The organism is Sphingomonas sp. PP-CE-3A-406, from assembly GCF_003688625.1.
Classification (GTDB): Bacteria; Pseudomonadota; Alphaproteobacteria; order Sphingomonadales; family Sphingomonadaceae; genus Sphingomonas.
Genome location: NZ_RCWY01000003.1, coordinates 991684 through 1105614 on the forward strand (window position 1 = coordinate 991684; position 113931 = coordinate 1105614).

Annotated in this window: 106 protein-coding genes and 1 tRNA gene (1 of these 107 only partly in view); 40 read left to right on the top strand and 67 right to left on the bottom strand. The window is 67.2% G+C overall.

Features of this window, described 5'->3' with window-relative positions; genetic code table 11:
• Positions 1 to 186 (top strand): hypothetical protein (locus C8J44_RS18530; RefSeq protein ID WP_183128812.1); only part of this gene is annotated, 186 nt, incomplete at its 5' end.
• A gap of 510 nt (positions 187 to 696) precedes the next feature.
• Here the strand turns inward: C8J44_RS18530 and C8J44_RS16480 are convergent.
• The 3 genes from C8J44_RS16480 to C8J44_RS16490 form a co-directional block, all read right to left on the bottom strand.
• Entirely contained in the window at positions 697 to 1767 is a 1071-nt protein-coding gene (locus C8J44_RS16480; protein WP_121905329.1) for a S9 family peptidase, read from the bottom strand.
• 315 nt (positions 1768 to 2082) lie between these two features.
• Complete coding sequence (locus tag C8J44_RS16485; protein ID WP_121905330.1) at positions 2083 to 2748, bottom strand: flagellar hook assembly protein FlgD; 666 nt, start codon at positions 2746 to 2748, stop codon at positions 2083 to 2085.
• Between the two features lie 10 nt (positions 2749 to 2758).
• Positions 2759 to 3712 carry a flagellar hook-length control protein FliK gene (locus C8J44_RS16490; protein ID WP_147453220.1) on the bottom strand — a complete coding sequence of 318 codons (954 nt, stop codon included), beginning with the start codon at positions 3710 to 3712 and terminating at the stop codon, positions 2759 to 2761.
• Positions 3713 to 3845: 133 nt separating this feature from the next.
• On the opposite strand from C8J44_RS16490, the gene C8J44_RS16495 reads away from it, so the two are divergent.
• Positions 3846 to 4166 carry a hypothetical protein gene (locus tag C8J44_RS16495; RefSeq protein WP_147453221.1) on the top strand — a complete coding sequence of 107 codons (321 nt, stop codon included), beginning with the start codon at positions 3846 to 3848 and terminating at the stop codon, positions 4164 to 4166.
• A gap of 576 nt (positions 4167 to 4742) precedes the next feature.
• Here the strand turns inward: C8J44_RS16495 and flhA are convergent.
• The 6 genes from flhA to C8J44_RS16525 form a co-directional block, all read right to left on the bottom strand.
• The gene (flhA, locus tag C8J44_RS16500) at positions 4743 to 6824 is read right to left on the bottom strand and encodes a flagellar biosynthesis protein FlhA (RefSeq protein WP_121905333.1); all 2082 of its coding nucleotides are present in this window, start codon (positions 6822 to 6824) and stop codon (positions 4743 to 4745) included.
• A gap of 55 nt (positions 6825 to 6879) precedes the next feature.
• Positions 6880 to 8172 carry a sigma-54 dependent transcriptional regulator gene (locus tag C8J44_RS16505; protein ID WP_259466913.1) on the bottom strand — a complete coding sequence of 431 codons (1293 nt, stop codon included), beginning with the start codon at positions 8170 to 8172 and terminating at the stop codon, positions 6880 to 6882.
• Positions 8169 to 8540, bottom strand: a complete 372-nt coding sequence (gene fliN / locus C8J44_RS16510) for a flagellar motor switch protein FliN (protein WP_231420814.1) — start codon at positions 8538 to 8540, stop codon at positions 8169 to 8171. The genes C8J44_RS16505 and fliN overlap by 4 nt, the downstream gene beginning before the upstream one ends.
• A complete protein-coding gene (fliF, locus tag C8J44_RS16515; protein WP_183128838.1) occupies positions 8537 to 10075 on the bottom strand; it encodes a flagellar basal-body MS-ring/collar protein FliF in 1539 nt (512 codons plus the stop codon). The genes fliN and fliF overlap by 4 nt, the downstream gene beginning before the upstream one ends.
• Positions 10076 to 10543: 468 nt before the next feature.
• The gene (locus tag C8J44_RS16520; protein ID WP_056055619.1) at positions 10544 to 11212 is read right to left on the bottom strand and encodes a FliH/SctL family protein; all 669 of its coding nucleotides are present in this window, start codon (positions 11210 to 11212) and stop codon (positions 10544 to 10546) included.
• A 4-nt stretch (positions 11213 to 11216) separates the two neighbouring features.
• Complete coding sequence (locus C8J44_RS16525) at positions 11217 to 12239, bottom strand: flagellar motor switch protein FliG (protein ID WP_056055622.1); 1023 nt, start codon at positions 12237 to 12239, stop codon at positions 11217 to 11219.
• A 103-nt stretch (positions 12240 to 12342) separates the two neighbouring features.
• Here C8J44_RS16525 and C8J44_RS16530 point away from each other — a divergent pair, with 103 nt between their 5' ends.
• Positions 12343 to 15090, top strand: coding sequence for a hypothetical protein (locus C8J44_RS16530; RefSeq protein WP_121905334.1), 2748 nt, complete (start codon positions 12343 to 12345; stop codon positions 15088 to 15090).
• A gap of 2 nt (positions 15091 to 15092) precedes the next feature.
• A complete protein-coding gene (locus tag C8J44_RS16535; RefSeq protein ID WP_121905335.1) occupies positions 15093 to 15524 on the top strand; it encodes a flagellar basal body protein in 432 nt (143 codons plus the stop codon).
• Between the two features lie 368 nt (positions 15525 to 15892).
• On the opposite strand, the gene C8J44_RS16540 is transcribed toward C8J44_RS16535, so the two are convergent.
• From C8J44_RS16540 to C8J44_RS16570, 7 genes are all read right to left on the bottom strand, one after another.
• Entirely contained in the window at positions 15893 to 17068 is a 1176-nt protein-coding gene (locus C8J44_RS16540) for a helix-turn-helix domain-containing protein (protein WP_147453222.1), read from the bottom strand.
• A gap of 127 nt (positions 17069 to 17195) precedes the next feature.
• On the bottom strand, positions 17196 to 17711 hold the full coding sequence (locus C8J44_RS16545; protein ID WP_121905337.1) for a hypothetical protein: 516 nt from the start codon (positions 17709 to 17711) through the stop codon (positions 17196 to 17198).
• Between the two features lie 125 nt (positions 17712 to 17836).
• The gene (locus C8J44_RS16550; RefSeq protein WP_183128813.1) at positions 17837 to 18724 is read right to left on the bottom strand and encodes a sigma-70 family RNA polymerase sigma factor; all 888 of its coding nucleotides are present in this window, start codon (positions 18722 to 18724) and stop codon (positions 17837 to 17839) included.
• A 113-nt stretch (positions 18725 to 18837) separates the two neighbouring features.
• Positions 18838 to 19842 (bottom strand): hypothetical protein, encoded by a 1005-nt coding sequence (locus tag C8J44_RS16555; RefSeq protein WP_056055641.1) that lies wholly within the window; start codon positions 19840 to 19842, stop codon positions 18838 to 18840.
• Complete coding sequence (locus C8J44_RS16560) at positions 19839 to 20315, bottom strand: hypothetical protein (RefSeq protein ID WP_121905338.1); 477 nt, start codon at positions 20313 to 20315, stop codon at positions 19839 to 19841. The genes C8J44_RS16555 and C8J44_RS16560 overlap by 4 nt, the downstream gene beginning before the upstream one ends.
• Positions 20312 to 21685, bottom strand: a complete 1374-nt coding sequence (gene fliI, locus C8J44_RS16565; RefSeq protein ID WP_121905528.1) for a flagellar protein export ATPase FliI — start codon at positions 21683 to 21685, stop codon at positions 20312 to 20314. The genes C8J44_RS16560 and fliI overlap by 4 nt, the downstream gene beginning before the upstream one ends.
• A 10-nt stretch (positions 21686 to 21695) precedes the next feature.
• Positions 21696 to 22115 (bottom strand): flagellar biosynthesis repressor FlbT, encoded by a 420-nt coding sequence (locus tag C8J44_RS16570; protein WP_310886171.1) that lies wholly within the window; start codon positions 22113 to 22115, stop codon positions 21696 to 21698.
• Between the two features lie 237 nt (positions 22116 to 22352).
• Here C8J44_RS16570 and C8J44_RS16575 point away from each other — a divergent pair, with 237 nt between their 5' ends.
• Genes C8J44_RS16575 through C8J44_RS16585 form a run of 3 tightly spaced genes read left to right on the top strand, consistent with a single transcriptional unit; the run spans position 22353 to position 26709 of the window.
• On the top strand, positions 22353 to 23657 hold the full coding sequence (locus C8J44_RS16575; protein ID WP_121886548.1) for a flagellar hook protein FlgE: 1305 nt from the start codon (positions 22353 to 22355) through the stop codon (positions 23655 to 23657).
• 36 nt (positions 23658 to 23693) lie between these two features.
• Positions 23694 to 25787, top strand: coding sequence for a flagellar hook-associated protein FlgK (gene flgK / locus C8J44_RS16580; RefSeq protein WP_121905339.1), 2094 nt, complete (start codon positions 23694 to 23696; stop codon positions 25785 to 25787).
• A gap of 13 nt (positions 25788 to 25800) precedes the next feature.
• Positions 25801 to 26709 (top strand): flagellin, encoded by a 909-nt coding sequence (locus C8J44_RS16585; protein ID WP_121905340.1) that lies wholly within the window; start codon positions 25801 to 25803, stop codon positions 26707 to 26709.
• Between the two features lie 573 nt (positions 26710 to 27282).
• Here C8J44_RS16585 and C8J44_RS16590 read toward each other — a convergent pair.
• The gene (locus C8J44_RS16590; RefSeq protein WP_259466914.1) at positions 27283 to 29061 is read right to left on the bottom strand and encodes a hypothetical protein; all 1779 of its coding nucleotides are present in this window, start codon (positions 29059 to 29061) and stop codon (positions 27283 to 27285) included.
• The gene (locus C8J44_RS16595) at positions 29058 to 29318 is read right to left on the bottom strand and encodes a hypothetical protein (RefSeq protein WP_121905342.1); all 261 of its coding nucleotides are present in this window, start codon (positions 29316 to 29318) and stop codon (positions 29058 to 29060) included. The genes C8J44_RS16590 and C8J44_RS16595 overlap by 4 nt, the downstream gene beginning before the upstream one ends.
• Before the next feature lie 112 nt (positions 29319 to 29430).
• Between C8J44_RS16595 and C8J44_RS16600 the strand changes: the two genes are divergently transcribed.
• Positions 29431 to 29844: a hypothetical protein gene (locus C8J44_RS16600; protein ID WP_056055657.1), complete on the top strand. Its 414-nt coding sequence runs from the start codon at positions 29431 to 29433 to the stop codon at positions 29842 to 29844.
• Between the two features lie 69 nt (positions 29845 to 29913).
• On the opposite strand, the gene C8J44_RS16605 is transcribed toward C8J44_RS16600, so the two are convergent.
• The 6 genes from C8J44_RS16605 to C8J44_RS16630 all read right to left on the bottom strand — a co-directional run bounded on the left by C8J44_RS16605 (position 29914) and on the right by C8J44_RS16630 (position 34525).
• Positions 29914 to 30303 carry a hypothetical protein gene (locus C8J44_RS16605; RefSeq protein ID WP_121905343.1) on the bottom strand — a complete coding sequence of 130 codons (390 nt, stop codon included), beginning with the start codon at positions 30301 to 30303 and terminating at the stop codon, positions 29914 to 29916.
• Positions 30304 to 30587: 284 nt separating this feature from the next.
• Entirely contained in the window at positions 30588 to 31469 is an 882-nt protein-coding gene (locus C8J44_RS16610) for a flagellin (protein ID WP_056055662.1), read from the bottom strand.
• Between the two features lie 170 nt (positions 31470 to 31639).
• Positions 31640 to 32422 (bottom strand): flagellar basal body L-ring protein FlgH, encoded by a 783-nt coding sequence (gene flgH, locus C8J44_RS16615; protein ID WP_121905344.1) that lies wholly within the window; start codon positions 32420 to 32422, stop codon positions 31640 to 31642.
• A gap of 67 nt (positions 32423 to 32489) precedes the next feature.
• On the bottom strand, positions 32490 to 32954 hold the full coding sequence (gene flgA / locus C8J44_RS16620) for a flagellar basal body P-ring formation chaperone FlgA (RefSeq protein WP_259466915.1): 465 nt from the start codon (positions 32952 to 32954) through the stop codon (positions 32490 to 32492).
• On the bottom strand, positions 32951 to 33739 hold the full coding sequence (gene flgG / locus C8J44_RS16625; RefSeq protein ID WP_121905345.1) for a flagellar basal-body rod protein FlgG: 789 nt from the start codon (positions 33737 to 33739) through the stop codon (positions 32951 to 32953). Before flgG ends, flgA begins: the two co-directional genes overlap by 4 nt.
• Positions 33740 to 33781: 42 nt before the next feature.
• Positions 33782 to 34525, bottom strand: coding sequence for a flagellar hook-basal body complex protein (locus tag C8J44_RS16630; RefSeq protein ID WP_056055666.1), 744 nt, complete (start codon positions 34523 to 34525; stop codon positions 33782 to 33784).
• Positions 34526 to 34618: 93 nt separating this feature from the next.
• Here C8J44_RS16630 and C8J44_RS16635 point away from each other — a divergent pair, with 93 nt between their 5' ends.
• The 4 genes from C8J44_RS16635 to C8J44_RS16650 are packed head-to-tail and all read left to right on the top strand — an operon-like array spanning position 34619 to position 37219.
• Positions 34619 to 35254 (top strand): flagellar basal body-associated FliL family protein, encoded by a 636-nt coding sequence (locus C8J44_RS16635; RefSeq protein ID WP_310886172.1) that lies wholly within the window; start codon positions 34619 to 34621, stop codon positions 35252 to 35254.
• Positions 35251 to 36273: a flagellar motor switch protein FliM gene (fliM, locus tag C8J44_RS16640; RefSeq protein WP_056055669.1), complete on the top strand. Its 1023-nt coding sequence runs from the start codon at positions 35251 to 35253 to the stop codon at positions 36271 to 36273. The genes C8J44_RS16635 and fliM overlap by 4 nt, the downstream gene beginning before the upstream one ends.
• Positions 36270 to 36638, top strand: coding sequence for a DUF6468 domain-containing protein (locus C8J44_RS16645; RefSeq protein WP_183128814.1), 369 nt, complete (start codon positions 36270 to 36272; stop codon positions 36636 to 36638). Before fliM ends, C8J44_RS16645 begins: the two co-directional genes overlap by 4 nt.
• The gene (locus C8J44_RS16650; protein ID WP_121905346.1) at positions 36635 to 37219 is read left to right on the top strand and encodes a MotE family protein; all 585 of its coding nucleotides are present in this window, start codon (positions 36635 to 36637) and stop codon (positions 37217 to 37219) included. The genes C8J44_RS16645 and C8J44_RS16650 overlap by 4 nt, the downstream gene beginning before the upstream one ends.
• 95 nt (positions 37220 to 37314) lie before the next feature.
• Here the strand turns inward: C8J44_RS16650 and C8J44_RS16655 are convergent, their stop codons facing one another.
• From C8J44_RS16655 to C8J44_RS18335, 15 genes are all read right to left on the bottom strand, one after another.
• Complete coding sequence (locus tag C8J44_RS16655) at positions 37315 to 37992, bottom strand: PilZ domain-containing protein (RefSeq protein ID WP_121905347.1); 678 nt, start codon at positions 37990 to 37992, stop codon at positions 37315 to 37317.
• Positions 37993 to 38004: 12 nt separating this feature from the next.
• Complete coding sequence (locus tag C8J44_RS16660) at positions 38005 to 38448, bottom strand: hypothetical protein (RefSeq protein WP_121905348.1); 444 nt, start codon at positions 38446 to 38448, stop codon at positions 38005 to 38007.
• 10 nt (positions 38449 to 38458) lie between these two features.
• Positions 38459 to 39337, bottom strand: coding sequence for a flagellar motor protein MotB (locus C8J44_RS16665; protein ID WP_056055686.1), 879 nt, complete (start codon positions 39335 to 39337; stop codon positions 38459 to 38461).
• 2 nt (positions 39338 to 39339) lie between these two features.
• On the bottom strand, positions 39340 to 39705 hold the full coding sequence (locus C8J44_RS16670; RefSeq protein WP_183128815.1) for a hypothetical protein: 366 nt from the start codon (positions 39703 to 39705) through the stop codon (positions 39340 to 39342).
• A gap of 59 nt (positions 39706 to 39764) precedes the next feature.
• Positions 39765 to 40289 (bottom strand): chemotaxis protein CheD, encoded by a 525-nt coding sequence (locus C8J44_RS16675; protein ID WP_121905349.1) that lies wholly within the window; start codon positions 40287 to 40289, stop codon positions 39765 to 39767.
• Positions 40290 to 40294: 5 nt separating this feature from the next.
• Positions 40295 to 40684, bottom strand: coding sequence for a response regulator (locus C8J44_RS16680; protein WP_056055692.1), 390 nt, complete (start codon positions 40682 to 40684; stop codon positions 40295 to 40297).
• Positions 40685 to 40703: 19 nt separating this feature from the next.
• Complete coding sequence (locus tag C8J44_RS16685; RefSeq protein WP_121905350.1) at positions 40704 to 41720, bottom strand: chemotaxis response regulator protein-glutamate methylesterase; 1017 nt, start codon at positions 41718 to 41720, stop codon at positions 40704 to 40706.
• Positions 41720 to 42598: a protein-glutamate O-methyltransferase CheR gene (locus C8J44_RS16690; protein WP_060527503.1), complete on the bottom strand. Its 879-nt coding sequence runs from the start codon at positions 42596 to 42598 to the stop codon at positions 41720 to 41722. The genes C8J44_RS16685 and C8J44_RS16690 overlap by 1 nt, the downstream gene beginning before the upstream one ends.
• Positions 42595 to 43086 (bottom strand): chemotaxis protein CheW, encoded by a 492-nt coding sequence (locus C8J44_RS16695; RefSeq protein ID WP_056055703.1) that lies wholly within the window; start codon positions 43084 to 43086, stop codon positions 42595 to 42597. Before C8J44_RS16695 ends, C8J44_RS16690 begins: the two co-directional genes overlap by 4 nt.
• On the bottom strand, positions 43083 to 45248 hold the full coding sequence (locus tag C8J44_RS16700; protein ID WP_121905351.1) for a chemotaxis protein CheA: 2166 nt from the start codon (positions 45246 to 45248) through the stop codon (positions 43083 to 43085). Before C8J44_RS16700 ends, C8J44_RS16695 begins: the two co-directional genes overlap by 4 nt.
• Positions 45245 to 45610, bottom strand: a complete 366-nt coding sequence (locus tag C8J44_RS16705; protein WP_056055708.1) for a response regulator — start codon at positions 45608 to 45610, stop codon at positions 45245 to 45247. The genes C8J44_RS16700 and C8J44_RS16705 overlap by 4 nt, the downstream gene beginning before the upstream one ends.
• On the bottom strand, positions 45607 to 45963 hold the full coding sequence (locus C8J44_RS16710; protein ID WP_082444452.1) for an STAS domain-containing protein: 357 nt from the start codon (positions 45961 to 45963) through the stop codon (positions 45607 to 45609). Before C8J44_RS16710 ends, C8J44_RS16705 begins: the two co-directional genes overlap by 4 nt.
• Positions 45938 to 46822 (bottom strand): flagellar motor stator protein MotA, encoded by an 885-nt coding sequence (gene motA, locus C8J44_RS16715; RefSeq protein ID WP_056055714.1) that lies wholly within the window; start codon positions 46820 to 46822, stop codon positions 45938 to 45940. The genes C8J44_RS16710 and motA overlap by 26 nt, the downstream gene beginning before the upstream one ends.
• A gap of 76 nt (positions 46823 to 46898) precedes the next feature.
• Complete coding sequence (locus tag C8J44_RS16720) at positions 46899 to 47735, bottom strand: class I SAM-dependent methyltransferase (RefSeq protein WP_121905352.1); 837 nt, start codon at positions 47733 to 47735, stop codon at positions 46899 to 46901.
• On the bottom strand, positions 47732 to 50149 hold the full coding sequence (locus C8J44_RS18335; RefSeq protein ID WP_147453223.1) for an HAD family hydrolase: 2418 nt from the start codon (positions 50147 to 50149) through the stop codon (positions 47732 to 47734). The genes C8J44_RS16720 and C8J44_RS18335 overlap by 4 nt, the downstream gene beginning before the upstream one ends.
• A 156-nt stretch (positions 50150 to 50305) precedes the next feature.
• On the opposite strand from C8J44_RS18335, the gene C8J44_RS16730 reads away from it, so the two are divergent.
• Positions 50306 to 50668 carry a flagellar biosynthesis regulator FlaF gene (locus C8J44_RS16730; RefSeq protein WP_404969223.1) on the top strand — a complete coding sequence of 121 codons (363 nt, stop codon included), beginning with the start codon at positions 50306 to 50308 and terminating at the stop codon, positions 50666 to 50668.
• 59 nt (positions 50669 to 50727) lie between these two features.
• Here the strand turns inward: C8J44_RS16730 and C8J44_RS16735 are convergent, their stop codons facing one another.
• The 6 genes from C8J44_RS16735 to C8J44_RS16760 all read right to left on the bottom strand — a co-directional run bounded on the left by C8J44_RS16735 (position 50728) and on the right by C8J44_RS16760 (position 59855).
• Positions 50728 to 52149, bottom strand: coding sequence for an efflux transporter outer membrane subunit (locus C8J44_RS16735; RefSeq protein ID WP_121905353.1), 1422 nt, complete (start codon positions 52147 to 52149; stop codon positions 50728 to 50730).
• A complete protein-coding gene (locus C8J44_RS16740) occupies positions 52142 to 55192 on the bottom strand; it encodes an efflux RND transporter permease subunit (RefSeq protein ID WP_121905354.1) in 3051 nt (1016 codons plus the stop codon). Before C8J44_RS16740 ends, C8J44_RS16735 begins: the two co-directional genes overlap by 8 nt.
• 3 nt (positions 55193 to 55195) lie before the next feature.
• Positions 55196 to 56344: an efflux RND transporter periplasmic adaptor subunit gene (locus C8J44_RS16745; RefSeq protein ID WP_121905355.1), complete on the bottom strand. Its 1149-nt coding sequence runs from the start codon at positions 56342 to 56344 to the stop codon at positions 55196 to 55198.
• A 122-nt stretch (positions 56345 to 56466) separates the two neighbouring features.
• Positions 56467 to 57558 carry a helix-turn-helix domain-containing protein gene (locus C8J44_RS16750; protein WP_121905356.1) on the bottom strand — a complete coding sequence of 364 codons (1092 nt, stop codon included), beginning with the start codon at positions 57556 to 57558 and terminating at the stop codon, positions 56467 to 56469.
• A gap of 102 nt (positions 57559 to 57660) precedes the next feature.
• A complete protein-coding gene (locus C8J44_RS16755) occupies positions 57661 to 58434 on the bottom strand; it encodes an SDR family oxidoreductase (RefSeq protein WP_121905357.1) in 774 nt (257 codons plus the stop codon).
• Positions 58431 to 59855 (bottom strand): coniferyl aldehyde dehydrogenase, encoded by a 1425-nt coding sequence (locus C8J44_RS16760; RefSeq protein WP_121905358.1) that lies wholly within the window; start codon positions 59853 to 59855, stop codon positions 58431 to 58433. The genes C8J44_RS16755 and C8J44_RS16760 overlap by 4 nt, the downstream gene beginning before the upstream one ends.
• Before the next feature lie 165 nt (positions 59856 to 60020).
• Between C8J44_RS16760 and C8J44_RS16765 the strand changes: the two genes are divergently transcribed.
• The 6 genes from C8J44_RS16765 to C8J44_RS16790 all read left to right on the top strand — a co-directional run bounded on the left by C8J44_RS16765 (position 60021) and on the right by C8J44_RS16790 (position 69154).
• Positions 60021 to 61256, top strand: a complete 1236-nt coding sequence (locus C8J44_RS16765; RefSeq protein ID WP_121905359.1) for an amino acid deaminase/aldolase — start codon at positions 60021 to 60023, stop codon at positions 61254 to 61256.
• Positions 61257 to 61326: 70 nt separating this feature from the next.
• On the top strand, positions 61327 to 63600 hold the full coding sequence (locus C8J44_RS16770) for a TonB-dependent receptor (RefSeq protein WP_121905360.1): 2274 nt from the start codon (positions 61327 to 61329) through the stop codon (positions 63598 to 63600).
• Positions 63597 to 64763, top strand: a complete 1167-nt coding sequence (locus C8J44_RS16775) for an MFS transporter (protein ID WP_121905361.1) — start codon at positions 63597 to 63599, stop codon at positions 64761 to 64763. Before C8J44_RS16770 ends, C8J44_RS16775 begins: the two co-directional genes overlap by 4 nt.
• Entirely contained in the window at positions 64760 to 66031 is a 1272-nt protein-coding gene (locus tag C8J44_RS16780; RefSeq protein WP_121905362.1) for a D-arabinono-1,4-lactone oxidase, read from the top strand. The genes C8J44_RS16775 and C8J44_RS16780 overlap by 4 nt, the downstream gene beginning before the upstream one ends.
• A 100-nt stretch (positions 66032 to 66131) precedes the next feature.
• A complete protein-coding gene (locus C8J44_RS16785; RefSeq protein ID WP_183128816.1) occupies positions 66132 to 66719 on the top strand; it encodes a TetR/AcrR family transcriptional regulator in 588 nt (195 codons plus the stop codon).
• A gap of 311 nt (positions 66720 to 67030) precedes the next feature.
• The gene (locus C8J44_RS16790; RefSeq protein ID WP_183128817.1) at positions 67031 to 69154 is read left to right on the top strand and encodes a TonB-dependent siderophore receptor; all 2124 of its coding nucleotides are present in this window, start codon (positions 67031 to 67033) and stop codon (positions 69152 to 69154) included.
• Between the two features lie 294 nt (positions 69155 to 69448).
• Here C8J44_RS16790 and C8J44_RS16795 read toward each other — a convergent pair whose 3' ends face one another.
• The 6 genes from C8J44_RS16795 to C8J44_RS16820 form a co-directional block, all read right to left on the bottom strand.
• A complete protein-coding gene (locus tag C8J44_RS16795) occupies positions 69449 to 70369 on the bottom strand; it encodes an NAD(P)/FAD-dependent oxidoreductase (protein ID WP_121905365.1) in 921 nt (306 codons plus the stop codon).
• 517 nt (positions 70370 to 70886) lie between these two features.
• Positions 70887 to 70961: transfer RNA gene (locus C8J44_RS16800), tRNA-Glu, on the bottom strand.
• A 47-nt stretch (positions 70962 to 71008) separates the two neighbouring features.
• A complete protein-coding gene (gene recJ / locus C8J44_RS16805) occupies positions 71009 to 72784 on the bottom strand; it encodes a single-stranded-DNA-specific exonuclease RecJ (RefSeq protein ID WP_121905366.1) in 1776 nt (591 codons plus the stop codon).
• Positions 72785 to 73165: 381 nt separating this feature from the next.
• Positions 73166 to 73849: a 2OG-Fe(II) oxygenase gene (locus tag C8J44_RS16810; protein WP_121905367.1), complete on the bottom strand. Its 684-nt coding sequence runs from the start codon at positions 73847 to 73849 to the stop codon at positions 73166 to 73168.
• A 102-nt stretch (positions 73850 to 73951) separates the two neighbouring features.
• Positions 73952 to 74905: an RcnB family protein gene (locus C8J44_RS16815; RefSeq protein ID WP_121905368.1), complete on the bottom strand. Its 954-nt coding sequence runs from the start codon at positions 74903 to 74905 to the stop codon at positions 73952 to 73954.
• 397 nt (positions 74906 to 75302) lie between these two features.
• On the bottom strand, positions 75303 to 75848 hold the full coding sequence (locus tag C8J44_RS16820) for a (2Fe-2S)-binding protein (RefSeq protein ID WP_060527450.1): 546 nt from the start codon (positions 75846 to 75848) through the stop codon (positions 75303 to 75305).
• A gap of 103 nt (positions 75849 to 75951) precedes the next feature.
• Between C8J44_RS16820 and C8J44_RS16825 the strand changes: the two genes are divergently transcribed.
• Positions 75952 to 77247, top strand: coding sequence for a sugar MFS transporter (locus C8J44_RS16825; protein ID WP_060527449.1), 1296 nt, complete (start codon positions 75952 to 75954; stop codon positions 77245 to 77247).
• Positions 77248 to 77327: 80 nt separating this feature from the next.
• On the opposite strand, the gene C8J44_RS16830 is transcribed toward C8J44_RS16825, so the two are convergent.
• From C8J44_RS16830 to C8J44_RS18535, 4 genes are all read right to left on the bottom strand, one after another.
• Complete coding sequence (locus tag C8J44_RS16830) at positions 77328 to 78470, bottom strand: CaiB/BaiF CoA-transferase family protein (protein WP_183128818.1); 1143 nt, start codon at positions 78468 to 78470, stop codon at positions 77328 to 77330.
• Between the two features lie 132 nt (positions 78471 to 78602).
• Entirely contained in the window at positions 78603 to 79787 is a 1185-nt protein-coding gene (locus C8J44_RS16835; protein ID WP_056055772.1) for an acyl-CoA dehydrogenase, read from the bottom strand.
• A gap of 67 nt (positions 79788 to 79854) precedes the next feature.
• Positions 79855 to 80175, bottom strand: a complete 321-nt coding sequence (locus tag C8J44_RS16840) for a hypothetical protein (protein WP_121905369.1) — start codon at positions 80173 to 80175, stop codon at positions 79855 to 79857.
• Between the two features lie 2 nt (positions 80176 to 80177).
• Positions 80178 to 80354 (bottom strand): hypothetical protein, encoded by a 177-nt coding sequence (locus C8J44_RS18535; RefSeq protein WP_165899516.1) that lies wholly within the window; start codon positions 80352 to 80354, stop codon positions 80178 to 80180.
• Between the two features lie 89 nt (positions 80355 to 80443).
• On the opposite strand from C8J44_RS18535, the gene C8J44_RS16845 reads away from it, so the two are divergent.
• Positions 80444 to 81076, top strand: a complete 633-nt coding sequence (locus tag C8J44_RS16845) for a S24 family peptidase (RefSeq protein ID WP_121905370.1) — start codon at positions 80444 to 80446, stop codon at positions 81074 to 81076.
• A gap of 351 nt (positions 81077 to 81427) precedes the next feature.
• On the opposite strand, the gene C8J44_RS16850 is transcribed toward C8J44_RS16845, so the two are convergent.
• Positions 81428 to 81625 carry a hypothetical protein gene (locus C8J44_RS16850; protein ID WP_121905533.1) on the bottom strand — a complete coding sequence of 66 codons (198 nt, stop codon included), beginning with the start codon at positions 81623 to 81625 and terminating at the stop codon, positions 81428 to 81430.
• Positions 81626 to 81799: 174 nt separating this feature from the next.
• Between C8J44_RS16850 and C8J44_RS16855 the strand changes: the two genes are divergently transcribed.
• From C8J44_RS16855 to C8J44_RS16865, 3 genes are all read left to right on the top strand, one after another.
• Positions 81800 to 83800 carry an autotransporter assembly complex family protein gene (locus C8J44_RS16855; protein ID WP_121905371.1) on the top strand — a complete coding sequence of 667 codons (2001 nt, stop codon included), beginning with the start codon at positions 81800 to 81802 and terminating at the stop codon, positions 83798 to 83800.
• Between the two features lie 62 nt (positions 83801 to 83862).
• The gene (locus tag C8J44_RS16860; protein WP_121905372.1) at positions 83863 to 87942 is read left to right on the top strand and encodes a translocation/assembly module TamB domain-containing protein; all 4080 of its coding nucleotides are present in this window, start codon (positions 83863 to 83865) and stop codon (positions 87940 to 87942) included.
• A 38-nt stretch (positions 87943 to 87980) separates the two neighbouring features.
• Positions 87981 to 88982 carry a glycoside hydrolase family 3 N-terminal domain-containing protein gene (locus C8J44_RS16865; RefSeq protein ID WP_121905373.1) on the top strand — a complete coding sequence of 334 codons (1002 nt, stop codon included), beginning with the start codon at positions 87981 to 87983 and terminating at the stop codon, positions 88980 to 88982.
• A 356-nt stretch (positions 88983 to 89338) separates the two neighbouring features.
• Here the strand turns inward: C8J44_RS16865 and map are convergent, their stop codons facing one another.
• The gene (map, locus tag C8J44_RS16870; RefSeq protein WP_121905374.1) at positions 89339 to 90112 is read right to left on the bottom strand and encodes a type I methionyl aminopeptidase; all 774 of its coding nucleotides are present in this window, start codon (positions 90110 to 90112) and stop codon (positions 89339 to 89341) included.
• A 1-nt stretch (position 90113) separates the two neighbouring features.
• Entirely contained in the window at positions 90114 to 90320 is a 207-nt protein-coding gene (locus tag C8J44_RS16875; protein ID WP_121905375.1) for a ParD-like family protein, read from the bottom strand.
• Positions 90321 to 90426: 106 nt separating this feature from the next.
• Here C8J44_RS16875 and C8J44_RS16880 point away from each other — a divergent pair, with 106 nt between their 5' ends.
• Genes C8J44_RS16880 through tatC form a run of 5 tightly spaced genes read left to right on the top strand, consistent with a single transcriptional unit; the run spans position 90427 to position 93474 of the window.
• Complete coding sequence (locus C8J44_RS16880; protein WP_121905376.1) at positions 90427 to 91149, top strand: ScpA family protein; 723 nt, start codon at positions 90427 to 90429, stop codon at positions 91147 to 91149.
• Positions 91146 to 91760, top strand: coding sequence for an SMC-Scp complex subunit ScpB (scpB, locus tag C8J44_RS16885; protein ID WP_121905377.1), 615 nt, complete (start codon positions 91146 to 91148; stop codon positions 91758 to 91760). Before C8J44_RS16880 ends, scpB begins: the two co-directional genes overlap by 4 nt.
• A gap of 35 nt (positions 91761 to 91795) precedes the next feature.
• The gene (locus C8J44_RS16890; protein WP_056055794.1) at positions 91796 to 92041 is read left to right on the top strand and encodes a Sec-independent protein translocase subunit TatA; all 246 of its coding nucleotides are present in this window, start codon (positions 91796 to 91798) and stop codon (positions 92039 to 92041) included.
• 37 nt (positions 92042 to 92078) lie between these two features.
• Complete coding sequence (gene tatB, locus C8J44_RS16895) at positions 92079 to 92633, top strand: Sec-independent protein translocase protein TatB (RefSeq protein ID WP_121905378.1); 555 nt, start codon at positions 92079 to 92081, stop codon at positions 92631 to 92633.
• A 43-nt stretch (positions 92634 to 92676) separates the two neighbouring features.
• A complete protein-coding gene (gene tatC, locus C8J44_RS16900) occupies positions 92677 to 93474 on the top strand; it encodes a twin-arginine translocase subunit TatC (RefSeq protein ID WP_121905379.1) in 798 nt (265 codons plus the stop codon).
• Positions 93475 to 93533: 59 nt separating this feature from the next.
• Here tatC and C8J44_RS16905 read toward each other — a convergent pair whose 3' ends face one another.
• From C8J44_RS16905 to C8J44_RS16915, 3 genes are all read right to left on the bottom strand, one after another.
• Positions 93534 to 93668, bottom strand: a complete 135-nt coding sequence (locus C8J44_RS16905) for an entericidin A/B family lipoprotein (protein WP_056055798.1) — start codon at positions 93666 to 93668, stop codon at positions 93534 to 93536.
• A 272-nt stretch (positions 93669 to 93940) separates the two neighbouring features.
• Positions 93941 to 95494 (bottom strand): sensor histidine kinase, encoded by a 1554-nt coding sequence (locus C8J44_RS16910; RefSeq protein WP_056056072.1) that lies wholly within the window; start codon positions 95492 to 95494, stop codon positions 93941 to 93943.
• An 86-nt stretch (positions 95495 to 95580) separates the two neighbouring features.
• Positions 95581 to 95790, bottom strand: a complete 210-nt coding sequence (locus tag C8J44_RS16915) for a NepR family anti-sigma factor (RefSeq protein ID WP_056055800.1) — start codon at positions 95788 to 95790, stop codon at positions 95581 to 95583.
• Between the two features lie 228 nt (positions 95791 to 96018).
• On the opposite strand from C8J44_RS16915, the gene C8J44_RS16920 reads away from it, so the two are divergent.
• From C8J44_RS16920 to C8J44_RS16930, 3 genes are all read left to right on the top strand, one after another.
• Positions 96019 to 96822, top strand: a complete 804-nt coding sequence (locus C8J44_RS16920; RefSeq protein WP_056055802.1) for a response regulator — start codon at positions 96019 to 96021, stop codon at positions 96820 to 96822.
• Between the two features lie 114 nt (positions 96823 to 96936).
• Positions 96937 to 97074, top strand: a complete 138-nt coding sequence (locus C8J44_RS18540) for a hypothetical protein (protein ID WP_060527535.1) — start codon at positions 96937 to 96939, stop codon at positions 97072 to 97074.
• Between the two features lie 96 nt (positions 97075 to 97170).
• Positions 97171 to 97824: a sigma-70 family RNA polymerase sigma factor gene (locus tag C8J44_RS16930; RefSeq protein ID WP_056055804.1), complete on the top strand. Its 654-nt coding sequence runs from the start codon at positions 97171 to 97173 to the stop codon at positions 97822 to 97824.
• 23 nt (positions 97825 to 97847) lie between these two features.
• Here C8J44_RS16930 and C8J44_RS16935 read toward each other — a convergent pair whose 3' ends face one another.
• The gene (locus C8J44_RS16935; RefSeq protein ID WP_121905380.1) at positions 97848 to 98030 is read right to left on the bottom strand and encodes a hypothetical protein; all 183 of its coding nucleotides are present in this window, start codon (positions 98028 to 98030) and stop codon (positions 97848 to 97850) included.
• Positions 98031 to 98105: 75 nt separating this feature from the next.
• Between C8J44_RS16935 and C8J44_RS16940 the strand changes: the two genes are divergently transcribed.
• From C8J44_RS16940 to C8J44_RS16970, 7 genes are all read left to right on the top strand, one after another.
• Entirely contained in the window at positions 98106 to 100820 is a 2715-nt protein-coding gene (locus tag C8J44_RS16940; protein WP_121905381.1) for a bifunctional [glutamine synthetase] adenylyltransferase/[glutamine synthetase]-adenylyl-L-tyrosine phosphorylase, read from the top strand.
• A complete protein-coding gene (locus C8J44_RS16945) occupies positions 100810 to 101265 on the top strand; it encodes a peroxiredoxin (protein WP_220683124.1) in 456 nt (151 codons plus the stop codon). Before C8J44_RS16940 ends, C8J44_RS16945 begins: the two co-directional genes overlap by 11 nt.
• Positions 101266 to 101503: 238 nt before the next feature.
• Positions 101504 to 102703: a M23 family metallopeptidase gene (locus C8J44_RS16950; protein WP_121905383.1), complete on the top strand. Its 1200-nt coding sequence runs from the start codon at positions 101504 to 101506 to the stop codon at positions 102701 to 102703.
• A gap of 372 nt (positions 102704 to 103075) precedes the next feature.
• Positions 103076 to 103414 carry an iron-sulfur cluster insertion protein ErpA gene (gene erpA, locus C8J44_RS16955; protein WP_056055811.1) on the top strand — a complete coding sequence of 113 codons (339 nt, stop codon included), beginning with the start codon at positions 103076 to 103078 and terminating at the stop codon, positions 103412 to 103414.
• A 7-nt stretch (positions 103415 to 103421) separates the two neighbouring features.
• A complete protein-coding gene (gene xth / locus C8J44_RS16960; protein ID WP_121905384.1) occupies positions 103422 to 104192 on the top strand; it encodes an exodeoxyribonuclease III in 771 nt (256 codons plus the stop codon).
• Positions 104193 to 104287: 95 nt separating this feature from the next.
• Positions 104288 to 105055 (top strand): transporter, encoded by a 768-nt coding sequence (locus C8J44_RS16965; protein ID WP_121905385.1) that lies wholly within the window; start codon positions 104288 to 104290, stop codon positions 105053 to 105055.
• 81 nt (positions 105056 to 105136) lie between these two features.
• Entirely contained in the window at positions 105137 to 105463 is a 327-nt protein-coding gene (locus C8J44_RS16970) for a hypothetical protein (RefSeq protein ID WP_121905386.1), read from the top strand.
• A 208-nt stretch (positions 105464 to 105671) separates the two neighbouring features.
• On the opposite strand, the gene C8J44_RS16975 is transcribed toward C8J44_RS16970, so the two are convergent.
• Positions 105672 to 106823: an N-acetyltransferase gene (locus C8J44_RS16975; RefSeq protein WP_121905387.1), complete on the bottom strand. Its 1152-nt coding sequence runs from the start codon at positions 106821 to 106823 to the stop codon at positions 105672 to 105674.
• A 222-nt stretch (positions 106824 to 107045) separates the two neighbouring features.
• On the opposite strand from C8J44_RS16975, the gene C8J44_RS16980 reads away from it, so the two are divergent.
• Positions 107046 to 108143, top strand: coding sequence for a fatty acid desaturase (locus tag C8J44_RS16980; RefSeq protein ID WP_121905388.1), 1098 nt, complete (start codon positions 107046 to 107048; stop codon positions 108141 to 108143).
• Positions 108144 to 108204: 61 nt separating this feature from the next.
• Here C8J44_RS16980 and lptG read toward each other — a convergent pair whose 3' ends face one another.
• The 4 genes from lptG to spt all read right to left on the bottom strand — a co-directional run.
• The gene (gene lptG / locus C8J44_RS16985; RefSeq protein ID WP_121886600.1) at positions 108205 to 109302 is read right to left on the bottom strand and encodes an LPS export ABC transporter permease LptG; all 1098 of its coding nucleotides are present in this window, start codon (positions 109300 to 109302) and stop codon (positions 108205 to 108207) included.
• On the bottom strand, positions 109299 to 110492 hold the full coding sequence (gene lptF / locus C8J44_RS16990; protein ID WP_183128819.1) for an LPS export ABC transporter permease LptF: 1194 nt from the start codon (positions 110490 to 110492) through the stop codon (positions 109299 to 109301). The genes lptG and lptF overlap by 4 nt, the downstream gene beginning before the upstream one ends.
• A gap of 110 nt (positions 110493 to 110602) precedes the next feature.
• Positions 110603 to 112522, bottom strand: coding sequence for an ATP-binding protein (locus tag C8J44_RS16995; protein WP_121905534.1), 1920 nt, complete (start codon positions 112520 to 112522; stop codon positions 110603 to 110605).
• Positions 112523 to 112690: 168 nt separating this feature from the next.
• Positions 112691 to 113931 carry the 3' portion of a serine palmitoyltransferase gene (gene spt, locus C8J44_RS17000; RefSeq protein WP_121905389.1) on the bottom strand. It continues 22 nt past the right edge of the window, so the window shows 1241 of its 1263 coding nt (coding positions 23-1263); the start codon falls outside the window, past its right edge; the stop codon is at positions 112691 to 112693.

Sequence of the window (113931 nt, forward strand, 5' to 3'; positions counted from 1 at the left end):
GATCAGGCGAGCCGCTTCAACGTCGGCAATGGCGGCGGCAACAGCGGCGCACGCGCGAAGATCCAGCAGACCTTCGGCAAGGCGCTGAGCCAGCCGAGCGCAGGCTATGCCTCGCCGGTTCGCCCTTTGCCAGCCGCGGCGATCCCGGCGCTGGTCCGTTCGGACGACGACTGGAACGAGTTCTGATCGAGGCTTAGCCGCAAGGCTGAACAGAAAGCCCGCGTCCTCCATCAGGGACGCGGGCTTTCGTGTGTCTGCGAATATCGGGGCACGCGCTCGGATCGGCACGCCACGTCAATCGGAAGAACGCCCGTTTTGCAGTCGTTCCCCGTCACGAGGAAGTGGCGTCGAATGCGATGGAGGGGGAGGTTCGGAGCCTTGGTTGCCCGTCGCGTTCCCCGCTTACCGTACCTTCGCCAGGCTACCTCCACGTCCAGATGCCGGGTGGAAGTCCCGGTTTCCGAGAGTAGCCATTCGTTCAGCGCGATCTTCCCGTTTCTCCATCTCGGAACGGCAATGTCGAGAAAGGGCAATCGGGACGGATATTGGGAAAGCGGACGCGCCTGAAGGCTGTCGGCGTGTTTGGCAACGCGGTCGTCTCGCTTCATGTTCCTCTTCGGGAAACTCAGATGGTATTTAGCAAACGACTAAATTTGGACCATCATGCGTGCGCGAGGCATGTTGACGGGTAAGTATTTATTTTGCCTTTGCGGTTTGGAGAAGGCGGTGGAGGAGCCACTCGTTTATTAGATCGAGGGTGGCAGGATCAGATATAGGCCATCCTTGATAATCCTTCTTTCCGGATGCCGTTAAAACAAGCGGTTTGAAACCATGGTCGACGTTTGGCATCTCGACGATTGTAGCATCCTTGTTTTGGCTCAAGGCGCGTCTCGCCTCCGGTAGGCTGAGTGCGCTGGATACGACCGTGTCGTCTGCCGCATAAAGCGCCAGAACTGGGGCACGAAGCTGCGAAAGAACTTGACTGGCAGCAACGGTGTATAGGGAGGACGTTGCCGGATCGGCCAATGTTTTTACCGCACCTTCGGCCTGATCCTGCTTCCATCCGCCGGCGACAAACGATTGGACTAACGCCATACGACCACTAGCGATCGTTTCACGAGGAGCAGTTGTCGTCACTGCATTGAGATAGCAGCGCGTAGCGCGGATGACGTTCTCGACAGCCTTCGCCTCCATCCCAGAAGCCGCCAGTTTTAGCCGCATCGCATCGAGGAACATCACTCCGCGCTCTCCCGCCGGGGCGGCCAGCGCGACAATAGCGGCAATAGGCGGGTTTTCGACAGCAAGCGCCGGCCCGATCACTCCCCCTTGGCTCAACCCCAATATCGCAATGCGATCTTTGTCGATGAGGTCACCGCGCGATCGCAGATAGGCAAGCGCCGCGCGGGCATCGCGTTGCGCAGGTTCCATCGCATCATCAAACCTACCCGTCGATTGGCCTACACCTCGTTTGTCGAAGCTGAGCGTCACTATCCCCTTCGCATTTAGCCGTGCTTCCAACAGCGGATATATGCCGTGAGGGGAAGCGCCGCCTCCGCCCAGCAGCAGCACCGCAGGCTTCCGCGTCTCGCCGGAACGCGGGACATGCAATTCGCCAGCCAGTATGACATCCGGTTCGGATTTGATCCGCACCTGCTCTGCTTGTACTAAGGCAGCTCGGGAGGCATCGGGGCGTGCATCTACGGGCCCGGAAAGCATCAAGTATAAACTGGCAACAACGAAAGCGTGTGTGCGTCCTTTACTGTTCATGATGACTCCTCCCTATTTTACTATCTTCGCCATGATACGACGCGAGCGGCAATTCCCGAAACACCATCCTTTTTAAGAAACACGGCAGCGCCGCATGTCGGCTATTGGTGCCCGACTTCCGTAAGCGGCGGTTCCCCTATCCTATCCCCATGGGTCTCCGCTCACGCCTAGCAGTTCCTCTGGCGTCGAGGCGCTGCACGCTGCGCCCAATGCTGAAAGGCTCGGCGTCGCATGCGCTCACAACGGCCGCGGACATACGAAAGCCCCGGCGTGCGGGGGCACGCCGGGGCTTGCTGACGGCCGGCCGGGTGGATCTCAGCTGGCGGTGAGGCGGATCAGCTTGTCCATCGGCAGCTGCGTGCCGTTGACGCCGAGCGTGACCGAGCCGCCGGCGCCGCCGCCGACGACGTCCTGGACGAGGCCGGTGCTGGTGATCGCGACCGGTACGGCCTGGCCGTTCGCATCAATGCCGGTCAGCGACAGCGTGTAGGCGCCGTCCGACGCCTTCGATCCGTTCGCCAGCGTCCCGTCCCAGGCGACGCGGCCGGTCAGCCCGTCGGGCGCGATATCGCGCGTCGCGACGGTCTTGCCCGACGCGTCCGCGAACGTCGCGGTCAGCGTGGTGATCGCGCGATCGGTCTTGTACCCCCATTGCGCCGGGCCGGTCGACGACAGGCCGGAGACGGGCGTGTCGAACGACGCCTGCCGACCGATGAAGCCCGAGGCCTGCGCCATGTTCTGCGTCGACAGCTGCGTGAGGATCTCCTGCAACGTCGAGGTCTGCTTCGTCGTCTGCTGGACCTGCGTGTATTGCGCGAGCTGTTGCGTGTATTCCGTCGAATCCATCGGCTTCAGCGGATCCTGGTTCTGCATCTGCGTCGTCAGCAGCTTCAGGAACAGGTTGAAGTCGGATGTCGCGCCCGAGACCGTGCCGTTCTTATCCTGCGCGGTCAGGGCGGTGCCGATCGTGGAAATTGTCATGCTGTCATCCTCAGGCCATCAGGTCGATGCGGCCGCGCGGATTGAGCGGTCGCCAAACGGGATCGATGTCGGCGCCGCCATCGGCGTCGGCGTCATCGGAATAATAGGGGCTGGCCGGCTGGTGCTGGCGGGGCTGGCCGTCGGCCGTGCCGTTGCCCCCGCTGCCCGTACCGCCACCGGTTCCGGCGCGCGTATCGAAGCGCAGGCTCTGCTGATCCGCGCGGACGCCGGCATCGCCGAGTGCACGGTTGAGATCGGCGCTGTCGCGGCGCAGCAGATCGAGCGAGGCGGGGTTGTCCGCCGAGACGACCGCGCGCAGGACGCCGTCGTCGTCGAAATGCATCCGCACCTCGATCCGACCCAGGTCGCGCGGGTCGAGCCGGACCGTCATCGCCTCGCCGCCGTCGGTGCGGACGTGACGCGCAATCGCGACGCCGATGTCGTGGCCCATCTGGCCCGGGGTGGGCGTGACGGTGACGGTGGTCGTGACGGGGGTCGGTGTCGACGCGGTGGCGAGCGGCTGGGCGCTTGCGGCGGTCGGTATGACCTGGGCGTGCACGGGCGTGACCGCGGACGGCAGTGCCGGCGCGGTGTCCGCCTGCTGTCCGACGATCGGGGTACCGGCGGGTAGCGCGTCGGGTTTCAACAGTGGCGCAAAGGGCGTGGCGGAGTCCGTGGGCTCCGCCTGCGTCGGCGTGACGGCGTCGGGCGAGGCTGCGATCGAGCGGAGCGCGGTCCGGCCGGCACTTGACGATGGGGGCGTCGCATCGTCGTCGGAGCGGAAATTGGCGCCGGCTTGATGCGGCGCCGCCATCTGCGCCACGGCGTTTGCCGGCGGCGTCGCGAGGACGGCCAGAGTTGGCGCCGCCGCGTCGAGTGCCGGCGTCTTTTCTGCGGTGCCCAGGTTTTCAACATTCAGTGCGGATGAGGGGGCGGTCTTCTCGTCCGGCTCCGTCTGCGTCACGCCGGCTTTCCCGCCGCGCGTCGCTGTGACGGCGCGTCCCGTTGTCGTAGTGGCAGTAGCCGGGACTGCCACCGTTGGAGCCGGCGTCGTTGCGGGATTGGCAGGCGACACCGCGGTGGGGACCGGAACCGTCGTGACCGAGGGCGAAGGCTGTGTCGTCGACGGCAGCGTGCGGTCCGCCACGGTCTCGTCCTCGGAGGCCCGCGTGTCCTTGACCGCGCCGCGCACCGAAGTCGACGGTGCCGTCGCGGGCGCAATCGGCGCCGATTTCGGAGACGGCGGCGAAGCGGTTTTCGATGCCAATATCGCGTTCGCCGACGCCGATCCCGGCGCGGGCTTCGCGGCGATAGAAGGCGAGGCTGCGTCGCCGGTACCATTAGTCGTCGGCGTGGACGGCTTAGCGTCGGCCTCAATTGGCGTCGTTGTTGCGGGCAGCGCGGTCTGCGATGGTTGATTGCCGATAGCAGGGGTTGCCGTGAGGTCGGCGAGCGCAAGTTTTGCGGTCGGCGCAGGCGTAGCAATTGCGGGCGACACGGCTGTGTCCGTCGACTCCGTCTTCGTGTCACCCGGCACGGGGGCCGAGCCTTCTGCATTCGAAGCGGCCGTCGCCGGGCTGGGCGGGGAAGGGACCAACGGCGCGCCGAGGGTTGACGTCGCAGGCATAGCGGTCGCGAGCCCGTAGGTGTCGGCGATCAGCCGCGCGGCCGGGGGCGACGACGCCGCCGCCGTTTGGGCCAGCACTATCGGTGCGCCACCCGATCGGGCGGAGGCGAAGGGCAGCTGTGACGTCGCGTCGGCAGTCGTCGCGCTGCGCGACCCTTGCCCCGTTTTCGTCGGGCCGAACCCCGTTCCGGCGAGTGCCGCGTCGAAGCCTGCGCCGGACGATGTCGCTGGTGACTTGCCGGCCACCGCGACGGCGTCGAGACCTGGCAACAGGGAGAAGCTCGGCGGGGTCATGCGTGTCCTCGACGCGGTGATCGGCGTATCATCGTCTTATTATAGGTGGTTCTCGGACTGTCGGGCGCGGCGGTCACCCAACCACTCCGAGCGAGCGGATGCGGGCTCTCGCATGCACTTCGTTCTGCGAGAGGACGACGGTGGCGGGGCGGACTCGTTCGATGATCGAGCGGACGAACGGCCGGATCGCCGGATTGGTCAGCAGGCACGGGATCTCACCCTCGGTCGCGAGCCGGTCGAAGGTCTCGCGGATCGCGGCGAGGAACGCGTGGAGGCTCGACGGCGCCATCGCCAGATGCCGGTCGTCGCCTTGCCCGACCAGGCTTTCGGCGAACGCCTCGTCCCATTCGCCCGACAGCGTGACGATCGGGATCGCCCCTTCGCGTGTCTGCTGCGCGGAAATCTGGCGCGCCAGCCGGCCGCGGACATGCTCGGTCATCTGGGTGATGTTGGAAGTCAACGGCGCCGCCTCGGCGATGCCCTCGAGGATCGTCGGCACGTCGCGGATCGAGATCCCTTCGGCGAGCAGGTTCTGGAGGATGCGCTGCACCCCCGACACGCTGATCTTGGCCGGCACGATATCGGCGACGAGCTTTTCCGACTCCTTGTGGACTTCGTTGAGCAGCTTCTGCGTCTCGGTGTAGCTCAGCAGATCGGCGATGTTGTCCTTCACCAGCTCGGTCAGGTGGGTGGTGATGATCGTGCCGCAATCGACCACGGTCAGACCGCGCATCCCCGCCTCGTCGCGCAGCTCGCGGTCGATCCACAAAGCGGGCAGGCCGAACACGGGTTCGCGGGTCGCTTCGCCCGGCAGCGACAGCGAGTCCTGCGGCGGGTTGATCACGAGCAGGCGGTCGAGCCGGATCTCGCCGCGCGCCGCCTCGGTCTCCTTGATGTGGACGACGTATTCGTTCGGCTTCAGCGCCATGTTGTCGAGGATCCGCACCGACGGCAGCACGAAGCCGAAATCGACCGCCATCTGCCGGCGCAGCGCGCGGACCTGATCGTCGAGCCGGGGCTCGCGGCGTTCGTCGTTGATGATCGGCAGCAGCGCATAGCCGATCTCGATCCGCACCGCGTCGATCGCCAGCGTGCGCGAGATCGGTTCCTCGTCGGGCATCGCATCGGCATCGGCCGCGGCCTTGTCCATGCGATCCTGCACGACGCGGGTGCGCGCATCGCGATCGAGCTTGTATGCCGCCCAGCCGCAGGCCGCCGAAAATATCGCGAACGGAATGAACGGCAGGCCGGGGATGATCGCCAGCAGTCCCATCATCACCGAGACCATCCCGAACGCCTTGGGATAGCGGCCGAGCTGGTCGCCGAGCGCAGCGCCGGTCTTGCCCGCGACGCCGCCCTTCGAGACCAGCAGGCCGGCGGCGATCGAGACGATCAGCGCGGGGATCTGGCTGACCAGGCCATCGCCGACCGTCAGCAGCGTATAGGTGTGGAACGCCTCGCCGAACGGTACGCCGTGGACCGCGACGCCCATGATCAGCCCGACGACGACGTTGATCGCGGTGATCAACAACGCGGCGACCGCATCGCCCTTCACGAACTTAGACGCACCGTCCATCGCGCCGTAGAAGCCGCTCTCGGCTTCGACTTCGGCGCGGCGTTCCTTGGCCTGGCGTTCGTCGATCGTGCCGGCGTTGAGATCGGCGTCGATCGCCATCTGCTTGCCGGGCATCGCGTCGAGGCTGAAGCGCGCGGCGACTTCGGCGATACGCCCGGCGCCCTTGGTGATGACGACGAAGTTGATCACGATCAGGATCGCGAAGATGGTGAGGCCGATCACGGTCTCGCCGCCGATCAGGAATTCGCCGAACGCCGCGATCACCCCACCGGCGGCATGCGAGCCTTCATGGCCATGCGCCAGGATCAGCCGCGTCGAGGCGAGGTTGAGGCCGAGCCGCAGCATCGTCGAGATCAGCAGGATCGTCGGGAACGCCGACAGCTGGAGCGGTTTGTCGATGAACAGCGCGGTCATCAGGATCATGACCGACAGCGTGATCGACAGCGCTAGCCCGAGATCGAGCATCCAGCCGGGCATCGGCAGGATCAGCATGCCGATGATCGCGATCACCCCGACCGCGAGCGCCATGTCGCGATTGGCGCCGATGCGCTGCAGGAAATTGGCGATGACTGGCGGCATGGCGATGCGGGTCCGGATCAGATGGAGGGGGGCAGGGGGCAGGTAGCGAGCCGGATCAGGTGGCGGGGATGATCGCGATCCCGGCTTCGACGAAGCTCTTCAGCTTGTTGCGCATCGTCCTGACCGAGATGCCGAGGATTCCCGACGCGGAGGTACGGTTGCCGCGACAGCGTTCGAGCGTCTTGAGGATCAGCGCGCGTTCGACATCCTCGACGGTGTGGCCGACGAGACGGTCGACGCCGGGCGTCGCCTCGTCGGTGGTGCGTGCCAGCCGCGTGCCGTCGGCGAGCACGAGATCGTCGGGACCGACCACCGGGCCGCGCGCGAGGACGGTGGCGCGGTGGACGACATCCTCGAGTTCCTGGACGTTGCACGGCCAGCTGTGGCGCGCGAGCAAGGCGAGCGCGGAGTCGGCGATCGGGCGGACCGCGATCTGCTCCACGCGGGCGGCTTGCTCGGCGAAATGCGCCGCCAGGGCGGGGATATCGCCGACCCGGTCGCGCAGCGGCGGCAGTGCGATCCGCACCGTTCCCAGCCGCGCGGCGAGGTCTGCATGGACCGTCCCGGCGGCGGCGGACACTGCCAGATCGGCGTGCGCGGAGGTGATGATCCGGGTGTCCGCATAGCCCGAGGCGAGCGCGTGCGCGAGCCGGGTCTGCGTGTCGAGCGGCAGGCGGTCGACCTCGCGCAGGAACAGCGTACCGCCGCGTGCCTCGTCGAGCTTGCCCCGCCGCGGCGGCAGGGTGCCACCGGCGGCGCGACCGAACAGGTCGGCCTCGATCGCGGTCGGCGTGCCGTGCGCGGCGTCGACGATCAGGAACCGCCCGGTGCGTCCCGAGATGGCGTGGATCGAGCGCGCGAGCATCGTCCGCCCGGTCTTGGGTTCACCGACGATCGACAAGGCGATCCGGCTCGGTGCGATCGACCAGGCATAGCCGACCGCACGGACGAAGCTCGCGTCCTTGCCGATCAGCGTCCCCGGTGGCGCGGCCGCCGCGTTGGTGAGGATCGCGGCGATCAGCGCGTGGTCGGGTGGCAGCGAGACGTAATCGCGGGCACCCGCCCGGATCGCGGCCACCGCCTGCTCGGCCTGGACGTCGATCCCGCAGGCGATCACCGGCATCACGAACGCCTCGATGCGGAGGCTGGTGATGAACCCGGCGACATCGGCGGCAACGTCGATCATCACCAGCCCGACGCTGGTCTCGCGCAGGATCGCCAGCGCCGTATCGATATCGTCCGCGATCGAGACGGTCGCACCGTTGTCGCGCGCCATCTGCGCCGCGATCTTCAGGACCGCATCCGCACCGATCAACAGCAGATGGGGGTCGTCGCCGGTGCGGATCACGCGCGATTTTCCTGCTGGAGGATTTCGGTCAGCGTGATGCCGAGCATGTTGTCGATCAGCACCACTTCGCCGCGGGCGATCAGGCGATCGTTGACGAAGATGTCGACCGGCTCGCCGACGCGACGATCGAGTTCGACGACCATCCCGGCCTTCAGCTTGAGCAGGTCGCCGATCAGCATCTTCGATCGGCCGAGGACGGCGTGAACCTTGACCGGCACGTCGAAGACCGCCTGCAGATCGGCATTGCCGGACATCGCCGCCGCCGCGACATCGGCGGGGTCGTCGAACTCCTCGAGGAACGCGACGGGCACGATGTCGTCGGGGTCGGTAAGATGCGGCACGGGGTTGGTCATCTGCGTATCCATCATGCGTTCATCCATTGGCGAATTACGGCGGCGGCTTCGGGCGGGGCCGCGGTGATTGCGTCACCGACCCGGCGAAGCGCGCCGAATTTGACTTGGCCATCGACCTGCGCGAGCGCGATTTCCTCATCGAGCGCGGGGCCGTTGGCTTCGAGCAGCGGGCGCTGGACCCCGCCCGGTACGGTACCGGACTGGTCGGGCAGCGCCGCCAACTCCGCGGTCTGCGCGGTGAGCAGGCGCTCCGCCGCGGTGCCCGTTTCGCCGCTCGCCTGCGGCCGGATCATCCGAAGCGCGACCAGCCCGACCCCGGCGATGAGCAACAGCTTGCCCAGCATCCACAGCTGATCGACGGGCAGCCGCGACAGGAAGCCGGAGTCGGTATCCTTGAGGCTGTCGTCGGCGGCGAACGCCATGCTTTCGATCACGACGCTGTCGCCGCGGGCGGTGTCCGCGCCGACCGCATTCTCGACCAGCCGCGTCAGCCGCTGGATCTGCGCCGCGGGCAGTCCCTTGGCGCCGCCATCGACCATCACCGCGACCGACAGCCGCTTGATCCGGCCGGGCGCGCGGTCGACGACACTGTGCGTCTTGCTGTTGTCGTAGGTCGTATCCTCCGACGTTTCGTCATGCGCTTCGCTGCGGTTGGTCCCGGTGCCGCCGGCCTGGGGCTGTGCGTCGGGGAGCTGTCGGGCGATGCTGGCGCCCTGCGGGGCGGCCTGCGTGTCGGCGTTCTGATCCTTGCCGGAGACCGACACCTGATGCGCGATCACCTGCTTGTCGGGATCGAAGACGTTGGATTCTTCCTGCGTGCGGTCGCGGTCGATCTCCGCGGAGACTTCGGCGCGAACCTTGCCCTGGCCGACGATCGGCGCGAGCATCGCCTCGATCTCGTCGCGCATGCCGGATTCGACGGTCGCCTGGCGTTCGTCGATGTCGCTCGATCCCATCGTTCCGGCGTCGCCCGCGCGGGCGAGCAACGCGCCGGTCTGATCGACGATCGAGACGGACTCGGGCGACAGGTCGGGCACCGAGGACGAGACGAGGTAGCGGATCGACTGGACCGCTTCGGCACCGAGCCGACCCTTGGTCTTCACGGTCACCGCGGCGCTCGCCTTGGTGGTCTGCGTCGCGAACATCGCGCGGTCGGGCATGACGATATGGACGCGGGCGCGGGAGATGCTCTGGAGCGTCTCCACCGACTTCGCCAGTTCGCCTTCGATCGCGCGCGTCTCGTTCATCTTGGCGCGGCTCGCGGAGACGCCGAACGGCTCCTCCTCGTCGAGCACATCGTAGCCGATCTTACCGCCCAGCTTCTCGCCGGCCATGCCCATCCGCAGTTCGGCGAGCTTGTCCTCGGGCGCCATGATCGAGGTGCCGTCGGCCGAGAGCTGGAAGGCGACGTTCTGCGCCTTCAGCTTTTCAGCGATCGACTGTGCCGCGCTCGGGTCGAGGTCGGTGTAGAGAAACCCCATCGTCGAGTCGCCGCCGCGCGTCGCCACCACCGCGAGAACGGCGAGCAGCGCAGCAGCGATTCCTCCCATCAGGAGCAGGCGCTGGCGACCGATCTGCCCCAACACTGTCCGTATCTGATCCAAGCGAAACCCCATTCGAAACGGCAGCAATGCCTGATTTCATTATAGGAGAGACGCGAGGCGGCAGTTCTTGCCGGGCGGAAACTTTTGCCGGCCGGTGATCGGGTGGCGGTCTGACGTGGTGTCATCAAGCCGGGCGGTGCGATGGTTCGTCATTCCCGCGTAGGCGGGAACCCATACTGGCAGGCTTCCGGGTATGATCGCCAAGACCTGAGCATATGGGTCCCCGCCTCCGCGGGGATGACGAGGACGCTCTACGACGGATCGATCCACAGGCGTCGAATTTCGATCCTCCCCCGCCAGGGGGAGGTGGCTGGCGCTTGCCAGACGGAGGGGGAGGACAGGGAAACCTCTGTTCCGTGTCCTCCCCCTCCGACACCTTTGGTGCCACCCCCCCTGGCGGGGGAGCATGCAGGATCAGCCGTCGACGCGTTCCAGGACCGGGCCGAGCGCTGCCTCAACGGCGGCGATGCGTGTTGCGGCTTCGAGGACGACGCCGCCGCGATCCCAGTGGATATGCGCGTCGCCGATCGCCAGCGCGGCATCCGCGTGGACGGTCAGCGCGAGGTGGCGACGGTCGCCGTTCTGACGGATCGCCACGAGGCGTTCGATCTCGGGGACCAGGTCGGGCGCGACGGCGACGCCGATCTCCTGCCCGCGCGCGACCTGTTGCAGCGCGCGGCCGATCGCCGCGTCGATCGCGCCGCCGGGATATTCGACGAGCGCGCGACCGGCGAGCAGTTCCGCGGCGACGATCGCGACCGACGCCGCCTCGCGTGCGGCCTCCTGTGCCACGCTTTCGAGCTCCGCCTCGACCGTCTCGATCGTCGCATGAAGCGCGTCGACCGCGGCGAGCAGCGCGGTATCGCGATCGGATTGCGCCTGCGCGAGTCCTGCGTCGAACCCGTCCGCCCGGGCGACCGCGACGTGGCGGTCGCAATCGGCGCGGGCGAGGGCAAGCTCGGCCTCCAGCGTCGCGATCATCAGCTGGAGATCCTCGGTCTCCGCATGCGCGGTACGAAGCGGGACGGCGGTTTCGAACACGCGATCGAACGCGAACGGGCGGATATGAAAGGCTGCGTCCATGATCTCAGACGATCATCGCATCGTTGCTCTTCGGATCGACCAGCAGGATATCGCCGCTGTCGGCCAGCTGCTTGGCGAGCCGGACGAGCGCGGTCTGCGCCTCCTCGCAATCGCGCGCACGCACCGGCCCCATCGCGGCCATGTCCTCGCGCATCAGCTTCGCCGAGCGCTCTGTCATCGTACCGAGGAACAGACGGCGGATTTCGTCGGTGGCCCCCTTGAGCGCGAGCGCCATCTGTCGCTTGTCGGCCTGACGGACGATCACCGCGGCAGCCTGCGGGACCAGTCCGCCGAGATCTTCGAACGTGAACATCAGCGCGCGGATCCGCTCGGCGGACTCGGGCGCGTGTTCGTCGAGCGCGTACAGCATCGCCTCTTCGGTCGACCGGTCCATCGCGTTGAAAACCTCGGCCATCGCCTCGTGCGGATCGTGGCGCTGCGCGCGCGACAGGTTGTTCATGAACTCGCTGCGCAGCGTCTGCTCGACCTGGAGCAGCACGTCCTTCTGGACGGTCTCCATCCGCAGCATCCGCTGGATGACTTCGGTGGCGATGTCCTGTGGCAATTGCGCGAGCACGCCGGCGGCGTTTTCGGGCTTCAGCTTCGACAGGATGACCGCGACGGTCTGCGGATATTCGTTCTTCAGATAACGTGCGAGCACCGACTCGCTGACGTTCGACAGCTTGTCCCACATCGTCCGGCCGGCGGGACCACGGATGTCCTCCATGATCTCGCGCACGCGGTCGGTCGGCAAGACGCCGTCGAGCAGGCGTTCGGCGGTCTCGTACGAGCCGTGCAGCGCGTTCATGCTGGTGACTTCGCCGGTGAAGCTGACGAGCAGGTGCTCGGCGACATGCGACGGCACGCGACCGAGCTGGGCGATCGCCGACGACAGGTCCTTGACCTCTTCGACCGACAATTGATCCCAGATCGGTGCGCCATGCTCCTTGCCGAGGGTCAGCATCAGCGCGGCGGCGCGCTCGATGCCGGAATAGCGCTTGAGTTCGGGCGGTTCGGCCAGCGTCATGGTCCGCGTGTGCTCCAAAAGATCGCGTCGGGAACCGGCCCGTACGCTTCCCCCCTATTATAGGAGAGAGCGATCGATCCGGACGGCGCTCGAAGAGGAAGACATGAGCAATTTCTCGAATGGCCTGATCGGTCTCAGCGTGTTGACGGGCAGCGATGCCTTCTCGGCCTTTGCCGCGTCCAACGCGGCGACGCCGATCGAAACCAAGGCGCAGCGCAAGGCGAAGGCGGCGTTCACCACGCCCGTCACGACGCCGCCCTGGAAGCAGAAGGCCTCGACGCTCAGCGACTCGTCGCAGGTGTCGCTGATCAAGAGCATGAAGACGATCATCGACAAGGCGAGCAGCAGCAGCGCCACCGTGCCCGGCGACGTGCAGACGACCTTCGTCGCGTACAAGGCGCTCGATCGCCTGCGCCTGCTCGCCGAAAGCGCGGCCAAGGACACGACTGCGTCGAGCGAACGCACCAATCTGGAAAAGGCCTTCGCCAAGGGGTTGGCCGATCTCAAGACCTATCTGGGATCGGCGCCGTCGGACAAGATGGACCTGTCGTTCGGCAGCCTTGCACGGCAGGCGCAGACCGTCGGCGTCAAGGCGGCGTCGTCGCTGAGCACCGCGACGATCGTCGGGACCGGCGTCAACGACACGCGCACCGCGCCGCTGGCGGGAATGACCGGCAAGGAAATCCTGCGTATCGACCTGTCGCAGCCGGGCGTCTCGGACAGCGTCACGGTCGATCTGTCGGGGACGCCGCAGCCGCCGACGCTCGACAGCGTCGCCGACGCGATCAATGCGAAGATCGCCGCGGTGCCAAAGCGCGATGCGAGCGGCAATGCGGTGCTCGACGACACCGGCAACCCGGTGCCGCGCTGGCCCTCGGTCAAGTTCGTCCCCGCCAAGACCGGCGAGAAATGGACGCTGTCGCTCGAGCGTGCCGGCTTCGAGACGGTGTCTATCGATCAGGTCGGCGCGGGCGATGCGCTGATGGTCGCGAGCGGCGTCACCGAACCCGATACGCCGACCAATACGCGGCTGTCGCGGTTCGACGATCTGACGACCGACCCGACGCGCAAGACGCTCGGCACGATCAGCGCAGTCGATCGGGCGGCGACCGCGCGGCAGGAGGTCGTCGCCGCGACCGATACGACCGGCAAGGCGAAGGCGACGACGATCTCGGCGGCGACCAATGCACAGGCGATGGCGACCGACGCGAACGGGTTCAGCTATGTCGTCGGCACGACCGCGGGCGATATCGGCGGCAATCTGTCGCATGGCGCGGACGATCTGTTCCTGACCAAGGTCGACAGCGAAGGCAGCGTCGTCTGGCAACGCAATCTGGGCGCGGCCGGGTCTGCGCAGGGGGCGGCGGTGACGATCGCGCCCGACGGCGGAATCGTCGTGGCGGGGACGGTGACGGGCGGGTTCGACGGCGCCAACAGCGACGGCGACATGATGGTCGCGCGCTACGATGCGTCGGGCGGCGAGACGTTCTCGACTCTGGTCCGTTCGCTCGGCGCGCAATCCGCGACGGCGGTGGCGGTCGGCGCGGATGGTGCGATCTATATCGGCGGCCAGACCGAGGCGAACGGCGGCGATGCGTATCTCGCGCGGCTGGACGCGACCGGCACGCTGAAGGAGACCCGCACGATCGGCGGCGCCGGTGCGGACACGGTCAAGGCGCTGGCGATCTCGATCGACGGACAGGTACTCGCGCTGACCAGCGAAAGCGGTCAGGCAACTGTCCACAAGCTCGACGCCGGATCGCTGGCGACGGATATCGCGACGCTCGGCCTGGGCAGGGCGGATGCGCGCGCGATCGCGGTGGCGGCGGATGGCACGATCGCGGTCGGCGGTGCGACTGATGCGGCGCTGTCGGGGACGCAGGCGAACGCCGGCGGGGCGGGGCGCGATGGCTTCGTCGCCCGGATCGACGCAGGGTTGTCGGGCGCGGCGATCACCTATGTCGCGACGGCCGGCGAGGATCAGGTCGACAGCGTCGCGTTCCTGGGCGGTGAAATCTATGCGGGCGGCCGCACCAATGGGACGCTCGGCACCACGAAGACCGGGACCACCGACGGCTTCGTCGCGCGGATCGACGCCTCGACCGGGGCGATCGGGACGACCAGCCAGTTCGGCGTGATCGGCGCCAAGACCGAGTCGGTGCGACTGTCGGCGATCGCCGGCGGCGACACCGTGCTCGGCGCGATCGGCTTGCACCGGGGCACGTTGACGCCGAGCGATTCGGTGACGCTCGAAGCACAGACCAGCCTACGCGCCGGGGATGAGTTCTCCGTGCGGATCAACGGCGGTGCGCTGCGCAAGATCGTGATCGGCGACGACGATACGCTGTCTACGCTCGCCGACCGGGTCCGGCAGCTCGTCGGGACGAAGGTCGCGAGCGTCACCACGCCGCTGAAAGGCGTGGGTCGCAATCTCCGCATCGACCTGAAGCCCGGCAACGAGATCGAATTCGTCGCAGGGTCGGCGGGCAAGGACGCGCTCGCCAAGCTCGGGCTCGACGCGCGGCGGATTTCGAGCCCGGCGTCGATTCCCGACGATGCGCCGAAAGTCAGGCCCGGCGGTGCGTTCGCGCTGGGGCTGAACGAGGCGCTCCGGCTCGATACGAAGACCGAGGCGGCCAACGCGCTGTCGCGGATCACGCAGGCGATCTCGTTCGCGCAGTCCGCGTATCGATCGCTCTATTGGGACGACACCAAGGCGTTGCTCGCGGACACCGGCGTGTCGAACGGACGCAAGCCGGGCTCGACCGCGATCGAGCAGGCGCAACTCGGCAATTATCAGGCCGCGCTGACCCGGTTGTCGGGCGGTTCGTCAAGCTACACGGGATTCTAGACATGGCCGTTCCCTCGATCCTCGCCGGCATCACGCGCGAGATGAAGCATCTCGCGGACCGGCAGCGCGTCATCGCGCAGAACATCGCCAATTCGGAGACACCGGGCTTCAAGGCGCGCGACGTTGCGGCGCCCGATTTCTCCGAACTGCTCGCGCAGCAGACCGGCGGGCGCAGCGGCAGCCCGAGCGTCGCGCGTCCGCGCGTGATGCTGACCGGGGCGATGAGCGCGCTGGGTGCGCGCGCGCCTCGAGGTGGCGGGGGGATCCAGCTCGATCACGACGTCAGCGAAACCAAGCCCGACGGCAACAACGTGTCGGTCGAGGATCAATTGCTGAAGATGGGGCAGATCCAGGCCGACTTCACCGCGATGACCAATCTCTATCGCAAGCAACAGTCGCTGCTGAAGACCGCACTGGGCCGCAGCGGCGGCTGAGCTGCACGAGATTTAATCTGGATCATGGTTTTTAGCGGAATTTGGTCATGCCGGCCCTTCGCTACGCTCACGAGAGCTCGTTCCGGGATCCATGGCTCCGCGAATCTGTAGATTTTGGTTGCGAAACGGCGGACCACGGAACGAGCCGGCATTTATCCCCCCCCGATATGGGACATCTCGTCATCCCCGCGGAGGCGGGGACCCAGATGCTCAAACGGTCGCAATCATGCCGCGAGGTTTGCCAGTATGGCTTCCCGCCTGCGCGGGAATGACTGATGCATGGTCGACGCGGCTAACTGCCGCATACGTGTAGGGTGAAGGAACGGTATGAGCTGTAGCGCGCTCGAAACGATAAGCGCCAATCCGTCCTAGACGTGATACGCCGCGATCACCGCTACGGCATCGGCGGGGGCGAGCGTATCGAGCGCGACCGAGTCCGCCGGGTCGAGGCCGTGCGCGGTCATCGCACCCCTTGGATCCAGCGAGACCGCCATCAGGCGGTGGCCTTCGCCGGATTTGACGAGCGCGATGCCGCCGGCCTGCGGATAGCGGTCCGGATCGACGATCACCGTCGCGTGCCCGGGCAGTCCGCTGCCGAGCGGGGCGCGGCCGACGCGCAGGCCGAACGCGCGCGGCCCGGCGAAACTGGGCAGCTCGACGGTTGCGCCGGTCGGCTGCATCGCGATCGCGCCGTCGGGCAGCGGCAGGCCGTAGACCGTCGCAAGCCGGACCGAGGCGCCGACCGTCTGACCAGATGGCAATGCACTCCGGACGCTGGCCGGCGCGACGGGCGCGGAAATGCGTTCGGCGTGGGCAAGCTCCTGACGGAGCGCGGCGATGCGTTGGCGGGTCCGTGCCCTGCGATCCTCAGGGTCGCCGATCTCGTGCAGGAACTGGTCGAGCGCACCGCAGGCGTGCATCTGGTCGAGATGCGCGCGCAACGCGGTTTCGTCCGCGACGTGGAAGAACCGGCACAGTGAGGCCACTGTCGGTGCGCCCCAGCGAAGCAGGCCCTTTTGCGCATTTTCGAGCCGCGACAGGATGACCGGCGCGATCCCGAAGTCGGAATCGATGACTGCGGGCGATAGCGTCGGGTCGCCGGCGCGCGTGGCGCGGATCGCCGCGGCGAGTGCGACCGCGGTCTCCGCTTCGCGCTGGTCGTCGAGCACCGCCGTATCGGCGAACGGGGCAAACCAGGTTTCGAGGTCGAACTGCGGCGATTGCACGTCGATCAGCAGATCTTTGGGCTCGACGTCCAGCGTTCCCGCGATCCGGACAAGCTCGATCGCGCGCGGGAAGACCTCGCCACGCTCGATCTTCGACAGGCGGATATACGGGATTTCGGGGATCGACCCGGCGAAGGCGAGGAGCTTGGGATGACCGCGCTTCAGGCGATGTTCGCGCACGCGATTGGGGAACACGACCGAACGATAGCGGTCGGCGACGATGACGCTGCCGCCGGTTCCGCCATTCGCCAGGACGTCGGCAGCCAACGGCTTCGAATGGCCCTTACGCGGCCGATCCTGCCGAGTGAGGACGGTCACTCACGCTGCTCCACTGTTCAATTCCCCTATACGTCATGTTCCTATCAAGAATTACGGATCGATGACAACGGAAACGCAGCGGTATAGGATGTATCAAAGCGGGATATCGGACCGGTCGAGTGTCGGATCAGTTGAGTGGGGCGTAAAGACGGTCGGCGGCCATCAGCGTCCAGATGCTGTCGGGTGCTGGCGGAATGATGGCGACGGCCGTACCGCGCCGATCCGCGGCGGCGATCAGCGCGCTTGCGTCGCGCGGTGGCCGCCCCGTCATCAGGACCACGCCCGTTCCGTCGGTGACGATACAGGAGAAGGCGGCGCCGTGGCGTGCCGTCCGGATCGCCGCCAGTCGAGCGAACAATACGATGGAGGCGCGCTCGAGCGTGGCCACGGCGGGACCCAGAAGATGATCCGGGCGAGCGCAGCGCGGATCGCGGTAGGGGACGAGGGTCTCGTCCCACAATTTGAGGACAAGCGCGCCCTCGCTGGTTTGAGCCGGTAGTGCCAGCGTCAACAGGACCGCACCCTGGCACTGCATCAATCCCGATCCGATCAACGCGATATCGCGGGCGGCACGGATCAGGCGTTCGTCGATGTCGGATGGACTGTCGATGGCCAGCAAATCCGTCATATCGTGCACCGGCATCTAAACCTCCCGTAAACCTTGTTCTATTTTAGGAGGGTTTAGGATGCCTGTGGCGCGGACGACACAAACTATCTTGGGCATGCCGAAAAAGCGTGGCCGGCGTGCTGTCACCGGCCAGCGTCAGATCACAGCGCGACCGACCCGATAGATTCGCGGCGGGGGCGTGCTGGAACGGGCGTCGACAGCGCTGCGGCGAAGCGTGGCGTGCGATCCGCCATTTCGGCTATCGCCGCGGTGGCGCGCTTGGCGACCTGGCGAGTCCGCTCGCGGACCGCCTCGTCGTCGATCCGGGCGTCCTGCTCGGCGTCCTCGGACAGGCGGCGTTCGATCGCCTCGCGGTGGAGCGCGATCTTGGCTTCCAGCGCGGCGAGGTCCGACGGATCGATCGGATGGACGGACGAGCGCAGGCGCGGCCCGGCGATCTCGCGTGCACGCTCCGGGGTCGCCTTGCGGGCGCGACGTGCGAGCTGATCGGTGCCGACGTCGCGCAGGTGATCGACGTAATCCTCGATCAGCTTGGTCCGCGTGAGCGTCGCCATGTGCGCTGATGCGCCCGATTCGGTCAGCTCCAGCGCATTTTCGTCCATGATCATCGTCTCGAGCGTCATATCCTCGCCATCGGCGTTCGACATCACGGCATGGAGCGACACGGTCGCGGCTGAGACCTTCTTCGCCGAGGGGCGCTGATCGGTCATCAGGCGGAAGCGGAGGCCCTGGAGCTCGCCGCGGAGCTGCCAGTTCACGAAGGTCGTGAACTGCGCCTTGGTCGGGTCATAGCCCTGGATCGCACGGTGCACGCCGATCGCGCAGCACTGCTCGGCGTCCTCCCAGTGCGAGACCAGCCCGTATTGGCGGATGAAGTGGCGGATGCGCGGGGCGATGAGCTTCAGGATCCCGGCAAAGGCGCGGTCGCCATACACGCGCTGGCGGTTGGTCATCGCTGCGCCATCGGCCGGTGTGTTTTCGATAACGATTGCGACGGCGGCCTCTAGCGCGGCGGTGATCTTCGACATTGGTAGTCCCCAAACCTCGGTCGCTACAGCGCTTCCGAACAATCTCCTTTTGGGGTCAATTAGTTAACATCCTGTATCTCCCATATAGGATGTAATTGGATTGTACGGAATCGTCAGCCGGAAATGTTTGCGAACTGCTGCGGACGGATTTTGCGGTCCATGAAATCGAGCAGCCAGTTGCGATGCGCGACCGTGGCGTCGCCGGTCGAGGCGATTCGACGGCTGCTGTCGCCGGCGCCGATCTGAGCATTGAGCAGCGTGTGCGCGCGCGATTCGGATAGCCCGCCGTCGCGGACGAACCGCACCGCGTCGCCCAGTCCGAGGTGGTGGCCGAGATACGCGAGGCGTGCGGTTGCGCCGACCTCGCCGTGCGCCGAAACGCCCGCGCGATCGAGCCCGTCGAGATTGCGTCGGGCGAAGTCGGCGATGCCGTTGATCGCCGCGGTCGGATCGTAGCGCAGCGACAGCACCGTCGCCCGCGCGCTCGCGAGCACCTTGCCGTTCTCGCCGAGCAAGCCATTGGCGCGCGCGAATCCGTTCAGCCATGTTCCGCCGGTTTCGGCCATGCCTTCCCAGGTCCGACTGAGGAATTGACCGAGGCCGGCGGCGCTCGATCGTGGATTGCGCGAATAGGTCTGCCAGGTTCCGTCGCGCGCCTTGCCGGCTTCGGCGTCTACGATCGCGGCCAGTGCCGCTGCCGGAATACCGGTGCGCGCCGCTGCGGCCTGCAAGGTCGGCGCGTGCCGGGCATTGCGCCCGAGTCCGTCTACCGCAGCCACCCCCGTATGCGGGGCCGAATCGATTGCAGGACGATGTAGAGCGGGACCCAGGTCGGCCGTTGCAAAGCGGGCGCGAACCTCCGCGGCTCCGGCAACCGGATCGGGCGTCGTCGCGGGAACCTTGGCTTCCGGCATCAGCAGCGCGATCAGTGAATCGAGCGAGGTCGGCGACGATGCGTCGCGTGCCGTCACCGAGGCGGAGTCGTCGTGCGATCCGGTCCCCGATCCGCCGAGCGCGGCCTGCCAGAGATGCTTCGCCATCTCGGCTTGTGCGGCACCATAGATGATCGCGGCCCGGCGATCGCGCGGGACGCTCGCCAACCCTGTCGGATCGATCACGGCGTGGGCATCTTGCTGGTCGGAGCAAGTCGGGCGTTCGCGACATGCGCCGCAAATTTGCGGCCGCGCCGTGACGCGGGACGGGCCGCGGTGAGGTCGTCGAGCATCGCCTGTTCGGCGGCGGCGAGACTGCGGGCCTCGGCCTCGCGGTGCGCGCCGACGGCACCTTCGATCGCGGTGCGCGAGCCATAGACTTCGACCGCCTTGCGACGCAGCGACTCGAGATGCAGGTGTGCGGCGGCGCGGTGCTCGGCGAGCTGGCGACGATGGTCGCGGGCGCGGACGAAGTAGCGATCGGTGGTCAGGCGGGGTTCGCCGAACGCGACGAGACCTTCGCGGATCATCGCGTTTTCGACCGCGATATGCGCTTTTTCGATCCGCTCGAGCTCGTCGATCGCGAGGCCGATCGCGGCCCGGACCGCGTCGAGCTTGCGTTCGACGACGCGCAACGCGGTATCGTAAGGCGTCGTCATGCTGCCATCTCCAGCGTGGGTTCAGGGCGCGCGTCCGCCGTCGCTGCAGGCTCGACCGCCAGCAACTCGGCCAGGATCGCGAAGGTCTGTGCGGCGTTCGCCTGATCCTGCTTGCCCTGCGTCAGCAGTGCCTCGATCTGTGGCGCAAGGCGGATCGCCTCGTCGACTTCGGGGCTCGACCCAGGCTTGTACGCGCCGAGCCGGACCATCTCTTCCATGTCGCCATAGGTCGACAGGATGCGGCGCGCGGCGAGGCGGATGTCGTTCTCTTCGGGCGTGTGACAGCGCGGCAAGGTGCGCGAGACCGATTTCAGCAGGTCGATCGCCGGATAGCGGCCGCGCTCGGCGATTTTACGCGTGATCACGACATGGCCGTCGAGGATACCGCGCACCGCATCCGCGACGGGTTCGTTGTGATCGTCGCCATCGACGAGGACGGTGAACAGACCCGTGATCGTACCCTGACCGGGAAGACCCGGACCAGCACGTTCGAGCAACCGCGGCAGCTCGGCGAAGACGGTCGGGGTATAGCCCTTGGTCGCGGGCGGTTCGCCCGACGCAAGCCCGATCTCGCGCTGCGCCATCGCGAACCGCGTGACCGAATCCATCAGGCACAACACCTTGAGACCCTGATCGCGGAAATGCTCGGCGATCGCGAGCGTCGTCCAGGCGGCCTGGCGGCGCATCAGCGCGGGCTCGTCCGAGGTCGCGACGACCACCACGCTGCGCGCGAGACCGGCGGCGCCGAGATCGTCCTCGACGAATTCCTGGACCTCGCGGCCGCGCTCGCCGATCAGCCCGATCACCGCGACATCGCAGTCGGTCCAGCGTGCCAGCATCGACAGCAGCACCGACTTGCCGACGCCCGACCCGGCGAACAACCCGAGCCGCTGACCTTCGCAGAGCGGCGCGAAGACATCGAGCGCACGGACGCCGGTCTCGACCTTGGCACCGACGCGCGCACGCCCGGCAGCGGGCGGGGGCGTCGCGCGGATCGGGCGCGGCACCAGCCCGGTGGGCAACCCGCCCTTGCCGTCGACCGGGCGACCGAGGCCATCGACCATCCGGCCGAGCCACGCGGCGCAGGGGCGGATCGCGAACTCACCCGCGGCGACGACCGCGCGGGCGCCCGCCGCGACACCCTGCGGGTCGCCGAACGGCAGGCACAATGCGCGGCCATTCTCAAGGCCAGTGACTTCGGCGTCGATCGTGCCGGTGCGGATGGCGATGCGGATTAGCGAGCCGATCTGCGCGGCGTTGCCAAGCCCGTCGACTTCGATCAGCGCCCCGCGTGCGGCGACGACGGTGCCGTAGCGCTCGTCGAACGGCATCTCCGCCAGGGTGGCGGTCGCCGCCGCGAGGACCTGCATCGTCCGCATCTCAGGCGGCGCGGCCGGCGAGACGATCGAACGCCGCGGTCTCGTAGTCGATCAGCCGGCGGCAGATGCCGAGCGCGCGATAATATTCGGCGGTGGCGACGCAGTGCGCGAATTCGAGGCACAGCATGCGCGCCGCCGCGGTTTCGAACGCCGACAGCAGTTCACCGAGCAGCACGACGATGCGATCCTGATGCGAGTCGCGTGCTGTATCGTCGATATAGGCCATCATACAGGCGAGGTAGAGCCGCCGGGCGGGCGTGGTCGCCTCGTCCGGCGCCATGATCTCGCGACCGCGGAGCAGCGCGACCTGGTTCTCGACGATCAGCTCCACGCGACCGTTGGCGCGCAGCACCGCGCCGTTGACGATCATCTTTTCCCCGTCCCGCAAGGTTATCCGCAACGTCATCCAACCACCCTTCATGTGTCTGGATCGTTATAGGATGGATTAACGAAGTCCGGTCGCGACCCGGCAAGATTTGCCGCCTTGCGAGCCAGGGGCACGTCCTCGCGATGCCGCGTCGCCGGCATCTTCACGACCGGCATCTTTACGAAACCCGCGCGCTCCCGACCGGCGATGCGTGAACGCCCCTATAAAGTGACGAGAAGGGGCGCGTATCCGCCCACCCTGTCGTCGATGTCCGCTTGGAGACGTATTCGCATGAGCCTGTATTCAGCCCTGTTTTCCGGCGTGTCCGGCCTGTCCGCCGAAGCCAGCGCGATGGCCGCGGTCGCGGACAACATCACCAACGTGAACACGGTCGGCTACAAGGCCGTCGAAACCCAGTTCAGCACGCTTGTCGGCGACGGCCGCGCCTCGAACAGCTACACGGCGGGCGGCGTGACCGCGCAGCCCAAGGCGCTGATCTCGAACCAGGGCCTGTTGCAGGCGTCGAGCAACTCGACCGATCTCGGCATCGAGGGGCAGGGGTTCTTCATCACCCGGTCGAGCAGCGACGCGAAAAGCGGCGTGTCGCTGACCCGGTCGGGCTCGTTCTCGCCGGACAAGGACGGCTTCCTCAAGAACACGTCGGGTCAGTATCTGCAGGGCTGGCGGCTCGATACGAAGGGCGCCTATGTCAACACGGGCAGTGTCAACGCGCTCGAACCGATCCGCGTCAGCGACCTGACCGGCACCGCCGCCGCGACCAGCAAGATCCAGATGCGGGCGAATTTCCAGTCGACCACGGCAGCCTATACGGGCGCTTATACCGCGGGCGACATGGCGAACGGCACGGTGGCGTCGCCGAGCTTCTCGCGATCGGTCGACGTCTACGACCAGCAGGGCGGCGCCCACCGTGTCGCGCTGAGTGCGATCAAGACCGGCCCGAACAGCTGGAAGGCCGAAATCTACGCGCAGCCCGCGACCGACGTGACCGCGGCGAACGGCCTGCTCGCCAGCGGCGACATCAAGTTCAACGCCGACGGCAGCCTCGACCGGGCGAACAGCTCGCCGGCGCTGTTTTCCTCGGTCACGCCGACCTGGACGAACGCGGCGGGCGCCGATCCGATCGCGCTGTCGCTGGGCACCGACGGCAAGGTCGACGGGCTGACCCAGTTCGGCACCGAGTCTTCGCTGGTATCCTCGTCGGTCGATGGCGGCATCCTCGGCAACGTGGCGTCGGTGTCGGTGTCGAACCAGGGTGTCGTCAGCGCGACCTTCGACGACGGTCGCACGCGGGCGATCTTCCAGCTGCCGGTCGCGACGGTGCCCAATCCGAACGGCCTGACGCGCATCAGCGGCAACGGCTATAGCGCATCCAGCGTGTCGGGTGCCTATGCGATCAACGCACCGGGGTCGCTCGGCGCGGGCAACATCAAGGGCTTCGCGCTGGAAGCCTCGACCGCCGACCTGGCGCAGGAGTTCACCAACATGATCCGCTTCCAGCGTGCCTATAGCGCGTCGTCGAAGATCATCACGACGGTCGACGACATGCTCCAGGAAGCAAGCAACCTGAAGCGATAAGCCCGACTAGCACCCGGCTCAACAAAGGTACTGCGCGTGTCGCTCAGCGAAATCCTGTCTTCCGCCCTGTCCGGCCTGAACGCCACGCAGGCGGCCATGCGGACGGTGTCCAACAACATCGCCAACGTGAACACCGCTGGATACGCACGCGAAAAGGTGTCGCTGACGACCGGGGTCACCGCGGGTCGGGTCTCCGGCGTCGTGGTGGGCGAGCCGAGCCGCGTCGCCGACAAGTATCTGGAGACCACCGTCTATGCGCGATCGGGCGATGCCGGTCGCGCCGAGGTGGTCTCCACCTATCTCGATCGGTTGCAGTCGGTGCTGGGGGCGTCGGATTCGGATTCGGGCATCTCGGCGCGGCTGAATGCGGTCGCATCGGCGGCGACTGCGATGACCGGCAGCGCGGGCGGTCCGCAGACCAGCGCGGCGTTCGTCGGATCGGTCGCCGACGCGGTCGGCACGATCCAGCAGCTCGGCACCGACGTCTCGGCGATCCGGTCGGACGTCGAAGGCGAGGTCGGCTATTCGGTCGACCGCGCCAACACGCTGCTGCGCAATATTTATGACTTGAACGACTCGGTCGCGCGGCTCGAGGGGCTGGGGCGGAGTTCGGCCGGCGTCGCCGACCAGCGCACCAGCGCGATCCAGGAATTGAGCGGTCTGATCGGCGTGAACGCGCGCGAACAGTCCGATGGCCGCGTGACGATCGAGACGACCACCGGCGTCCAGCTGGTCGACCGGCGCCTGCGCCAGTTATCCTATGCGGACAGCGGTGCCGGATCCTCGCAGCCGATCTATGCACCGATCGAGGTGCGGTTCGCCGCCGCCGACGGCTCGCCCGGCGCCACGACCGGCGAGAAGATCGACAGCCCGTCGATCGGCGGCAAGCTCGGTGGCCTGCTCGACCTGCGCGATCATCAGCTTCCGGGGTTTTCGGATCAGGTCGCCGACGTGTTCGCGGGGATGGCGCAGGTGCTCAACACCGCGTCGAACGCAGGCACCGCGGTGCCGCCGCCGGCGACGCTGGAGGGGCGCGCGACGGCGTTGACCGGGAGCGACCGGCTCGGCTTCACCGGCGCGGCGACGTTCGCGGTGACCAAGAGCGACGGTACGCTGGTGGCCAAGACCAAAATCGATTTCTCCGCACTCGGGGCGAACGCAACCGTCGACGACGCGGTCGCGGCGATCAATGCGGGTCTCGGCAGCGCGGGCACCGCGAGCTTCGTCGGCGGCAAGCTGACGATCGCGGCGAGCGCGAGCGGTAACGGCGTCGCGATCGGCCAGGATGCGACGAGCCCGAGCGCCCGCGCGGGGATCGGGTTCTCGCAATATTTCGGCCTGAACGACGTGGTCCGCAGCGACACGGCGATGCTCGCGCCGTCGGGCTTCAAGTCGGGCGACGCGCATGGTTTCACCGCGGGCCAGTCGGCAGACCTCGCATTGCGCGATACGTCTGGGCGGGTGCTGGCGCGGTATACGCTGGGCGCGACCGGCTCGACCTTCGGCGATCTCGTCACCAATCTGAATGCGAGCCCGCTGGCCGGCTATGGCAGTTTCGCGATGGACGATGCGGGGCGGATCCGGTTCTCGCCGACCGCGAGCAACGCAGGGGCTGCCTTGTCGGTGGTCTCGGATACGACCGATCGCGCGGGCACGGGCCGCAGCCTGTCCGAGATCACCGGGCTGGGCGGTGCGACCGCTAGCCTTGCTGGTGCCGAGGTGCGCCGCGACATCGTCGCCGATCCAAGCCGCCTTCCGCTCGCACGTCTCCAGGACGTCGCGGTCGGCGCGAAGGCACTCGGCGCGGGCGACCGTCGGGGCGCGTCGGGGTTTGCCGATGCCACCGAAGCGGTCGTCGATCTCGGCAGGAACGGCGTGACTTCGGTGTCGCGGCTGACCGCGAGCGTGCTCGGCAACGCCGCCACCGCCGCGTCGCGCGCGCAGACGATGCAGACGACGACAACGACACGCCGCGACGACGCGGTCGCCAGCCGCGACAATTTCTCGGGCGTCAGCATCGACGAGGAACTCGGCCAGATGGTCGTGCTCCAGAACAGCTATTCGGCGGCAGCCCGCGTGATGAGTACCGCCTCGGCGATGTACGACACGCTGCTGGCCATGGTGAGATAAGAAAGATGAACCGATGATCCGCGTCGCCACCCTTCCGTTCCAGAACACCCTGTCGCAGGCCATCCAGCGTGCGCAGAGCAAGCTGGCCGCGACCCAGACCCAGCTCAACACCGGCAAGAAGGCGTCGACTTTGGCGGGGCTTGGCACCGATGCGGCGCGGACTCTGTCGGCACGTACCGTACTCGCGCGCCAGGAATCGCAATCGGCATCGGCGACGCGGCTCGGGACGACCTTGTCGTTGTACGATGCCAACATCACGTCGATCGATACCGGCGCGACCGATCTCCGCCAGAGCATCCTGACCGCGATCGGCACCGGGAGCGGGGCGGGGCTCCAGGCCTCGATCGACAGCGCGTTCGGGCAGTTCCGGACCGCGCTGAATGCGACCGACGGCAGCGGACCGCTGTTCGGCGGATCGCAGACCGGCGACGTGCCGTTCAAGCCCGCGACGCTTGCCGACACGATCGGCGCCACGCCTGCGAGCGCGTTCGCCAACGATCTGGTCCGCGCCTCGGCCCGCGTCGCCGAAGGCACCGACCTAACGTACGGCGTCGTCGCCAGCGATCTCGGCAGCACGATGCTGGCGGCGTTCCGCACGCTGGCGGAGGCAGGAACGATCGGCGACAAGATGACCGCGGCGCAAAAGGATGCGCTTGGCACCGCGGTCAACCAGATCGCGACCGCGCTGACCGGCGTGCGCGCGGTCAATGCCGAGAATGGCCGCAAGCAGTCGCAGGTCGAGACGCTGGCGACGCGCGGCGAAGAGCGCGCGACGCTGCTCAAGGATTCGATCTCGCGCGTCGAGGACGCCGATTTCGGCCAGATCTCGACCGATCTCGCGCAGCAGCAGAGCGTCCTGAAGGCAAGTTATTCGGTGTTCGGCCAGCTGACCAGCATGAGCCTGGTCGACTATCTCAAATAGGGTGGGCCAAGGTCACAGCGGCTAAATTCCGATCCTCCCCCGCCAGGGGGAGGTGGCAGGCGCAGCCTGACGGAGGGGGAGGCTCGCGGGAACTATCGTTTCGCATGCCGCCCCCTCCGTCGCCTTTCGGCGCCACCTCCCCCTAGCGGGGGAGGATACTGAGGCGGTTGACATTCAGGTCGAGGCGCCAGATTATTTCTCTTCTCCGTCACGCCAGACGCTTCGGCTTTGTTCAGGAGAGCCTGATTCCAGCATCTAGGGTACGGCATCCTCGATAGACTGTAGGTTGCGGAACGGTTGAGCTGCGAAACCAGTCGATGATGATACTCTCAAGCACATAGCCGTCATTCCCGCGCAGGCGGGAACCCATACCGGCAAACCTCGCGAAGAAATCGCCGATGCTTGAGCATATGGATCCCCGCCTCCGCGGGGATGACGAAGGTCACACGTCGGATGGCGATAAGCGCAGAACCAGTCCGGGGTGGCGGAATGATTTCAAGACCGTTCCCCCCCGCTACATATCGATCCGTCTCGGTATGGCACGGCCGCTGGCACTTTAGCGCGCCTTCCGTATCAGCCCGCCTTCGTCGGATGGCTCATCGCCGCGCTGCCCTGATCGAGCAGGTCGCCGAATGCGCCGGCGGGGCTGGCGGCGGGGAGGGCGGCCATCGCGTTGCTGAGCGTCGCCGGATCGATCGAGCCCGACTGCGCGGTCAGCGTCGCGAACGCCGAGCCGGTCGGCAGCGTTTCGAACGCGTGGCCATACCGGCTGCGCAGCGCCGCGAGGTCGGATTCGCGGCCGAGCATCGCCAGCGCGATCGCCTGGCGCAGGACGATCGCCTGGCCGACTTCGCTCAACGCGCTGCGACCGGCGCCGGGCAGCGATTTCGGCAAGGCCTGCTCGCCGACCGCGGCAAGACGCGCCCAGTCGTGCGCGCGCCAATAGAGTTCGGCGGTCAGCGCACCGCCGCCGGGGACATCCTCGACGGTCGCCAGCGCCTCGGCGGACTTGCCGAGCAGTTGCAGCGCGGCGGCCTCGACCCGGCGTCGATCGGCCAGGGTATCGGGCGGATAGGCGAGGATGTCGGTACCGCGCAGCGTGCGGATCGCGGCGTCGGGCGTCCCGGCGAGAATCTGCAGGCTGGCGATGCGGACGGTCAGCGGACCGCGTTCGACGTCGCTGGCCTGCGTGTCGAGTCGGTGATCGAGCAGATCGGCGGCGCGGCCGTACAGGCCCGCGGCCTGGAGCCTGTTCACGAGGTTTTCGACGAGCTGGTTGCCGACCGGGCCGGCGGGCGCGATGTCGCGATAGTCCCAGAACATCCCGGCGGCCTGGACCAGCGACAGCGCCGAGCCGGGCGCGAGCGCCTGCGCGAGCTGCGTCTGGAGTTGCGCCACGAGTGGACCGGAGGCCGCGCCGAGATCGAAATAGCGGAACAGCGTCGCGCCGCTCGCCAGCATGCGACCGGTATCGTGCGTGGCGGTCGCGAGGCGGACCGACAGCTCGAGCGCGCGGCGTTCGATCCGGTCGCCGCGCCAGGTGAACAGCAGCGTCTCGAGCTGGCGGGTCGCTTCGCCGACCGGCAGCGTGTGCGACGCGACGCCGTTCTCGATCGTCGCCAGACGGGCATCGGCCTGCTCGACGTCATCCCCGCTCAGAATGACGCGGTCGAGACGAAGCCGCGCCGGCTGCATCTGGCCGAGCAGCGCATAGGCCTTGCCGCGGAGCAGATTGGCGGCGGGATCGTCGTCGGGCACCGCGTTCAGCCACGCCATTGCGGGTGAGGCGCGGCCCAGATCCAGCGCCGCACTCCCCGCGGCGATGACGAACGGGCGGCGGGCAGCCGACGTCCGGCCCGTGAGCGCGGGCATGGCGCAGCGCAGCTGGCCAAGCGCCTCGGCTGCGCGATACGAGTCCGCGAGCGTCCGCATCCGCCAGAGACAGGCTTCCGAATCGCCGAGCAGCGTGTCGTCGCCGAGCATCGTCAGCGCTTCACTGGTGTGCCGGGCCATCGCTGCTGCAACGCCGCGCGCGCGCATCCACGCGGGGACGAGCGCCAGATCGGGATCGTCTGCGCGCATCACGTCGAGCACGCCGATCGCCTCCGCTGCCAAGCCGCGCGCGATCAGGCTGGTCGCATAATCCCATCGCAGCGCCTGCCGGGTGGCGGGCGTCGCCGCGGCGAGCGAAGCCCAGGCGGACTCGTCGCCCCTGGCCGACCAGGCGGCGGCGCCTGTCGGCAAGGGCCGCTCGGCCAGCGCCGCCGCGAAACCAGGCAGGCGAGCAGGGGCAAGGCTCGCTTTCGGCGGCGTGGCGACGAGCGCAGCGGCGCCGATCAGGAGACCGATCACGCGAAGATCACCGCGACGGCTGCACCACCGGCACCACATCCCAGCACGAACAACAGCGCCAGGATCATGCCGGCACGGCTGGACATCGCCGACGACAGCGCGCCGGATGTCGCGACGGGCAGCGGGGCCGGCGACGCGGCGGCCGCCCCTGCGGCGGTGCCGTCGATGACGATCGGCGGCGTGTCGCCGCGCCGCCGGGACTGCGCGCCGCTGGCGTCGAGCAGTCGGACCTTTCCGGGTTTCTGATCTTGGCTCATGGCGTAAACGTCCCTTATCTTCATCCAATTATAGGATGTCGGAGCTACCGAGGGGCGTCGTCCCGCGCGAAACATGCTGTTGGCGGGCTATGCGTTGCGAGTAGGAATTTCGATGGCTGCGTTCCGTTCCCTTCTGCACATCGCGGCGGCCGCCGTGGCGATCGTCGCGGCAACTGGCTCGTCGGCGTCGGAAGGCGAGTCGCAGCCGGCGATGGACGCGACGTTCGTGGCGATGCCCGAACTGGTCGTGCCCATCATCGACGGCGATCGCGCGGATGGCCGGCTCAAGATCAAGATCGTGCTGAGGGCGGCGGATGTCACGGCGGCGGCGCGCCTCAAGGCCGCGATTCCGAGCCTTCGCGAGAGCGCGCTGGCGTCGGCGAGCGAGTTCGCGCGGCTTCGCGCCTCGCCCTACAAGCCGGTCGATGTCGCGCGATTGGCGCAGGACATGACGCGTGTGCTGCGCGGGCGGAATCCGGATGTCGCAAGCGTTCTGGTGGTCGAAGTATCGGCCCGCCCCGCCTGAGCCGTTCGGCGTAGGCGGGCGGTCGAAATTGGGGTCGAAGGCACGGCCGTAGCCGGGGCCGGGGCCGGGTTACTCGGCGATGCGGACGGCGCGGGAAAGCTCCGCTGCGACCCGTGTATTCCAGGTACGCAGGAACGGCGGCGGCCGGACGGCGCCGATCGCCACGGTGGCGGCCCGCGGTTTGGTCTCGGCGGTCGGTACGGAAATTGCCGGTACGGAAATTGCGGCGCCAACCGAGTCGCAGCTCAGCGTGACGAGTCCGCATCCCGCGACCGATGGTTGCAACAGGAGCAACAGGCACTCCGCGATTTCGGGATCCTCGCGCGGGCCGATCATCTCGACGACGGTCTCGGGCGTCATGTCCGGATAGGTCATCGCCTTGGCCGCCGCGGTGTCCCACAGCGCCGACGCGTCGTCGATGTTCAGCTGGCACCGCAGCTCATAGAGCGCGTTGCTCACGATCGATCCGATCCGTAAGCCGGATGCCTGTATTGTACCGTCACGTTTGAACCCTTGCTTGTACGCGTATGTCACTAGAAATACTCGATGTTGTTCGAGATATGAGGCAAAATGGGTTCGACGGAAATTAGGTAGTTATACGTAATACGATTTTAATGTCGGGTTGTGACGTTCGGGTAACACAATGAAACGTTACGAAAAAAACCGGGACCGACTTTCGCCGATCCCGGTTCCCGGTAGCCCGCCGACGGTTTGGGGGTGCCGACGAGGCGCCCGCTCCCGTTTTACCGGAAGAGCGACGTGATGGTCTGCGGCGCCTGGTTGGCGATCGACAGAGCCTGCACGCCAAGCTGCTGCTTGACCTGCAATGCCTGAAGCTTCGCCGATTCCTTGGCCAGATCCGCATCGACGAGATTGCCGATGCCGCTTTCGATGGTGTCCGACAGCTTGCTGGTGAACGTCGTCTGGGCGTCGATCTTGCGCGATGCCGAACCCAGATCGCTGAGCTTGCCGTTAAGCGACTTGCTCAGTGTATCGAGGGTATCGACCATCTTCTTGGACGTTGCCGAATCGGTCAGCTCCGAGTTCTGGCCGAGGGTGCCGGTACCGGCGCCGGTCGACTGAGTCTCGGTCGTCGCCAGATCCAGACCCTGGTTGGCAATCGACAACGTGTCGGGGGTGTACGACGTGCCGCTGCCCGTTGCGGTATTCGACAGCGACTGAAGTGCGCTGACTGCGCCACCGCTGCTCTTCAGCAGGTTGGTGCCGTTGAACTCGGACGAGTTGACGATCGTGGTGATCTGATCGCGAAGGGCCTTGAAGTCCTTGTTGTAAGCAGAGCGCGTATCGGTCGAGATGCCGTCATCCGACGCCTGCTTGGCAAGCGTCTTCATCTGGTTGACCACGTCCGAGATCTGCTCTGCCCCTGCGACAGCCACGTCGGTAACGCTCTTCGCCCGGCTGAGCGACGAGCTGACCGCCTTCAGACCGCCCAGATCGCCACGAAGGCCCTGTGCGATGGTGAAAGCTGCCGAATCGTCCTTGGTCGAGCTGACGTTCAGGCCGCTGTTGATGCGGTTCTGAACGGTGGCGAGACCCTTGCTGGTCGCGTTGAGAGCCTGGAGGGCTGCCATTGCGCCAGAGTTGGTGTTGACGGACAATGCCATGATGATTTCCTTCTGGAATAAATACGCTGGCTTCTGCCGACGTGGACCGGTTCGCCGGTCCTCGACAGCCTCGGTGCGAGGCCGGTTCTTTATTCTGGGAAGAAATTCGGGAGTTCGGTCGGGCTTGGCGGAAATTTGGTGGTTAACGAAAGTTTAGCCACCGCGCGGGTTCAGAACGGAAACAGCGCGTCGTAGATCTGCTGGCCCCAGCGGGCCTGCTGCGCACTGCTGAGCTGGCCACGGCCGCCATAGCTGATCTGGGCCTCGGCGATCTGGGTATGGCGAATACTGTCGTCGCGGGCGATATCCTGCGGTCGGACGATACCGGTCACGATCAGTTCGCGCAGTTCGTAGTTCACGCGGATCTGCTGTCGGCCGCGGATCACCAGATTGCCGTTGGGCAGCACATCGGTAACCATCGCCGACATCGTCATGTTGATCGTCTCGCTGCGGCTGATGTTGCCGCTGCCGTTGAACTTCGAGGCGGAGTCGCCTGCGACCAGCTTGGCCGGATCGACCGATCCCGGCAGGATTTTCGCGAGCGGAGCCTGCAGCCCGAGCAGCGCCGACAGACCCGCGGATTCGGACCCGCCCTGGCTGCGCGCGGTGGTGTTGCCGACCACCGCCTTGTCGGCGACGTTGATCCGTACCGTCAGGATGTCGCCCGCACGCGAGGCGCGCTGATCGCCGAGGAACGCGCCCGCGCCAGCGCGAAACAGCGAGGCGTTGGGGGCGGATGTCGCCACTGCCGCCGTTCGCCCGCCAATCATGTGCGGCGTCGATCGGCCGAGCGAATCCTCGATCGGCGGACTGTCGACGGGCAGCGCCTCGGTAAAGGTCGGCGCCTTGCCGACTTCCTTGAGGCGTCCGACCGCGCCGCAACCGGACAATGTCGTGACCGCGAGCGTCAGGCCGGCAAGCGTCAGCACGGGTTTCAGAATAGGGGAAAACATGGAGGTCTCCGGAAGAAAGCTCGGCAGGAAAGGAGCGCGGCTCAGGGCCGCCGATCAGGGCTGCCAATCAGGGCAGGGGGACGTGCACGGCCCCGGAGCCCTCGACGGTGGCGTCGAACGTGCGGTTGGTCGATTGCGCGACGACGCGGACGAGATCGCCCATCCCGCCCGCCGACAACGCCCGACCGGTGGTCGCGATGACGAGCCCGCGGCTGCGCAGGTTGATCGTCACCGGATCGCCGCGTCGGACGAGCCGCGGCGCGACCACGTCGCCCGCGCGCACCACCGCGCCGGCGACGAGATTGCGCGCCGCCTCGCGGCCAGCGGCGACATCGGGTGAGATCGCACCGATGGCGTAGCCGGGGGGACGGGGCTGCGCCTCGAAGTCGGTGGCGGCGAGGATGTCGCCGCGCGCGACGGCGTGCGACAGGACCGAGGTCGCGACCGGCTCGGCCGCGGCCATGACCGGAACAGCGAGGCCCAGGCCGGCGAGCGCGACGATCGTCGCGATGCGGAGACGCATGGCGGTCATCGCATCTGGCTGGACGTCGCCAGCATCTCGTCCGCGGTCTTCACGACGCGGCTGTTCATCTCATACGCACGCTGCGCGGTGATCAGCGCGGTGATCTCCGAGACCGGGTTGACGTTCGAAGCCTCGACGAACCCCTGCATGGTCGTGCCGAAGCCCGGATCGCCCGGCGCGGCAATCGTCGCGGTGCCCGAGGCCGAGGTCTCGGTGAAGACGTTGCCGCCCTGCGCCTCGAGGCCGGCTTCGTTGATGAACGTCGCAAGCTGGAGCTGACCGACGGTCTGCATCTCGGCGGCACCGGCGACCTTGATCTGGACCAGCCCGGTCTTCGAGATCGACACGTCGACCGCGTCGGCCGGGATCGTGATCCCCGGCTCGACCGCGTTGCCGTCGGCGGTCACCAGTTCGCCCTGGTCGGACAGCTGGAAAGACCCGTCGCGCGTGTAGCCGGTCTCGCCACTTGGCAATCGCATCTGGAAATAGCCGCGGCCCTGGATCGCGACGTCGTAGCGGTTGCTGGTCTGGTTCGGTGCACCCTGTTCGGTGATCCGGTAGACGCTGCCGGTCTTCACGCCCGAGCCGATCTGGATCCCGGTCGGGATCTTCGCGGTGCCGCTGCTGTCGGTCGAGGAGCCGGCGCGCGTTTCCTGCTGATAGAGCAGGTCCTGGAACGCCGCGCGCTGGCGCTTGAACCCGGTGGTGTTCATGTTGGCGATGTTGTTCGAGATGACGTCGACGTTGGTCTGCTGTGCCAGCATCCCGGTGCTGGCGATCGAAAGAGTGCGCATCGCGTGGTCCTTTGCTGAAATTGGCGTTGATTAAGGGGAAGGTCAGCCGAGCTTCGACAGGCGGTCGATCGCGCGTTTGCGCATGTCGTCCATGTCCTGCGAGATCTTCATGCTGGTCTGGTAGGCGCGCAGGATGTCGACCATCGAGGTGGTCTCGACGATCGGCTCGACGTTCGATCCCTCGATACCGCCGGTCCGCAGCTTGGTCTCGTTGGCGGCCAGTTCGCGACCCCCGGTGGCGGTCATCAGGCCATCGCCGCGCGGGGTGACGCCGCGTTCGTCGTCGAACACGGTCACCGCGATCCGGCCGACCGGGCCGGCCTTGCCCATGACCGAGCCGTCGTTGCCGATCGAGAGCGTCGGCAGATCCTCGGGCGTGACCGCGATCGGCTTGCCGCCCTCGCCGAGAATGCGCTGGCCGCCCGCATTGGTCAGCTCGCCGGCCTCGTTGACCTTGACGAAGCCCGCGCGCGTGAAGGCGGTGCCGCCGTCGGGGGCCTCGACCGAGAGATAGCCGGGGCCGTCGATCATCAGGTCGAGCGGGTTGCCGGTCGACTGGAACGCGCCGGCGCTGGTGTCGTGCATCGCGCCCATGTCGAGCACGAACGAGGTCGTCCGCGTGATGTCGGGCGTGCTCTCCTTCTGCTGCTCGACGAATTCGCGGAACACCGGGCGTTCGCGCTTGAACCCGGCGGTGCTCATGTTCGCCATATTGTTGGCGGCGACGTCCAGGCGGCGACGCAGCGCCTGCTCCTGGCTCAGCAATATAAAGGAGGAGATGTCCATCGGGGCCTGGTCCAAATTTTCCGCATTATCGGCGCCGGTAGGCAAATTCTGCCTGCCGTCTCTCCTATAATAGGTTGGTACGAGGGGTGCCGGTTGGCGCTTCCCCTCGAAATCGCGAGCACCGGCAGCGCCGGTACCAAGGGGACGACGATCGTGGCGACTAAGGAAACGGCGCAGGACATCGGTGACGACACCGATGGCAATGCGGGCGAGGGTGACGCCGTCGCCGCGGCAACCAAACCCAAGCGCGGCAAGAAGAAGATGATCGTGCTCGCGGCGGTCGGCGGCGTGCTGCTGCTCGGCGGTGGCGGCGCGGGCTATATGATGCTCGGCGGCAAGCCGGCGGCGGCGGCGCATGATGGCGCGGCAGCCGAGACCGAAACTGCCGACAGCGAGGGTTCGGGCGAAGGCGCCGGGCATGAGGCGGCAGCGCCGCTCGATGTCCCGCCGATGCTGGTCAATTTGCGCTCGGCCGACGGTGCTCCGCATTTCCTCAAGGTCCACGTCATGCTCGTCCCCGGTGCGAAATCGAACGTCGAGGCGCTGAAGGCCGATCTGCCGGTGCTGCTCGACGCGTATCAGCCGTTCCTGCGCGAACTGCGCCCCGAGGACCTGTCCGGGTCCGCGGCGGTGTTCCGGATCAAGGAAGAATTGCTGATCCGTGCGCGCACGACGATCGGCGCAGACAAGGTAAAGGACGTCCTCGTGCAGGATCTGGTGCAGCAATGAGCGACGATTTCGAAGACCTCGAAGACTTTTCGCTGCCCGATCCGCCGACCGCGGAGCTTGGCGGCGCGGCGTTCGACCAGGCCGGGATCGACGCGCTGTTCGGCACGTCCGGTGGCCCGGAGAAACCCCGCAGCGGCCTCAAGGCGGTCATCGAATCCGATGTCATCAGCTATGAACGGCTGCCGATGCTGGAGGTCGTGTACGACCGGCTGGTCCGCACGTTCGCGACGTCGATGCGCAACCTGACCTCGGACGCGATCGACGTCAGCCTGGAAGACATGAGCTCGATCCGGTTCGGCGATTTCGTCAACCGGCTCGCGCTGCCGGCGATGATCGGCGTGTTCCGGGTCGAGGAATGGCGCAACTACGGCCTCATCACGGTCGAGCCGAGCCTGATCTATTCGGTGGTCGATGCGCTGCTCGGCGGACGCCAGAGCGGCAATCGGTCGATGATCGACGGGCGCGCGTTTACCGGGATCGAAGTCGGGCTGGTGTCGCGGATGCTCGAACTCGCGCTCGCCGATCTCAGCGCGGCGCTGCAACCGATCGTCGCGACGACGATGAAGCTCGAGCGGATCGAGACCAGCCCGCGCTTCGCCTCGATCGCCGGGCCGACCAACATCTGTACCGCCGCGACGCTGCGCGTCGACATGGATGGCCGCGGCGGCTGTTTCAGCGTGCTGCTGCCGTATGCGACGATCGAGTCGGTCCGCTACCGGTTCGGCCAGCGCTTCATGGGCGATACCGATGGTCCGGAAAACGTCTGGGGCGCGCACATGGCGGCCGAACTGCGCAAGACCGAGGTCGCGGTCGACGTCGTGCTCGGCGAGGCGACGATGAGCCTGGGCGATGTCCGGTCGCTGCAGGTCGGCCGGACAATCGCGCTCGGCACGCGGCCCGACGATCTGCTCGGGATCCAGGTCGGCGGGGTCTCGCTCGGCAGCGCGCAGATCGGCCAACGTCGCAACAATATCGCGGTCCGTCTCGCGACCGATATCGTCAGGGGAGCAGGCGCATGAACTTTTCGACGGTCGCGAACATCGCGACGATCATCTTGTGCGCCGCGGTGCTGGTGCAGAGTGTGCGGATGATGCGGTCGCTGAAGGCGGTCCGCGGTGGCGCGATCGCCGATGTGGTCGAGGCGCTCGACCGCTCGACCGGGCAGGCGCGCATGGTTCTGTCCGAATTGCGCGACGCGCTGGGCGAATGCGCGCACAGCGCGCGCGCGGTGGCCGACGGCAAGGCGATCGCCGACGAACTGACCGTGATGATCGGGATCGCCAACGCGTCCGCCGATCGCATGGCGGACGCCGCCGATGCCGCGCGTCGTCAGCAGGCCGGGGACTACAGCGCCGCCGATCACAACGCGGGGGGCTGGGCATGATCGGGCGTCCTTCGCTGTTGATGATGACCGCGGCGTCGGCGGCGGTGGCGATGGTCGGCAATGCCGTCGGGCTGGCGGCGATGCCGAGCGGCGCGCAGGCGGCGGGATCGCCGGCCAGTTCGCGACTGGGCGTGGCGATCGCCGACGATCTCGGCGCGCGCGACCAGGCGGCGGTGCGGCGTGGTCGCGCACTCGACATGCGCGAACAGGCGGTCCGCGCGACCGAAGCGCGGCTCAAGGCGGATGCCGGCAGCCGACAGGACGCGGCAACGGCGGCACCTGCCCAGCCGAGTTCGCCGGGCGCGCCGGCCGGGGCGACGCCGCCGACGGATCAATATGACGATCTGGCGCGGATCTATCAGGCGATGAAGCCCGCCTCCGCGGCGCTGGTCCTCGAACAGCTCGATCTCGACGTGCAGATGCGGGTCGCGCAACGCATGCGCGAACGCTCGACCGCGATGGTGCTGGCGGCGATGACGCCGCGTGGCGCAGCGGCGCTGACGATGGCGCTGGCGCGGCGCGATGCCCGGCGTCCGCCGAGCGCGGTCAGGCCTGCGGGGGCGGCGTTGTCGAAGCGCTGAACCGCAGCGGCAGACGGATGACACGAAAAAGGGGAGCGTACCGGACCGGTACGCTCCCCTTTTTTACGGGCGGCGGGTTGTCGCTCGGTCGCGTGTCAGATTTCGGCGCGGTCGGAGGCGAAGCGAACCGATCGGTCGGTCTGCCACGCCGATACCTCGGCGAACGACAGCATCTCGAGGAAGGCGAAGCCGACGCTCTCGCCGTTCGACCAGCGCATCCGCGCACGACGCGGTGAAAGGCCCGGGATCGTGATCCGCACTTCGCTGTCGCGGGGCAGCGGACTGGCGATCAGAATCCGGCATCCCGATTGCGACAGGTCGCAGAGCACCGAGGCCGACAGCGTTCCCAGATGCCAGAGCACGGTGGGACAGTTGGCGGCGATGCGCGGCGTACGGGCGATGATCGCCGAGGTGTCCGGGACCGTGCCCAGCACCGCATCGATCACGATCGGGCCGTCGAGCTGCAACCCGGCGCGTCCATCGCGCGCCCAGGCGACCCGCGCGTCGACCGCTTGCAGGTTGCGGAGTTCGACGCGGACTCGATCGTCCTCGGCCAAGACGGTCGAGCATTCGATCATCATCCCCGTCTGCGACAGGTTGCGGACACGGCAGACGTGATCGATCCCCGCGGCCTCGAGACGCGCGACCAGGAGGATCGTCATCAGCCGCGTCTCGCGCCGTCCGAACGTGCCACCGACGGGTTCGACGTGATGGAGTCTGGACGCGCCGGTTGCGTGGACCGGACTGGACGTTTCGGGGGGCAGAACGATCATGACCTGTGTCCTTCAGGACGGTTCGGCACGCGTGATCGCGGCGCGGCGTACGATGCCTGGGCCGAAAGCTTCGGGGGCGGCGGTCATCACGACCTTACGCAACGCGGCGATGTCGGGCAGCATCCCGTCGGGACCGGCGGCGAGCGGCGTGCGATAGGTCCGCAGGTTGATCGCATGGAGCAGCAGCGGCAGCCGCGCGGCGACCAGCGCGCCGTCGTCGACCGACACCTGCAACTCGACATCGAACGAGACATAGCCCGCCAGGCGACCATCGCCGAACACCAGCGGCGCGACGATCTTCTCCGCCTTGACGAACGTCAGGTCCGGAACCGAAGTCTCGTGCGCGTCCGCCTTGCCGTGAGACGGCCCGAGTATCGCCCGCGTCGCGAACGCGGCACCGCCGCCGACGCCGCTACCGGCAATCAGAACGGCGAGCGGGAACAGGATCTTTTTCATCGCAAGGGTCCTAGAACCGGAAGCTGGCGTCGCTCGGCAGGGAGGCGGCCGCCCCCTTGACGACGATCGTGATACGGCGGTTTTCGGGCCGGGTCGGCTGGTCGGGATAGACCGGGCGGGTGTCTGCCATCGCCACCATCTCGGCGAACCGGCCGGGGGCGAGCCCCGCGCCGATCATCGCCGAGCGCGCGGCGATCGCGCGTTCGCCCGACAATCGCCAGCTCGAATCGTCGCTGCCGCTGCCGTCGCCGTCGGTGTGCCCCTCGATCGCGATCTGCGCGTCCGAACGGGCGAGCTTGCCTGCGACGCGCGCCATCATGTCCCTCGCATACGGGTTGAGCGTCGCGGTGCCGACCTTGAACATCGATCGCTTGGCGGTGTCCATCAGGCTGATCCGCAGGCCGTCGCGGTCGTCCTCGACGCGCATCGCCTTGTGGCCGTCCTCGGCGGGCGGCAGGCTGTCGATCGCGACGCGGAGTTCCTGCGCGAGGACGCGCAGCGACGCATCGGGAATATTCGCGGTACCACCGCGCGCAGTGCCCGCGGTTGCGGCATTGGCGCTCGGCTGGCCGGTCGGCGTGCCGGTCGCGCTGGCCTGGCTACGGCTGCCATGACCGCCCGCGCCCGGCATCGAGCCGATCCCGCTGGCCGAGGCGGTCGCATCCGAGGTCTGCGACATCGCGGTGGCGGCCGGCGAGAAATATTCCGCCAACCCCTTCAGGCGTTGCTTGTCCGGATTGCTGATCAGCCAGAGCAGCATGAAGAACGCCATCATCGCGGTCACGAAATCGGCGTAGGCGACCTTCCACGCGCCGCCATGATGCGCGGCGGCGGTCTTCTTGATCTTGCGGATGATGATCGGGCGGGTGTTGGCACCGGCGACGGCCATGGTCAGGCGGCCTGCGCGGCGAGCGCGTGCGCGACCGGGGTATGCGCGGCGAGGTCGTGCGCGGTGGGGGCGTGCGGCATCGCCACGAGCGCAAGTGCGGCGTGGAGCCGGCCCTGGATCGCGCTCAAGCGGACCGGCGCGATCGCGGCGTCGGGGGTGATTCCCCCCGCGACGCGGTCGAGCACCGCGGCGCTTTCGTCGGCGCTCTGCACGATCAGGTCGAACACCTGAAGCTGGTCGATATGCCGCATCACGAAGTCCTCGTCGCCGACCAGCGTTTCGGCGAGCTGCTCGACGAGCGCACTGACGCGACGCAGCTCGCTCGCCAGAGCGATGTGCAGGGCCGCATGGGAAGGGGACTGGATCATGATGCGCGCACTCTGGTTGTCTGGCGGGGTGGGTGGGGCAGTCCGAACACTTCCGGACATCAGAAGAGTTCGAGTTCGCCTTCGGATTCGGGCATCGGCGGACGGATGACCGGACGAACCGGCACGGCTTCGGCGACGCAGGTCGACCGTGCCTTGCCCTCGAACGGCAGGAACTCGATCTTCCGCGCGCAGACGCCGCCGACATCGACATGGCCGATCGCGAAGCCCTCGGTCTCGATGAAGCGGCGTGCGAACGCGGCGTTGTCCTGGCCGATCCCACCGAGCCCGGCGATGATCTTGGCGCCGCCATAGATGTGCGCGCGCAGCCGCGACCGCATCGCGCCCTTCTTCATCATCGCGTTGATCAGCAGCTCCATCGCGTGGACGCCGTAGCGCTGGCGGTCCTGGATCCCGACGGCATGACCCGCTTCCGGCTCGCCGAGCAGGAAATGGTTCATGCCGCCGACCCGCGCCTTGGCATCGTACAGGCACACCGCGATGCACGAACCGAGCAACGTCGTCAGCATCGTGTCCGGCTCGGCCATCGCCATATGGTCGCCCTGGATAAGGGGGATCCTGCGCATGCCGATCAGGCCAACGCGCCGAAGACGCGCTCGATCTTTTCCTTCAGCGCGGCCGGGGCGAACGGCTTGACGAGATAATTGTTCACGCCGAGCGCCGCGGCCTTCTGGACGATCTCGCGATCGGACGAGCCGGTGAGCATGATGAACACCGTCTTGCCGATCACCGGATCGTTGCGCACTTCCTCGAGGAACTGCAGACCGTCCATGTCGGGCATGTTGTAGTCCGAGATGATGAGATGCACGCGGTCGCTCCTGACCGCCGCGAGCGCTTCGGGCGCACCGCCCTTGTCGCGCACGTCGCGAAATCCCAGGTCCTGAAGGGACCGGCGGATCATCGCGCGCATACTGGCCTGATCGTCCACGACCATGACCTTGATTTGAGATGCAGCCGGCATCGTCTTCCAATCCCTGTGTTTACTTGCCGCACGCCGCGAGGATCGCCTCGGGCAGTGCAGACAGACTCAATTCACGCTCGACCGCGCCAAGTTCGACCGCCGACCGCGGCATGCCGTAGACGACGCAGGTGTCCTTCGACTGGCCGAAGGTCCGCGCGCCCGCCTGACGCATTTGCAGCAGCCCCTCGGCACCGTCGGATCCCATCCCGGTCAGGATCACCCCGACCGCCTGGGCGCCGCGTTTGGCGACCGACCGGAAGAGGATGTCGACCGACGGACGATGGCCGCTGACGAGATCGTCGGCCTTGAGGCGAACGACCCCCCGGGCACCACCGACGAGCTCCATGTGTCGCGGCCCACCAGGTGCAATATAGGCGGTTCCGGGCATCAACGGGCTTCCGTCGACCGCTTCGCGCACCGTAATCCGACATTCGCGGTCGAGCCGTTCGGCGAAACTCGCGGTGAACGTGCCGGGCATGTGCTGGACGATCAGGATCGGCGGGCAACCGGGCGGTAGTGCCGCGAGCAGCGAGAACAGCGCCTCGACGCCGCCGGTCGACGCCCCGATCGCGATCACCACGTCGTCGCGCGACTGCACCGTCATTTTCGCGGGACGGACGGTCGGCGTGACGCGGACCGCAGACCGCGCCGCAGCCTTGACCGTTGCACGCAACAGCGCCGCATCGCGCGCCAGTTCCTCGGGATTGCCCGACGGCTTGGCGATGCAGTCTACCGCGCCCAGCCGGAGCGCCTCGATCGTCACCGCCGCACCCTGCGCGGTCAGCGTCGAGCACATGACGACCGGCATTGGCCGCAACCGCATGATGCGTTCGAGGAACGACAGGCCGTCCATCCCCGGCATCTCGATGTCGAGCGTGATGACGTCGGGTTCGAGATCCTTGATCATCTGTCGCGCGATGCTCGGCTCGGGGGCCATGCCGACCACCTCGATCTCGGGATCGGCGGACAGCACGCGGTTGAGCGCGGCGCGGATTGCGGCGCTGTCGTCGACGATCAGCGTACGGATGCGCCGCATTATTGTCCCCCCTGCTTGACGTAGATGGTCTGGCCGCAGCTCTGCATGATCTGCGCGGCGGACCCGAACAGTCGTTCCGAATGGCCGATGTACAGATGGCCACCGGGGACGAGCAGGTCGACCAGCCGTTCCTCGAGCTCCGCCTTCGCGCGATCGTCGAAATAGATCATCACGTTGCGGCAGAAGATCGCGTCGTAGCGCTGGCGCATCGGCCAGGCGTCGAACAGGTTGAGCACGCGCGCCTGGACCAGCGCGCGCGCCTCTGCGGCGATCTCGAACTCGCCACCGGGCGCGGGCTTGACCCATGCCGACCGATAGTCGGCGGGGATCGCCGCAACGGTCTGTTCCGCATAGGTCGCGCGGCGGACGCTTTCGACGACGTGCGGTGCAAGGTCGGTCGCCAGCAGCTTCAGGTCGGCGTCGCGCAGCCATCCGGCCGCCGAGCGGTCGCGCCCGAGCAGGCACATCGCGATCGAATACACTTCCTCGCCGCTCGAACAGCCCGCCGACCAGATCCGAACCGGAGCGGTTCGCACGCGCTGTTTGAGCGTCGGGATGACGACGTTGCGGAAATGCTCGAAATGATGGTTTTCACGGAAGAAATGCGTGTGGTTGGTGGTCAGCGCGACGACCATCGCCGCGCGTTCCTCCTTGTTGGTCTGAACCAGACGCACATAATCGCGGAAATTGGCGAGACCGTGCATCCGCAGGCGACGCGACAAGCGGCCGTGGACCAGCGTCTTCTTGATATCGGTCAGGTGGATCCGCGCGTCGCTCTGCATGATCGTCGCGATCGCGGCGAACTCGGCGGCGGCGAGCGGCGGACCGCTCCCCGAACCGGCGACGTCGGCTCCACCTGGCAGGGTGGCAGTGGTCACGCCGCGATATCCATCTGCCGGGTCAGACCGAGCGCCTCGAGATCGAGCAGCAGGACCATGATGTCGCCGGCAGCGCCCTGCGCTTCGGAGGCGCGGGTCTGCGTCTTGACCAGGCCGGCGATCACGCTGGGTTCGCCGATCTCGACGTCGGGCGCGGGGCGGATCTCGTTGGCATCGATCAGGACGATGTCCGACACTTCGTCTACCAGGAACCCGGCCTGCTTGCCGGCGATGCTGACGACCAGGATGCACGACCGCGAGTGGATCGCGCTCGGCTCCCATCCGAGGCGCTCGGCGAGGCCGATGACGGGGACGACGGTCCCGCGCAGGTTGGTGACGCCCTTGATATAGTCGGGGACGCCGGGAAGCGGGGTCGGCTCGTCCCATTCGCGGATCTCGATCAGCGACGACATGTCGATCCCGAAGATCTGCGTGCCGAGCGAGAAGGTGACGATCTTGCGTTCACCCGGGGCGTTGGTCGTGGTCATGCGGCGAGTCCTTTGGTGATGTGGCGAACGGAGGAAGACGGACCGACGAGCGCTTCGATGTCGAGGATCAGCGCGATCGAGCCGTCGCCGAGAATCGTTGCGCCGCCGAGCCCGCGGATCGGATGCAGGTTCTGCTCGAGGCTCTTGATGACGACCTCGCGGCGGTCGTCGATCGTGTCGACCATCAGCCCGACATGGCCGGCGGTCTCGCTCTCGACGATGATGACCAGCGATTCCTCGGGCGAGCGGGCGTCGTTGTCGGCGAACCCGAAGGTGCGGGTGAGCCGGCGGACGGGGACGTAGTTGCCGCGCAGTTCGATCACCTCGCCGGTGGTCGTGGTCGGGCGGACCTGGCCGGGTTCGGGCTGGACGGTCTCGACGACGTTGGCGAGCGGCAGCACGAAGCGCTGGCCGGCGAGCCGCACGATCATCCCCTCGAGGATGGCGAGCGTCAGCGGCAGCACCATCGTGAAGGTGGTACCCTTGCCGGGCACCGAGCTGATCTCGACGCGGCCGCCGAGCGCCTCGACGTTCGAGCGGACCACGTCCATGCCGACGCCGCGACCCGAGATGTTCGAGATCGTCTCCGCGGTGGAAAATCCTGGCGCGCAGATCAGCTGATCGATCTCCTCGTCGGACAGGACCGCGTCGGCAGCGACGATGCCCTTCTCGACCGCCTTGGCGCGGACGCGGACGCGGTCGATACCGGCGCCGTCGTCGGCGACCCGGACGAAAATCCGCGCGCCCTTCTGTTCGGCGGACAGGCGGATCGTGCCCTCGGGCGGCTTGCCGCAGGCGATCCGGTCGGCCGGGCTTTCGATGCCGTGATCGACCGCGTTGCGGATCATGTGGGTCAGCGGATCGCCGATCTTCTCGATCACGCCCTTGTCGACCTCGGTCATCTCGCCGGTCGTCTCGAGCGTCACGAGCTTGCCGGTTTCAGTCGCCAGATCGCGGAGCATGCGCGGCACGCGGCTGAACGACTGCTTGATCGGCTGCGCGCGCAGCGACATCACCGTGTCCTGGATCTCGCGCGTCAGCCGCGAAAGCTGCGGCAGTTCGACGCGTTCCTGGTCCTTCGGGCTCAGGCGATCGGCGAGGATCGAGCCGCGGATGACGAGTTCGCCGACGAGGTTGAGCAGCATGTCGAGCTTGGTCAGTTCGACGCGGATCGTCTGCGACGCAGGCTCGACGCGCGGCGCTTCCGGGCTGGCGGGTGCGGCCATTTTGACGGCAACCGGAACGGCGGGCGGCGCGATGCTGGCGATCGATACGACCGGCGCGACGGGCGGCGGCGCCTGCGTCACCGGAGCGGGTACCGCCGGGGCGACGCTGTCACCGCGGACGATCGTGACGACCGAATCCGGATCGACGAAATCGAAGCAGTCGGTGATCGCCGATTCCTCGATCGTCGCGGGTACGCTGACGGTCCAGCCGATATAGCTGTGCTCGGGATCCATGTCGCGGAGCGAGGGCAGGCGCGACAGGTCCGCGCCGATCACCGAGCCGCCGAGCAGTTCGAGTTCGCGGATGATCAACATCGGCTCGCCGCCGTTGGAAAGCGCGCCGTTGGACGGCAGGAACGTCACCGTCCAGGGCGCGACGACGTCGGGGGCGCTGTCGAAGTCGTCGAGCGAGACACCGACGGGCTCGAACCCGAACGGATCGAACGATTCGATCGCGCCGGCGATCGGCACGAAGCCGAACGGATCGGCATCGACCTCCACGGGAGCAGCAGGGGCGGGGGCGACGACCGGCGCTGTCGCATCCGGCGCGCCGCCGTTCTTGAGGACCTCGTCGAGCGCCTCCAGGGCTGCGGCATCGTTCGGGAGGCCGCGCGTGCCCTGCGCGGCGGCGACGTGATCCGACAGGATGTCGAACGCGGTCAGCATGACGCCGGTGACGCCGGGGGTCGGCGCGATGCGGCCTGCGCGAACCTCGTCGAGGACGTTCTCGAACCGGTGCGAGAAGGCGGTCAGCGCGGCGTGGCCGAACGCGCCGGCACCACCCTTGATCGAATGGACCGCGCGGAACACGCCCGCGATCACGCCGGCCGACACGTCGCCTGCATTCATCGCGGACAGGCCGGTCTCCGCGGTCGTCAGACCTTCGGCGCATTCCTCGAAGAAGATCGCCTGGATATCGTCGAGATCGTCGCTCATGGACATACCCGGCGGATCGCCGTCCCCAGCTTGGCGGCGTCGAACGGCTTGGTGATCCAGCCGGTCGCGCCGGCGCCGCGTGCGCGGGCCTTTTTCTCGTCGGAGAATTCGGTCGACAGGACCAGGATCGGCAGGCCGCGGAATTCGGGCACCGCACGAACCGCCTCGATCAGCTCGAACCCATCCATCTCCGGCATGTTGATGTCGGTGATCAGCAGGTCTGGCTTGACCTCGTGCATCCGCTCGAGACCGTGGCGGCCGTCATTGGCCGCCTCGATGGTGAAGCCCTGCGCGGTCAACGACGCTTTCAGGAGCATCCGCATGCTCGCCGAGTCGTCGACGGTAAGGATGGTCTTGCTCACGAATGGATTTCCTTCTGGTTGTCGAGACCGATGGCGTCGGCCAGTCTGCAGGCCGTCACGCGCTCCACGAATGCGGGGCTGGGCGCGGCGATGGTGAAGCTGTGGCCGTTGGCGATCGCATCGGCATGCGCGGCGACCAGCAACTGCAGCGTCGCGTGGCCGATGCTCTCGACACCCGAAGCGTCGATCACGATGTCGCCGTCGAAATCCGCCGCGAGGACCAGGCGCACCCCGATATCCTGCGCGTGCACCGTGGTGCACTGGCCGGGAAGTATCAGCGTACGATCCTCTGGGGGTTTCGCGTCTGCAGTGGCGGCGAGTGCCATGTCAGGCGGTGAGAGCGTTGAAATCATTTTTCGCCTCCTCGAGGGCGGTTTCTAACTGTTGGAAGGTCGGTGCCTTCGTCGATGGTGTCATGCGGCGGGCGATCTCGATCGCGACCTGCGTCGGCAGGCCCTGTGCGTGCGCGACGATCGCGCTCTTGACGATCAGGAACGGCTTGGCGTCGGCGTCGATCGTCTCGTGCAGTTTCGCGGCGAGCGGACCGACCAGGCAATAGGCCAGCATCACGCCGAGGAAGGTGCCGACCAGCGCGCCGCCGATCATCGCGCCGAGCACGTCGGTCGGCTGGTCGATCGATCCCATCGTCTTGATGACACCTAGCACCGCGGCGACGATGCCGATGGCGGGCAGGCCGTCGGCCATCAGCTGAAGCGCATGCTGTGGCGCCAGCTCCTCGTGGTGATGGTTCTCGATGTCGTTATCCATCGCCTCGGCGATTTGGTGCGGATCCTCGAAGCTGACCGTCATCATCCGCAGATAATCGCAGATGAACGCCACCAGATGATGGTCCGCGAGGATGCGCGGATAGCGGCTGAAGATCGGGCTTTCCGCCGGCGTATCCAGATGCGGCTCGATCCCGATCGCGCCGCTCCGCTTGAACGTCGACAGCAGTCCGAACAACAGGGTCAGCAGATCGCGATAGTCGCTCTCGGTCCAGCGTCCGCCCTTGAAGGTGCGGAGCAGACCTTTGCCGGCCTGCTTCACCGTCGGCACCGAGTTGGAGACGATGAACGCGCCGATCGCCGCGCCGCCGATCGCGACCAGCTCGTGCGGCAGCGCGTGCATCACGATATCCATCTTGCCGCCGGACCAGATGAAACTGCCGAACACGCATGCGAGGATGATGATGAAACCTATACCATTTACCATGGTCCGCGACCGTTCCTTCGTACCGGGTTTATATTGTTATAGGAGGGCCGCAGGGCCTTCGGTCCGGCGCGCGGCATTAAGCGGCGACCGGATGGTCGCGCGTCATGTGGCCGTCCTGCCAATCGATTACCGCGAGGTAGTTGCGCAGGCGGCTCTCCTCGATCCGGGCGAGCAACGCATTGTCGTGGAGGGGTAACAGCAGCGCCGCGACCGCCTCGCTCCAGGGTGCGTCGGCGGCGAACACGACGCCCAGGCCGAACACCGCGGGGATATAGGCGAAGGCCAACGCGCGACCGTCGGTGGTGGCGTCGGCGACGAAATCCTCGACTGCGGTCAGCACGCCGTTGCGCGGGCCGCCGGCCTGCAACGCGAACGCGAACTGGCCCATGCCGCGGAAACCGCGACCGGGGGTCAGGTCGTCGCGGTCGAGCAATGCGCCCGCGGTGTAGCTGTGCGCATGGCGGTGCTCGGCGGGAATACGGTCGGGCGCGTAATACATGTCGCGGCGCGCGCACGGCCAGCCGACGTCATGGAGGAAGGCGAGCAGCGGTTTGCCGTCGCGGCGTCCGATCCGATCGATCTCGGCGAGTTCGCGCGACACGGTGTGGTAGTTGTGATCGCCGTCGATCAGCCATGCGTCGATCCCCGCCAGCCCGGGCACCGCGTCGAGGCTCGGCTGCGCGATATGGCGGACGCAGGGCGTGGCGGCGGCCCAGGCGGCGAAGCCCGGCGCGGGGGAGGGGTCGATGCTCGTCAGATGGCCGTCGATCGGTGCGAGGTGGTCGGCAAGCCGGTGCGACATGCCGCCGAACTCCGCGCCGATCTCGGCAACGTCGCGCGCGTCCGCGGCGGTCAGGCAGGCGAGGATGGTCGCGGAGAATTCGGCCATCGAATGGATCAGCAGCTCGCTCATGCGACGGCTCCTGCGAGCACATGGGCGTGCTGGTCGGTGCGCGGCGCGACCGGATCGCGCGGCACGAGCGGACGGAAGACGATCGCCAGCATCATCGGGACGGTTTCGCTGCCGGGCGTGAGCGGCGGCGGCGGGACCATCAGGAATGCGTCGGGGTCGGTGCACTGGAACAGATGCGGGGCGACCTGTTCAAGCCCTTCGCACGACGGCATTGCGGGGATCGCCCGGGCGCTGGCCCTGGCATCGCCGACGAGGAACGCCTCGACCGGGAGAAAATGCGCGGACTCGATCTGCAGCCATTCATGCTCGCGGCCGAACTGCACGCCGACCGTGTAGCGGCACGCGCCGACCGGGATCGCCGCGACGTGATAGCCGTCGTGCGTCGGCGTCGCGCGCACGCTGTCTGCGAACGCATCCTGCCCGTCGACCATCAGCACCGGGATATCGATCCCGGAATCGCAGAAATCGGCATAGCGGAGGTCGAGCCCGAAGCGGCGCTGTGCGAGGTAGGCGAGGCTGGTCGGCAGGCCCTGACCGCGCAGTTCGGCGGGCAGGTACATCCGGTCGCTGTTCTTGAGATAGAATAACCCGCGTTCGCGGAGACCGCGGCTGGCGGTCGCCGGATCGAACAGCGTGATCATGTGATCGGTACCGAGATTGGCATCGTGTTCGAAGCGGGCGAACAGCGCGATCTCGTGCGGGAGCGGCAGGAACAGCAACCGGGCCAGCGCGGCGACCGCCGCAGGTTGCGTCGTTGTGGCCGCATCGCGATCATGGCGGCGGATCGTCGCTGACCGCTCCGCCTGCGCAAACACGACGCAGCCCGCCTGGACGCGTTCGCGCGCCTCGCTCTGCTGGCCCTTGATCCCGGGCGTGCCGCGGACCGCGACGCCGTCCGCATAGTCGATCACCGACCCCTGTGACGCGGTGCAGAGCTGTTCGACGACGGCGATCGATCCGATCAGCGCGTCGAGCACGCCCTGGTCGTAGGTGGTCGCATCGATCATGCCGCACTTGTCGAGCCCGCTCGGCAACGTCTCCGCGAGCAGCAGGTAGCGGCCGGTGACATGCACCCCGAACGCGTCGGACAGCACGGCCTCGATATTGTTCTGGACGCTGCCGTTATAGCCGAGATCGACGAGCATCAGCGTATCGCCGGGCGCGGGATCGACGAGGGCGCGGATATAGGCGATCAACCGGTCGGCGAACGCGCGTCCACGGTCTGCGATGCGCTCGGCCCAAGGCGCGGCGCCGATCGTTTCGGCGAGCGAATAGGCGCCGTTCTTGGTCGCAGCGTCGGCGACCAGCGCGTCGGCTTCGTCCGCGTCGATCAGCAACTGGCGGAGGAAATCCTTGCCCGATCCGTCGCCGATCTCGTCGACCACGAACCGTCGCGCGGCGCCGTCGCGGCCGAGCCCCGCGGCGATCGCGGTGAAGCGGCTGATCTCGACCGCGTGCGTGGCGCGATCGGGAAAGGCTGCGTCGAACACGAGCCGCGGCAGGAAGCCGTCGCGCATCAGGAACAGCAGATGCGTGGTGCCGCCGCGCTCGGCCTGGTTCGCGTCCGCTTCGGTTGCGATCCAGTGCGCGAACGGCGTCATGATCGGGCCCAACGTGGCGAACCCGAGCGCCGCCGCGGGATCCTCGATCGCGGGCTCGCCGAGCGCGACGGCGGCACGGTGCGGCTGGAAGATCGCATCCGTGTCCGGCCCGGCGACGAGCGTGGCGACGCTCCGCTCGAGCCGGTGGCGCTGGACCGCGGTCTCGGTGAACTGGACCAGATGCAGCGCGCGCAGGCCGTGGCGGGCCGCGGACACCGCGTCCGCGACCGGGTTGTCGCCGATGTGCAGGATGCGGTCGGCGCGGACGGCGGTCTGGCGCAGGACGGCGTCGAACAACGCTTCGGCCTTGGCGCTGCGATGCTCGCACGAGCAGACGATCCGGTCGATCAGGTCCGCGACCTCGTCGCCCGCCGCCGCGCGGATCAGTGTTTCGAGCTGATCGCGTTCGAGATAGGTGTCGCTGACGATCACGACCTTCAGCCCGCGCCGCTTGGCTTCACGCATCAGCGCAACGGTCGGCGCGAACGCGTAGCAATGCTGCGCCTCGACCAGGATCTCGTGGTTCACATAACGCTCGCGCGTGGCGGTATCGGCATCGGGGAGCAGCGCCGCGTAGATTTCGCGCAGCGTGACTTCGCCCGAGCGGCGATGTTCCAGCAATCGTGCTTTCCGCGCGACGGCTTCGGCACGGATCCGCTGGTCGGACGACACGCCGTCGAGCAACGCGAAGATGTCCGCCGGCCTGTGGGTATCGCGCCATAACAGCGTATCGAAACAATCGAGCGACAGCATCGACAGTCCGCGATGGCCATCCAGGGCGTGCGGCAACTGGTGAGGCAGGATGGTCTGCATGGGACGGGCTTTCCGGCTAAATGGCGTCCCGTGGTGCCGCCCGCAGCGGACCCCTGTGGAACCCCGCAGTGGGACATGACCATCTTATAGGACGCAACCGGCACCGCCGGCCGCTGCTGCGTCCTAGAATAGGGGAAAGACCGAACGGAGCAGCCGATGTCCACGTCCCCGATGTCCCTCAACGCGTATCAGCGCACGCGCACGATTACCGAGAGCCCGCGCGCGACCGAATGCCGGCTGATGCGCCAGATCACCGGCGAGATGATCGCCGCACGCGATGCCGGCGTGGTCGGCGTGCCGCTGACCGCGATCCTGTTCCGCAACCGCGAAGTGTGGAACGCCTTCTCGACGGCGTGCGCGGCGCGCGGCAACCGCCTGCCCGATTCCCTGCGCGCCTCGATCGTATCGCTCGGCCTGTGGGTCGATCGCTTCACGAGCACGGTCGTGGCCGGTCGCGACGACATCGACGGCCTGATCGACGTGAACCGGGCGATCATCCAGGGGCTCGAGCAGGACTGACCCGCTCGATCGTCGCATACCCGAATGCGACGATCGAGCGGCGATGCCTGGCATCCGTCCTAGCCGCCAAGCGCGCGGTGGAGCTGGATGTGCGCGAGCGTCGACGCGACGCGCTGGCGAACGGCCGCGAGCTCTGCCGACAATGCCGCTTGGCGTGTGTCGAGCAGGGGTAGTGCGCCGATATCGCCGCGGGCGTAGCGGGCCTCGACCATCGCGACCGTTTGGCGCCGCGACGCAAGATCGCGATCGTAGAGGCTGGTGCGTTCGGTTGCGGCGCGCGTTGCGGACAGCGCGTCGTCGACTTCGCGCCAGGCGTTGAGGACGGTCTGGCGGTAGGCGATCGCGGCGCTGCGGTCTTCGGACCGACGCAGGTCGAGTTGCCTTTGCAAGCGTCCGCCGGAGAAGATCGGCAGCGACAGGCTGGGGCCGATGCTCGTGCTGCGCGCGTTCCAGCCGAAATCGGCTAGGTTCAGCACGTCGATGTCGAACAGCCCGGTCAGGCTGACCTTGGGATAGAAATCGGCCTGCGCGACGCCGATCTGCGCGGTCGCCGCATGAAGCCGCGCCTCGGCCTCGACGATATCGGGGCGGGTCCGGGCGACCTGGGAGGGCAGGCGTACCGCTACCGCCGGGAGCGGCCTGAGCGGTGCCAGCGCGGTGCGGTCGAACGGGACGGTATCCGGTGTGGCCCCGACCAGGATCGCCAGCGCGCGCTGCGTCGTCGCCGCCTGATGGTCGAGCTCGACGATATCGCCGTGGAGCGCACGCAGCTTCTCCTCGGTCGCCGCAAGATCGATCGGCGTCGCGAGACCGCGGCTGAGCAGCGCGCGTGCGATCGCGGCGTTGCGCTCGGCGAGCCCGACGCCGTCCTGCGCGATGCGGCGTTCTTCCCACAGGCCGCGTAGCTGGACATAGGTACGCGCCACCTCGGCCTCGACCGAGAGGCGTACGCCGCGCGCGGCGGCTTCGGTGGCTGCGACCGACGCCTGCGCCGCCTCTGCCTGGCGACGATGACCGCCCCAGAGGTCGAGTTCCCAGCTTGCGCCGACGCCGACGCTGTAGAGATCGAAGTCGACGCCCTTCGGCGGGGCGGTCGTCGGGGTGACGCCGAGCAGCGTCTGCGTCACCGAGGCGATCCCCGCGGTGCCGACCCGCTCGCGGCTGTAGCCCGCCTGACCCTCGACCTGCGGCGCCCCGGCGGCGCGGGCCTGCCCCCGTTCGATCCGCGCGGCGGTGATCCGCTCGATCGCTGCCGCGATATCGAGATTGCCCGAGCCGGCGCGCGCCTCCAGCGCATCGAGCACCGGATCATCGAAGCTGCGCCACCAGCGTGCATCGGTGCTAGCCGACACCGGGGTCGCCCCTTGCCAGACCGGCGGCAGGATCGGCGCGGGGGGCGTGAAGTTCGGGCCGACCGTGCACCCCGCCAGCGCGGCGGCGAACAGCAGCGGCAATGCCCGCGTGATTTTCGGATCATGCATCGTGGTGGTCCTGCTGCGGAAGGCTGGATGTGCGATCGAACGCGAGCGCGTAGAGCGCGGGCAGGGCGACCAGCGTGAGGATCGTCGCGCCGATCAGCCCGCCGATCATCACGATCGCCATCGGCCCCCAGAAGATGTTGAAGCACAGCGGAATGAAGGCGAGCACCGCCGCCAGCGCGGTCAGCACGACCGGGCGCGACCGCCCGATCGTCGCGGCCCGGATCGCCGCGTGCAGATCCATGCCGTCTGCCTGATTATGCGTCACCTGATCGACCAGGATGATCGAATTGCGCATGATCATCCCCGCCAGTGCGATCAGCCCGAGCAACGCGACGAACCCGAACGGCGCGCCCGTCACGACCAGCGCGGCGACCGCGCCGATCAGCCCGAGCGGTGCGGTCGCGAGCACCAGCAAGGTGCGGCCGATGCTCTGCAACTGGATCATCAGCAGCACGAGCATCAGCGCGAAGGTGACCGGCAGCAGCGCATAGATCGCGTCGTTCGCCTTGCCGGACAACTCGCTGTCGCCGCCATCCTCGATCCGGTAGCCTGCGGGCAGCGATTTCGCGATCGCGGCGACGCGCGCGGCGGCGGCGTCGACGACTTCGGACGCCTGCACGTCGCCGGTCATGTCGGCCTGCACGGTCATGCAGAGTTCGCCGTTGCGCGTCCACAGGATCGGCTGTTCGGTGGTCGCGCCGATCCGCGCGACCTGGCCTAGCGGGACCGGACCGCCCGGCGTGCTTACCGCCATGTCGGCGAGCCGCCCCGGATCGGCGCGATCCGCCGCCGTGCCGCGCACGACGATACCGATCCGCTTGGTGCCGCGGAGCACGTCGCCCGCCGGCTGCCCCGACATCATGGTCGCGACGTCACCCGCCAGCCGCGCGCGATCGAGCCCGAGCCGCGCGACCCGCTCGGCGTCGAGATCGAGCCGCATCGCGACCGACGGCGTCCCCCAGTCCGCCTGGACCGCGGTCGTCCCCGGCGTCGCGCGCAGTACCGCCTCCAGCCGTGCGGCGATGGTCCGCAACATTTCCGGATCGGGGCCGATAACGCGGTATTGTACGGGAAAGCCCGCACTCGGCCCGAGCGACAGGCGGCGGATGTGGAGCTTGGCCTCGGGGGACGCGTGGTTCGCGAGCAGCCGCGCGATGACGCGTTCGCGGGCGTGAAGGTCGGTCGCGACCAGCACCATCGTCGCGGTCGCCGGGTCGGGCAGCGAGGGGCCGTAAGGCAGATAGAAGCGTGGCGAGCCCTGGCCGATATAGCTGTCGGCCTGCGCGATATCGCGGTCCTTGGCGATGCTCGCCTCGATCCGCTTCACCGCCGCCGAGGTTGCCGCAAGCGAGGACCCCGGTCGCAGGCTGACGTCGACGATGATCTCGGGGCGGTCCGATACGGGGAAGAATTGCTGGCGGACCAGCATCGCGCCTGCGAGACTCGCGACCAGCAGCGCCGCGGTCACCGCGACCACCGTCTTGCGCCGTGCCATGCACGCATCGACGACGCTGCGCAGTCGTCGATAGACCGGCGTGTCGTACATCGCGTCCGCGTCGTGATGCGCGTGCGCCTCGGGGAGCAGCCGCACACCCAGATACGGTGTGAACACGACCGCGACGACCCAGCTGACCAGCAACGCCGACCCGGTCACCCAGAAGATCCCGCCGGCATATTCGCTGGTGGTCGATTGCGCGAAGCCGACCGGCAGGAAGCCGACGATCGTCAGCAGCGTGCCGGTCAGCATCGGGAACGCGGTGTGCGTCCAGGCATACGCGGCGGCATCGGTCCGGCTCGCGCCCCTTTCGAGCTGGACGACCATCGCCTCGACGCTGATGATCGCGTCGTCGACCAGCAGCCCGAGCGACAGGATCAGCGCGCCGAGCGAAATCCGCTCGAGCCCGATCCCGCTCGCCCCCATGAACAGCGCGACGATCGCCAGCGTCAATGGCACCGACAGCGCGACGACCACGCCGGTCCGCCAGCCGAGCGTCACGAACGCGACCAGCAGCACCACCGTCAGCGCGCAGAAGAACTTGATGAGGAACGCGTTCACCGCCTCGCGGATGTTCTGGCTCTGGTCCTCGACCTGGGTCATGGTGACGCCGGCGGGCAGCGTGCGGCCGAACGTGGCAGCGACCTGCGACAATTGCTTGCCGAAGCCCAGCCCGTCGGCACCCGGCGCCATCGCTATCGCCAGCACGACCGCAGGCTTCGCCGCATGGCGGACCAGCCCGTCGGGCGGATCGGCGTACCCGTTACTGACAACGCCGACGTCGCCGACGCGAATGGTGCCGTCCGCGCCGGGAATGGCGGTGCTCTCGACCGTATCGACGCCGTCGACCGTACCGCCGATCCGGACGGGGACACGCATCGACCGCTCGATCACGCCAGCGGGGGCGACGCTGCTGCGCTTTGCCAGCGCCTGCACGACGGCGTCCGGCGATAGCCCCAGCGCGGCGAGCCGGCGAGAGTCGACATCGACGAACAGCCGGCGCGGTACCTCGCCGGTGATCTGCACCTTGCCCGCGCCGGGGATGCGCAGCATCGCGTCGCGTGCCTGTTCGGCCAACGCCACCAATCGCGCATTGTCCGCGCCGGTCAGCGTGAAGACATAGCCGTAGACGTCGGCATAGTCGTCGTCGGCGGCAATTGTTGCCTCCGCGGGAAGCCCCGGCTCGAGATCCTTCAGCTGCTTGCGGACCTGTTGCCAGATCACCGGAACGCGGTCCTTCGGCGCGCTGTCCTTCAGCGAAACGCGGATCGCGCAGCCACCGTCGACGCAGTAGGTCTGGAGAAAATCGAGGTCTTCGGTCGCCCGCAGCCGGCGTTCGATCGGGTCCGCGACCTGCGCGCGCATCTGCACCGGCGACGCACCAGGCCACGACGCCGCGACGATCATCTCCTTCAGCGTGAAGGTCGGATCCTCGTCGCGCCCCAGCGCGAAGAACTGCGCGGCGCCGGCCGCGAACAGCAACGCGATCAGGAAGCCGACGAGCGCGGGATGACGGATCGCCCAGCGCGACAGGTTGAAGCGGTCCATCGCTCAGTTGCCGCCCGCGACGAGGCCGGCCATGACGACGCGCTGCCCTTCCGACAGCGTGTCGCCACCGCTTGCGACGATCTGCTGGCCATCGGACAGCCCCGAGACGATCGCGTCGTCGCCGCGCAGTTCGACCAGATGCACCGGCTGGCGGTGGACGCGGTCGCCGCCCTTGCCGGCCCCGCCGCTGCCCTTGTCGCCGCCGCTCGACAGCGACCAGACGTGCGGCTGGTTGCCCCGTGCGCCGAGCGCGGTCAGCGGCACGCGGATCGTCGCCTTCGGATCGGGCATCCGCAGCGTGAGCGTCGCCGAGCTGTTGAACGGGATCTGAGACACATCGCCGAGCACGCTGAACCGCGCGGTCCGCAACCGCAGCGCGCCGTCCGCCGCCGGTCCGACCAGTCTCAGTCGCGCCTCGGCGATCGTGTCGGGCGCAGACCAGAAGCTGACATCCGCCATCGTCCCGCTGGCAACCTGCACGCGCTCGGGCAGGCGAACCTCGATTTCGGGACCGCCCGTGGCCAGCCTGACGACGGTGGTGCCGGCATCGACGACGGTCCCGGATTCGACCGCCCGTTCGGTCACCACCCCGTCCTCTGGGGCGATCAGCACCGCGTCGGCGAGCGTCGCTCGGCTGTGGTCGAACGCCGCGCGCGCCGCATCGCGCTTGGCCGCAGCGGCGCTCGCTGCCAGCGCGCGGTCGCGGACCTCAGCTGCCGACAGCGCGCCGATTCCGTCCAGCCCAGAGGCACGCCGCGCCGCGTCGCCCGCGCGGATCGCCTCGGCGGTCGCGGCAGCGAGGTCGGCACGCGCCTGTCCGCTATCTGCGATCGCTTCGGCGTGCGAAAGGCGGGCGAGGACCTGCCCGGCGCGGACGTGATCGCCGACCTGTACGTTCAGCGCGAGCACCCGGCCGCCGGTCTTGAACCCGAGCGCGATTTCGCGGCGCGGGCGCAGCACGCCGTCGAACGTCGCGGTCTGTCCGCCGGCGTGATGGATCGTGACCACGTCGACCAGCGTGGCGTCGGATCTGGGCGATACGATCGGTTCTGAGGAACAGCCGGCGCAGGCGAGGAGGGTCAGACCGGCAGTAATTAGCCTGGTCGGCAGCTTGCTCGGCAGCCCGGTCGGGGCAGTGGAAATCATCGGCATCGTCGCGTCCCGTTGTGAACGCGGTCGCCCTGCCGATCCGAGGCGATCCTGGCCTGCCGATCCTCGAAACCGACCAGTCAATTTTGAAAACGACCGGTTCTGACGCTTGAGAACCGGCTTCGCTAGCCGTCCAGGTGCCGCCGTCGAAACGCGCTGGGGGTTTCGCCGAGACGGTCCTTGAACACCCGGTTGAACATCACGAGGCTGCCGAACCCCGCATCCATCGCGATCGTCAGGATCGGCACGTCCTTCTGCGAGGGGTCGGCGAGCGCGCTGCGGACTTCGGCGATCCGGTGTTCGTTGAGATAGTCGCTGACGTTGCGATAGCCGAGCCCGCCATTGATGTGCCGCCGCACGCGGTATTCGGGCGTCTCGACGCGCGCGGCGATCATCCCGATCGTCAGGTTGGGATCGCGGTAGGCGCGGTCTTGCGTCATCATCGCCGCCAGGCTCTGGCCGAGACCGACGTCGAGCGGTTCGGGCGCCGCGACGGCTGGAACTTCGCCGACCACCGGGGTGGCGTCCGTGCTCAGGAAAACCTCAGGGTGGCGCAATCCGAACAGCAGCGCGCTGATCACGAACGTGCCCATGAACAGCCCGGCGGCGGCGGTCATTCCAGACACGGCCAGTTCGCCGGTCGCGCGACCGACGATCTCGCTGCCCAGCAGCCACAGGATGATGAGCCCGATCGACACCACGAAGATCGTTCGCGCCTGCCGCCGCGCCTCGACCAGATCGCCCTGCCGATTCCGCCATGCGAGCCACTGCGCATGGATCGCAAACGCCATTCCCCCCAGATAGACCGCGATATCGAGCCCACGGATCGGCGCGGCCAGTCCGCGCCCCTGCAGGCTGACATACAGCGTGCATCCCAGGAACGCCGCCGCCAGCGCCATATCGATCGGCTTGGGTCTGAACGCATCGTCGAACCAGGCGCGCGCGAACAGCCAGAACAGGGGGATCGCCGCGCTCGAACTCATATCGAGCAGCGGATCGAACGCGGTCGGCGCATGCGGCAACCCCGCCAGCGTACCGACCACCGTACACAGCGTCAGCGCCAGTCCGAACCGACTCGGCAACGACGCCGGCGACCGCGCGAACACCACCGCCGCCAGCATTAGCAAGCCGATCGCACCACCGCGAAACAGGAGATCGAGCTGGAGAATCACCGTCGACGATACCGGGTCATGCTGGCCATCAGCCGCGACAACCATGCCGTTGCCGGTATGTCCAGTCCTACCGTTTGCGGACGGAGACGCGCGCGCGGGGGCGTCGCCGGGTCGGGCAGGCGACGTGTCGCAAATCCGGGCGGCGGGTCATGTCCGTGCCGCGCGCAGGCGCCGACGAAGCAGCATCGTCACGATCGGCTGGGGAAGGACGGTGGCAATGCGCACCAGCCAGCTTATCGCAGCCGGAAAGCGATAGTCGCTTCGCTCGGTGCGGAGCGCGCGGACGATATGTGCGACGCCGCGTTGCTCGGAGATTTCGAACGGCGAAGGCATGGCATGCGCCTGCGTTCGCGCCGTGGCGACGAAGCCGGGATAGATGCTGATGAATCGGATACCGTGATCGGCGAACTCGACGCGGCACGTGTCCATCAGCAGTCGCATCGCGCCTTTGGCGGCAGAATACGGCCCTTGCAGCGGCACGCCCATCAGACCAGCGAGCGAATTGGTATGCGCGACCATGCCGGAACCTTGGCGCATCATATGGTGAAGCACCGGAAACAGGTAGTTGACGCAGACGTCGTAATTGCTCCGCATATAGTCTTTGACCGCGCCGACGCCGATCGTCCGCAGGTCGAGATCGGGAGCGCCGCCGACGTTCATCAGCAGCAGGTCGATGCGACCGAACCGGGCGATCGTCGCCTCGACGACCGCAGCGGCTTCGTCTTCGCGCAGTGCGTCGGCGGGGTGGATGATGCAGACACCACGGTCGAGCGCGATCTCGGCCGCGAGGCTTTCCAGTTCGCCGGCCCGTCGCGCGGTCGCGACGATCGTTGCGCCTTCCGCGGCTAGCCGTCGCGCGACACCGCGGCCCATGCCGCTCGACGCGCCGACGATCAGCACGACCTTGCCCGCGAAGATCACCGGCCGTCGCCGAGCGGCTTCAGCCCGGCCACCAGCCGCATCGTCAGCCGTGCGGCAGTGCCCCAGGGCGGGCCGATCCGTTCGAACATGTTGATCGGCCCGGCCTTGTGCACCGCGCGAGCATGGCTGAACCGGAAGAAGCCGTCGCGGCCGTGATAGGCGCCCATGCCGCTGGCGCCGATGCCGCCGAACGGCAGGCTGTGCTGCGCGACATGAAGCAGCGTGCCGTTGATCGTCACGCCGCCCGATGTGGCGCCATTGAGGATCCTGCGCTGCGTCGCCGCGCCATCCGCAAAGCAGTAGAGCGCGAGCGGTCGCGGGCGGGCGCGGACGAAAGCCAGCGCTGCGTCGAGCGTGTCATAGGGCTTCACCGGGAGCACCGGGCCGAAGATCTCCTCGCGCATCAGCGTGCAGTCGTCGGGCGCGCCGAGCACCACCGTCGGCGCGATCCGGTGCCCGGTCGGGGCTGGCGCGGGATGGGTGAGGATCTCCGCACCACCGCGTCGCGCCTCCTCGATCGCGTCGGTCAGCCGCTGGTGGTGCCGCGCGTCGATGATGTTGCTGTAGTCGCCGTTGCGCTCGATCGTCCGATAGCGGTGCACGGCGGCAGACAGCACCCCGTCCGCGAACCGGCGCGCCGAGGCGGCGGGCACGAGCGCGTAATCGGGTGCGACGCAGGTCTGGCCGGCGTTGAGATAGCGACCGAAGGCGATCGACTTGGCGGCGCGGTCGATCGCGAAATCGGGGGCGACGATTGCCGGCGACTTGCCGCCGAGTTCGAGCGTCACCGGCGTCAGATGATCGGCGGCGGCACGCAGGATATGGCGCCCGACTTCGGTCGATCCGGTGAAGACGAGGTGATCGAGCGGCAGTCCCGACAAGGCCTGCGACACCGCGACGCCGCCCTGCACGACCGTCAGGCGATCGGCGTCGAACCGGTCCGCCACGAGGCGTGCCAGCAGGGCGGCGAACGCCGGGGAGGCTTCGGATGGCTTGACGATCACGCGGTTGCCTGCCGCCAGCGCATCGATCGCCGGTCCCAGCGTCAGGAACAACGGATAGTTCCAGGGCGCGATCACTCCGATGACGCCGAGCGGCTCGTAGCGAACCCACGCCGTGCCCGGTTGCAGGCTGAGGTCGACGCGGCGCGGCGAGTCGCGCATCCATGTCTTCAGGCGTGCACGGCTATGGCCGATCGCGGTGATCAGCGGCACGATCTCGAGGATGTCGGTTTCGGTCTTCGACCGCCCGCCGAAATCGTCGGAGATCGCCTCCACCAATGCGGCGCGTCCCTCGATGAGCAGTCCGTGCAGCGAATCGAGCAACGCCTGACGGATCGGCGCACTTGCCGCGACCTCGTCGCGGGAGGCGCGATGTTGGCGATCGAACGCAGTGCGCAACGCCTGCACTTCGGGGGTCATGGCAATCCTTTCCTAGCGTCTCGACGACTTCCTTCGATCGTATGGCGAACGCTGTTACCTAACAAGAGCGATGATCATATTTAGGTATAGCTATCTATATTAAGGTTGATAGGATGATCACATCGACTCGCTAAAGAGGTCGATGGCATGAGGGAGAGGATCGCTATGGACGACCGCGACAGGCTCGCGCCGGCAGTTGCTGGTACGCCGACGTCCGATCCTTATCGGCGCTATGCGGATGCGCTGGGCTCGGTGCGTCTGCCCGCAGCATTCGTCGATCTCGACGCGCTCGATCGCAATGCCGACCGTCTGGGCATGCGGGCGCGGGGAGTGCCGGTCCGGCTCGTCACCAAGTCGATCCGGTCGGTGGGCGTGCTTCGCTATCTGCTCGACCGGTTCCCCTATCTGCAAGGATTGCTGTGTTTTTCGCCGGCGGAGGCGGCCTGGCTAGCATCGCAGGGGTTCGACGATCTCGTCGTCGCCTATCCGACGGTCGAGCCGAGTGAGATCGCGCGCGTCGCGGCGGCGGTGCAGGGCGGCGCGTCGATCACGCTGATGGTCGACGATGCCGCGCAGCTCGACGTCATCGATCGCTGTGCGGCGGCGGCGGGAACCTCGCTCGCGGTGGCGATCGACATGGATGCCTCGACCAGTTTTCCCGGTTTGCGCTTCGGTGTCTATCGGTCGCCGGTCGCGACCGCGAAGGCGGCGCTCGCGCTGGCCGACGCCATCGCCCGGCGGCGCCATCTGCGGCTCGACGGCGTGATGGGTTATGAGGGCCAGATCGCCGGGCTCAACGACGCGGTGCCCGGCCAGCGGGTGCGCAACCGCATCATCCGGACGCTCAAGGCGCGCTCGATCCGCGACGTGCATCGGCGGCGCGGCGCGATCGTCGCGGCACTGACGGCGGCGGGGCATCGCCTGCGGTTCGTCAATGGCGGCGGCACCGGCAGCTTCGAAAGCACCGCGCGCGATCCGAGCGTCACCGAGCTGGCGGCGGGGTCGGGCTTTTATCTGCCGGGGCTCTTCGATCATTATGTGGTCACGCTGGGCGAGCCCGCGGCGGGCTTCGCGCTGCCGGTGACGCGTCGCCCGGCACCCGGGATCGTGACCTGTGCGGGCGGTGGCTATCCCGCGTCCGGTCCGATCGGCCCGGATCGCCTGCCCAAGCCGTGGCTGCCGACCGGCGCCACGCTGATCGACAACGAGGGCGGCGGCGAGGTGCAGACACCGGTGCGGCTCGCCACCGCCGACGCGCTGCCGCTCGGTGCGCCCGTCTTCTTCCGTCACGCCAAGGCGGGGGAGCTGTGCGAGCGGTTCGACACGCTGCTGCTCGTTCGCGGCGATGACATCGTCGACCGCGTCGCGACGTATCGCGGCGACGGGCAATGCTTCTTCTGACCTGCAACGACAGGCGGGCCGTCGACCGGACCCGCGAGGACCGACGCCAACGCAAAAAAAGGGGATGACGATGAAACGGTCTATCTTGCACCATAGTGTGGTCCTCGTCGCGCTCGCCCTATCGGCGGAGGCGCACGCGCAGCAGGCCGCGGCCGACCAGCCTTCCAAGCCTGCGCCCATGCCCGCGCCCGGGGACGGTGATATCGTCGTGACGGCCCAGCGCCGGTCCGAACGCCTCCAGGACGTGCCGATCGCGGTTACCGCGATCACCGGCGACGACCTGCGTGAACGCCGCATCGCCGACGTGCTCGACCTGTCGGGCCGTGTTCCCGGTCTCCAGATCCGCTCGGCGGACAATGGCGCGAACCCGCGCATCTTCATCCGCGGCGTCGGCCTCAACGATTTCAACCCGGCGACGGCGAGCGCGGTCGGCATCTACGTCAACGGCGTGTATGTCGCCTCGACGCTGGCGCAGCGCGACGCGTTCTTCGATCTCGGCCAGGTCGAGGTTCTGCGCGGACCACAGGGAACGCTGTACGGCCGCAACACTACCGGCGGCGCGATCAACGTCACCACGCGCCAGCCGGGCAACACGCCCGAAGCCGATCTGTCGCTCGATTACGGCCGGTTTAACGCGGTGACGCTGCAGGGCGGGATCAGCGCGCCGGTCGCGGCCGACCTGGCGGCGGTTCGCATCGCCGGTCTGTATCAGCGCGACGACGGGTACATGCGCAACACGCTGACCGGCAACCGCGGCAACAACGTCGACCGCTGGGCCTTGCGCGGCAGCGTCCATTTGACGCCGTCGAGCACGGTGACTGACGATCTCACCGTCAATGCGAGCCGCTCGACCGGCGGATCGCTCCAGGCCTATGCGCGCACACTGATTCCGCAGACCGCGGCGGCGACCGGAGCCGACGGCCTGTGCACGCCCGCCTTCTACACCTCGGGCCAGTGCACCAACATCCTGGGTTACGCCAACACCAGCCGCAATCTGTACGAAGGGGCCTATCGCTTCGAAGGGCGCGACCGGGTCAGCCTGTTCGGCACCGGCAACACGCTGTCGATCGATCTCGGGCCGGTCAGCCTGATCGCGGTGACCGGGTTTCAGCATGCCAGCCGCAACGATCAGGAGGATACCGACGCCAGCCCGGTACCGGTCGTCGCCGCCTCATACATTACCCGGCAGGACACGGTCAGCCAGGAACTGCGCGTGCAGTCCGACGGCCACGACCGGCTGCGCTACGTCGCCGGCGTGTATTATGCGCACGACCTGATCCGCAACGAGTCGTCGCTCGACGTGCTGCCGGTATTACGCGCGCCGACGCCCGACAATCCGAGCGGGGTCGACCTCGTCGCGGGGATCGGCGACTTCGCGTGGCCGTCGCGACAGGTGACGAACAGCTATGCCGGTTTCGGGCAGCTCGATTTCGATCTCACGCCGCGGCTGACGCTGACCGGCGGGCTGCGCTATTCCGCCGATCGCAAGCGTTTCGACTATCGCGCCGAGGCGGCCGGGGGAACGATCCCATTGTTCACCTATGCCGACGCCAAGACGTTCGGCTCGTGGTCGGGGCGCGCCGGGCTGCAATATCGCTTCAGCGACGCCGCCAACGTCTATGCGAGCTATAATCGCGGCACCAAGAGCGGCGGCTTCTTCAGCGGCTTCGCGCAGGACCCCTCGCTGATCGGGCCCTACAAGGACGAGACGGTCGACGCGTATGAAGTCGGTGCCAAGACGCAGTGGCTCGACCGACGGTTGGGGCTGAACGTATCGGCCTTCTATTACGACTATGAGGATCTGCAGGTCTACACGTCGGTGGTCCAGGGGCTGATCACCACGCAGCTCTTCACCAACGCCTCGGCCGCGCGGATCTACGGTGCCGAACTCGAACTGACCGCGCGACCGGTCGATGGGCTCAACCTCAGCGCCTCGACCTCGTTGCTCAGCGCGACCTATCGCGACTTCATTTCGCAGGGTGCCAACTATTCGGGCAACCGACTGCCCTCGGCGCCCAAGATCAGCGTGCAGGGGAGCGCCGAGTATCGCAAACCGATCGCGACCGGCGCGATCGTCGCGCGCGCGGATGTCTCCTATCGGAGCAAGGTGTTCTTCAACACGTCCAACGACGCACGGCTGACCGATCGCGCGCGCGCCTTCGTCGACGGGCGGATCGGCTGGCAGTTCGCGAAGGATCGCTACGAGGTCGCGCTGTGGGTCCGCAACGTCTTCGACGTGCCGGTCATCTCGGACATCACGCCATTGCCTGCGTTGGGCTTCGATGCGGTCGTCGTCGGACGGCCGCGGACCTTTGGTCTGTCGTTGCGGGCGAACTATCGATGATCGCGCCGGATACGGCCCGCTCGGCCTATGTCGCCGCGTTCGTCGTCGGCGTGTACGGCGTCCTGATGGCGGGCCTCGCACCGTTGCTGCTCGGCACGCTGGTCGCGGAGGGGCATCTGACCGCGGCGCAGCTCGGGCTGGCCGCCACGGCCGAGCTGGTGACGATGGGGCTCGCGGCGGGGGCGGCGGGGTTCCTGACCGAACGCATCGCGCCGCGCATGCTCGCGCTGGCCAGCGTGATGGCGATCATCGTGCTCGACGTCGCGACTGCCAGCGCGACCGGCGGCACCGTCATCCTGCTGCGCGCGCTGGCCGGCGCGCCCAGCGGCATGCTGGTCGGCATCGTCACCGCGATGATCGTCCGATCGGCGCAACCCGCGCGCCAGGCCGGGATGTATCTGACGATCCAGACGGTCGCACAGCTGGCCTGCGCGGCGGTGATCAGCGGCCTGGTCGCGCAGCACCACGGCGCGGCGACGGGGTTCTTCGCGATCGCCGCGCTCGGCGTGCCGGTCGCGATCGTCGCGATGGGGACGCCGGTGCGGCTGGCGCCGTTCGCCGCAAACCACGGCATGGGACTCCCCGATATCCGGGGATGGCTCGCGCTCGCGGCCGCGTTCTGCTTCTTTGCCGGCATCCTCGGCATCTGGATCTATCTCGAACCGCTCGCGCATCAGGCCGGACTCTCGTCCGGCACCGGCGGCCTTGCGGTGGTACTCGCGCTTGCCGGACAGGTCGCGGGCGGCATCCTGGGCGCGGCCACGGTCCAGCGCTGGCCGTGCCGGTTCGTGCTGATCGGCGCGACCGCGGCGCTGATCGTCGCAGCGGCGATATTCGCGACGTTGCCCGGTCGGACCGCATTTCTGGCGACCGCGATCGGCTTCGGGATGCTCTGGGCGTTCGCGAGCCCGTATTTCACCCGGCTGCTGATCGATGTCGACCCGACGCACCGCGCCGCGATGCTCGGGTCGGCGGCACTGCTGCTGGGGTGCGCGACCGGTCCGAGCGTCGCGGCGCTGAGCGTCAGCGATGGCGACGTCCGTGGCTGCCTCACGCTCGGTGCCGGGCTGCTCATCGTCACCGGCGGCATCGTGCTGCTGCTTCCCCTACTCCGGCGCGTGGGGTCCCCTGCGTTTGCCGTGCAATCGAAAGACCGATCATGACCGAGTGGACCAACTGGTCGGGCAGCGTCGTCGCGCGCCCCGCCACGATCGCGCGTCCGCGCGGGCTCGACGAACTGGCCGAGGTCGTCAAGGGGGCGCGGCAGGTGCGGATGGTCGGGGCAGGGCATTCCTTCATGCCGCTGTGCCAGACCGAGGGGACGCTGCTGTCGCTTGCCGATCTCGAAGGCGGGATCGAGGTCGCCGCGGATCGCCGGTCGGCCTGGGCCCCCGCGGGCTGGAGCCTCGCACGCCTGACCGACGCGCTGTGGGCAGAGGGGCTGTCGCTCTACAACCAAGGCGACGTCAACCCGCAGTCGCTCGCAGGCGCCGCCGGCACCGGCACGCACGGGACCGGCGAGGCGCTCGGCAGCATCTCGACGCAGGTGACCGGCGTCCGCCTGATGCGCGCCGACGGCACGCTCGTCACGTGCGACGCGCAGACCGAGCCCGCGCTGTTCCAGGCGCAGCGTCTTGGTCTCGGGCTGCTCGGCGTCGTCGTTGCGATGCGGCTCGCGGTGCTGCCCGCCTATCACCTCGAGGAACGCGTCGAACGCTGGCCGCTCGACACGGTACTCGACCGGTTCGACGAACTGACTGCGGCGTCGCGGCATATGGAGTTCTGGGTCTTTCCCTATGCCGACTACGTGATCCTCAAGCGGCTGCATCCGGTCGAGCCCGAAGGTCCCTACCGCCACGCCAACGACGTCAACGAGGGGGCTTTCCGGCTGGCGTGCAACATTTCGCGCCGTGTGCCGGGGTTGATCCCCAAGCTGCAGCGCGGGATGATGCAGGCGATCGGCGGGCCCAAACGGCGTGTCGGCCCGGCCTATCGGATTTTCGCACAGGAGCGGACGGTGCGTTTCGAGGAGATGGAATACGAGGTGCCGCGCGCGAACGGGCTGGCGACGCTCCGCGAGGCTCTCCGCTATGTCCGCCAGACGCGGCTGCCGCTCGCCTTCCCGTTCGAGGTTCGTACCGTCGCCGCCGATGATATCTGGCTGAGCCCGTTCCATGCCGGGCCGTGCCTGTCGATCTCGGTGCATCAATATGCCGGCATGCCGTGGCAGAAGGCGTTCGCGGCGCTCGAGACAATCCTGCGCGATGCCGGCGGTCGTCCGCATTGGGCGAAGCGTCACACGCTCGATTTCAGGGCGGCGCATGCGCTGTATCCCCGGCTGTCCGACTTCCTGACCGTACGTTGCGATGCCGATCCCGAGGGCAAGTTCGTCAATCGCTTCTTCGACCAGCTGTTCGCGATCGGCGGGTGAGCGGGCGAACGACCAACGCCGGTTTGCGTTTGGCACCTGGGTGAGCCAGAGCGACGGCGTTATGGTCGAACCCCGCCGCCTACCCATGCAGGAGCGCAGCATGCGCCGCCGCGAGGCGATCCTCGTCGCGGCGCAGGACCTGCTCCTCACCGAGAACCCCGAGGACCTCGCGATGCGCGAAGTCGCGCGCCGCGCCGAGATCTCGATCGGCTCGCTCTATCAATATTTCCCGTCGAAGCCGGCGATCCTGCGCGCGCTGGTGCTGCGCAACCTCGACAAGGTCGGCGCATTGCTGCGGACCGAGGTGCATGCGCTGCTCGAGGATCATGGCGGGCGCCCGACGATCGCACAGGCGGTCGACCGGATCATCGACGCGTATGTCAGCCATTATCGCAGCCATCCCGAGGCGATCGCGGTGTGGGCGGGTGCGCAGGCCGATCTCGAACTGCGTCGGCTCGACGTGATCGACACGCGCGCGACCGCCGACTTCATGGTCGCACCGATGATGATCCTGTTGTCGTCGTCCGACCGCGACAAGATCCTGTCGGCGGCGTTGCTCATCACCGAGCTCGCCGGCCATGCGATACGGCTGGCGATCGCGCTCGAACCGCCGCTGACCGACCGGATCGTCGCGCAATTCAAGACGATGGTGATCGCCGTCCTCGAAGCCAATCGCGAGCTGAACTAGGGCTGCGAACGACCAGTTTGCCGCGGGTGGCGCGTGCGGGATCGAGGTTGGTCGTGCCGCCCCGCGAGAGGCGCCGCGTGAAATGGCGATGTCGTCGAGCAGGCCAAAAGTTGGGCCGGTCGTTCGTGTTCCTGTCACGGACAGCGCAAAGCCCGCCAACCTGGGTACACCGGCGCCCGCGCACCGCCCGTATCATTCTTCATGATCGTGTCATCATAGTTTCATCTTGCACCACTCCCTCCGCCGTTTATGAGACAATGTATCGTAACGCAAAGCCCGACGGCTTTGCGTTTCTGCATGAGATTGGAACAATGGTGGTCAGGGCAGTGTCGAACGCGGCGCAGTATTGGGAGCGAACGCGCTCGTCACGCCGGAGCCGCGTCGCGCGTGCCGCGCTCTGCGCGATGGCCTGTTCGGGGACGCCGGCGTTTGCGCAGGACGCGGGGCAGGGGGGTGATCCCACGGTCGACGACATCGTCGTGCTCGGCCAGCGTCGCCTTGATCGCACCAGCGGGTCAGACATCGTGACCGAGCGGATGTCGCAGGCCAGCATCGCGCTCGATCGCAGTATTCTGGACGACTACGGCGTGCGCCGCCTGGCCGATGCCCTGGAGCTGGTCAGCGGTATCTCGCAGCAGAACAATCTCGGCGGCCTGCGCGACAATTACGCGATCCGCGGTTTCCTCGGCACGCCGGACACGGGGGCAGAGTATTTCGTCGACGGCTTCCTCGCCAATCGTGGCTTCGGACCGCCGCGGGACCCCGCCAATGTCGAACGGATCGAGGTGCTCAAGGGGCCGGTGGGTGCGGTGTTCGGATCGGTGGATCCGGCGGGTGTGATCAACGTGGTCACCAAGAAGCCGCGATTTCGGAACGGCGGCAATTTGACGGCGAGCGGGGGCTCGTTCGGCACCTATCGGCTCGAAGGCGATGTCGAATCGGCGCTGTCCTCGACGTTCGCGATCCGCCTGGTCGGCGCGATCGAGAACAGCGACGGCTTTCGCGACCATGTCGATCTCAGGCGGCGCCTGTTCGCACCATCGGTAAGCTGGCGGCCGATGAACGGCACCACGCTGACGTACCAGGGCGAATATATTCAGTTCCGCGCGCCGTTCGACCGCGGCATCCCGGCGATCAACGGGAATAGCGAGGCCGTCCCGCGCGATCGCTTTCTCGGAGAACCCGGCGACGGGCGCGTGTCATCCAGCAACTGGCGACACGAACTGACGCTGGAGCAAAGTCTGGGCGGGAGCTGGACCTTCGTCGGCGGCACGGCCTATCGCGACGCTCGCATCCGGGGCTTCTCCAGCGAAGCGTCGACGCTGCTGGCGGATGGAACGGTTCGCCGTCAGCGCCGCCTCCGCGACTGGAACCTGACCGACTGGTCGGGGCGGGCGGAAATCCGTGGCACCGTCACGGCCTTCGGCACGCATCGACCGAGCATGGGCGTGACGCTCTACGATCTCGACTTCGATACCTTCCAGACGCGGTTCCGGCCGACCGCTGCCCAGCCTTACCCGATCGACGTCTTCGACCCGGTCTACGGGGGCGTCGCCGGGCCGCTGACGCCGTTCACCGCGACCAACGAACGCCGTAAAGCCGTTGCCGTCTACGGTCAGGATATGTGGGACCTGACCGACTCGCTCAGCGTGGTCGGGGGCCTGCGCTACGAGCACCTCGACCAGCGCATCGACAATCGACTGTCCGGGCAGCTCAGCCGTCTGGAGCGTGATCCGATCGAGTTTCGCGCCGGCATTCGCTACCGTCCCGATCCCCGGTTCGCCTTCCACGCGAACTGGGGCGAGGGCTCGCGTGCCAATTCGAGCGTCGGACGACTGGGCGACGCGTTCGCGCCCGAAACCGGCCGTGGCTACGAAGTCGGCGCCAAGCTGGTCCTGGCATCGCTTCGCGTTGGGGCGAGCTGGTTCGATGTCTCCAAGCGCAACATCCTCGCAACCGATCCGGTCGACGTGAACTTCCTCGCGACGGTGGGACGGATCAGGTCGCGCGGCATCGAACTCGATGGCGAAGTCGATCTGGCGCCACGCGTGCGGCTGATCGGCAACTACGCCTTCACGGATGCTGCCGCTCGCGATCCTGCATTCCCCAGTGCCGATGTGCTCAACGTGCCGCGTCACGCCGGCACGCTGCAACTGTTCGCGACGGTTCCTCTCGCGGCTCGCGACCTCGCGCTGAGTGCGGGCGGAACCTATGTCGGCGCGCGTGCCGCGGCTCTCGATGGCGGTAACCTGCGACTGCCGAGCTATGTGAAGGCCAAGGCGAGCATCGCGTATCCCCTGACCAAACAACTGACCGCTCGCGTAGAGGTCGACAACATCCTCGACCAGACCTACGCGCAGAGCAGTTACAGCGCGCTGTGGATTTCACCTGGGGCGCCCCGATCGGTCCTGTTCTCGCTGGCGGCACGGCTTTGAGCGCTGGCCAGCGGTAATCGCTCGAGAACAGCAGCCGCGCTTGGCTGACGATCGGTCCCGCGTCCCGCGCCGCCTGTCACGTCGCGTCCGCGGTCAGGTTTGCGCCGATCCACGCCGTCATGTCCGTGACTGGAATGGCATGCGTGCCGAAGTCGCTGTCTCCCGAATTGATCGTATTTGGAATGCCAGCGGAGCTCGCCTGCTATCCGAACGCAGCCGGACCGTTATCCACGCTTTGAGGACGCGTGAATTAACGACTCAGCCACTCGGCAGCCCATCGGTTTGAAAGCCGAGTCATCTCGCAGGTCCGACGAACGCCGCGAGTTGTTGCCCGGACAGCCAGGCGGCTTCGATCCGCGGACCGAGCAGCCAGTCGCCGCAGGCGCCCAGCCGAGTCTCCGCGTTCCAGAACGCACCGCGCGCCGACGTCCCGGTCTTCGCATACCGCCAGCGGTGGACGCTGGTGGCGATGATGGTGGGCGACCCCGCGCCGATGTGATCCGCGAACGCCGCGAGAAGCGCCCGCGCGATCGTGTCCGGCTCGTCTTCGAGGTGCGCACGCGACCAGCCGGCACTGGCCTGTAGCACCCAGGCCTCCGGTCCGGTCCGTCCCGGCTTGGCCGAGTTGCGGACGGCGGATGCGATGATCCCGATATCCGCAAGTCGATCGCAATCGGTCGGCACCGGGCCATCGAACGCTGCCATGACGGTCCAGCACGGATCGGAAACCGCGGCGCGGGCCGCATCGGCCAACGTACCGTCATAGTCCGCGATCAGGGGGGCGACCTGCTCCGCCGGCACCGCGACGATCGCCGCGTCGAACCGTTCGTCGCCGATCCGCCATCCACCGTCATGGCAGAGACCGGCGATGGCGGTGTTCCAACGCATGTCGCAATCGGCCGCCATCGCGCGTATCGGCGCGTTCATCGCCGGTGTCCCGACCCATGCATCGAGCCCTGCGGGCGACCAGCGCGCGGCGTGGCCACCGTGCGCCCAGCGCTCGACCTGAGCCACGAACGCGGGATCGCGTGCCGTCAGATATTGCGCGCCGTGATCGAACGCCGCCTCTCCCAGCGGTGTATCGACCCGGCGCGTCGACATCCTGCCACCCGGCCCGCGGCCCTTGTCGAACAGGATCGGGTTATGACCCTGGCTGCGTAGCGCGTGCGCGCAGGACAGGCCGGCCATTCCCGCACCGATGATTCCGATCCGCATGATACCCCCGTGCCGGCGTGCCGCGACAGAACGTGCCGCTGACCGGACACCCTCAAACGCGACGCGTGTCGATTGGAGCCGGACGGGTACAGATTTTTGGTGATATCCCAGGCCACCAGCCAGACCATCTTGCCTTGGCCTTGGCCTTGGCCCTGGACCCTTAGCCTTAAACATCGCTGCGACCGAAGATGATCTGGTTCCGCGCGACAGGATCGAACAGGCGTAGAGAAACGGCAGGCTGCCACCGCTCACCGCATCGAGCGTGGCACTCCGGCGTAGGTGAAGGCTGACTGCGGCGACATGGTTGGTCACCTGTTCGGGCCGGCCCACGCCCGCGCCGCTACCCGCTCCGACGATCAGCGTCGCGAACCCATCGCGGATTACGAGAAGCTTTATCCATCACCCGCAGCGAACTGCGCCTACCTGGCAGGAGGCGTATTTGGCCAACATCGTCTGGGAAATGAAACCATGAGACACGCTCGTTTCACCCACCAATCATTGCTTGAAAAGCCGATGATGGTGACCCCTACGGGAATCGAACCCGTGCTTCAGCCGTGAAAGGGCCGCGTCCTAACCGCTAGACGAAGGGGCCTGCGTGGTTGGAGGCGCCTAAAAGGAAGCCGCTTTGGCGTCAACCCCTCAATCAGCCCAGGCGGCGTCTTCGACGTGTAATTCAGCCGACGGCCGCGAGGACCAGTCGTCGATCTTCGCGCGGCCCGCCAGCCAGAGTTTGCGGTGGGGGGCGGCCCCTAGCAGCGCCTGGCCTAGCGCGCTTTCGGCCGAGCGGAACGCCATCGCCTTGATGCTGCGGCCGTCGTCGCCGGCGACGATCGTGCGGACGTGGCCGTTGCCGACGACGTCCGCCTTGATCACGCGGACCGGGCCCATCGCGACGCGGGGGGCTGGCCAGCCCATGCCGTAGGGACCGCCGGCTTCCATCGATTCGACGAGGCCGGGGTTGACGCCGCCCGCTGCCAGCACTGCGTCGAGCAGCAGGGCTCGGTCGCCGTTCGAGCGTTCGACGGCGGTCGCAAGGCGTTCTTCGAGGAAGTCGGTGAAGGCGGGGATCGCGGCTTCGCTGATCGTCAGGCCGGCGGCCATCGCGTGGCCTCCGCCCGCCACCAGCAGGCCGTGTTCGCGGGCGGCCATCACCGCGGCGCCAAGGTCGACGCCGGGGATCGAGCGGCCGGAACCCTTGCCAATGCCGTTCTCGTCGATCGCGATGACGATCGCGGGGCGGCCGAGCTTTTCTTTCAGGCGACCGGCGACGATGCCGATCACGCCGGGGTGCCAGCCATGCCCTGCGACCACGGCGACCGCGCGGTCGCGGCTGGAGAGAAGGTCGGCGGCCTCCTGCACGGCGGTCTCGATCGCGCGGCGTTCTTCGTTGAGGCGGTCGAGTTCGGTGGCGATCTGGCGGGCTTCGTCGGGGTCCTGCGTGGTGAGCAGGCGCACGCCGAGGTCTGCGCGGCCGACGCGGCCGCCGGCGTTGATGCGCGGGCCCAGCGCAAAGCCGAGGTCGGTGCAGGTCGGGTTGCGCGTTAGGCGTGACGCCTCGATCAGCGCGGCGACGCCGATGTTCTTGCGCGCGCCCATGACCTTGAGGCCCTGCGATACGAACGCGCGGTTGAGGCCGCGAAGCTGCGCGACGTCGGCGACGGTGCCGAGCGCGACGATGTCGAGCAGGTCGATCAGTTTCGGCTCGGCGCGGTCCTTGAAGAAGCCGCGCGCGCGGAGCGTGCGGACGAGCGCGGCGGCGGCGAGGAAGCACATGCCGACCGCGGCGAGGTGGCCGTGCGCGGCGCCTTCGGTCTCGTCGAGGCGGTTGGGGTTAACCAGTGCGAGCGCGTGCGGGAGCGCGGTCGAGCATTTGTGGTGGTCGATGACGATCACGTCGACTGCCGCGTCGCGGGCGGCGTCGAGCGCGTCGAACGCCTGCGCGCCGCAATCGACCGTGACGATCAGCGTGGCGCCTTCGCCGGCGAGGCGGACGAGCGCTTCGCCCGACGGGCCGTAGCCTTCGAGCAGGCGGTCGGGGATGTAGGGGCGGGCCTCGATGCCGAGGTCGCGTAGGACGAGCACCATCAGCGCGGCGGAGGTGGCGCCGTCGACGTCGTAATCGCCGAAGATCGCGACCTGTTCGCCGGCTTGCACGGCGTCGGCGAGGCGCTCGGCGGCGCGGTCCATGTCGCGGAAGATCGACGGGTCGGGCATGAATGCGCGGATCGACGGCGTGCGGTGCGCGTCGAGCGCGTCGCGGGGGCAGCCTCGGGCGAGGAGGAGCTGGGTGACGAGGTCGTCGCCCGAACCGCCCCCGAAACCGTCACCCCCGAAACCGTCCCGGCCGTCTGCCGCGAGTGCGCGCCAGCGCCAGGGTTGGCCGAGGATGGACGAGGTTACGCCGAGAACTGTCATGCCTTGGACGTAGTGGCTGTGGAGGGATTGTCGAGCGGCGAGGGGGCTGAACGCGCGCTCGCCGTCTACTAGGCCGTCATCCTGACGAAAGTCAGGACCTAGAGTAACGGCGCGAACACGTGTGGCTCTGGATCCTGACTTTCGTCAGGATGACGGTGGCATGGCCTTGGATGTGTCCAACTCCCTCCGTTTGTGCTGAGTAGCGACCGAGTAGCTTCGTAGAAGCGTACCGAGGGCGCGTATCGAAGCATGGGTTCCGTGTGCCAACCTGTCCTTCGATACGCCGTCTCGATACGCTGCTGAGGCAGCTACTCGACGGCTACTCAGGACGAACGGAAGGGGGGACGCGATCGCGCACGAGACGCAACGGTCAGCGCCCCTTCACTTGATCCACGGCCGCTCGCGAAACCACTTCGTCACGATGTACTTCACGCCCTCCACCACCGGCATGCCCTCGTGCAGCGTCAGCCCGTTGGGCGTCCCGTCCGGGTTCATGTTGTTCCACGCGAGCAGCATGCCGCGCTTCGGCGCGATCTTCACGCCGGCCTGCGGGAACCACGTCGCGCCGCCCTCGGGAACGTCGTTGAGGAACACCATCGCGGTCCAGGTGCGCTGGCCGCCTTGCTCCTGCATCTTGGCCCAATAGCTTTCGGACTCGTGGAAATAATCATGGTGCGCGCGGAATTGCTGGCCGGGGGCGTAGCGCTGGCCCTGCATCGTCTCGCCGTGCAGCAGGTCGATGCCAAGCAACGTGGCGATCGCCTCGTCGGTCGGCTGCACGTCGGGCGACCAGCGATCCATGTCGCAGCTCTCGCTGGTCCGGAAACTGCTGTTCGGGCGATCGGAGAGCAAGGTCGACGGCCGCCGCTTGGAATCGATCACCGCGATCAGCCGCTTGCAGGTTGCGGGATCGAGGAACTTGTCCTGATAATAGAACTGCACGGTGTCCATCGCGATGCGCTGCACCGCGGGATTGGCGTCGAGGCGCGCGGCGACCTGCGATCCGAAGGCTTGGCGAAGTGCCGCGGCCGGATCGACCCTCTTGGCTTTTGAAAAGATACCCACGCCGCAGGATTTGGCGAAGCGCCTTCAAAACGCAAGAGCCCCGCGGCGATCAAAATCACCGCGGGGCTCTCCCCTGTTACTGCGTGACGGGCAGGCCGGAACCTACCAGAAGATGTCGTACACCGTGTCGACCACGCGGCCGCTGTCGAGATCGACCAGCAACGCGTCGTTGTAATAGCGCACCCAGCGATACGGGCCGTAGGCTTCGGGCAGGCGGTAGGTGTACGGGTCCTGGATCCAGTAATTCTGGTTGTAGAGGATCCGGTTCAGCGAGAAGCCGACGTTGAAGCGACGGTAGCCAGACCCCCAGCCGCTCGGTGCATAATAGCGCGGGAGGCGGTAGGCGCCGCGGTTCGACGCGCGGTAGTTGCTCCAGGCATAGCGGTTGTCGTTCCGCCAGCCACGGTTCCATGCGCCGCCCTGGTTGTAACGGCCCTGGTTGTAGCCGCCCCGGCCATAGCCCTGGACGTTGCCATAGGCGCGGTTGGGTTGGCGGTTTTGATAGCCGTCGCGACCGCCGTTGCGCCAGTCGCCCCGGTTGTCGCCCCGTCCGTCATTGCGTCCGTCGTTGCGCCAGTCGCCGCGTCCGTTGCGATCGAATTGGCCGCGATCCGCCTGCTGGGTGCCGCGGTCGAAGCCGGGGCGATCTTGCCCTCGGTTCCAGTCAGGGCGGTTCTGGCCAGCTTGCGCGTCGGGACGAGCCTGACCGTTCCAGCCCTGGCCGTTTCCGCGCTGGCCATTCCAATCGGGACGTCCTTGACCGTCGGGGCGGTCGCCGCGGACTTGCGGCTGCGTGCCGAGATCGGCGCGCTGCGGGCGTTGGGCCTGGTCAGGCGTGGCGGGGCGGTCGGGACGCGGCTGCTGGAAAGCCTGGCCGTCCGGACGTGGGCCACGATCGCCGCGATCCGGACGCTGGCCACGATCCTGACGCGGGCCATCATTGCGGCGGTCACCGCGGTCCTGATCGACCTGCTGGGCGGTGGCGGTCGTTGCCATCATGGTCGCCGGCACCAACGCGGAGGCCGCCATCAAGAGTTTGAGAAACTTGCCCGTCATCGCCGTCGTCCTCGACTGCCGGCGCACGAGCCGGCTCCTATGATGGGTCGGGTCTAGGATTTCCGCTATGTGGAGAGGCTGAATGCGTTCGTCAGCGATCAGACAGGTTTAGGTCGGATACGTCGCTACGTCTTTGAAGCATCCACCCCGGCGAAGGCGGGGGTCCAATTGGGGCGGCGAGTAACAAGGCGCGCGACCAATTACCTTGGACGTTCCAATTGGGCCCCGGCCTTCGCCGGGGTGGTGCAGCAGGGGTAGCGGCGGTTATGCTGGCGACGGTTGGGTGGGCGGCCTAACCAACGCACACATCGCGCTCTTACTTGTTCTCCCGCGAAGGCGGGAGCCCAGACTGGACTCCCGCCTTCGCGGGAGAACATGCTTGGCATTGAAGCGCGCGCTACCGCGCCGGCGGCGGCACCAGTGCTGGCACCAGCCGCGCCGAGTCGGCCGGATCGATCCCCGGTCGCGGCCCGGCGGGGATCACCTCTTCCCCGCGCATCGCGCGCCCGGCGCGCTGGATCGCCTCGACCACGCGCGGATACACCCCGCACCGACACAGGTTGGTGATCTGCTCGCGGATCAGCGCTTCGCTCGGGTCTGCATTGCGTTTCAGCAACGCGGCCGCCGCCATGATCATCCCGGGAATGCAGAACCCGCATTGCGGCACCGACTCCGCGATAAACGCCAGCTGTACCGGGTGGTTACGCTCACGCGACAGCCCCTCGATCGTCGTGACGTACGCCCCCTCGATCGAGCCGATCGGCACGCGGCAACTCGGCATCGCGCGCCCATCGATATCGACCGTGCACGCGCCGCACTGCCCGGTGCCGCAGCCATATTTCGTCCCCGTGAGGTTCGACGCATCGCGCAGCGCCCACAGCAGCGGCGTAGCATTGTCGAGCTTGTATTCGATCGGCTCGTTGTTGACGGTGAAGCGGCTCATGCCGTCGTCCTAGCCTGACGTGACGGATCGCACCACGCGGCATTGCCACGCGTCGCCACCCCGGCTTATGTCGCGCGGAAATACCGCGAGAGGGCGCAATACGATGCACGTCGATACCAAATCCACCGCAGCAGCCGGAGGCGACGCCAGCCACGGCTACGACGCGCCCGACCTGCGCGTGTTCGTGTTTGCGCTGTTCTTCATCTTTGGCGGCATCACCTCGCTGAACGACATCATCATCCCCAAGATGAAGGAGCTGTTTACGCTCGACCACGCGACCGCGATGCTGGTCCAGTCGGCGTTCTTCCTCGCCTATGCGCTGTTCTCGATCCCCGCCGCCGCGATCGTCCGCAAAGCCGGCTACATGCGGACTGCGTCGATCGGGCTCGTGACGATGACCGCAGGCTGCCTGTTGTTCATCCCCGCCGCAGGGCAGGCGAGCTTCGGCATGTTCCTGTTCGCGCTGTTCGTGCTCGGCGCAGGCATCACCGTGGTGCAGGTCGTCGCCAACCCGCTGATCTCGGCGCTCGGCCATCCCAAGTCCGCCTCGAGCCGGCTGACGTTCGCGCAGGCGTTCAACTCGCTCGGCACCACCATCTTCCCGTATGTCGGCTCCGCGCTGATCCTCGGCGGGCTGGCGACGGTCGACTCCTCGACGCTCACCGGCGCCGCGCTCGACGCGTACCGGACGGAGTCGTCGCGGACCGTCGTGCACACCTATATCGGCCTCGCGATCGCGCTGCTGATCGTCGCGGCGGTGGTGTGGACCCGTCGCAACCGGCTCAACGAGGAGCAGGACCAGACTGGCAGCATCTTCCACGCGTTCACGCTGCTGAAGCGCCCGCGCTTCGCGATGGGGACGGCGTGCATCTTCCTGTACGTCGGCGCCGAAGTCGCGGTCGGCTCGCTGATCGTGAACTATCTCATGCAGCCGAGCGTGATGGGCCTGAGCGACGTCGCGGCGGGCAAGCATGTGCCGTTCTACTGGGGCGGCGCGCTGGTCGGCCGGTTCATCGGCGCGTACGTGCTGAACAAGGTGTCGCCCGGCAAGGTGCTCGCGGGCGTCGCGACGGGCACGCTGGCGCTGATCCTGATCTCGGCGAACACCGAGGGCGCAGTGTCGGGCTGGGCGCTGCTGGCGATCGGCCTGATGAACGCGGTGATGTTCCCGACGATCTTCAGCCTCGCGTCCGAAGGTCTCGGCAAGCGTGCGGCGGAAGGCTCGGGCGTGATCGCCACGGCGATCGTCGGCGGCGCGATCGTCCCGTATCTGACGGGCATGCTGGCGGACAAGTCGGGCAGCCTGCACTTCGCGCTGCTGCTCCCGGCGATCTGCTACGCGCTGATCCTGGCATACGGGCTTTACGCACGGAAGCCGGTGGCGGAGGTCGCGGCCTAACCCCCATCCGTCATCCTGGGCTCGACCCAGGATCCAGAGCCACGCATGTCTGCGCTAGTGGCTCTGGGTCCTGACTTTCGTCAGGATGACGGACGTGGCAGCATCGGTGCCGCCCGCCCAGTCGCGAGATCGGCCTCGGAAAACCGGATTGGCGTACGCAGCCCCGGAACCAGAGACCCATCCGGCCGCGCGACTTCGATCGCCATCCCCCGGGCGATAACCTGCGGATCATCGAAAGCCTGCGCGACCGTATTGATCGGCCCGGCAGGCACCCCGACCGCCTCCAGCCGCGCCAGCAACTCGAGCTTAGGCACCAGAGACGTCGCCGCCTCGATCCCCGCGAACAAGATGTCCGTGAACGCCAACCGCCCGGCATTGGTCGCGAACCGCGGATCGTCGCGCATCTCGGGCAAGCCCATCGCGTCGCAGAACCGCCTAAACTGGCCGTCATTGCCGACCGCGAGGATGAACCACCCATCGGCACACGGAAACACCGCATACGGACACACGTTCATATGCGCATTCCCGACCCGCGTCGGCGACACGCCGCTCGCGAACCAGTTCATCGCCTGGTTGGCGAGCACCCCCGTCATCGTATCGAGCAACGCCATGTCGATCTGCTGACCCTTGCCGGTCCGCTCGCGCATCGCCAGCGCCGCCTGGATCGCGATCACGGAATACAGCCCGGTCATGATGTCGGCGAACGCCACGCCGATCTTCTGCGGCGCGCCATCAGGCTCGCCGGTCAGGTCCATGATCCCGCTCATGCCTTGGACGATGAAGTCGTAACCCGCGCGGGGGGCATAGGGGCCGTCCTGGCCGAACCCGGTGATCGAGCAATAGACGAGCCGCGGGTTGATCGCGGATAGCACCGCGTAGTCGAGGCCGTATTTGGTGAGACCGCCGACCTTAAAATTCTCGATCACGACGTCGGCGTCGGCGATCAGGTCGCGGACGATCGCCTGGCCATCAGGGGTCGTAAAGTCAGCAACGACCGACCGCTTCCCACGGTTGGCGGCATGAAAATACGCGGCGTCGCGCGTGCCGTCGGGGTTGTCGATGAACGGTGGGCCCCAGGTGCGGGTATCGTCGCCGGCGGGGCTCTCGATTTTCACGACGTCGGCGCCGAGATCGGCAAGAACCTGTCCCGCCCACGGCCCCGCAAGGATCCGCGCGAGTTCGACCACCTTCAAGCCGGCGAGAGGGGAGGGTTTGCTTTCCAATTTACAGCACCACCCCGGCGAAGGCCGGGGCCCAATTGGAAAGTCCGGAGTAACAACGCGCAGCGTCAGCCAATGCGCGTTCCCCAATTGGGCCCCGGCCTTCGCCGGGGTGGTAGGACGTAGGGGTTGAACTCAAAACGCAGCGATACCCGTGATCGCCCGCCCGAGGATCAGCGCGTGCACGTCATGCGCACCCTCGTACGTGTTGACCGTCTCCAGGTTCATCAGGTGGCGCATCACCTGATACTCCCCCGAGATGCCATTCCCGCCATGCATGTCGCGAGACATCCGCGCTATATCGAGCGCCTTGCCAACGTTGTTGCGCTTGACGATCGAGACCATTTCCGGCGCGAACCGGCCCTCGTCCATCAACCGCCCGACGCGCAGCGAAGCCTGCAACCCGAGCGCGATCTCGGTCTCCATATCCGCCAGCTTCTTCTGGAACAGTTGCCGCCCGGCCAGCGGCGTCCCGAACTGGTTCCGGTCCAGCCCGTACTGCCGCGCCGCATGGAAACAGAACTCCGCCGCGCCCAACGCACCCCAGGAAATTCCGTAGCGCGCGCGATTGAGGCAGCCGAACGGCCCCTTCAACCCCTGCACGTCGGGCAGCAGCGCGTCGTCGCCGACCTCGACCTCGTCCATCATCACCATGCCCGTGATCGACGCGCGCAACGACAGCTTGCCCTCGATCTTCGGCGTCTCCAGCCCTTTCATCCCGCGCTCGAGGATAAAGCCGCGGATACCGCCACCATGCTCGTCGGACTTCGCCCAGATCACGAACACGTCGGCGATCGGCGAGTTCGAGATCCACGTCTTCGCGCCCGAAATGACATAACCGTTCGCGGTCTTCTTCGCGCGCGTCGTCATCCCGCCGGGATCCGACCCCGCATCGGGCTCTGTCAGCCCGAAGCAGCCGATCCACTCGCCGGTTGCGAGCTTGGGCAGGTATTTGCGCTTCTGCTCTTCGGACCCGAACGCATTGATCGGGTACATCACGAGGCTCGACTGCACCGACATCATCGAGCGATACCCCGAGTCGATCCGCTCCACCTCGCGCGCGACCAGCCCGTAGGCGACATAGGACGCACCGACGCCGCCATATTCCTCGGGGATCGTCGGCCCGAGCAACCCAAGCGCACCCATCTCGCGGAAAATCGCGGGATCGGTATGCTCGTGCTGGAACGCGTCGATGATCCGCGGCGCGAGCTTGTCGTCGGCATAGGCCTTCGCGCTGTCGCGGATCATCCGCTCGTCCTCGCTCAACTGATCGTCGAGCAGGAACGGATCCGCCCAGTCGAACTTGCCCATCCCGGCCATATGAATCTCCTTCGTTGACCGCCGACTTCGTGGTTCGGCCAGCGAATGTCCACCCCTGACGAGACGTTTACGCGTCGATCAGCGTCAGCACCGCGATCGTCACATGCTCGCGGTCGCCGAGCGACTCGATGCGGTCGACCACCAGATCGGCGACGATATGCCCGCGCATCGCGAACGCCGCTTCGGGCAGCCCGTCGATCCAGTCTCGAAGACCGGGTACGGGCATTGCCGCGATCGTCAGCCGGTGCAGCGTGCCGACGAACGTCGCGCTCGCCCAGGGCATGCACGCGATCGACTCGACGTGCATCGTCAGGCCTGCCGCCGCTGCATGGCCGCGGAGTACGCGGATCAACAGCGTGCCCGCATCGGGGCCGCGGATCGCGTCCATCCTCACGATCCGTTCCGCGCAATGAACGACTCGATCCGCGCCACCATCGGTTCGCGCGCCTGACGACCGCGGCGCAGGTCATGGACAAGCCGCGGATCGCCGACCGCCAGCCGTCCGAACTTGGTCATCGGCATGCCCGTCTGCCGCAGATATCGATCGATCTTCATCAGAATCGTCACCGTCGTTCCTCCCGAGTCCCTTGCGATGTTCCTGATCTGTTCCGTCAAATCCTACTTGTCTAGGAAATTTCCTGCGCTAGGGTCGGGTGATGTCGAAAACCGCATCCGATCCCGATCCGAGAGCCGCGCTGGCGACGCTGGCGGCGGCGCGGGGCGACAGTCTGGCGGCGCTGTCGGCGATGCTCGGGCGCAACGCGGCGTATCTCCAGCAATATGTCCGGCGTGGATCGCCGCGCATCCTGGGTGAACGAGACCGGCGATTGTTGTCCGCCTATCTGGGCGTGAGCGAGACCGTGCTCGGCGCGCCACCCGATCGCGCGGTGGGTTTCCGCATCCGCAAGCTCGATATCGCCGCGTCGGCAGGGCCGGGCGCGCAGGTCGACGGCGAGATCGTGCTCGGCACCGATACGCTAGACCCCGGCCTCGCGCGGAAACTCGGGCTGAGGGATGGGCAGGCAGCGATCATCCGCGTGCGCGGCAGCTCGATGGAGCCGGGGCTGTTCGACGGCGATCACATCGTGGTCGACACCGCCGACCGGACGCCGCGCGCGAAAGGCGGGGTGTACGTCATCCGGATCGACGATGCTGTGATGGTGAAGCGGGTCGCGCTGGCCGGCGGAGCGCTGGTGGCGACGAGCGACAACCCGGCGGCGGGACCGATCCCGCCGGGGCGGATCGTCGTGATCGGCCGCGTGGTGTGGCAGATGCGCGAGCCGCGTTAATGGGTGGCTACTGCCCTTCCCGTTCGTGCTGAGTAGCGACCGAGTAGCTCCGTCAGGAGCGTATCGAGGGCGCGTATCGAAGCACCGGTTCCGCGCGCCACCCTGTCCTTCGATACGCCGTCTCGATACGCCGCCTGCGGCGACTACTCGACGGCTACTCGGGACGAACGGAAGAGGGGGCGGACGAGCGGGATGGGCCCTCGACCGCCCCTCCTGCACCAGACTCCATACCGCGTCGTCATCCCCGCGGAGGCGGGGACCCATATGCTCAAGGGGTATCGAATAGATCGCGAGGTTTGCCCGTATGGGTTCCCGCCTGCGCGGGAATGACTGCTCGATGCTTGTCGAACCCTATCGCCGGTCCCGCACCCAAACAAGCACCGCCGCCAGTACGCCCACCCCGGTCCCGATCAGGAACCCCGGCGTCGCCTGCCCGATCGCGAAGCCGACCCCCGCGCCGCCGAGCATGCCGAGCGCCACGAGGAACCCGCCCGCGGCGCTGGGATCCTTGTGGGGAGGGAGGGTGTCGCGGGAAGTAGGGTCGGCCATCGCCCCGTCCTGCCACGCACCGCGCCGGGATGCCAGCAGCGCGCGTTCGCCCACCCGCCGGACGACCCGCGTCAGGACGCCCCGCACCAGCGCAATCCCCCGCCCGGACGAAACGTGGCGGAAATGCGGCGTTAGATACTGTTCCGCAACGACAAGCCCGGCTAGGAGCCTGACATGGTGTTCCGCGTCGGGCGAGCCGGGCCGGCCGCCGCCTTTTTCGTTCTGACGACAGCGGGGGCGGTTTCCGGTGCCGGCGTATCGACCGCGCGTGCTCAAACCGCACCAGCGCCCGCGCCTGCACAGACACCGGCCCCGCCGACCGCGGACACGCCGATGTCGCTCGACCCAAATTCGCCGCTCGCCGCGCTGCCCGATATCGGCGTCGCGTGGCCCGATCTCGCGAACTCGCCGATCGACCCGGCCGCCACGGTCGCCGCGGTCGATGCCAATACGGAGAGCCGCTACGCCTGGCGGATCGATGGTATCGACGGGATCGACGACACGCTGCTGCGGCAGCGGTTCGCGGCACTCTCGACGCTCGACGCGAACGATCACCAGACCGCCAACGCCGCGCAACTCGATCGCCGCGCGCGCGAAGACGCCGACCTGCTCAACAGCCTGCTTCGTGCCGAGGGCTATTACGACGCCAACGTCGTCACGCGGGTAGAGCCTGGCGCGAAGCCGATGGTCGTGCTGTCGGCCACCCCTGGCACGCTCTACAAGTTCAAGGGCGTGACGATCGACGGCATCGCCGCGGCCGGTGACAAGGCGCCGGGACTGACGACCGCATTCGGCGTGAAGCCCAACGACCCCGTCAATTCGGATGCGATCGTCGCGGGGCAGGCCAAGCTGACGACGCAGATCGGTCGCGAGGGCTTTCCGTTCGCCAAGGTCGGCGATCCGGCGATCGTCGTCGATCACGCGACGCGCACCGCGACACTCGACCTGTCGGTGCAACCCGGCGGCGCGCGCAAATTCGGCACGATCCGCGCGCTGCCCGGCAACCGCGTGTTCGGCGCGGATCATGTCGCGGAGATCGCGCGCTTCTCGCCCGGCGACCTCTATGATGCAGCGAAGCTCGACGATCTGCGCCGCGCGCTGATCCAGACCAGCCTCGTCTCCGCGGTCGACCTCAAGCCGGTGCAAGGGGCAACGCCCGATACCGTCGACGTCGCGGTGAAGCTCGACCCGGCACCGCCGCGCACCGTCGCGGGCGAGCTCGGCTACGGCACCGGCGAAGGCGCGCGCGCGGAACTCAGCTGGACGCACCGCAACCTGTTCCCGCCCGAAGGCGCGCTGACGGTGCGCGGTGTGCTCGGCACGCAGGAACAGCTCGGCTCGGTCGTCTTCCGGCGCAACAATTTCGAGGGCCGCGACCGGGTGCTGACGTTCCAGGCGTCGGGCGTCCACACCAACCGCGACGCATACGACGCGAAGACCTTCACGCTCGCGGGCAGCCTCGAGCGCCAGACCAACATCTTCTTCCAGAAGACCTGGACCTGGTCGGTCGGTGCCGAACTGCTGGCGTCGGACGAGCGCGACGTGATCGTCTCGACCGGCGCACCGCGGCGGCGGACGTTCTTCATCGGCGCGCTGCCGACGACGCTCAATTACGACGGCTCGGACGATCTGTTGAACCCGACCAAGGGGTTCCGGCTCGGCGCGCGGCTCAGCCCCGAGGTGTCGTTGCAGAACTCGGTGTTCGGCTATGCGCGCACGCAGTTCGACGGCAGCGTGTACCAGCCGTTCGGCGACCGCGTGGTGCTTGCGGCCCGCACCCGGCTCGGCACGATCGTCGGCGCGCCACGTGACGAAGTCGCACCGTCGCGGCGTTTCTACGCCGGCGGCGGCGCGTCGGTGCGCGGCTATGGCTATCAGTCGATCGGGCCGCGCGATCCCAACAACGACCCGATCGGCGGGCGCAGCCTGACCGAATTCTCGATCGAGGCGCGGGTGAAGGCGTTCGGCAATTTCGGCATCGTGCCGTTCCTCGACGCGGGCAACATCTACACCTCGCCGCTGCCGAAATTCACCGGCCTGCAATACGGCACCGGTATCGGCGTGCGCTATTATTCGAACTTCGGCCCGATCCGCCTCGACGTCGGCACGCCGATCAACCCGCAGCCGGGCGACAGCCGCGTTGCGGTGTACGTGTCGCTGGGACAGGCGTTTTGAGCGAGGTGGCCGCTCTTCCGAAGCGCCGGATAGCGTGGTGGCGCTGGATCGCCAGCGCGGTCATGGCGCTGCTCGTGATCCTTGGCACCGCGTTGCTGATCGTCGACACGGGGATCGGCCACCGCTTCGTTGCGGACCGCATCGCCGCGATCAGGACTGCCAACGGGCTGCGCTTCACGGTCGGGCGGATCGAAGGCTCGCTGTACGGCGATACGCAACTGATCGACCTGCGCGTGTACGATCTTGAAGGACTGGTCTTCCAGGCGCCCAATGTCGAACTCGACTGGTCGCCGTTCGACTGGTTCTCCAACCGACTGGAGATCCAGCGGTTGATCGTCGATCGCGCGATCCTGACGCACACGCCGCGTACCAGACCGTCAAGGACGCGTGGTCCGATCCTGCCCGACTTCGACATCCATATCGGCAAGCTCTCGGTCGGTCGGTTGACGCTCGCCAAGCGCGTGCTGGGAACGCAGCGGATCGGGACGCTCGAAGGCCGCGCAGACATCCGATCGGGCCGGGCGCTGGTCGATCTCAAGGCACGCGTCGCCGGCAGCGACGACCTGAAGCTCCGGATCGATGCCGAGCCCGCCCGCGACCGCTTCGACCTCGACGTCGCCGCGAAGGGGGCCGCGGGCGGCGTGCTCGCGCGGATGGTGAAGGCAAAGGGCCCGGTCGCGCTCGCGGTCACCGGCGACGGCAGCTGGGCGAAGTGGAACGGCCGCGCGAACGGCATCGTCGGCACGACACGCGTCGTCGATCTCGCGCTCGCGCAGGTCGCCGGCCGCTATACGCTGTCGGGCACGCTCGCGCCGTCTTCGCTGCTGAAGGGGCGGCTGCAAAAGCTGACCGCGCCGCGCATCCTCGTCAACGGCAGCGCCGGGTTCGCCAACCGCCGCCTCGACGGCCAGCTTTCGCTGCGCATGCCCGCGCTGGCGATCGACACGACCGGCATCATCGATCTCGCCGCCAACGCCTATCGCGACGTGCGGATCAAGGCACGACTGCTCCGGCCGCCCGCGCTGTTCGCCAACATGACCGGCAACATGGTGGAATTGCGCGCGATCCTCGACGGCCCGTTCGCGACAGCCGCGTTCGACTACCGCCTCGACGCCAGCCGCTTCGCGTTCGACCAGACCGGGTTCGAGAACGCCCACGCCGCCGGCAAGGGCCGCCTGTCCGCCGCGCCGGTAACCGTGCCGATCCGCTTCACCGCCGCACGCGTCACCGGCGTCGGCACCGTCGCGGGCGGGATCCTGCGCAACCTGTCGGTCGACGGCCTGCTCCGCGTAACCCCGACGCTGTTGACCGGCGATGCGCTCAAGCTCCGGTCGGACAAGCTCACCGGCAGCATCAATCTCGCGGTCGACCTGCGCAACGGCCAGTTCGAGGTCGGCATCAACGGCGGGCTCGGCCGCTATCTGATCCCCGGCCTCGGCATCGTCGACGTGAAGTCCACCTTGCGCGTCGTCCCCGGCCCGAACCGCCACGGCACGCGCGTAATCGGCCAGGGCAGCGCGCAGATGGTGCGGCTCGACAACGCGTTCTTCCGCAGCCTGGCGGGCGGGTTGCCACGGATCACGACCAACCTCGAACGCACCACCGACGGCGTGCTGCACTTCACCAACCTCGTCCTGGCCGCGCCGCAGATCCGGCTGACCGGCAACGGCTATCGTCGTCGCGACGGAACCTTCCATTTTGAGGGAAGCGGGCGCCAGCAGACCTATGGCCCGGTTCAGCTCGTGCTCGACGGCCAGATCGACAAGCCTACGCTCGACCTCGTCTTTGCCAGCCCCAATGCGACGCTCGGCCTGTCGAACGTCCGCGCGCATCTTGATCCGACGCCGCAGGGGTTCGCGTTCACCGCGGCGGGCGGATCGCGGCTCGGGCCGTTCACGACCAATGGCGCGATCCTGTTGCCGCCAGGCGCCGATGCGACGATCCAGGTCGCTGCACTGAACGTCGCCGGTACGCGCGCGAGCGGCAACGTCACGGTCGTCGATGGCGGCTTCAACGGCGCGCTCGCGGTTGCAGGCGGCGGTATCTCGGGCAAACTTCTGTTCCGTCCGGTCGGGACCGTTCAGCGCATCGAAGGCCATCTCGCCGCCAAGGCCGCGACGCTCGACACGGTCGCGCTGCGTGCGGGCAAGCTCGATTTCGTCACGCTGCTCGATCCGGCGGGCACCTCGATCGAGGCGACCGCGACCGGCCTTGGCCTCCGTCACGGCGCGCTCAGCCTCGCCCGGTTCAACGGCGCGGCGTCGCTCAGAAGCGGCGTCGGGACGATCAAGGCCTCAATCGCCGGCTCGCGCGGACGGGCGTTCGATATCCAGAGCGTGACGCAGGTGACCGCCAACAGCTACGCGATCTCCGCGCAAGGCACGCTCGACGGCCGCCCGCTGAAACTGCTCACCCCCGCGATCCTGACTGCGGGCGAAGACGGCTGGCACCTCGCGCCCACCAAGCTCAGCTTCGGCGGCGGCGAGGCGCAGGTCGGTGGCCATTTCACCGGCACCAGCACAGCGGTCGACGCCAGCCTGACGCGCATGCCGCTCGCGCTGCTCGATATCGGGTATCCCGGGCTCGGGCTCAGCGGTTCGGCATCGGGCCGTTTCAACGTTGCCACCGCGAACGGCGCCGCGCCGACCGGCAAGGCCGATCTCACGATCCGCGGGCTCAGCCGCGCCGGCCTCGTCCTTTCGTCGCGGCCGATCGACGTCGGTGTCGCAGCGGTGTTGTCCCCCGACAAGCTGGGCCTGCGCGCGGTGATCGCGTCAGGCGGCAAGACGATCGGCCGTGCCCAGGCGCAGCTTGCGCCACTCGGGCAGGGGGACCTCGCCTCGCGCATCACCAACGCCCGCCTGTTCGGCCAGCTCCGCTACAGCGGTCCTGCCGATACGCTCTGGCGGCTCACCGGGGTCGAATTGTTCGACCTGTCGGGCCCTGTAGCGATCGGTGCGGATGTTGTCGGGACGCTCGCCAACCCAACGCTGCGCGGTATCGTCCAGGCGAACGGCGCGCGGATCGAGAGTGCGACCACCGGCACCGTCCTCACCAACGTCCAGGCGACCGGTCGCTTCGGGGGTTCGCGCCTCGTGATCGACCGGTTCGGCGCGGACGCGGGCAAGGGCGGCCGCGTCACCGGCACCGGCCAGTTCGAATTCGCCGCCGCCGTGGGAGTGGGTCTCGACCTCAAATTGCAGGCCGACAAGGCGGTGATGATCAACCGCGACGACATCGGCGCGACCGTCTCCGGCCCGCTGACGTTCAAGTCGAACGGCTCGGGCGGCACGATCGCTGGCGACGTCGTGCTCGACAAGAGCCGCTACCGCCTCGGCCAAGCCACCGCTGCCAGCGCCGTTCCCCAACTCAACATCCGCGAAATCAACCTGCCCGACGGCGGCGAGGAAGTCGCGACCCCGACCAAGCCCTGGACGCTGGCGATCAAGGCCCGCGCGCCAAACCAGGTCATGGTCAGCGGCCTCGGCCTCACCAGCGAATGGTCCGCCAACCTTCAGATCGCCGGCCAGCCCGAGAACCCGGCGATCACCGGCCGTGCGACGCTGATCCGCGGCGACTACGAGTTCGCGGGGCGGCAGTTCGAGTTGGCGCGCGGCGTGATCCGCTTCGACGGAGGCGTGCCAGCCAACCCCGCGCTCGATATCGAGGCCAACGCGGACTCGACCGGGCTCAGCGCGTCGATCCGCGTTACCGGCTACGCGCTGAAACCCGAGATCGGCTTCACTAGCACGCCCGCGCTGCCCGAGGACGAACTCCTCTCGCGGTTGTTGTTCGGCACCTCGATCACCAATCTGTCCGCGCCCGAGGCTCTCCAGTTGGCCGCGGCGGTCGCGGCGTTGCAGGGCGGTGGCAGCGGCCTCAACCCGATCAACGCGGTGCGCCGCGCCGCCGGGCTCGATCGCCTGCGCATCCTGCCGGCGGACCCGCAGACCGGGCAGGGCACCTCGATCGCGGCGGGCAAATACGTCACCCGGCGCCTCTATGCGGAGATCGTTACCGACGGTCAGGGCTATTCGGCGACGCAGGTCGAGTTCCAGGTCACCCGCTGGCTGTCGCTGCTGTCGAGCATCTCTACGCTCGGCCGCCAGAGCGCCAACGTCCGCGTGTCGAAGGATTATTGAAGGATGATCCTTCCGCGGTGCTGGGATAAAGACGAAACATGAAGCCCGTCATCTTCGGCCTGTCCGGCCCCGTCCTCACCCCCGCCGAACGCGCGTTCTTCGCCGAGTGCGAACCCGCCGGTTACATCCTGTTCAAGCGCAACATCGTCGATCGCACCCAGGTCCGTGCGCTGACGGACTCGCTCCGTGCGCTCGCCGGACGCGACGACCTCGCGATCCTGATCGACCAAGAGGGCGGTCGCGTCGCGCGAATGGGACCACCCGAATGGCCCGCATTTCCCGCCGGCCCGGTATTCGATGCGGCCTACGAATGCGCACCGATGACTGCGATCCAGGCAGCACGCGCCAACGCGCAGGCGCTCGGCGTGATGCTCAGCGAGGTCGGGATCACCGTCGACTGCCTGCCGCTGCTCGACGTGTCGCAGCCCGACACTACGGAAGCCGTCGCCTCGCGCACGTTCGGCTCCGACCCCATGCGCGTCGCAGCCCTCGGCCGCGCGACGCTCGAAGGGCTGGCGGAAGGCGGCGTGGTCGGTGTCGTCAAGCACATGCCCGGCCACGGCCGCGCCAAGGTCGACACGCACCACCACCTCCCCACCGTCACCGCGACCGATGCCGAGCTCGAGATCGATATCGAACCGTTCCGCACGCTCAACCAGGCGCCGATGGGCATGACCTCGCACATCGTCTTCGACGCCTGGGACGCCGATCGCCCCGCGACGCTGTCGCCGATCGTGATCGACGAGATCATTCGCGGGCGGATCGGCTTCGACGGCCTGCTGATGACCGACGACATCGACATGAAGGCGCTGTCCGGCACCGCCGGCGACAAGGCCGCGGGCGCGATCGCGGCAGGCTGCGACTTGGTACTCGATTGCTGGGCGCGGATGGACGAGATGGTCGAGATCGCCGGGCGGCTGGGGGAGATTTCGGAGGCGTCGCGCGGGAGGCTCGATCGAGCAATGGCATCGGTCGGGACGGCCAAGGGTGATTTCGCGGAACTGATCGCAAGGCGCGATGCGCTGTTGGCGCGCGCCTGATCTAACTGGGTACGACCAGCGAGCGTCTTTCTCGCACCACCCCGGCGAAGGCCGGGGTCCAATAGGATAGGTCGCAGTAACGGCGCGCGGTCCCCAGTTACCACCGCCCCCCAATTGGGCCCCGGCCTTCGCCGGGGAAGTGTTGGTGGAGGGGCCCCCGTTCGTGCTGAGTAGCTGCTGAGCTTGTCGAAGCGGCGTATCGAAGGACAGGTTGGCGCGGGGAACCCGTGCTTCGACACACGCCTTCGATACGGCTCTCGCGAGCCTACTCAGTCGCTACTCAGCACGAACGGTTGAGGGGGAGCGCCCGAGATCAAGGGTGAGGCGCGGTCAAACTAACAGCCCCGCCCCCGCGATCACCCCCACCCCCGAGCCCGCTCATCCCCGCGCAACGTCAGCACCTCGACCCCGCCGCGCGTCACCGCCACCGTATGCTCGAACTGCGCCGAAAGCTTGCGGTCGTCGGTCACCACGGTCCACCCGTCATCCTCGGTCGAAACCTTGCGCGTCCCCTGGTTGATCATCGGCTCGATCGTGAAGACCATCCCCTCGCGCAGCGTCATGCCGGTCCCCGCGCGCCCGAAATTGAGCACCTGCGGCTCCTCGTGCATCTCGCGGCCGATGCCGTGGCCGCAATAGTCGCGCACCACCGCATAGCCGTGCTTCTTCGCATGCCGCTCGATCGCGAAGCCGATATCGCCGAGATGCGCGCCCGCCCGCACTTGCCGGATACCCTGCCACATCGCCTCCTGCGCGATCCGCACGAGGCGCTTCGCAGCGGGCGGAACGGTACCCACCATGTACGTCTTGCTCGAGTCGGCGATGAAGCCGTTCTTCTCCAGCGTGATGTCCAGATTGACGATGTCACCGTCGCGGATGATGTCGCGAACGTTCGGGACGCCGTGGCAGACGACATGGTTGATCGAACTGTTCAAGACGTATTCGAAGCCATATTGTCCCTTGCTCGCAGGCCGCGCGGCGAGGTCGTCGGTGATGAAGCGGTCGACCATGTCGTTGACCTGCAACGTCGACAGCCCCGCCAGATCCTGCTCGTCGAGCATCTCGAACACCGACGCCAGCAACGCGCCCGACACGCGCATCAGCGCCAGTTCGGCCGGCGTCTTCACCATCTCACGCTGCCGTCTTGTCGGCGACGCGTACCGAGGCCGTGGCGAGTTGCGCAGTGACGATATCGTTGAACGACAGCGTCGGGTTGGCCTCGGCGAGCATGCCGATCTTCATCCAGAACTCCGCCTGCGCGTTGATCGACCGGCACAGCACCTGGCTCGCCCGCCGCGCATCCTCGTGCAGCGCGTCGTCGATCTTCACGATACCCATTCGAGCCTCACGTTCACCCTGACCATATGAAACGTTTACGGTTCATATGGTCGGTCGTCAAACGTGGAGGGTGGATGCCCGGCAGCGCGCGCTGTAGCGTCCGGCGATGGACGATGCGCAACTGACCCTGGATCTCGACGGATGGGAGGGCCCGCTCGATCTGCTGCTCTCGCTCGCACGCGGGCAGAAGGTCGATCTGCGCAAGATCTCGATCCTCGCACTGGTCGAGCAGTACCTTGCGTATGTCGACTCCGCGCGCGCGCTGAAGCTCGAACTCGCCGCGGACTATCTCGTGATGGCGGCGTGGCTGGCGTATCTGAAGTCGGCGCTGCTCCTGCCACGCGATCCGCTCGCCGAGCCCGACCCGGAGGAACTCGCGCTGCGGCTTCAACTGCGGCTCGAACGGCTGAGTGCGATGCGCGAGGCCGGTGCGAGGTTGATGGCGCGCGACCGGACCGGGCGAGACGTGTTCCTGCGCGGCGCCCCCGAAGGACTGCGAACGGTGCGCAAGGCCGCGTGGCAGGCGGAAATATTCGACCTGATCGCCGCGTACGGCCGCATTTCCGCGCGGACGCGGCCGGTGATGCACGTGGTCGCCGACCGCGAGGTAATGACGCTGGAGGCGGCGCTCGAGCGCGTATCGATGCTGGTCGGCGAACGGATCGACTGGAGCGTGATCGAAAGCTTCCTTCCCGAAGCGGGCGAGCGTCTCCGGCGCTCGGCGCTGGCGTCGAGCTTCGTCGCGGCGCTCGAACTCGCGCGGCAGGGCAGGATCGAACTGCGCCAGGCGTCACCCTTTGCGCCGCTGTATCTGAGAGCCCGCGCGTGACCCCGCCCGACGATTTCACGCGCGCCGTCGAGGCGGTGCTGTTCGCGGCCGAGACTCCGCTGACGCTCGACGCGATCCGCGCGCACGTCGGCAACGGCGACGTCCGCGCCGCACTCGATCAGCTGACCACCGACTATGCCGGTCGCGGCATCGCGATCGTCCGACGCGGCGAGCGCTGGCAGTTCCAGACCGCGCCGGACATGGCGCACATGCTCCGCCGCGACCGCGAGGAACCGCGCAAGCTCAGCCGCGCAGGGATCGAGACGCTGGCGATCATCGCCTACCACGAGCCAGTCACCCGCGCGGAAATCGAGGCGATTCGCGGCGTGCAGATCTCGAAGGGGACGCTGGACGTCCTGATGGAGGCGTGCTGGGTGAAGACGGCCGGGCGGCGCGAAGTGCCGGGACGCCCGCTGATGTTCGCGACCACGCCTGCATTCCTCGTCCATTTCGGGCTCCAGAGCCGCCGCGACCTGCCCGGAATCGACGATCTGCGCGCCGCTGGACTGCTCGACCCGGTCGATCTGGCGTTCGATCGCCTGGAAGGCGACGGCGATGGTGACCGCGACGGGGACGCCGATGGCGAGATGGCTGGCAATGAGACGGGATGAGGCTTAGATAGGGTCCAGTTTCCAGGAGAATTGCCATGGGCGGTTTCAGCCCGATTCACTTGCTAGTCCTCGCGGTCGTCGCGATCCTGCTTCTCGGCGGCGGCCGATTCTCGAACCTGATGGGCGACGTCGCCAAGGGCGTGAAGAACTTCAAGAAGGGCATGTCCGAGAACGACGACGAAACGCCGGCCAAGCCATCGGCGCGGATCGAAGCGCAGAAGACCGCCGATCCTGCGTTCGATCGCGACGGCAATCGCGTCCGTGACGACCGTCCCGCTTGAAACCGGTTGAGTTGACGTCTCCGAATAGGCGCTGCTGATGTTCAATATCGATGCCTCCGAGTTCCTGCTCGTGGCTTTCGTTGCGCTCATCGTGATCGGTCCGAAGGATCTGCCCAAGGCGATGCGCGTGGTCGGCTATTGGGTCGGCAAGGCGCGCGGCGTCGCGCGGCAGTTCCGATCGGGCTTCGATTCGATGGTCCGCGAGGCTGAACTCGAAGAGATGGAAAAGCGCTGGGCGTCGGAAAACGAACGCATCATGCGCGAGCATCCGCAGACGGGTATGGACGCTGCAGCTGATACCACGCAGGTCGTGCATTCGCCGGAGACGGAGGAGCATCGTCGCGATTATCGGTCCCTCGACCACGCGGACGATCATACGGATGAGCCGGTGATGGTAGAGAAGCCGGTCGTCGCCCCAGCCGTGCCGGTTGATCCTTCGGGTCACGATACCGGTCACGGCGATCGGCCTGGGGTGGCCGCGCTTTCTGCGGATCGCGCTCCGGACCTGTTCGATACGCAGACGACCGCTCCGGTTCCTGCGCCCCAAGCCATCGACGACAAGACCGGCAAGTCCGACGTCGCGTCGTCGTGATCGGTCTCAACCTCCGCGCCCCCGTGGCGGCTGAAAGCATGACATGAGCGAGATCGACGCTAGCCGGGCACCGTTGCTCGACCATCTGATCGAGTTGCGGCGGCGGTTGCTGTACTGCATCGCCGCGCTGGTCGTGACGTTCGCGATCTCGATGTATTTCGCCGAGGATATCTTCGGCTTCCTGGTCCACCCGCTGCTCGCGGCGGGGCAGAACAAGGTGATCTACACCGAGATTTTCGAAGCCTTTTTCGTCCAGATCAAGGTGGCGTTCTTCGCGGCGATGATGCTGTCGTTCCCGGTGATCGCGAACCAGCTCTGGCAGTTCGTCGCGCCCGGCCTGTACAAGAAGGAAAAGCGCGCGCTCCTGCCGTTCATCCTCGCGACACCGGTGCTGTTCCTGACCGGCGCGGCGATGGCGTATTACGTCGCGATCCCGATGGCGCTGCACTTCCTGCTCGGGTTCGACGGGATGGTCGGCGGCATCCACCGCGAGGCGCTGCCGGGGATCGGCAATTACCTGTCGTTCACGATGCAGTTCCTGTTCGGCTTCGGCATATCGTTCCTGCTGCCGGTGCTGCTTATGCTGCTTGAGCGGGCGGGGATTGTCACGCGTAAACAACTGATCGGTGCGCGGCGTTATGCGATCGTCGCGGCGTTCGCGATCGCCGCGGTGCTGACGCCGCCGGATATCGGCTCGCAGCTGCTGCTCGCGATCCCGCTCGTCATCCTGTACGAAATGGCGCTGGTCGGTATCTGGTTCACCGAGCGCAGCCGCGCCAAGGCGCAGGCGACGGACGGTGAGGACGAGACCGAAGCCGGTACCGATATCGTCGAGCGCTGATACGAAAACGGGGCCCGGTGCATGTGCACCGAGCCCCGCATTGCGATAAGCGTGAAGGCTTACTTGGCGTTGTCTGCGGTCTTCGCGACGGTCTTGCCGGCCGAAGCCACGTCCTTGCCTGCACCCTCGACGGTGTTGCAGGCCGATACCATCAAAGCGCTAGCCACGATCGCCAGTCCAACCAACTTACGCATAATACTTCCTCCAAGGGCTTGAATGCCACCGGAGATGCAATGTTCGGGCGGGAATTTCGTTCCGGCGGCGAAACTCGCCAACGCAGTGGTTTGGATAATTAAAGGCCCGACAGCATCACCGGGGGGGGAGGGTGATGCGGCCGGGCCTGTGTTCGGGATAGCGAGAGCGGGGGGGGCATAAATTCGCTATCCGAATTATCAAACGGTGGTCGCGGCACTCGGTTCCCAGTTTTTCCGAATTTTATCCTGCGAACCGGAAATACCGGGTTCGCTCAGTCGCGACCGGTGACCGCGAAGGCGATCTCGTACGCGCCGACCAGCGGATCGTGATGGAGCGGCGAGCGCAACTGGCGCGAAAGACCCTCCATGACGCGCCCATAGCGCGAGACGGACTCGCGCAGCGCATCGCTCTCCACCAAGGCGCGCGACACGACGCGCAGCAATCCGCGGTCGGGTTTGTCGGCGATCTTTTCGGCGGGTTTCACGACGATCCGGATCTGCGCGACCGGATCGCAACTGATCGCCAGCTCGATCATCTCGGTTACGAGGAACGCGATCGCGACGGCGACATCCTGGTTGACGAGATACGGGTCGATATCGAGCGTGATGCCGAGGCCATGCGACCTTTCGGACGCGGTCGCGCGGATGTTGGCCGACAATTCGCCGATCATCGTGCGCAGGTTGAGCCCGCGATTTTCCTCGAGCTCGGCGAAATGATTGCGGTGCACCACCGCCAGCGCATCGACTCGGCGCTGGATCGAGGAATAGGCCGCGGTCGCATCCGCACTGGGGGCGCTACGTGCGTGAAAGTTGATGAGGCTGGAGATCACCTGGAGGTTGTTCTTCACCCGGTGATGCACTTCGCGCGTCAGCTTGGTCTGTCTGACCAGCCCCTCGGCGAGCCCCGCTTCGTGCAGCGCGACCGTCCGGCTGATCGACTGGAACGTCTCGCCGAGTTCACGGATTTCCTGCGCGGGCAGCGTGCTGACGACACCGAAATCGAGTTCCTCGCCGGGCGTGAACGCCGCGACCGCGCCGCGCAGCCGCCGCAACGGCCGGATCAGCAGTCGGTCGACCACGAACCAGGCGATGCTGGCGGCGGCGAGCCACATCAGCAGCGGCAACAGCATCGCGACGATCAGCGACGACGTGACCGGCGCGCTGCGGACGCTCGTGCGCAGTGCGAGGCCTGCGACGCCCAGATCGGTACGGGTCGTCTCCATGCGATCGAGCGGTCGCTCGTCGGGGATGGTTTCGAGGTGGAGCGCTTCTTCGTCGAGGACGATCGCGCTGCTGACCGCCGAGGCGCGCGTCGACGGCGTTGCAATCTTTTCGAGGAACGCGCGGGGGAAATAGGCGCGTGCGGAGGTGCCGCCGCGTCGGCCGGACGTGGGGCCGGAAATCGCCAGCAGCAGCCCGGTGTCCGGCACGATCGCCGCCGAGATCGGCATGTCGTCGCGGCGCAACGTCACCGGGTTGGGCAGCGCGACGCCGCACAGCACGTGACCGGCGCGATCGGTGATGATGAAGCGGGTCCCGGCCGAGGACTGCTGGGCGAAGACGCCCTGCGCGCGTGCGCAGCTCGGTGCATCGGCGGGATCGTTGCCGAGCGCGTTCACCGCGACGCGCAGCGCCGTCATGTCGCCCACCAGCTCGATTGCGATCGCACGCGCGCTTTCGTTGGCGGTGACACGCAGCCGTGCCCGCGCTTCCTGATCGGCCAGCCGCGTGGTCTGCAACGTCGCGAAAACCGCGATCAACGCCAGCGGCAGTAGTGCCGCACTGAGGATGAGGAAGAGTTTTGCACCGGTAGGCAGGCGCCGCATCGTTGCAAACAGTCGATGTTCGGGGAGTTCTGCGAGCGGCGATCGCTCGTCGGACAAATCGATCGGCGAGGCCATCCGGCCCGCCGTCAGTCTAGCTTGCCGAGAAGATCGAGCAGATCGTCCGGAATCGTCTCATCGACAGTTTTCTGGTAGACCGAGCGCAAGGCCGACCCCATCTGCTGATCCTTGTTGGGGATAGCCTTCGGGATCTTGGCAGACGAAGTCTTCTCCGTGTCGTGGCCCAAACTCAAAACTTCCCCCTGCACGACGCATACCGATGGTGTGGTTGCGAGCATGGCACGATCCCTGACACAGGTCGCCTACTCACAAAAAGCTGTTCGTGAAACCAAATAGCATCTCGATAGTTCCGTGTTCGAGCGAAATTTCCCCGTCTCCGTACAACGTTGTCATATGTTAAGACGATCGGGCGACGGATCCGGGCCATTTTCGACCGACGCCATTGTAATGCTGCGAGCCGCCCGACACATGAGGGGCCGCATAGGATCAGGGAGTATTCGTTACCCATGTCGCTTGGACAGCAACTCGCACCGCACCTTCCCTTTTTGCGGCGCTATGGCCGGGCACTGACCGGTAGCCAGATGCATGGCGACAAGTATGTTCGTGCCACGCTCGAGGCCATCGTCGCAGCCCCCGAGGAGTTTCCTCGCGATGTCGATCCCCGCCTCGGCCTGTACCGGATGTTCCAGGCGATCTGGAATTCCGCGAACTTCGACGAGGTCGCCGACGAGGGTGTCGACGAGGCCAAGGGTCATGAGGCGGTCGCGCGTGCGCGCTTGGCCCGCATGACCCCGTTGTCGCGGCAGGCCTTGTTGCTGACCGCGATGGAGGGTTTCACGCCCGAGGATGCCGCGTATCTGATCGAAGTCGAGCCGAGCGAAGTCGACGATCTCGTCGCCGATGCGCTGTCCGAGATCGAGAACCAGACCCGCGCGAAGGTGCTGATCATCGAGGACGAGCCGATCATCGCGATGGATATCGAGACGATCGTGCGTGATCTCGGCCATGACGTGACCGGTGTCGCGGTTACCCGCGACGAAGCGGTCGCGTTGGCGATGGAAATGCGGCCGGGCCTCGTGCTCGCCGACATCCAGCTTGCCGACGACAGTTCGGGTATCGACGCGGTCAAGGACATCCTGGCCGAGTTCGAGGTTCCGGTGATATTCATCACCGCGTTCCCCGAGCGCCTGCTGACCGGCGAGCGGCCCGAGCCGACTTTCCTGATCACCAAGCCGTTCCAGCGTTCGACGGTGAAGGCGGCGATCAGCCAGGCGCTGTTCTTCGATCAGGCGACCGTCCCGGCAAACTAATTCGGTCACGTTGGGGGCAGTCAAAGCCTTGATTAGGGCGTATTTATAATTCAGTATGGGTTCGTGTTCGTTACGGCTGCGGACCCAAAACTGTTCCCGGGGGTTAAACATATCATGGCTGACCCGAACGATCGTATCCACGTCAAAACCGACGACGCGCGCGCTGGGGCAACGCCTCACATGACGCGGTATATTCTGGCGATTTCCTTGGTGCTGGTGATCGTGATTTTCGGTTTTCTCGTCCTTCGTTAACTTTTGTTGGGTGCGCGTTGTTGGTAATGACCACAGCGCATCCTTATGCTTGTCACGTGTCGACGGCATCGCTCCATCGGGATTGATCGGATTACCATGACCCAGCCTGCTCCACGCACCGATGTCGACGACGATATCGACGAAGTCGTCGTGCCGGTCGAGCATGTCTCGTTGTCGGATGCCGAGTTCAAGGTTCAGCTGGCGCAGGTGATCCCGCACCTGCGCGCGTTCGGTCGTTCACTGTCGGGTAGCCGCGATCTGGCCGACGATCTGGTGCAGGAAACGCTGCTGAAGGCATGGGCGGCGCGTCTGCGGTTCCAGGCCGGCACGAACATGCGTGCGTGGACGTTCATCATCCTGCGCAACCTGTATCTGTCGCAGATGCGCCGGGCGCGCTTCAAGGGCGAGTGGGATGATCTGGTCGCGGATCGCATCCTGGCAGCACCCGCGAGTCAGGATCGCCACGTCGAGCTAGGCGACATGCAGCGGGCGCTGATGCACCTTCCGCAGCCTCAGCGCGAGGCGCTGATCCTGGTTGGCGCAGGCGGGTTCGCCTATGAGGAAGCCGCCGAAATCTGCGGCGTCGCGGTCGGAACCATCAAGAGCCGCGTCGCGCGCGGTCGCGTAGCGTTGGAGACGATCCTCAACGACGGATCGCTGCCGTCACGTCGCGATCACGAGACCGATACGACCAAGACCGCGCTGGATTCGATTATGGGTGACGTCGAGGAACTCAGCCGCGGTCGGTGATCGCGGCTGATCGACAGGTGTCGTTAGTGCAGGCGACTGGGAATGGCGTCCAGTCTGTGCAGCAACTCCGCGAAGTCTGACGGCGTCCCGTTCGGTTCGTCGAATGCGCCGCGCAACGCATAACCGATCACGTCGGTGACTCGCGGGCGATACACGGTCTGTCGACCGTCCTCTTCGCGCTTGATCGTGAGAAATGCATAAGACATAGACTGATAACGGCCAAAAGTGCTTTTTGTTGCTTTGTAGTTACAGGCTGTCGCCGCGGTCTGTATCATTCCGACATGGCCGAAACATTCTCCGACCCTACGCGCACTGAGCGTCCCGCTCCCGCTGATCGTATCGTCGACGCGACGAGCCGTGCCCGACACTGGTCGCCGTTCCTGTCGATGGTACTCGACCGCGAGCCCGTGCTGGCGACGGCGCTTGGTGAAGGGCGGCTCGATTTGTCGCTCTCCAGCGCCGAACCTGACATGCCGACCGCCAAGCGATTGCGGCTCGAACGGCGCGCGATGGCCTTGTCGGTCGCGGTTGGCGATCTGTCAGGAGTGTTCGATCTGACCGCGGTGACGGGCGCGCTTACCAAGTTCGCGGACCATGCACTCGATACCGCGATCCGTGCGGCGATCGAGGAGCGCACCCCCGGCGCCGAGGTCCGCGGCTTCACCGCGATCGCGCTGGGCAAGCAGGGGAGCGGCGAACTCAACTACTCGTCGGATATAGATCCGATCCTGCTGTTCGATCCTGCCACGCTGCCGTGTCGTCCGCGCGAGGAGCCCGACGAGGCAGCGGTGCGGATCGGCAAACGCGTCGTCGAACTGCTGCAGGCGCGCGACGGCGACGGGTATGTCCTGCGGGTCGATCTGCGGCTGCGACCATCGCCCGAGATCACGCCGATCGTCCTGCCGGTGGAAGCGGCGATCGGCTATTACGAGGCGCAGGCGCTGCCCTGGGAGCGGGCCGCGTTCATTCGCGCGCGCGCCGCGGCGGGGGATATCGCGCTCGGCTCGAAGTTCCTGGAGACGATCCGCCCGTTCATCTGGCGGCGCGCGCGCGATTTCGGCGCGATTCGCGAAATCCGCGGCATGTCGCGGCGGATCCGCGATCATCATTCGCAGGGGCAGGCGTTCGGCCCGGGCTATGACCTCAAGCGTGGGCGCGGCGGAATCCGCGAAGCCGAGTTTTTCGCGCAGATCCACCAGTTGATCCACGGCGGTCGCGATCCGGCGTTGCGGGCGCCCGCGACTCGCGACGCCTTGGCGCGCCTTGCCGAGGCAGGCTGGATCGCGGGTGACGAAGCGACCGCGCTGATCGACGGCTACACGCTGCTCCGCACGATCGAGCACCGCGTGCAGATGATCGACGACCGCCAGACGCACACGTTGCCGACCGGCGATGCGCTCGACCGGGTGGCCAAGCTCCACGGCATGCAGGATGCCGAGGCGCTGCTGGCGCTGCTCCGACCCCGCGTGACCGAAACCGGGCGAATCTACGACGCGCTCGACGATACCGTACGACCCGCATTCTCGCACGACCCGGTCACGCTCGATGCGGATCTGACGCTGGCGGGGTACGCCGACCCGGAGGCTGCGCGGCGCCGGATCGAGGCGTGGCGTGGTGGTGCCTATCCCGCGCTGCGCAGTCCTGCTGCCCGCGAGGCGTTGGAGGCGGTGCTGCCGACGCTGGTGCCGGCGCTGGCGACCGCGCCCGAGCCGCAGTCCGCGCTGCTCAGGCTCGACGCGCTGCTCGAACGGTTGCCGAGCGCGATCAACATCTTCCGCCTGCTTGAGGCGCGACCGGGGCTGGCGACCTTGCTCGCGGCGATCCTCAGCCATGCGCCGACGCTGGCGGACGATCTCGGGAGACGCCCCGGCCTCCTCGACGGACTGATCGATGCGACCGCGTTCGACGCGGTCGGCGACGTCGCGGCGCTGGAGGCGATGATGCGCGCCGGCGATGCGGGCGCGGACTATCAGGCGCGGCTCGATCATGTCCGACGGGTGGTCGGCGAGATGCGGTTTGCACTTGGCGCGCAGATCATCGCCGGAACGTCCGATCCGCTCGCCGTTGCCGCGGGCTATGCGCGGGTCGCGGAAGCGGCGATCGGCGTGCTCACGCAGGCGACGATCGACGAATTCGCCAAGGTTCATGGCCGCGTCCCCGACAGCGAACTGGTGGTCCTGGCGCTGGGTCGGATGGGCGGGGCGATGCTGACCCACGCCTCCGATCTCGACCTGATCTATCTGTTCACCGGCGACTTCTCGGCCGAGTCGGATGGCGCAAAGCCGCTGGGGGCGACGCTCTACTACAATCGGCTGGCGCAACGGGTGACCGGGGCATTGTCCGTCGCGACGGCGGCGGGGCCACTATACCAGATCGACACGCGGCTGCGGCCGTCGGGCGGGCAGGGGCCGCTGGTCGTCACGCTCGACAGCTTTGCCCGCTACCAGCGCGAGGACGCGTGGACCTGGGAGCATATGGCGCTGACCCGCGCCCGGCCGGTGTTCGGATCGGCAACCGCGCGAAAGGCGGTGGCGACGATCGTGCGCGATGTCCTCGCTGGCGACCGGCCGCAGCGCGACGTAGTGGCCGATGCACGGTCGATGCGCTCCGAGATGGCCGCGCATAAGCCAGCCAAAGGCCCGCTCGACGCCAAACTGTTGCCGGGCGGACTGGTCGATCTCGAATTCGCGGTACACGTCGTCCAGCTCGTCCACCATACCGGGTTCGACCCCAACCTCGGCGGAGCGATCGACCGGCTGATCGAGGCGAAACTGATGCCCGCGACGATGCGCGCGGCGCACGATGTCCTGACCCGGCTGCTGGTGACGCTGCGGCTGGTCGCGCCCGATGCCGCCGCGCCGGGGGCCGCGACCGAAGCGCTGATCGCGCGCGCGATCGGCGTGGCGGACTGGCCCGCGGCGATTGCCAAGCTCGACTCGACGCGGCAGGAGGTCCGCGAATTCTGGATGCAGCTCACGGGAGACCATGATGGATGACGGTTCGCCAATCCCCGACGTGACGGTGACGATCGACGACACGGCGGTGTCGCTGGCCAGCCTCGGCGCGCCGCTCGTGGTCTATTTCTATCCGAAGGACGACACTACGGGCTGCACCACCGAGGCGAAGGACTTCTCCGCGCTCGCGGATGCGTTCGCGGCTGCCGGCGTCAGTGTCGTTGGCATCTCGAAGGATACGGCCGCCTCGCATGCGAAGTTCACCGCGAAACACGCGCTCACCGTGCGTCTCGCCAGTGATGTCGACGGCGTGGCCTGCGAGGCGTTCGGCGTGTGGGTCGAGAAGGCGATGTACGGCAAAAAGTACATGGGGATCGAGCGCGCGACGTTCCTGTTCGGCGCCGACGGCACGCTGGCCAAGGCGTGGCACAAGGTTCGCGTACCGGGTCATGCGGAGGCCGTCCTGGCGGCCGCCCGCGCGCTCTAAAAAGACCGCGATAACCCGCGAAGATCCGCGCGTTTTTCCGGTCGTGACGTCACTGTTCCATCGACTCGCCGTACCGACGCGGCGCTCCGCCGCGCGGTGGGCCGCGCGCTATTGCTGAAATCCATTGTATCCGGCCTAAACCGAACTGTCTGACGCGCGGAGGGGCTGCGAATCAGGACCGCGTTTCGGAGCCGTCCGCTTGGGGGCGAACGGCCCTGTATTATTTTGTCGGGGACCAATGGTCGAAATTTCCGCTGCCGCTCTCGGAACGCGCCTCAAGGCGCTGTTCGCACCGCGCGATGTTCTCTTTCACAATGGTACGACGCTGCGGCGCATCCGCTTCGGCGGCAAGCGCCAGGCTGCGATTGCCGCGATCGGTGCGGTCACGCTCGGCTTTTCCGGCTATGGCGCGGCGCAGGCTGCCCATGACGCCGCTGCGGCAACCGGCGTGGTCGTTCCGCCGACCGCCGATATCAAGCTCGCCCAGATGCAGCATCAGATCGGGCAGATGCGCCAGCGCGTCGCGACGATCCGCGAAACCGCCGAGGCGCATGCCAAGCGTATCGAACAGCGTCAGGCGCTGATCACCGCCGCGCTGACCGGCAGCGGCGATGCCAAGGCGCTGTCGCTCGCGACGCCGTCGATCGATCCCGCTGCCGACAAGCTCGCCGCCGAAATCGTCAAGCCGCTGGTCAAGATCGAGGGACGCCAGGTCAAGCTGGCCAGCGTCGCGCAGGACCTGCTCGACCAGCGCTACGCCGAGACGACCGCGACCGTGCGCAAGCTCGGGCTGCGTCCCGAACGGATCGCCAAGCGGTCGCGTGGAGCCAGATCGGCAACGGCGATGGGCGGTCCGATGATTGCCGCCAACAGCGAGGAAGCCTCGTCCGATCTTCGTGCCGATGCGCAGTTCCGCACGCTGTTCCAGACCTGGAAGAAGCTCGATACGTTGCAGCAGGGCGCGATTGCGATCCCGTCGGTCCAGCCCGTGCATGCGCTGTCGTTCACCAGCAATTTCGGCATCCGCTCCGACCCGTTCCGCGGCACCGCGGCGATGCACGCCGGCGTCGACATCCCCGGTCCGATCGGTACGCCGATCTACGCGACCGCCGACGGCATCATCGCGCACGCGGGTCGCCAGGGCGGCTACGGCAACATGGTCGAGATCAACCACGGCAAGGGCATCGCGACGCGCTACGGCCATCTCTCGAAAATCCTCGTCGCGGACAATGCGCGCGTGACCCGCGGCCAGCTCATCGCGCTGATGGGTTCGACCGGCCGTTCGACCGGCTCGCATCTCCATTACGAAGTGCGGATCGATGGTCACGCAGTGAACCCGGTACCGTTCCTAACGACCGCCGATTACCTGCTCGCGGCGCAGGATCGTTCGGTGAATGCCATCCCGGTGTCGACCACCGGCCCCGCCGCACAGGACTGATCCGACTTCTGCTGCTGCCTCCCTTTCGGGGCGCGAAAAGAATCGTGGCAAAACGCGCAGCACGGATCTGACCTCTTTTTGCTCCCCTCCCTGAAAGGGAGGGGTTGGGGGTGGGTCGGTTTCCGCAAGCCGTGATCGTGGTGGCCGAAGCGGGCCTACCCACCCCCGACCACTCCCTTTCAGGGAGGGGGAAGCCGCCGATGAAAACACACACGGCAGTTTTGGCCACACCCCCGTCATCCCGGCGAAAGCCGGGACCTCGATCCGCGTGGACGGACTCACCGCATGAGATCCCAGCGTTCGCCGGGATGATGATAAGGCGCCCTACGCCCCGAGGTTGCCGCGGGTAGCGCGACCGCCTATCTCTCAGCCATGGCAACGCTGGCACCCGACATCATCCTCACCCCCTCCGCAGCGGCGCGCGTCGCGGCGATCGCCGTCAAGCAGGGGAAGCCGGCGATCCTGCGTCTGTCGGTCGATGGCGGTGGCTGTTCGGGGTTCCAGTATAAGTTCGGGTTCGCCGATTCGGTCGAGTCCGACGACGTGATCGCCGAGCATGACGGCGTCCGCCTCGTTGTAGACAGCGTCAGCATCGATCTCGTTCGCGGATGCGCGGTCGATTACGTCGAATCGCTCGCCGGCGCCGCGTTCAAGGTCGAGAATCCCAATGCCGCGTCGGGTTGCGGTTGCGGCTCCAGCTTCTCAGTCTGACACTGCCATGAAAATAGTCACGTACAACGTCAACGGCATCAAGGCGCGGTTGCCGCGGCTGATCGAGTATCTCGTCGAAGAACAACCCGACATCGTCTGCCTCCAGGAGCTGAAGTCGAGCGACGACACCTTCCCGATCGCGGATATCGAGGCGGTCGGGTACGGCGCGGTCTGGCATGGGCAGAAGGCGTGGAACGGTGTCGCGATCCTCGCCAAGGGGCGCGTACCCGAGGTGCGGCAACGCGGCCTCGACGGTGAACCCGAGGACGAGCATAGCCGCTACATCGAGGCCGATGTCGACGGCCTGATCGTCGCCGCGCTCTATCTGCCGAACGGCAACCCGCAGCCCGGGCCCAAATTTGACTATAAACTGCGCTGGATGGACCGCTTGGCTGCGCGTGCGCGCGTCCTGCTGGCCGAAGAGAAACCGGCAATCCTCGCTGGCGACTACAACGTGATCGCCAACGACGACGACACCTACTCGGTGCGCGCGATGCAGGACGATGCGCTGATGCAGCCCGAAAGCCGCGAGCATTACCGCGCGCTCGTCGCACAAGGCTGGACCGACGCGCTGCGCACGCAATTCCCCAAGGGCGGCGTCTGGACGTTCTGGGACTATCAGGCGGGGGCGTGGCAGCGCGACGCCGGGTTCAGGATCGATCATCTGCTGCTGAGTCCGCAGGCGGCGGACCGGATGATCGATGCAGGCGTGGACAAGGCGTATCGCGGTCGGGAAAAGGCCAGCGATCATGCACCAACCTGGGTTCGGTTGCGCTAGCAATCCCCATCGCCGACGCGCATGACGCTCCGAACAGGGGAGCGTTTGCGTTGGGAAAGTTTGGGATAAGGGCCGTTTGCTGGACGGTGGCAGCGATGGTCGGCGCGGCACCGGCATTCGCGCAGGATGATCCGACATTCTGCCCGAACCGGCCCAGTCTGGGATCGTCCGCCTGCATAACCGCACCGGGGCACGTCCAGCTCGAACTGTCCGCGCTCGACTGGCAGCGCGACGACAATTCCGACGAGCGCGAGGACACCATCCTCGCGGGCGATTTCGAGGCGCGGTTCGGCGTTGCCAAGGCTACCGAGCTTCAGCTGTCGTGGACACCGGTCGGCCGCGTGCGGACGCGCGACAAGGCAACCGGCATGATCGACACCACGACGGGAACCGGCGACGTCCGTCTCGGGCTACGGCAGAATTTCCGGAATCCCGACGGCAAGGGACTGTCGTTCGGCGCCGAACCGTTCGTGACGCTGCCGGTCGGTCGCGATCCCGTCGGCGCGGGCGACTGGGGGGCGGGTATCGTCCTGCCGGTCACGTACGAGGTGAGCGAAAAGATCCAGTTGTCCTTCACGGGCGAGGGCGATGCGGCGGTCGACGACGACGGCGACGGGCGGCATCTGGCGTATAGCGGCATCGTCGGCGTCGGTTATTCGCTGACCGAGACGGTAACTGCGACCGCCGAACTGTTCGTGCTGAGAGACGATGATCCGACCGGGCACCATACGGAGACGGCGACCGCCGGATCGGTTGCGTGGCAACCGCGCAAGAATTTGCAGCTTCACATGCTCGCGGTGGCTGGGTTGAACCATGATACGCCGGATGTGCGGGTCGTAAGCGGCGGCGCGGTGTTGTTCTGAGCCGGCCTCGATTTCGCGCGGCGACATGGATTGCCCGGTCACGCTTGACTTGATCTGCGTCAGGCCGTTCCTTCGGTTTCGATGCTCGCGAGCCTGATCTTCCTGCTCCAGTCGGTGGCCGGGCCACCGGTGCCGCGCGAGTTGCGCAAACCAACGCCGCGCGTCGCGATGCCGTGCCCCGTCACCCAGCCGGGCGAGGAGATCGTCGTCTGCGCGCGTCCGACCGATCAGCGGATCGCTCCACTACCCGCACCGACCCAGCCGGCGCGCAGTGATCCGCTCTCGTTCCGGCTACCCGGTGGCGGCCGGGGTAACGTGCATATGATCCGAACCGAATTGCCGGGTGCGAGCGGGCAAGGCGCGGCGGTCACGCTGAAGATCCCGTTCGGCAAAGGCAAGCGCGACTAAGCGCGATCGCGGCGGGTCGACGGTCGAGCTGTCCACAACGCTTTCCCCCTCCCTGGAAGGGAGGGGTAGAAGTGGTTGGCTTCCGGATTACCGGACGTCGGCGGCACAACCGACCGACCCACCCCCAGCCCCTCCCTTCCAGGGAGGGGAGAGATTGCCAGCGCCATTTCGGGAGGCGAAGATAGCCGGCTCCGCCTCGCAAGCGCGACTAGAGCGTCTTCTCGTACACCTGGTACACCTTGTTGACGCGGCTCTCGATTGTTTCGGCGATCGAGCGCATTCCCTGGTTCTCGTCGAGGATCCAGCCGATCTCGCCACGTACCGCACCGTAATGCTCGACCGAGGCGCGGCGGATGTATTCGATCATCATGAAGGCGAGCTGGCTCGCAAGCCGCGACGCCTGGAGTTCCTTGACCACGCCCATCAGCGGCACACGTACCGTTTTCGCCTTGGGTTTGCGCAACCACAGCAGCAGTTTCGCCCAGCCGAAGGGGAGCAGGCTGCCGTTGAGCGGCTTGATCGCTTCGTTCAGGTCGGGGAGCGTGATCATGAACGCGGCGGGCTTGCCGTCGACCTCGGCGATCCGGATCAGGTCGTTGTAGACGATCGGCTTCAGCTTGACGCCCACGTCCTTGACCTCGGGCGGGGTGAGCGGGACGAAGCCCCAATTGTCCTTCCACGCGTCGTTGAGGATCGCCAGGATGATCGCCGCCTCTTCCGCGAACTTGGTCTTGTCGACCTTGCGGATGACGATCCGGGGATTCTTCTCGCCCGACTTGATGATGCGCTGGACGATCGGCGGGAACTGCTTCGTGATATCGACTTCATAGGTCAGCAGCTGCTTGATCGGGCGATACTGCGCCCATTCGATCCAGCCGCGATATTCGGGCTTGGCATGTCCCATCATGATCGTCGGCGAATGATCGTAACCGTCGATCAGCAGGCCGGGCTCCTCCCAGATCGACATGCTGATCGGTCCGACCGCGCGCGTCATGCCTTGGTCACGGAGCCATTGCTCGGCACGCTCGAGCAGCGCCTGGAAGACGTCCTGCCGCTCGGCTTCCATCAGGCCCCACTGGCCGACACCGGGCCCGAAGCCCTGCTCGGGCGGCATCGTCAACGCGAGCGTGTCGATATGCGCCGAGATGCGGCCGACCACGCGACCGTCCTCCTCGGCGAGGAACAACTGCGCCTTGGCATGGCTGAACCAGCCGTTCTTCTCGGGCGTGATCAGCCCGAGCGCCTCGGACTTCAGCGGCGGCACCCAGTTGGGATCATCGGCATAGAGGCGGAACGGCAGATCGATGAAGATCTTGCGATCCTTCTTGGTCTCGACCGGTCGAATGGTAAGCTTGGCCATGTGTCGTTCCTGTGTGCCTGTCGCGCGTGTCTAACCAGCCGCGTCGACAAAGGCGAGCGACTCGCACGACGTCCGGGGCGTGTCCGAGAACGTTCCGAACGGGTCCGGGATCGGCCATCGCCGCATGCGGTCACGGTGATCGCCTTTCCCGCGGAACTGGTGCATTCCCGGTGACTGTAAATGCCACGCTGCGGCCACTATGTTCGGACAATGGATACGCCCATGGACACTTCGCTCAGCCTGCCTCGTGGCACGGCCGCTCAAGCCTCGCCGGTTGCGGCGGTCAGCACCGTACGGATCGCCGACGACAAGGCGATGCTGCGCGCGGCCGCCGACCTCACCCGCGACCTCGTGAAGCCGCGGCCCGCGGTGTATTGGGCCGATCTGATCGGCTCGGTCGTCATCGGCTATGGTGCGCTGGTGGTGGCGGCGACATCGGGATCGACCGCGGTCGCGATCGTCGCCGGGATCGTGGCGATGCTCGGCTTGTACCGGGGTCTGAGCTTCATCCACGAAGTCAGCCACATGAAGCACGCCGCGGTGCCGAACTTCCGGCTCGGCTGGAACATTCTGGTCGGCGTGCCGCTGCTCACCCCGTCGTTCATGTACGAAGGCGTCCACAACCTGCACCACGCCAAGACGCGGTATGGGACGGTGGAGGATCCTGAATATCTCCCGCTCGCGCTGATGAAACCGTGGACGCTGCCGCTGTTCATCGTCGTGTCGGCGCTGGCTCCGATCGCGCTGCTGTTCCGCTATGCGGTGCTGTCGCCGCTGTCGCTGCTGTCGCCCAAGCTGCGGACGACGGTGGTGGAGCGGTACTCGGCACTCGCGATCAACCCGCAGTTTCGGCGTCGCAGCCCCGAGGGTGACGCGAAGGCGTATTGGAACCGGCTCGAGGTCGGTGCAAGCGTCTGGGCGCTGACCTTGATCGGGCTCACCGTCAGCGGCGTGCTGCCATTACGCGCGTTCCTGACCTTCCTCGGCGTGGCATCGGCGGCGGCGGTGATCAATCAGGTCCGGACGCTGGTCGCGCATCTGTGGGAGAACGACGGCGAAGTGATGACGGTCACCGCGCAGTATCTCGATACCGTCAACGTGCCGCCGCCCGCGTTGCTGCCGGCTCTGTGGGCGCCGGTGGGGCTGCGCTACCATGCGCTGCACCATCTGCTGCCGGGCCTGCCGTATCACGCGCTGGGCGAGGCGCATCGGCGGATTTCGGCGGAACTCGATGCGATGTCGCCGTATCACAAGGCGAGCTATCCGGGACTGCCCGGTCTGGTGAGCAAGATCGCGCGGAGCACGATGACCCGCCGCTGACGCTCTATCGTCGGATGACTGAGAAGGAGAGGGATCGCGGCATCATGCCGCGGTCCCTTTTTTATTCCTCGGAGCGGATGAGGACGGCCTCGCCGATCAGGAAGAACAGCAAGAACGGCGCCCAGGCGGCCAGGAACGGCGGGTAGACGCCGAGATTGCCCATCGCGAGCGCGAAGTTGTCGGCGACGAAGAACGCGAAACCGAGGCCCATGCCGATCACCGCGCGGACGAACAGCTTGCCCGACCGGGCGATCCCGAATGCCGCGACCGCACCGAGCAGCGGCATCAGGACGGCGGACAACGGTCCCGAAAGCTTGTGCCAGAGCGAGCCTTCGAGCCCCTTGGTCGGCCGTCCGGCGTCGGACAGATCGCCGATCGCGGACTTCAGCGCGCCGAACGACAACCCGTCCGCATCGACCGAGGCCAGCGTGAACTGATCGGGACGCACGTCCTTGGCGACCACGACCGAACCGAGGTTGGTCACGGTGCCGTGCGCCACCTCGAACCGCGTCGCCGGCCCTACCAGCCAGCCATTCGCGACGCGCCGGCCATGATCCGCCCGCAAGATCGCGACCAGATTGCCGCCGGTGCGATCGTACAGCGTAATCCCGCCAAGCCGCGTCGCAGTCCCGCGCCCGCGAATCTGCGCCACTTCGATCAGGTCGTCGCCATCGCGCACCCAGACGTTCGCCCGGTCGCCGCGATCGATCGGCAGCTTGCCGTAATTGACCTTCTGCCACTGGTTGAGCGTCGCGGTCGCGCGCGCGACGACGTGGTCGCTGAACACGAAGCTGATCACCGCCACGCCGAGGCTGGCGACGAGAAGCGGCGCGAGCACCTGGTGCGCGGACAGGCCGGACCCCTTCAGCGCGACGATCTCGCTGTTCTGGTTCATCGTGATCAGCGTCAGGATCGTCCCGAGCAGCACCGAGAACGGCAGGAACCGCGCGATGATCTGCGGAATGCGCAGCGAGACATAGTGCCAGATCTGCGCATCGCCGTTGCCGGGGAAGGCGAGGATGTCGCCGGACTCGCTCAGCAGGTCGAGCGCCTGCAACACGAGCACCAGCGCGGCGAGGACGGCGAACGTCCGGAGCAGGAACATCCGCCCCATGTAGATCGCGACGGTTCGCGAAGGGAAGAAGCTGGCGAGTTTCATGCGACGCTGGCCTTGCGGCGTCCGGGCATACGCTTGGCGATGGCCTTGAAGGACTTGGAGAAGACGCGTTCGAGCGCGCCGATCGGCTGACCGCCGGGAACGTAGGCGATCGTGTAATACATCCACAGGACGAGGCCGGCGAAGATCGTGAACGGCACCCACAGCGCGACGATCGGGTCGATTCGCCCGAGTTCGCCGACGTCGGCGGCGTACTGATTCACCTTGTGATAGGTGACGATCATCACGATCGAGAGGAAGACGCCGAGCGCCGATGTCGATCGCTTCGGCGGCACGCCAAGCGCCAACGCGAGCAGCGGCAGCAGGAACATCGAGGCGACCTCCGCCAACCTGAAATGGAATTCCGAGCGGCTGCCTTCACGTTGTTCGAGCGTGGCGCCGCGTTGGCCCTGCCGCGCGAGTTCGGGCAGCGTATATTCCAGATTGCGACCACCCCGCACGCGGAAGCTCTCGAATTTGGGCAGGTTGATCGGCAGGTCATGGCTGCTGAAGGTCAGCACGCGGGGCGTCTTGAATTCGGGCCGATTGTGGATCAGCGTGCCGTTCGCCAGCCGGAAGATGATCACGTTGGGATCGTCGGTCGCGAGGAACTTGCCGCGCTCGGCGGTCACCCCCAGCCAGTCGCCATTCTGGCTCTGGGCGTGGACGAAAATGCCCGACAGCTCGCGGCCCTTGTCCTTGCTCTCCTCGATCCGCAGCGTCATGCGGTCGCCCAATTGGGTGAACTCACCGACCTTGATCGACGCGCCGAGCGCGCCGGTCCGCAGTTCGAACCGCAGACCCTCGTAATAATAGCGGGCGATCGGCTGGACATAGCCGACGATCGCCAGGTTCAGCAGCGCCAGCGCCATGGTGTACATGTAGGGCACGCGCAGCAGCCGATTGTAGCTCATGCCGACGCCGCGCAGGACGTCGAGCTCCGATGAGGTCGCCAACCGGCGGAACGCGAGCAGGATGCCGAGCATCAGCCCGATCGGAATCCCCAGCCCGAGATATTCCGGCAACAGGTTCGCGAGCATCCGCCAGACGACGCTGATCGGCCCGCCCTGCGTCGCGACGAAATTGAACAGTCCCAACATGCGATCGAGCACGAACAGCATGACGGCGATCAGCAGCGTCGACAAAAGCGGCACCGCGATCAGCCGGGCCATGTAGCGGTCGATGGATTTCATGCGGAATTGGGGCTCGGGCTGCTGGGCTGGCGATGGTCAGGCGGGGTATAGGCGGGCGCACGCTAGGCGTCATCCTCAATCGCACCGTGCCTGCGGCGCGCTCCGGAGCATTATTCGGCGGCGATCAAGTCGCTTGCGCTCGGTCGATCGAATGCCATCGCGGTCGCGACGGCGCGTTCCAGCCCGGTCAGCGTAAAGGGTTTGCGCAACACATCGTGGCCGCCGAACTGCGCGACATTCACCTCTCCCGCGAACCCGGTCACGAACAGCACCGCGATATGCGGGTAGAGCGGGCTCAGCGCCGCGATCATCTCGGGGCCGGTCTGGCGCGGCATCAGCACGTCGGAGATGATCAGGTCGATCGCCCCGTTCGCGGCGAGCAATGCCGGCGCGGCCAGCGGATCGTCGCAGGGGATCGCGTGGTAACCGAGTTCCTCCAAGGCATCGATCGTTGCCGCGAGAACGCGAGGATCGTCCTCGACGACGAGAATTTCGCGCTGAGTGGGCGGAGCCGGCGCGGCCATGGCTTTAGCGGCGGCTGTAGCGATTCCTGGGGGCACGATCTCGGCCGGTGAGCCCGGTAGGGCCACGACGTCCGCGGTTCGCGGCAGATACAGCGTCACCGCGGTACCTTCGCCGGGCTCGGATGCGATCGCAACCGCACCGTGCAGCTGCTGGACCAGCGCGAAAATCTGGCTGAGGCCGAGACCGGTACCCTTGCCGACCGCCTTGGTGGTGAAGAACGGCTCGAACACGCGATCGGCGACGTCCGGCGTCATACCGCAGCCATCGTCGGCGACCGTGATCGTGACGTGCTCGCCGGCCGCGCATTCGCCGATCTGCTGCGCGTCCAGCAGGGCGCTCCCCGTGACGATGGTCAGCGTGCCGCGGCCGTTCATCGCATCGCGCGCGTTGACCGCCAAGTTGAGGACCGCGTTCTCCAGCTGGACCCGGTCGCCGCGAATGCAGCAGTCGGTCGCCTCGCTCCGCGTCACCAGCGTGATCGCATCGCCCAGCGTGCGGTCGAGTAGGTCGGACATTTCGGCGACCAATGCGGCGGCATCGATCGTCTCGGGTTTCAGCGCGTCTTCCCGGCTGAACGCCAACAGTCGGCGGGTGAGCGCCGCCGCCCGGTTGGCACCCTCGGTGGCGCTGTCGATATGCCGCCGCGTGGTGGCCGGATCGCTCGCTAGGTTGCGGCGCGCGAGTTCGAGCCCGCCCAGCACCACCGCCAGCATGTTGTTGAAGTCGTGCGCGATGCCGCCGGTAAGCTGGCCGACCGCCTCCATCTTCTGGACCTGGCGAAGCTTGGCCTCCTGCATGCGCAGTTCGGCGGTCGCTACGGCGACGGCCGCGGTCAGCTCGTCGGCGCGCTCGCGCTCCAGTTCGGCGTCCGCCAGCGCGGTCGCGCGTTCGCCGACAGCGCGGATCGTCAGCCAGCCGAGCATGATCGCGCCCAGCACGATCAGCACGCCAAAGACGGCGAGCACGCCTGCGACCCAGCTGGAGCGCTCGACCGATCCCATTGCCGCGGCGGTGCGGTCGTCGAGCAGCCCGCGCTCCCCGGCGATCAGCGTGTCGAGCGTGGTGTTGATCTCGGCGAGCGTCGGTGATTTTCGCGACTGATAATAGCGCGCGAGCGCCTGGCCGTTCTTGCCGTAGCTCGTGTTGAGCGCGGTCATCGACAGCTCCTGGCCGCGCGAATCATAGGCAGCGCGGAGCCGGTCGACGCGCGACTGCTGCTCGGGATTGTCGTTGGTGATCCGGTCGAGCCGGTCGATCTGCGTCCCCGCCAGCAGCCATTCGTCGAAATAGAGCTGACCGAGCTGCTTGTCGCCGCTGATGACGTAGCGCCCGAGCGACGCTTCGGACTGCGCGATCGTGCCCGACAGCGTGCGGGCGAGGATCATCACATCATAACTGTGCGCCTGAAGCTCGAGCGCGCGGTCGCGCTGGCGGTTGGCGTTGCCGAGAGTCACGATGAGCGCGACGAGCACCGCGGCGCCGAGCAGACCCATCGCGACGAGCATGGCTACGCGCCACCTTTCCCCGCCCCGCTGGGCCGCAGTCTCGACCTCATCATGGTTCACGACCGGCATCCTAACGCGTCGTTGCCAACGCGCAATGACTCGGAGGACCGGTGCGGTCCCAACATTTCACCGGTGTTTCAATCCTCCACTTTAGTGGAGGAACGAGCTTTAGCCGATCACCCCGACCGCGCGCCCGGCGGCCTCGAACATCCCGAGGATCGTCGTGATCTGCTCGTCGGTATGCTCCGCGCACAACGAGCACCGCAGCAGGAACGTCCCAGCGGGCGTTGCCGGCGGGCGCGCCATGTTGACGTAGAGACCGCCCTCCAGCAGCGACTGCCAGATCGCGATCGCCTGTTCCTGGTCGGTCAGGATCACCGCGATGATCGCCGAGTCGGACGTCTCGGTGCCGAGCTTGAACCCCATCGCCTTCAGCCCGCCGTGCAGCCGGCGCGCGTTCTTCCAGAGCTGCGCGCGCTTGTCGTGCGCGGTCATCAGCTTGCGGATCGAGGTCGCGGCGGTGGCGACTACCGACGGCGGCAGCGAGGCGGTAAAGATGTACGGACGGCACGCAAACCGCACCATCTCGAACTTCGGGTGGTTCGACACGACGAACCCGCCGACCGTGCCGACCGACTTCGAGAAGGTGCCGACGACGAAATCGACCTCGTCGGTCAGTCCCATTTCCTCGTACACGCCGCGCCCGTTGGGGCCGAAGAACCCCATCGAATGCGCCTCGTCGACCAGCACCATGCAGCCATGCTTCTTGGCGACCGCGACCATCTCCTTCAGCGGCGCGATGTCGCCGAGCATCGAATAGACGCCTTCGAGCACTACCAGCTTGCCGGCTTCCTTGGGCAGACGCCCAAGCCGCTTGTCGAGATCGGTGACGTCGTTGTGGCGGAAGCGGACGATCTCGGCATTGCCCTGCTTGCAGCCGTCGTAGATCGACGCGTGGCTGTCGGCGTCGAGGATGACGTATTCGCCCTTGCCGGCGAGCGTCGAGATGATCCCGAGATTGGCCATGTACCCGGTCGAGAACACGATCGCGCCGGTCATGTCGTAGAATTCGCGGAGCGCCTGCTCGACGTCGATATGATCGTGGAACGTGCCGTTGAGCATCCGGCTGCCGTTGGTGCCCGACCCGAACGCGTCGAGCGCGTCCTTGCCCGCCTGGATGACGTCGGGGTCGAACGTCATGCCCATGTAGTTGTACGTGCCGAGCAGGATCGTGTCCTTGCCGCGGATCACCGCCTGGGTCGGCCCCTTCACCTCGTCCATCACGATCGCGAACGGATTGCGCACGCCACTGGCGATCAGCGCCTCGCGTTCGGCGATCAGCGCGTCGAATTTCGACATGAGGTCGCGTTCGGGGGCGAACTCCGGAGCGTCGATGGGGAGGGCGTGGG

Coding starts and splice junctions, on each gene's coding strand:
- C8J44_RS16480 (WP_121905329.1), bottom strand. CDS start 1,767: ATGAACAGTAAAGGACGCACACACGCTTTCGTTGTTGCCAGTTTATAC.
- C8J44_RS16485 (WP_121905330.1), bottom strand. CDS start 2,748: ATGACAATTTCCACGATCGGCACCGCCCTGACCGCGCAGGATAAGAAC.
- flhA (WP_121905333.1), bottom strand. CDS start 6,824: ATGCCGCCAGTCATCGCCAATTTCCTGCAGCGCATCGGCGCCAATCGC.
- fliN (WP_231420814.1), bottom strand. CDS start 8,540: ATGATGGATACGCAGATGACCAACCCCGTGCCGCATCTTACCGACCCC.
- fliF (WP_183128838.1), bottom strand. CDS start 10,075: ATGGGAGGAATCGCTGCTGCGCTGCTCGCCGTTCTCGCGGTGGTGGCG.
- C8J44_RS16520 (WP_056055619.1), bottom strand. CDS start 11,212: ATGGACGCAGCCTTTCATATCCGCCCGTTCGCGTTCGATCGCGTGTTC.
- C8J44_RS16525 (WP_056055622.1), bottom strand. CDS start 12,239: ATGACGCTGGCCGAACCGCCCGAACTCAAGCGCTATTCCGGCATCGAG.
- C8J44_RS16530 (WP_121905334.1), top strand. CDS start 12,343: ATGAGCAATTTCTCGAATGGCCTGATCGGTCTCAGCGTGTTGACGGGC.
- C8J44_RS16535 (WP_121905335.1), top strand. CDS start 15,093: ATGGCCGTTCCCTCGATCCTCGCCGGCATCACGCGCGAGATGAAGCAT.
- C8J44_RS16545 (WP_121905337.1), bottom strand. CDS start 17,711: ATGCCGGTGCACGATATGACGGATTTGCTGGCCATCGACAGTCCATCC.
- C8J44_RS16550 (WP_183128813.1), bottom strand. CDS start 18,724: ATGTCGAAGATCACCGCCGCGCTAGAGGCCGCCGTCGCAATCGTTATC.
- C8J44_RS16560 (WP_121905338.1), bottom strand. CDS start 20,315: ATGACGACGCCTTACGATACCGCGTTGCGCGTCGTCGAACGCAAGCTC.
- fliI (WP_121905528.1), bottom strand. CDS start 21,685: ATGCAGGTCCTCGCGGCGGCGACCGCCACCCTGGCGGAGATGCCGTTC.
- C8J44_RS16570 (WP_310886171.1), bottom strand. CDS start 22,115: ATGAAGGGTGGTTGGATGACGTTGCGGATAACCTTGCGGGACGGGGAA.
- C8J44_RS16575 (WP_121886548.1), top strand. CDS start 22,353: ATGAGCCTGTATTCAGCCCTGTTTTCCGGCGTGTCCGGCCTGTCCGCC.
- C8J44_RS16585 (WP_121905340.1), top strand. CDS start 25,801: ATGATCCGCGTCGCCACCCTTCCGTTCCAGAACACCCTGTCGCAGGCC.
- C8J44_RS16595 (WP_121905342.1), bottom strand. CDS start 29,318: ATGAGCCAAGATCAGAAACCCGGAAAGGTCCGACTGCTCGACGCCAGC.
- C8J44_RS16600 (WP_056055657.1), top strand. CDS start 29,431: ATGGCTGCGTTCCGTTCCCTTCTGCACATCGCGGCGGCCGCCGTGGCG.
- C8J44_RS16610 (WP_056055662.1), bottom strand. CDS start 31,469: ATGGCATTGTCCGTCAACACCAACTCTGGCGCAATGGCAGCCCTCCAG.
- flgH (WP_121905344.1), bottom strand. CDS start 32,422: ATGTTTTCCCCTATTCTGAAACCCGTGCTGACGCTTGCCGGCCTGACG.
- flgA (WP_259466915.1), bottom strand. CDS start 32,954: ATGACCGCCATGCGTCTCCGCATCGCGACGATCGTCGCGCTCGCCGGC.
- flgG (WP_121905345.1), bottom strand. CDS start 33,739: ATGCGCACTCTTTCGATCGCCAGCACCGGGATGCTGGCACAGCAGACC.
- C8J44_RS16630 (WP_056055666.1), bottom strand. CDS start 34,525: ATGGACATCTCCTCCTTTATATTGCTGAGCCAGGAGCAGGCGCTGCGT.
- fliM (WP_056055669.1), top strand. CDS start 35,251: ATGAGCGACGATTTCGAAGACCTCGAAGACTTTTCGCTGCCCGATCCG.
- C8J44_RS16645 (WP_183128814.1), top strand. CDS start 36,270: ATGAACTTTTCGACGGTCGCGAACATCGCGACGATCATCTTGTGCGCC.
- C8J44_RS16650 (WP_121905346.1), top strand. CDS start 36,635: ATGATCGGGCGTCCTTCGCTGTTGATGATGACCGCGGCGTCGGCGGCG.
- C8J44_RS16655 (WP_121905347.1), bottom strand. CDS start 37,992: ATGATCGTTCTGCCCCCCGAAACGTCCAGTCCGGTCCACGCAACCGGC.
- C8J44_RS16660 (WP_121905348.1), bottom strand. CDS start 38,448: ATGAAAAAGATCCTGTTCCCGCTCGCCGTTCTGATTGCCGGTAGCGGC.
- C8J44_RS16665 (WP_056055686.1), bottom strand. CDS start 39,337: ATGGCCGTCGCCGGTGCCAACACCCGCCCGATCATCATCCGCAAGATC.
- C8J44_RS16670 (WP_183128815.1), bottom strand. CDS start 39,705: ATGATCCAGTCCCCTTCCCATGCGGCCCTGCACATCGCTCTGGCGAGC.
- C8J44_RS16675 (WP_121905349.1), bottom strand. CDS start 40,289: ATGCGCAGGATCCCCCTTATCCAGGGCGACCATATGGCGATGGCCGAG.
- C8J44_RS16680 (WP_056055692.1), bottom strand. CDS start 40,684: ATGCCGGCTGCATCTCAAATCAAGGTCATGGTCGTGGACGATCAGGCC.
- C8J44_RS16685 (WP_121905350.1), bottom strand. CDS start 41,720: ATGCGGCGCATCCGTACGCTGATCGTCGACGACAGCGCCGCAATCCGC.
- C8J44_RS16695 (WP_056055703.1), bottom strand. CDS start 43,086: ATGACCACGACCAACGCCCCGGGTGAACGCAAGATCGTCACCTTCTCG.
- C8J44_RS16700 (WP_121905351.1), bottom strand. CDS start 45,248: ATGAGCGACGATCTCGACGATATCCAGGCGATCTTCTTCGAGGAATGC.
- C8J44_RS16710 (WP_082444452.1), bottom strand. CDS start 45,963: ATGATTTCAACGCTCTCACCGCCTGACATGGCACTCGCCGCCACTGCA.
- motA (WP_056055714.1), bottom strand. CDS start 46,822: ATGGTAAATGGTATAGGTTTCATCATCATCCTCGCATGCGTGTTCGGC.
- C8J44_RS16720 (WP_121905352.1), bottom strand. CDS start 47,735: ATGAGCGAGCTGCTGATCCATTCGATGGCCGAATTCTCCGCGACCATC.
- C8J44_RS18335 (WP_147453223.1), bottom strand. CDS start 50,149: ATGCAGACCATCCTGCCTCACCAGTTGCCGCACGCCCTGGATGGCCAT.
- C8J44_RS16730 (WP_404969223.1), top strand. CDS start 50,306: ATGTCCACGTCCCCGATGTCCCTCAACGCGTATCAGCGCACGCGCACG.
- C8J44_RS16735 (WP_121905353.1), bottom strand. CDS start 52,149: ATGCATGATCCGAAAATCACGCGGGCATTGCCGCTGCTGTTCGCCGCC.
- C8J44_RS16740 (WP_121905354.1), bottom strand. CDS start 55,192: ATGGACCGCTTCAACCTGTCGCGCTGGGCGATCCGTCATCCCGCGCTC.
- C8J44_RS16745 (WP_121905355.1), bottom strand. CDS start 56,344: ATGCCGATGATTTCCACTGCCCCGACCGGGCTGCCGAGCAAGCTGCCG.
- C8J44_RS16750 (WP_121905356.1), bottom strand. CDS start 57,558: ATGGTTGTCGCGGCTGATGGCCAGCATGACCCGGTATCGTCGACGGTG.
- C8J44_RS16760 (WP_121905358.1), bottom strand. CDS start 59,855: ATGACCCCCGAAGTGCAGGCGTTGCGCACTGCGTTCGATCGCCAACAT.
- C8J44_RS16765 (WP_121905359.1), top strand. CDS start 60,021: ATGGACGACCGCGACAGGCTCGCGCCGGCAGTTGCTGGTACGCCGACG.
- C8J44_RS16770 (WP_121905360.1), top strand. CDS start 61,327: ATGAAACGGTCTATCTTGCACCATAGTGTGGTCCTCGTCGCGCTCGCC.
- C8J44_RS16775 (WP_121905361.1), top strand. CDS start 63,597: ATGATCGCGCCGGATACGGCCCGCTCGGCCTATGTCGCCGCGTTCGTC.
- C8J44_RS16780 (WP_121905362.1), top strand. CDS start 64,760: ATGACCGAGTGGACCAACTGGTCGGGCAGCGTCGTCGCGCGCCCCGCC.
- C8J44_RS16785 (WP_183128816.1), top strand. CDS start 66,132: ATGCGCCGCCGCGAGGCGATCCTCGTCGCGGCGCAGGACCTGCTCCTC.
- C8J44_RS16790 (WP_183128817.1), top strand. CDS start 67,031: ATGGTGGTCAGGGCAGTGTCGAACGCGGCGCAGTATTGGGAGCGAACG.
- C8J44_RS16795 (WP_121905365.1), bottom strand. CDS start 70,369: ATGCGGATCGGAATCATCGGTGCGGGAATGGCCGGCCTGTCCTGCGCG.
- recJ (WP_121905366.1), bottom strand. CDS start 72,784: ATGACAGTTCTCGGCGTAACCTCGTCCATCCTCGGCCAACCCTGGCGC.
- C8J44_RS16815 (WP_121905368.1), bottom strand. CDS start 74,905: ATGACGGGCAAGTTTCTCAAACTCTTGATGGCGGCCTCCGCGTTGGTG.
- C8J44_RS16820 (WP_060527450.1), bottom strand. CDS start 75,848: ATGAGCCGCTTCACCGTCAACAACGAGCCGATCGAATACAAGCTCGAC.
- C8J44_RS16825 (WP_060527449.1), top strand. CDS start 75,952: ATGCACGTCGATACCAAATCCACCGCAGCAGCCGGAGGCGACGCCAGC.
- C8J44_RS16835 (WP_056055772.1), bottom strand. CDS start 79,787: ATGGCCGGGATGGGCAAGTTCGACTGGGCGGATCCGTTCCTGCTCGAC.
- C8J44_RS16840 (WP_121905369.1), bottom strand. CDS start 80,175: ATGGACGCGATCCGCGGCCCCGATGCGGGCACGCTGTTGATCCGCGTA.
- C8J44_RS16845 (WP_121905370.1), top strand. CDS start 80,444: ATGTCGAAAACCGCATCCGATCCCGATCCGAGAGCCGCGCTGGCGACG.
- C8J44_RS16850 (WP_121905533.1), bottom strand. CDS start 81,625: ATGGCCGACCCTACTTCCCGCGACACCCTCCCTCCCCACAAGGATCCC.
- C8J44_RS16855 (WP_121905371.1), top strand. CDS start 81,800: ATGGTGTTCCGCGTCGGGCGAGCCGGGCCGGCCGCCGCCTTTTTCGTT.
- C8J44_RS16860 (WP_121905372.1), top strand. CDS start 83,863: ATGGCGCTGCTCGTGATCCTTGGCACCGCGTTGCTGATCGTCGACACG.
- C8J44_RS16865 (WP_121905373.1), top strand. CDS start 87,981: ATGAAGCCCGTCATCTTCGGCCTGTCCGGCCCCGTCCTCACCCCCGCC.
- map (WP_121905374.1), bottom strand. CDS start 90,112: ATGGTGAAGACGCCGGCCGAACTGGCGCTGATGCGCGTGTCGGGCGCG.
- C8J44_RS16875 (WP_121905375.1), bottom strand. CDS start 90,320: ATGGGTATCGTGAAGATCGACGACGCGCTGCACGAGGATGCGCGGCGG.
- C8J44_RS16880 (WP_121905376.1), top strand. CDS start 90,427: ATGGACGATGCGCAACTGACCCTGGATCTCGACGGATGGGAGGGCCCG.
- C8J44_RS16890 (WP_056055794.1), top strand. CDS start 91,796: ATGGGCGGTTTCAGCCCGATTCACTTGCTAGTCCTCGCGGTCGTCGCG.
- tatB (WP_121905378.1), top strand. CDS start 92,079: ATGTTCAATATCGATGCCTCCGAGTTCCTGCTCGTGGCTTTCGTTGCG.
- tatC (WP_121905379.1), top strand. CDS start 92,677: ATGAGCGAGATCGACGCTAGCCGGGCACCGTTGCTCGACCATCTGATC.
- C8J44_RS16905 (WP_056055798.1), bottom strand. CDS start 93,668: ATGCGTAAGTTGGTTGGACTGGCGATCGTGGCTAGCGCTTTGATGGTA.
- C8J44_RS16910 (WP_056056072.1), bottom strand. CDS start 95,494: ATGCGGCGCCTGCCTACCGGTGCAAAACTCTTCCTCATCCTCAGTGCG.
- C8J44_RS16915 (WP_056055800.1), bottom strand. CDS start 95,790: ATGCTCGCAACCACACCATCGGTATGCGTCGTGCAGGGGGAAGTTTTG.
- C8J44_RS16920 (WP_056055802.1), top strand. CDS start 96,019: ATGTCGCTTGGACAGCAACTCGCACCGCACCTTCCCTTTTTGCGGCGC.
- C8J44_RS18540 (WP_060527535.1), top strand. CDS start 96,937: ATGGCTGACCCGAACGATCGTATCCACGTCAAAACCGACGACGCGCGC.
- C8J44_RS16930 (WP_056055804.1), top strand. CDS start 97,171: ATGACCCAGCCTGCTCCACGCACCGATGTCGACGACGATATCGACGAA.
- C8J44_RS16935 (WP_121905380.1), bottom strand. CDS start 98,030: ATGTCTTATGCATTTCTCACGATCAAGCGCGAAGAGGACGGTCGACAG.
- C8J44_RS16940 (WP_121905381.1), top strand. CDS start 98,106: ATGGCCGAAACATTCTCCGACCCTACGCGCACTGAGCGTCCCGCTCCC.
- C8J44_RS16945 (WP_220683124.1), top strand. CDS start 100,810: ATGATGGATGACGGTTCGCCAATCCCCGACGTGACGGTGACGATCGAC.
- C8J44_RS16950 (WP_121905383.1), top strand. CDS start 101,504: ATGGTCGAAATTTCCGCTGCCGCTCTCGGAACGCGCCTCAAGGCGCTG.
- erpA (WP_056055811.1), top strand. CDS start 103,076: ATGGCAACGCTGGCACCCGACATCATCCTCACCCCCTCCGCAGCGGCG.
- xth (WP_121905384.1), top strand. CDS start 103,422: ATGAAAATAGTCACGTACAACGTCAACGGCATCAAGGCGCGGTTGCCG.
- C8J44_RS16965 (WP_121905385.1), top strand. CDS start 104,288: ATGGTCGGCGCGGCACCGGCATTCGCGCAGGATGATCCGACATTCTGC.
- C8J44_RS16970 (WP_121905386.1), top strand. CDS start 105,137: ATGCTCGCGAGCCTGATCTTCCTGCTCCAGTCGGTGGCCGGGCCACCG.
- C8J44_RS16975 (WP_121905387.1), bottom strand. CDS start 106,823: ATGGCCAAGCTTACCATTCGACCGGTCGAGACCAAGAAGGATCGCAAG.
- C8J44_RS16980 (WP_121905388.1), top strand. CDS start 107,046: ATGGACACTTCGCTCAGCCTGCCTCGTGGCACGGCCGCTCAAGCCTCG.
- lptG (WP_121886600.1), bottom strand. CDS start 109,302: ATGAAACTCGCCAGCTTCTTCCCTTCGCGAACCGTCGCGATCTACATG.
- lptF (WP_183128819.1), bottom strand. CDS start 110,492: ATGAAATCCATCGACCGCTACATGGCCCGGCTGATCGCGGTGCCGCTT.
- C8J44_RS16995 (WP_121905534.1), bottom strand. CDS start 112,522: ATGCTCGTCGCGATGGGTCTGCTCGGCGCCGCGGTGCTCGTCGCGCTC.